A 111354-nucleotide genomic window follows, 5' to 3' on the forward strand; every position below is an offset into this window, starting at 1 on the left:
CGCCCAGATCAAGTAACACCCGGCGCGTCACAGACGCACCAGCACCACGAGAACGCCGCCCCGGCACACGCCGGAGCGGCGTTCTCGCGTTCCCGCCGCCATGCCGGGAGGCGCTGGCCGGCACCACGACGCCGCTACACTCCGCGAAGGGGTGCGATCGCGTGCTCCGGGGAAGGTGGGGACGTGTTCCAGGACACTCTCGGCGGCGGGCACATCGCCGTTCTGCTCGTGATCGTGCTGCTCGAGGTCGGCGCACTGGTGGTGCTCTGGCGTGATCGGACCCGCTCGCAACTGGCGAAGATCGTCTGGACCGTGGTCGTCATCGCGCTGCCGGTCCTCGGCGCGCTGGGCTTCCTGCTCAACTGGGCGCTCGGACGTCTCGCCGACCGGCTCAACCAGGCGCGCTGACCGGCGCGTCCTGACCCGGGCGCCCTGACCGCCGTTCAGGGACGGTAGTCGGGCCGCTGTTCGTAGAGCTTCCGCTGACCGTCCAGGTCGTGCGTGTGCGCTCCGGACATCGCGCCGATCGTCTTCGCCACCGACTCGATCGCGAAGAGCAACCCGCGAACCACGTTCCCCAGGATCCGCATGACGGTCCTCCCTCGTTCTGCGAACCGTACCCCGGCGACCGGGTCCGCGTCGAGACACGCCCGTCAGTGCTCGACGCCCCCAAGGTCCTGAGACGCCGCGGAACCCGGCGGCGTCTCAGCACAAGGGCGGCGTCTCACGAAGACGGGGGCGCCTCACGGAGACAGGGGCGTCTCACGAAGACCGGGGCGTCTCACGGACGCGCGCGCCCCCGCGCCAGCCGCTCCCGCAGCCGGGCCGCCAGCTCGCCCTCGTCAGCCGTGACGAGCCTCCCGTCCCGCACCACCACGCGCCCACCGACGACGACGTGCTTCGGCCGCCGCCCCGGCGACGCCCAGAGCAGTCCGGCGACGGGGTCCGCGACTCCGGCGTCCGCGACCCCGGACACGTCCCAGACGCAGAGGTCGCCCGCCGAGCCGGCCCCGAGGTGCCCGAGTTCCGGCCGCCCGAGCCCGATCGCTGACCCCTCGGTCGCCATGCCGAGCACCTGACGTGCCGGCAGCTGCGGTCCGACCAGCGCGGAGACCTGCATCGCGAGCCGCGCGTCGGCGAGCAGGTGTCCGGCGTCGTTGCTGCCGCCCCCGCTGGTGCCGAGCCCGACCGGTACGCCCGCGGCGGCGAGACGCGCGACGGGCGCGATCCCCCACCCCATCGGCACGTCGCAGCCCGGCGCGTGCGTCGCAGTGACCCCGGCGGCGGCGAGACGCGCGATCTCCTCGTCGGTCACGTCGCAGAGGTGCGCGACGGTCACGTCCGAGGCGAGCCAGCCCCACTCCTCGAGCAGGTCGAGCGGCCGACGCCCGTACCGCTCCAGCGCGATGGCGGTGTCCACCTGCTCGTTCGCCTGCGTCCGCCGACGGAGGCCGTGCTCCGCGGCGACCTCGCCGAGTGCCCGGAAGGTGGCCTCGCCGTCGGAGTGCACGCCGGCCGGCCCGACCGCGATCTGCAGCCGCCCGTCCGGATCGGTGCCGCCGACCGCGTCCTCGTGCAGCAGGGCCCGGACGATCGCGTCGGCCGACGCCGCCGCCTGCGACGGGTCGTCGCGCGCGCTCCCCCGGACGAAGACGAGCCGGCCGCCGAGTCCGCGCACGGCATCGACGGTCGCCGCGGCGAGCGCGACGGTCTGGTCGGTGCTCGCGTCGGTCCGCCAGTTCAGGTGGTGGTCGGCGATGGTCGTGACGCCGGACAGGAGGCCCTCCGCGGCTCCGACCGCCGCCGCCGCCCGGTACAGCTCGGGATCGTGACCCGCTGCTCGGTAGGCCTGCGCCATCGTGGGGAGCCAGTCCGCCATCGGCACCCCGCGCGTGCCGGGGAGCGTGCGGAACGCGGTCTGCAGCAGGTGGTGGTGGGCGTTGACGAGTCCGGCGGTGACGACACAGCCCGAGGCGTCGAGGGTGGACGCGACACTGCTGCCGTCGTCGACGACCACGTCGCCGTCGCTCTCGGTGCGGGGGTCGACGAGGACGCGGAGGGCACCGGTGACGGTCAGCATGGGGAGTTTGTAGCAGGGCGCTGTTTCGGGCTCGTGACGCCGGACGTTCCGGGAGGGATGCCCTGCGTTCGCGGGAAACCGGCCGGGAACACCCTCGAAACACGGGGTCCCTAGGGTCCCGGACATGACCCAGACCCTGATCCGCGGCGGGTGGGTACTGACCGCCGCCCCCGACGCCTCCACCACCCCGTCCGCGATCCGGGACGGCGCGGTGCTGCTCGACGGCGACCGGGTCGCCGCGGTCGGGTCGTTCGCCGAGCTGTCGGCAGCGAACCCGGACGCGACGGTCCGCGGTGGGGCGAACGACATCGTCACCCCGGGCTTCGTCAACACGCACGGGCACTTCAGCGAGGGCCTCATCACGGGCATCGGCTCGCAGTACACGCTGTGGGAGTGGCTGAACGCCCTGATCTCGCACGTCAACCCGGTGATGACGCGGGACAAGGCGTACGCGGGCACCATGCTGCAGGGCATCCAGATGCTCCGGACCGGGGTGACGACGGCGAACGACATGTTCTGCTCGGACCCGATCGCCGACGAGCCGGCGACGCCGGGCGTCGTCCAGGCGCTCGAGGAGCTCGGCCTGCGCGGCGTCGTGTCGTTCGGCTCCGGGGACGTCGACCGCGGGTTCGGTCCGGCGCCGATCCTGACGGAGTTCGACGCCCTGCGCGAAGCCGCCGACGCCAGCCGGTACAGCACGTTCCGGGTCGGGATGTCCTCGATCGGCCGGTACTCGGACGCCGCGTGGCAGGAGCACATCGACTACGCGGTCGACGGCGGCCACGGCATCCACGTGCACGTGCACGAGGTCCGCGAGGAGGTCACCGCCGCACGCCAGCGCACCGGCAGGACCGTGGTCGGGCACGCCGAGGCGACGGGCATGTTCCGCGTGCCGGTGATCGCCGCGCACAGCGTCTGGATGGACCGTCAGGACCGCGAGACCTACGCGGCGAACAGTGTCGGCGTCGCGCACAACCCGGTGGCGAACGGCAACCTGGCGAGCGGCATCGCGCCGGTCGCGGAGCTGCGGGCCCTCGGGATCCCGGTCGGCATCGGGGTCGACGGCCCGGCGTCGAACGACTCGCAGGACTTCCTGCAGGCGATGAAGACCGCGGCGATCCTGGCCCGCATCCGCGACCTGCAGGCGACCGCGATGAGCGCCCGGGAGGCGTTCGAGATGGGCACGATCGGCGGCGCCCGCGCACTGCGGATGGAGGCGGCGATCGGCTCGCTGGAACCCGGCAAGCGCGCCGACCTGGTCGTGTTCGACGGTGAGAGCCCGACGCTCGCGAACGTCCACGACCCGTTCCAGGCGGTCGTGTTCGTGGCCGGCAGCCGCGAGGTGAAGGACGTCTGGGTCGACGGCGACCTCAGCCTGGCCGACTTCGAGGTCACCCGCGTCGACGTCCGGGAGGCTGTGGCCCGCGCCCGTCCGCTGGCTCGCCAGCTCGTGGAGCAGGCTGGGCTCGAGCGCCTGTCGGCGCTGACCGGCGGGCCGCTCGACGACACCGAACGGCCGTAGGTCCGGGCGACGTCAGGTCAGAGCTCGAGCACCAACCTGGGGCAGCCGGCCGCCGCGCGGGAGACACAGACCATCATGGTGCGGTCGTCGGCCTGCTCGGCGGGGCTGAGCACGGTGTCCCGGTGGTCCACCGCACCCTCGAGGACGGGGGTCTCGCACGTGCCGCAGGTGCCCTCGCGGCAGGACGACAGGACGAAGGCCCCGGCGTCCTCCGCGACCTCGAGCAGTGTCCGGTCGGCGGGGACGGTGACGGTCGTCCCGGTCAGGGTGAGCTCGACCTCGAAGGACTCCCCCGGGGCGTCCACGTCGGCGGCGGGCTCGAAGCGCTCGACGCGGACGCTGCCGGGCGGCCAGTGCGCGGCGGCGGCTTCGACGGCGTCCATGAGACCCCGCGGACCGCAGCAGTAGACGACGGCGTCCCGTGGTTCGGCGAGCAGCCCGACCACGTTCAACCGGGGTGCCTGGTCGGCCGCGGCGAGGACGACCCGGTCGGGGTGTGCGACCACGAGCTCGTCGGCGAACGCCATCCGGTCGCGGGAGCGTCCTGCGTAGTGCAGCTCCCACGGCGTCCCGGCCTGCTCGGCGGCGGCGATCATCGCGCGGATCGGGGTGATCCCGATGCCGCCGGCGACGAAGACCGCGGGCCGATCGGGGTCGAAACCGAAGTGGTTGCGCGGGCCGCCGACCAGGACCTCGTCGCCGGTCCGCAGGGTGTCGTGCACGGCGACGGACCCGCCCCGACCACCGGCTTCGCGGAGGACCGCCACCCGCCAGTGCCCGTCCGGGGTGGTGGTGACGAGCGAGTACTGCCGTTCGGTGCCGGGCACGACCTCGAGGTCCACGTGGGCGCCGGGCTCCCAGTCGGGCAGGGGAACACCGTCGAGGGGGGCGAGGTCGAGCGTGACGACGTCCTCGGCCACCCGCTGTCGGTCGGCGATGCGCATCCGGTGCCGGGCCTCCGCACCGTTCGTGATGCCAGGCCCGCTCACGATGCTGCTCCGGCCCGCGGGGTCTCCTTGACGACGATCATGTGGAACGCGCTGCCGTCGGCACTGCACCAGCGGTGTCCGGTGCCACCGCGGTAGTACGCCGAGTCGCCGGGCCCGAGCCGGACGACGTCCTGGCCGCGGAGGTCGAGCAGGACGTCGCCAGCGAGCACGGTGAGGAACTCGTCCTCGCGGTGTTCGAAGTACTCCCCCGGTTCGGTGTTGTCGCCCTTCCACTCGAGCGGCTCGAAGGCGTGCGGGCCGGCGTGCACGAGCAGCCGGGCTTCGCCGCTGGAGAACGGCCCGCGGGCACCTTCGCCGGAGCGGAGCACCTCGGGGCGCCGGTCGTCGGGCTCGTCGCGGACCGGGGCCCCGGCGGCGAGGAGGGCGACCTGCGTGGTGTCGAGCGCGGCGGCGATCTTCTCGAGCGAGACCATGCTCGCCCGCGAGTGCCCGCGCTCCACCTGGCTGAGGAACGGGTGCGACAGCCCGGTCCGTTCGGCGAGCTGCACGAGCGTCAGACGCGACGAACGGCGCAGCGCCCGGATGTGCTCGCCGACGAGACGGGCCTGTTCATCGACGACCCGGTCGGCGGCGGGCAGGTCGCGCTCGGGCAGGAGTTCGGTGTGCATCGCGCTCCGATCGTGGTCCGGACGGGCCGGGCGTTCCGTGTGGTCCATCTCGTCACAGCCGGCAACCGGAGCGAAACGGGTGGGAAACACGGCCCACCTAGCATCGTGGATGTTGATGCGATCAACATTCTCACACACGATCGAGAGGGCCCCATGGACTCGTCGCTGCCCCGCCCGATCACCCTCCTGCGGTCCGCGCTCCTGGCCGACGGCCGTCTGGTAGACGTCGCGGTCACCGGCGACACCGTCACCGAGGTCGCCCCCGCCGGCACACTCCGGGCACCGTCCGCGAGCACCCTCGAGCTCGACGGCCGCCTGCTCCTCACCGCCCCGGCCGAACCGCACGCCCACCTCGACAAGGCCCTCAGCGCCGACCGGATCGACCCGCCGCTCGGCGACCTCGGTTCCGCGATCGCCGCCTGGGCCGCGTACGCCACGACGATGTCCGTCGACGAGATCGCCGACCGCGCCCGGACCGCGGCCCTCGCCCTGCTGGCCGCTGGCACCACCGCCGTCCGCACCCACGTCGACGTCCTCAGCCACGGCGGGACCGGCACCGTCGCCGAGGCCGTCCGCGGCGCCCAGGCCCTCGTGCAGGTCCGGGACGAGCTGGCCCACCTGATGGACATCGAACTCGTCGCCCTCGCCGGCCCCCTCGCTCCCGACGAGCACGTCGAGGCGGTCCTGGACCTCGGGGTGGACCTGGTCGGCGGCGCCCCGCACCTCGCCGAGGACCCCCTGGCCGACGTCGACCGGCTGCTCGCCATCGCCCGGCGCCGCGGCCTCGGGGTCGACCTGCACGCCGACGAGAGCCTGGACGGACCGGTCACCCTCGACCACTACGCCCGAGCCGTCCGGGACTGGCCGCGCGACCGTCAGTACTCCGCCGGGCACTGCGTCCGCCTCGGCACGATGGACGCCGACCGCCTGGCCCAGGTGGTGGCCGACGTCGCCGCGGCGGACCTCGGTGTCATCACCCTGCCGATCACGAACCTGTACCTGCAGGGCTGGCAGCACCCGGTGTCGACCCCGCGGGGGCTCACCGCGATCCAGGCACTCCTCGACGCCGGCGTCCGGGTGGCGGCCGGCGCCGACAACGTCCGCGACCCGTTCAACCCGGTCGGCCGGAGCGACGCCCTCGAGACCGCGTCACTGCTCGTGACCGCGGGCCACCTGACGCCGGACCAGGCGTACGCGATGGTGAGCGACACCGCCCGGAGCGTGATGGGCCTCCCGGCCGCCGGCCCCGTCGTCGGGGCGCGCGCCGACCTGCTCGCGATCGCCGCGACCAGCGTCACCGACGCCGTGGCGAACGCCCCCGCCGACCGCATCGTCCTGTTCCGCGGGCGACTCGTCGCCCGCACCGAGGTGCACCGCACCGTCGCCGCCCCGACCCGAGACGTACCGGCCCGAGACGCACCGGCCCGCCCCCGGGCCCGGGTCGCAGCGCCCGAGCCCGCAACCATCCCCGTTCCCTGACCGCGCACGACCATGCACGAGAACACGAGGTAGCCGTGACCACCACCGCACCAGCCCCCGTCACCGCGACGGACACGCTGCTCGACTTCCGGAACGTCGAGATGACGTTCCCGAACGGCACCGTCGCCCTGCAGGGCGTGGACCTGACCGTGGACCGCGGCCAGTTCGTCTCGGTCGTCGGCCCGTCCGGCTGCGGCAAGTCGACGCTGCTCCGGATCGCCTCCGGACTCGAGACCGCGTCCGACGGCACCGCCGTGGTCGCCGCCGACCGGATCGGCTACGTCTTCCAGGACGCCACGCTCCTGCCGTGGCGGAGCGTGCAGGGGAACGTCGAACTGCTCGCCGAACTCGGGCACGTGCCCAAGGCCGAACGGGCAGCGAAGGCGAAGCACGCGATCGACCTTGTCGGCCTGAACGGCTTCGAGGCGAACCTGCCGAAGCAGCTCTCCGGTGGCATGCGGATGCGCGTCTCGCTCGCCCGGTCGCTGACCCTCGACCCGGAGCTGTTCCTGTTCGACGAGCCGTTCGGCGCCCTCGACGAGATCACCCGCGAACGCCTCAACGACGAACTGCTGCGGCTGTTCGTGGAGCAGCAGTTCGCCGGCCTGTTCATCACCCACTCGGTGTCCGAGGCCGTCTACCTGTCCACCGAGGTCATCGTCATGTCGGGCCGACCGGGCAGCATCGTCGGCCGGTTCGACGTGCCCTTCCCGATGCCCCGCGACCCGGACATCCGCTTCACCCCCGAGTTCGCCGAACTGGTCGGCGAGGTCTCGCACGCACTCCGGGAAGGACACCGCTGATGGTCACGCTGCAGGAGGTCGCCGAGGCCCGCACCGCACGCACCGCCGCCCGCCGGTCCTCGACCCGCACCCGCCGCTCGGTCACCTGGTGGCAGCCCGTCGTCGTCCTCGCCGTGCTCGTCGCCGTCTGGTACGCCGCGGCCTACTACTACGACCACGTCCGGAGCCTGGCGTTCCTCGTGCCGTACCCGCACCTGGTGCTCAAGGCGATCGTCGCCCCGACCGGGATGAACGGCGCCCCCTCGACCTTCGGCCACGACCTGTGGACGGCCCTCGGACGGACCACCGTCGTGTCACTGACCGGACTGGCGTTCGCGATCGTCATCGGCGTCCTTTGGGCGATGGCGATGGCGCAGGCGAAGTGGCTCGAGCACTCGCTCTACCCCTACGCGGTGGTGCTGCAGTGCGTGCCGATCCTGGCGCTCGTGCCGCTGATCGGTGCCCTGTTCGGCTACGAGTTCACCAGCCGGGTGATCGTCACGGTGATGATCGCCCTGTTCCCGATGGTGTCGAACACGCTGTTCGGGCTGCAGTCCGCCGACCGGGCGCAGCACGAGCTCTTCCGGCTGCAGCGCTCCGGCCGCCTCGCCCGACTGGTGAAGCTGCAGGTCCCCGCGGCGCTGCCGTCGATCTTCGTCGGGCTGCGCACCTCGGCCGGCCTGTCGGTGATCGGCGCGATCGTCGGCGACCAGTTCTTCCAGCGCGGCAACCCCGGCCTCGGCGTCCTCATCCAGGTCACCGCCTCCCGGCTGATGGGGCCCGAGCTCTACGCGACCATCATCATCGCCTCGCTCTACGGCGTCGTGGTCTTCCTGGTATTCGGCCTGCTCGGTCGCCTGGCCGTCGGCCGCTGGCACGACTTCGGCTGACGCCGTCACCGCGGCCGGACGCCGACGCCCGGCCACTGCGGCCCGCACCGCGCCCCCGCTCCTCCCTTCCCACAGCACCCACCCCCAGCACCACGAGACCCGCACCACGAACGGAGCCTCCATGCGCACCACCACCCGAATCGGCGCTGTCACCGCCGCCCTCACCGTCACCGCACTCGCCCTCACCGGCTGCGCGAGCGGCTCGGCGAGCGGCAGCAGCACCACGGCCGCCAGCGCCGCCACGGCGACCGGCCCGAAGGTCGACCTGTCCGGCACCTGCCCCGCGACCGTCGTCGTCCAGACCGACTGGAACCCGGAGGGCGAGCACGGCCACCTGTACCAGATGCTCGGCCCGAACCCGACGATCGACGCCTCCGGCAAGACCGTCACCGGCGACCTGTACGCGAACGGCAAGCCGACCGGGGTGAAGCTCGAGATCCGTGCCGGCGGCCCGGCCATCGGCTACTCGAAGGTCAGCTCGCAGATGTACCAGGACAAGTCGATCACCCTCGGCTACGTCTCCACCGACGAGGCCGTGCAGTTCTCCGGCAAGCTGCCCACCACCGCGGTGTTCGCCGAGAACGACCAGTCCCCGTTCGTGATCATGTACGACCCGTCGAAGTACAAGGACGTCGACAGCATCAAGGACCTCGGCAAGCAGCTCGAGGAGAAGAAGGGCGTCGTCCGGTACTTCAACGGCGCCTCGTACATGTCGTACCTGGAGTCGGCGGGCATCCTGCCGAAGAGCATCCTCGACGGCAGCTACGACGGCACCCCGGCGAAGTTCGTCTCCGCGGGCGGCAAGGACGCGCAGCAGGGCTTCGCCACCGCCGAGCCGTACATCTACCAGAACCAGGTCGCCGCGTGGGGCAAGAAGGTCGCGTACAAGCTCGTCTCGAGCACCGGCTGGAACCCGTACCCCGAGACGATGTCGGTCCGCACCGGTGAGCTGTCGAAGCTGTCGCCGTGCCTGAAGCAGCTCGTCCCGGTGATGCAACAGGCGGACGTCGACTACCTGAAGTCCCCCGGCGCCACCAACGACCTGATCACCCAGCTCGTGCAGCAGTACAACAACGGCTGGACCTACGACTCGAAGGTCGGCGCGTTCGCCGCGAAGCAGATGAAGTCGCTCGGCATCGCGACCGACGGCGACAACGGCTACGTCGGTGACCTCGACGAGAAGCGCGTCACCGACTTCATCGAGAAGGCCACCCCGGTCTTCGCCGGCGACGGCGGGGACGTGAAGTCCGGTCTGCAGGCCTCCGACCTGTACACGAACGAGTTCCTGGACAAGAAGGTCTCGCTCGGCTTCTGAGCGCGCCGGTCGGCCCAGCCGACCACCCACCGGACGGGAGGCGCGGTGCACGACCGCTTCGCGCCTCCCGTCCGCCGTCTCCCCACCTCCCACGCAGCAGGAGCCCGCATGACCACCGTCACCCCCACCGCCGTGCCCACCACCCCGGTCCCGCCCGCCGCACTCGAGGCCCTCCGCGCCGAACTCGTCGACCTGCTCGGCGAGCGCGGGGTCAGCGCGGACCAGCGCACCCGCGAACGCGCCTCGGTCGACGAGGCCACGATGAGCCCGATCCTCAGCGAGCAGCTGCCGCTCGGACTGGCCGACCTCGTCGCCTCCCCCGCGTCCGCCGACGAGATCGCGGCGACCCTGCACGCGGCCGTCCGACACGGCGTCCCCGTCACCACCCGCGGCAAGGGCACCGGCAACTACGGTCAGGGCATCCCGCTGCACGGTGGGCTGGTCCTCGACACCTCCCGGGCCCGCGCGGTCGTCGAGGTCGGCGACGGCTGGATCACCGCCGAGTCCGGCACCTCGATGGTCGCCCTCGAGCAGGCGGCAGCGGCGGCCGGGCAGCAGCTCTGGATGTACCCGTCCACCGCGCAGTCGACGATCGGCGGGTTCCTGTCCGGCGGCTCCGGCGGCACCGGGTCGATCGCGCACGGGTCGAACTGGCAGGGCTTCGTGACCGCGCTCGACATCGCGCTGCCCGGCGAGCCCGGCCTGCACCACGTCGAGGGCGACGCCGCCCAGCCCTTCGTGCACACCTACGGCACCGCCGGCGTCATCGCCCGCGCGACCGTTCGGCTCGAACCGCTGCAGGACTGGCGAGCCGTGTACGCGTCCTTCCCGAGCTTCGAGCAGGCCCTCGCGGCCGTCCGCACCCTGCGCGGCCTGGACCCGGTGCCGCGCCTGGTCAGCGCCGACCGGGCGGAGGTCGCCGCCACCCTGCCGACCGATGCCGCCATCGTCGCGGGCCGCGCGAGCCTCCGCGGCATCATCGACGCCGTCACGCTCGACGAGGCCCGAGACCTGATCGGCCTGGCCGGCGGCACGGTCGAGGACGTCCGCGAGGGGCTGCAGCAGACCACGAAGGTGTCGATGCTGTCCTACAACCACCCGATCTGGTGGCTGAAGCGGAACACCCCCGACACCGAGTACTTCCACGTCGAGGTCGGCGGCGAGGCGCTGATCGACCGGATCGCCGAGGTCGAGGCCGTCTACCCGGGCGGGATGCTGCACATCGAGGCGGCACACGTCGGCCCGATCGGCATGCTCACCGCGCCCTACACCGGGGCGGAGGACGTCTACGCCGGCTACCCCGCGCTCCGCGACCTGGGCGTCCGGGTGCACAGCCCGCACCAGTACTACGTCGACCACGGGGTCGAGGAACTGCTCGCGCTGAAGCAGCAGACCGACCCGGACGGGCTGCTCAACCCGGGCCACGTCATCGACCCGGCGTTGGTGCAGTCCGGCGGCTCCACGGCGTCCGCGCAGCCCGCCGTCCCCGGGTTCGGCAAGTGAGCGCGGGCACGACCGGCGCGCGGACCGGCACCCGCAAGCTCGCCGAGCTCTCCGGCCCGGCCGTCGCCGCAGGGTTCACCGCCGACACGATCGTCGTCCAGCCCACCGGCGCGATCGAACACCACGGCCCACACCTGCCGCTGCTGACCGACTTCCTGCTCGCCGACCACATCGGCGGCGCCGCGGTCGAGCAGGCCGCCTCCGAGGGGCTCGACGTCTGGCAACTGCCCACCCTGGCGTTCACCAAGTCCGACGAGCACAGCTGGGCCCCCGGCACCGTGTGGCTCGACGCCGACACGATGTTCGACACCGTGGTGCAGATCGGCCGGGCCGTCGCCCTGACCGGTGCCGGCACGCTGGTGTTCGCGAACGGGCACGGCGGCAACGTGGCGCTGCTGCAGGTCGCCCTCCGCGAGATCCGGAAGCAGACCGGGCTCGGGACGTTCCTCATGCCGACCCTGGCCCGCGTGCCCGCGCCGGACGGCGAGGACGCCGACGAACGCGGCTTCGGCATCCACGGTGGCGCGGCCGAGACGTCGATGATCCTGCACCTGCGGCCGGACCTGGTCGACATGCGCCTCGCCGAGCGGTGGGTGCCGGACCACCTGGCGGACTTCGAGAAGATCGCCTTCAACGGCGGACCCGTGTCCTTCGGGTGGCTGTCCAACGACTTCGGGCCGGCCGGCGTCGTCGGGGACGCGAGTCGCGCCTCCCGCTCGTACGGGGCCGCACTGTGGGAGCACTCGCTCGCCGAGGCGGTGGCGTCCCTGCACGAGATCGCCCGGTTCGACCCCGCCGGACCGCGGTGACGGGCGCGGGGTCGGGCGGGGTGCCGGGCGCATCCGACCCGCTCGCGCTGGCCGCCTCGTGGTTGCCGGCGACCTGGTCGGGCGTCACCCCGACGATGACGCTCGCCACCATCGGCCTCGACGGTTACCCGTCGACCCGGACCGTCCTGCTGTCGGCGTTCGACGGGCAGCGGCTGCACTTCCACACCGACACCCGCAGCCGGAAGGCGGCCGAACTGGCGGCCGTGCCCCGGGCCTCCGTCACGATCCACTGGCCGGACGCGGCCCGGCAGCTGACCGTCACCGGGGACGTCGCACCGGTCACCGACCAGGAGGCGCGGATCGCCTACGACGCGCGCTCCCGGTACCTGCAGGTGCTCGCCTGGATCAACGACACCGACCTGGCGGTCGCGCCCGAGGCGGACCGGCGGGTCCGGTGGGCGGCGTTCGAGCGGGAGCACGGTGACGCTCCGTTGTCGCCGCCGCCGACCTTGGGCGGGTTCGCCCTGACGCCGCTGCGGATGCTGTTCTGGAGCGGGGCGGCGGACGGGCCGAGCAACCGGCTGGCGTACGAGCGGGACGCCGGCGTGGGCTGGCGGAGCGAGGTGTGGCCAGGCTGAACCCGGGACCGGACCGCCGTGGCCTCGGGCCGCTCGGCCTCGGGCCGCTCGGCCTCGCGCCGCTCGGCCTCGCGTGAGTGCCGCGTCAGTGACGCGTGAGCGGCGCGGGACACGATGATGTCCTCGACCGCAGGAGGAACCATGTCCAGTCTCACCACCCTCAGCCTCGGCGGCGCGCAGGGGCTCCGATGAGCGTCCTGCTCGTCGTCCAACTCGTGCTCGTGGGCCTGCTCGCCGGTGAGGAGTTCATCGTGCGATGGGGTGTCCAACCCGCGATGGCGACGCTGCCCGACGAGGTCCATCTCCGCACGCGGATCGCGTTGGTGAAGTCCCTCAAGGTGGTCGTCCCTATCCTGATGGTGCCGGCCGTCCTGGCGTCCGTCGCCGTCCTCGTGCTGAGCGGAGCCGACGACGGCCTCGGTTGGCGGATCGCCGCGATGGTGGCCCTGGTGGTGTTCGTCCTGGCGTCGTTCCTCGGCACCGTGCCGATCAACATCCGCGTGAACGACTGGGATCCGGAACACCCGCCGGCCGACTGGAAGCGCGTCGTGCTGCGGTGGGAACGCATCGACGTCCTGCGATCCACAGCTGCCGGCGTCGCGTTCGTGCTCTTCGTCGTCGCGCTCGTGCAGCTGCTGGGCTGAAGCGAAGCACGTCCGCGGTCCGGGTCGACGGCCGACCGACGTGGCCCGTCGTCGCGTGGGACATCGGGGTGGAACGACGAAAGCCCCGGAGATCATCTCCGGGGCTTCCGTCATGCTGTGCGCTCGAAGGGACTCGAACCCCCAACCTTCTGATCCGTAGTCAGAAACAACCCGCCGGATCCGAGTTGCGCTCTGCCACATCTGACTACTATCGTGTCATACGTGCTTGCAGCGGCTTGCACAAGCAGGTTCCGATGTCTACACCGCCTGGCTACACGCCGGAGACAGAGGAGGCCGCGACCTGGCAGGGTCGCGGCCTCGATGAACCCCCGTGATCTCACCACGAGAGGAACACCCCATGCACGCTACGTGCGACCACCGACGCAGAAGAACGACGCACACCGGCGTCCTGAGTGACGGCCGGTGGAGCGCCCACGACAGAAGATGAGCACGGCGCCCTGCGCCACGGGAGGTACGCGATGACCCGCACGCGGGGCAAGGGCGAGGGCGCCGTCTACCGGGTGCCGGCGGACCGCACGCTCCCCCTCGACTACTGGACCGCGAGCATCGAGCTCCCCGGGCGAGACGGCAAGCGCCGCCGCAAGGTGGTCCGGTCGAAGGACAAGGCGGTCGTGCTCAAGAAGATGCGGGCGCTCCAGAATGACCTCGAGCGGACGGGCGATCTCCCGACTGCGTCGATGACGCTCGGTGCCTGGCTGAAGCTGTGGCACGACGAGATCGCCGTGCACCGGCTCGCGCCGAAGACGGCCGCCGGCTACAAGTCCGCGATCCGACAGCACATCGTCCCGGCCATCGGAGCCGTCCGCCTCGACAAGCTCGAGCCGAAGCACGTCCGAGATCTGAACCGCGCGATCCGCGCGAAGGGACGCAGCGCCTCGACGGCCCTGCAGGCGCACCGCATCCTCGGCGTCGCTCTCCGCGACGCCGAGCGTGAGGGGCGGGTCACTCGCAACGTCACGACCCTGCTCGACGCCCCGCGCCGTGCTCACGTCTCCCTCGTCACGCTCGACGCAGCCGCCGGCATCCGGATCCTCGACCGCGCTGCGCGCGAGGACGTCCGCATGGGGTCACGGTGGGCGGCGGCGCTCCTGACTGGCGCCCGGCAGGGCGAACTCCTCGGCCTCGAGATCGACCGCGTCACCGACCGGCTCGACCTGTCCTGGCAGCTGCAGCGCCTCACCTGGTCGCACGGCTGCAACCCAGCCGACCCCGACTCCCCCCGATGCTCCCGCATCCGCGGCACCGACTGCCCGGACCGGTTCCTCCGCACCCCCGAGGACCACGAGCACCGGCACCTGACCGGCGGCCTCTGGCTGTCACGGCCGAAGTCTCGGGCCGGGTGGCGCGACATCCCCCTCGTGGAGCCACTGCGGTCCATCATCGAGCGGCGGCTCGTCGTCTCGGCGTCCGAGCCGAACCCGCACGGCCTGCTCTGGACTTCCGAGCGGAAGAAGGACCCGTACATCGACGAGCTCCGACCGCTCGACGGGTCACCGATCAACCCGGCTAAGGACAACTACGCCTGGCACGCGCTCCTGAAGAGCGTCGGCGTGCTCGACGCGCGCCTGCACGACGCCCGGCACACCACGGCGACCCTGCTCTACGAGGCGAACGTGCCCGAGCCGACCATCATGGAGATCCTCGGGCAGTCGACACTTTCGGTCACGCGCGGCTACCGCTCGCGGGGCAACCATGCGGTCCTAGGCGACGCCCTCTCGAAGGTCAGCGCCCTGCTGACGTCGGACGTTCCACCAGACGCGCCAGAGCTTGCCGCTCACGCCTAGCTCGGCGGCGATCTTCGCGGGGTCCTGAGTCCAGGCGCACACCTCGGCGGCGCGCTCGTCGTCGATGAGGTGCAGCGCCGCGTACCGGTCCGCCTGAACCTCGTGCTTCACTGCGTCGTCACGGTGGCCGAGGTCGGCGTGACCGATCTCGTGCGCGAGCGCGCACCGGTCGTGGACGGCGCGGAGCCGCGAGCGGATCACGATCAGGTTGTGGTCTGGCAGCCACATCCCGTTCGCCGTGCGGAGCGGCCGGTGGATGACCTCGATGCCGAGGTCGGCGGCGTGCTCGTACGGGTCGTACTCCCCCAACGGCCCTCCCGTGGTTCAGGGTTCCTGGGGCTCGTCCTCGGTCGACTCGGGGTCAACCTCGGTTGCGGCGGCCGCCAGGGTGCGGTCGCGTCGCCGGAGCTCCAGTTCGTCCACGCTGATGCTGCGCGGATCCTCATTCTGCGTCGCGGCCTCTGACATTCGCTCGGCATCGCGGAGGGCTTCGGCGTACATCTCGTCGGCGGGCCGGCCGATCGCCTCGGCGACGCGCTGGAACGACTTCGACGGGATGTCGACCTTCCCGTTCATGTACCGCTGGATCGTGCTCAGGCTGATCCCGGAGCGTTCCGCGATCTGCTCGCGGTTCAGCCCCTTCTTGACGTAGGCGCCGCGAAGGACGTCCGCGAGGGCAGCGTTGATGAAGTCCGAGGGCTGTGGCACGTCCCCATGGTAGCGGCCCAACTTGCCACATCTGACAAAAAAGTAGCCGAATCGGCTTGCACAAGTCAGATGTGAGGGGTAACTTCTCACATGTGACAAGAAGATTCCCCGCCGCGGACCCGGCTCAGCGCATCGCTGAGACCATCCTCACCCGTGGCACCGACACGGCCACCGTCGCCAACGCCGCCGGCCTGCCCGTCTCCACCCTCGAGGACCGCCTACTCACGGGCGACTTCACGATGGCCGAGATCGTGCAGGTCGGCGGCGTTCTGAGCATGGAGCCGTCTGACCTCTACGGAGCCACCAGATGAGCCAGACCACCGCCGACGTCCGCCCGGACGCCGCGACCCCCCAGCTCTCCGACTACGTCAAGTTCGAGAAGCTCGCCTACGCCGTCCCGACGTTCGCCACCCTCGTCGAGGTGTCCGAGGACACGGTCCGCAAGAACATCGATTCCGGACGCCTCGCCGCGAGATACCCGACGGAGGCCGGCCGCAAGCCGATCATCTTCATCGAGGACGCCGTCGACTGGCTGCGTCACCTCCCGACCGAGAAGCCGCAGGCTGCCGCATGAGCGCCGCGCTCGGTCGCCCGGCCATCCGTCGGCAGCACTCCGGCCCGTCGAGCAGCTACAAGCCGGCGGACCTGCGGGTCGACGACCCGCGCATGGTCACCGGCATCACCCCGGAGACCGCCTCGGCAGCCGTAGCCGTTGTCCGGGCTCGTGCCGGCGACGACACCAAGCAGGTGCTCGACATGCTCGGCCTGGCGGTGGCATCGTGACCGCCGCGGCCCGGAAGCTCGCGATGCTGATCCGCTCCGACGAGCTGATCTTCGACCACGACTGCCAGGTGTGGCGTGTGCACTCCACCGCCCTCGTGCACGACCAGGTGGTGCTGACGATCCGCAACGAGCTCGGCGAGCGACTCGTCCTCAAGGTCCCGCTCGACGCGACGCTCCCCGTCCCGGTCACCGGCACGACGGAAGCGCAGCGGACCCTGCTCCGCGGCCTGCCGTGGTGGGGCTTCGCAATCGCGATCGCCGTCCTGTCGTGGGTCGTCGAGGCCCCGATCAACGGCGGCCTGCTGATCCTCATCGTCATCTGCTGGATCATCGGCGCCCTCGAGATGCTGACGCCGCCGCGAGGTGTCCGATGAGCGCCGACATCCAGCAGGCCCGCGACGTGCTCAAGAAGTGGCGCGAAGGAGCGGTGGCCGGGCCGTGGTTCGCAGATCGGGAGCATCCGGAGTTCGACGGCGCGACCATCGCGAACGATGCGTTCCTCAACCCGACGAACGAAAACGAGCACGAACCCGTCCTCGACGTCAGCGGCATCAGCATCGGTGACGCCCGCCTGATCGTCGGCACCGCGGGCAACCCCGACCTCCTCGACGTCCTCGACGGGATGCTGACGACCGCATCCCTAGCGAAGACGCCCGACCAAGTATCGAGTTGGTTCCCCCGCCTCGCCGCCGCGATCATCGCCGCCGACGATCGGATGACGTCGTGAGCACCGCGACCCTGACACCCGTAGACGACCCGGAGCTGTGGCAGCCGGGCGACGTGAAGGAGATCCCGACCATCCTCGGGCTCGCCTACTCGTGCACGATCACCCGCGTCCTGCCGTCCGTCATCGAGTTCACCGGACCAACCGGGGCCGGCTGCATCACCCGTGAGCTGTACGCGGAACTGGCCGACGGCCGGAACAGCCCGTGACTGCGGACCCGGTCAGAGACCCGGCCCACGGCCCCCTCTGCGGTTGCTCCGTCTGCTGGACCCTCGACGGTCTCGACGACGACCGCGACGGGAAAGCCATTGCCCGGGCAGCCGAATGGGACACCCACACCGACGGCAGCTGACAGCCCGGCATCACCCCCTTCTCTTCTGCCCGACCTCAGGGCAGCTCATCAACCGACCCACCAGGGAGACCATCGTGACCACCACCCCGCTGCGCGTCCTCGCGCTGCACGCCGAGAACTACAAGCGCCTCACCGCGGTCGAGATCAGACCCGACGGCGACGTCGTCCTCATCGGCGGCCGGAACGCCCAGGGCAAGACGTCCGTCCTCGACGCGATCTACGCCGTGCTCAAGGGCGGCGCCGCGGCCCGCGAGACGGTGCAGCCGATCCGCGACGGGCAGGACACCGCCGTCGCACGCCTCGAGATCGGCGACGAGCACGGCAACGTCGTCTACGTCGCGACCCGCCGCTGGACGAAGGACGACGCCGGCACTCTCACCGTGGAGTCCTCCGACCACGCCCGCTTCTCCTCCCCGCAGAAGCTCATCGACGGGATGCTCGGCGCGATCACCCTCGACCCGCTCGCGTTCACCCGGATGGACGCGAAGAAGCAGCTCGGCACCCTTCTCGACGCTCTCGGCGACTCCCTCGGCTTCGACCCGGCCCAGCTCGACGCGGAGCGGAAGGGCGTCTACGAACGTCGGACCGACGTCGGCCGGGACGTGAAGCGCCTCGAGGGGCAGCTTGCCGGCTACCCCGCTCCCGACGCTTCGGTCCCGGAGACCGAGCTCTCCGCCGCGGACCTCATCGCTGAGGTCGACGACATCGCTCGCGAGACCCGAGCCATCGACCAGTCCATCGAGGCGGCCCGGCAGGCCCGTGCTGACCGGGAGCGGGCGCAGGACGCCCTCGCCGCAGCGCAGCGTGCAGCGGAGGCCGCCGCCGAGCGGGAGCGCGCCCTGATTGCGGAGGCTCGTGCGCTTCCCGCCCGCCGTGATCCGGCGCCGGTGCTTGACCGCCTCTCGCAGATCGACGAGCTGAACGCGAAGGTCCGGGCGCAGCGTGACCGTGCCGCGGTCGCCGCCGAGCTGTCCGACCGGCGGCAAGAGCAGGCGCAGCACACCCTGAGGCTCGAGGAGATTGACAAGCGGAAGGCGGACGGCATCGCCGCGGCGCAGCTCCCGGTCCCCGGCCTCGGCTTCGACTCGGACGGCGTGACCCTGAACGGCATCCCGTTCTCGCAGGCGTCCACCGCCGAGCAGATCCGAGTCTCGACCGCCCTCGCCATGGCCGACGCCCCCGAGATCCGAGTGATGCGGATCGACGGGGGCGAGTCCCTCGACTCCGAGTCGCTGGCGATCATCGAGCAGCTCGCCGCCGAGCACCGCTACCAGGTGTGGATCAGCCGGGTCGACGAGTCCCGCGCCGTCGGCTTCACGATCGAGGACGGGACGGTCGCAGCATGAGCCCCGCCGAGTTCCACCGCCGGGCCGTCGAGGACGCCCTCACCGACGCAGCCGAGCAGACCTTGGTCGACCGCAAGGCGGTCGCCCTGGCCGAGGCGCAGGTGCACGCGACAGTCCTCCTCGCCGAGGAGCAGCGCACCGCGAACCTCATCGCTCTCTTCGACGAGGAGGCACCGGAGGTGTTCCGTGAGTCCCGCTCCGACGACCCGGACGAGCGCCACCGTGCAATCGGACGGCAGAAGTCGCGCTGGCTGGCTCTCTCCGCCGAGATCGCGGAACGGCTGGACATCGCATGAGGTGGCAGGACCGCATCATCGTGGACGGCTCGGACCGCGACCTCTGGCTCGCCGGCCGTCGCCAGGTCATCGGAGCGTCGGACGCCGCGAAGCTCGCGAAGGCGTCGAGCGTCGACAAGTACCTCGCCGCGAAGCTCGCGCCGAGGACGTTCACCGGGAACGGCTACACCGAGCAAGGCCACCGCTGGGAGCCGATGATGCTCGCGTTCGCGGGCATCCCGCAGAACGTCGCTCTCATCCACTCGCCGGACCAGCCGGGGTTCGCGTGCACGCCGGACGGCCTCCGCGTCGAGCCCGACGGCCGTCTCCGGCTCGCCGAGTGCAAGGCGAAGCACGGGAAGGTCGTGACCGGCCCCTCGGTCGGCGAGTGGCGGCAGCTCGCCTGGCAGTTCGAGTGCATCCCCGAGGCCGACTTCATCGAGTTCCTCTGGGTCGAGCTGGTGCAGAACGCCCGCGGCGAGTGGGATCTCCGCGCCGAGCACCGCGGCATGCCGCACCGCCTCGTGATCCCTCGCGACCACCCGGAGATCGTCGCCGCCCGCGCGCAGATCCTCCCCATCGCCACCGACCTCCTCACGCGGCTCCGCGTCGCGCTGACCTACGAACGGAGAGCCGCATGACCGAGCTCACCACCCTCCCCGCGAACGGCGACGTCACGACGTGGACCGACGCGGAGAAGGCGATCGTCGAGGCTGCCGGCCTCGTCTTCACCCACACCTACGGCCCCCGCGAAGGCGAGCGGGAAGCCGCGCCCCGCCCCATCGTCGAGAAGTTCCTGTCCCTCTCCCGCCAGTCGGGCCTCAACCCCCTGTCGAACCAGATCTGGTGCATCGGCCGCGCCTCGAAGGGCCGCGTCGAGTGGGCCGTGCAGACCGGCATCGACGGGTTCCGGCTCGTCGCCGACAAGTCCGCGAAGTACGCCGGCCAGGATGCCGCCGAGTGGATGACTGACTCCGGCGAGTGGGTGGACGCGTTCATCCCGAAGCTGCACGGCGACCACCCGCTCGCCGCCCGCGTCCGCGTCTACCGCGACGACTGGGAGCGTCCCGCCGTCGGCGTCGCCGAGTGGGGCGCCTACGTCCAGACGACCGCCAAGGGCGACCTCACCTCCATGTGGAAGAAGCAGGGAGCCGGGCAGCTCGCGAAGTGCGCCGAGGCGCTCGCCCTCCGCAAGGCGTTCCCGATGGACCTCTCCGGCCTCTACACGGCGGACGAGATCGCAGCCGCACCGGCGCAACTCGTTGAGGTCGGTCCGCCGTCCCGGGACTGGATCGCCGAGATCACCGCTGCGGAGACGCACGACGCGATCGAGGACCTCCTCGACGCGGCGGACGATGTCGGCGAACGCACCGACGCGATCCGCACGGCGGCGCTCGCCCGCCACGGGATGCTCGGCGTCGAGCCGGAGCCGACCGTTGAGCCGGCACCGCCTGCGGCTGAGCCCGACGAGATCGTCGTCGAGCCCGAGCCTGAGCCGGAGTCGGACGAGCTCTCCGACGACGACTGGCTCGCTCGCGCCGAGGCCGACGCGCTCACCCACGGCGGCCGACCGTGAGCGCGCAGGACATCGCCCGGATGGACACCGGCGAGATCGTCGAGTACGAGCCCGTCACCCCCATCGAGCTCGAGTTCATGATCCGTGAGCTCGGCGCCCGGCTCGAGAACGCCGTCCCCGTCCTGAAGGAGCTGTGGGCGCAGCGGTACGCCGCCGAGCGTGCCCTCATCGAGGAGAAGGCGAAGGCCGTTCTCCGCTCGAGCGCGCGGACCATCACCGAGAAGCGCGCCGAGTCGGATCTCGCGACCATGACGTTCCGCCGTGACTTCGACGCCGCGAAGGAGACCCTCCACGCCGCCGAGGAACTGCAGAAGGCCCTCGCCGCGCGCTTGATGGGGCTGCTGAACATCAACAAGGTGCTCGGCCACGCCTACGGCGCGAGCCGCTGACACGAAGGAACGCACCATGCCTGAACTGCTTCCCCCGCCCCTCGAGGGCTTCACCGCGCCGACCACACCGGTGGCGGCCGGCCTCGATCTGTCCCTCACCGACACCGGCGTCGCCGTCGTGCACGACGACGGCAGCATCACCACCCGCCGAGTCCGATCTGCCGGGAAGAAGACCGACAGCCTCGCGACCAAGGCGCGACGCTTCGACGACCACGCTTCCGCGATCTGCGCGCAGGTCGCCAGGTGCACCGAGGTCGTCGTCGAGTCCCCCGCGTACGGCATGCCCCAGGGCGCCGTCGACCTCGGCGGCCTCCGCTGGCTCGTCCTCACGATGCTCGTCGACCGCGGCCACCGCGTGCACGAGATCAACCCGATGCACGTGAAGAAGTACGCCACCGGACAGACCCGGTCCGACAAGGACGTCGTCCTCGCCGCCGTCGTGAAGCGGTACCCACAGGCCGACGTGACGAACAACAACACCGCGGACGCCGTCGTGCTCGCCGCGATGCTGGCCCGTCACCTCGGCCGCCCCGTCGAGGACTCCCTGTCCGAGCTGCGCGCCGACGCCATGGCCCGAGTCGCGTGGTCGTCGTGAAGCGCCTCCGGATGCGGCCCGAGGAGGACGCCATCGTTCGGGCCCGGCACGCGGCCGGCATCCGCGACACCCACATCGCCGTAGAGCTCGGCCGATCCCAGTCGCAGGTCCACCGCGCACGCAAGCGCCTCGGCCTCACCCCGCACTTCGGCCCCGGCCGCCCACCCAGAGAGGAGTCGCGCTCGTGACTCTCACCATCACCGACCTGTTCGCAGGTGCCGGCGGCTCGTCGACCGGCGCGCTGCAGGTCCCCGGTGTCGAGGTCCGAATTGCAGCGAACCACTGGCAGCTCGTGTGCGACATCCACGCGCTGAACCACCCGACCACCGACCACGCCGTCGTTGACCTGCACCAGGAGCGCCCGTCGTTCTTCCCGAAGACAGACATCCTGTGGGCGTCGCCCGAGTGCACGAAGTGGTCGCAGGCGAACGGCGCGAAGCTGCCCGCGATCGAGGAAGGACTGTTCGAGGACCCGCTCTCCGACGACGCGAAGAACCGCAGCCGACTGCTGATGTTCGACGTGCTCCGCTTCATCGAGCACCACCGGTACCGGCTCGTGATCGTCGAGAACGTCGTCGACATCGCCACGCAGGCGAAGTACCGCACGGCGTGGGACGTCTGGCGCTCGGAGCTCCGCGCTCTCGGCTACCGGTTCCGCGTGGTCTCGCTGAACTCGATGCACGCGCAGGCGTTCGGGGCGCCGGCTCCGCAGTCGCGAGACCGGATCTACGTCGTCGCGTGGCCTGAGAGCGCTCAGGCTCCGGACCTCGACCGCATCCTCCGCCCGAAGGCGTGGTGCGATCGGTGCGACGACGTTGTCGAGTCCGTGCAGTCGTTCAAGCCGCGACGGGAGGTCGGCCGCTACCGGCAGGCGTACGTGTACTGCTGCTCCCGGTGCGGGCAGGTCGTCGAGCCAGGCTGGCTCCCGGCCGCCGCTGCGATCGACTGGTCCATCCCTGGCGAGCGCATCGGTGATCGCCTCAAGCCGAAGACGCGGGCTCGCATCGCTGCCGGCATCGCCCGGTACTGGGGGCCGCTGACGCTCGAGGCTGCCGGCAACACGTACGACGCGACGGACCCGCACCATCGGCAGCACGGACAGCTGGACGGGTACCACCGTGTGTGGCCGGTCGGGGAACCGCTGCGGGCCCTGCACACCACGAACTCGAAGGCCCTGGCTGTGCCGGTCGAGGGGCGTGACGGCCTCGACGCCTCCTCCATCAGCAAGCCGATGCGTACGCAGACGACGAGAGCCGACACTGCGCTTGCTCATCTGCCGTTCATCGCCGAGATGTACGGCACCTCGACCGCTCGACCAGTCTCCGAGCCCGCCGGCACCTTCACCGCTGGCGGCAACCACCACGGCCTCGTGCAGGCCTACTACGGCACGACGCGTGAGGCTCGACCCGACACTGATCCGCTGGGCACTCTCACCACCGTCGACCGGTTCGCGCTCATCACCAGGCACAACAACGTCCGCGGCGACCAGGGAAGCCTGACCACGCAGGCGGAGGAGTACCTGCGCACGCTCACGACTACTGCGTCCCAGTCGGTCATGCGTCGCCCGGGCGGGGTGACCGCCGCCGACCTCCGAGAGGCGGAGGCCATGGTCCCCGAAGTGCGGTTCCGGATGTTCCAGCCGCACGAGGTCGCCGCCGGCATGGCGTTCCCGTCCGACTACCTCTGGCAGCCGCCGGACCGTGCTCGGCCGGTGTCCAACCGGGACCTGGTGAAGGCCGCCGGCAACGCCGTCACACCGCCCGCCGCCCGGGACCTCATCGCCGCCGCGGCCGCGTCGCTCGGGGCCGAGTACGAAGCCGTCGCCGCATGATCGGCCCGAAGCAGGACCGCCCGACTGCTGCGGACGAGAAGCGAGCGTATGACGTCGCGTCGAAGCGGGACGACCTCCTCTGCCAGCGATGCCTCCGCTGGTGCGGCGCCCCGCAACTCGACCACCGGCAGAACCGGCAGTCGGGCAACACGGTCCCGTCGAACCTGCAGACCCTCGGCCTCAGCTGCCACCAGTGGAAAACCGAGCACCCGCGGGACGCGATCCGCGACGGCTGGGCGGTCCCCCGGTGGGGTGACCCGGCTGACTGGCCTGCCCGCCGGTGGCTGCGGCAGGAGAACGGCACCGTCCGCGCCGCGTGGATCCTCTACGACGACGTCGGCGGGTGGGACGAGATCAGTGCCAGCGAGGCACGAAGACGAATGGAAGGAGGTGACAGCTGATGCCGTGGTTCAAGGTCGACGACGGACTACCGTCCTCGCGGAAGGTGCTCGGCATCCCCCGCCGGGACCGCCTCGCAGCGATCGGCTTGTGGACTCTGGCTGGCGCGTGGAGTGCGAAGGAGCTGCAGGACGGAGCCGTCCCCAGCTACATGATCGTGGAGCTGGGCGCCACGCGACGCGTCGCCGAGGCTCTTGTGACCGTCGGCCTCTGGTCGCGCACCTCATCGGGCTACTCGTTCGTGAACTGGGATGACTTCCAACCCACGAAGGCGGACGTCCTCTCGGCGCGGGAGAAGAACGCCGAGAAGCTGCGGAAGTGGCGGCAACGTAACCGGGACCGAGACCAGGGTGAAACCAAGTTCGTAACCGAGTTACAGGACGGTTCGGATGAGGTTCGTAACGCTGCCCCCGTCCCGGCCCGTCCCGACCCGACCTCTCCTCCTATCGGAGGAGAAGACGTCGCGGATCGCGCCGACGTCGTCGAGCTCTGCGAGCTGCTCGCTGACCTCGTCGAGCAGAACGGGTCGAACCGCCCCCCGGTGACGAAGACCTGGCGCGACTCGGCACGGCTCCTGCTCGACCGCGACGGCCGAGAGCTCGAGTCCGCCAAACGCCTCGTCCGGTGGAGTCAGGCCGACGACTTCTGGCGCAGCAACGTCCTCTCGATGCCGACCTTCCGGAAGCAGTACGACCGCCTGCGCCTCGCCGCCAACCGTCAGCTCGAGGAACGCCGGCAGGCGCCGGGCCGCGGCGGCCAGCGCGACGCCGAACTCATCGGCTTCATGACCGGTGCCGACAACACCCCCACCCGACAGGAGATCACCCAGTGAACGAGCCAGAAGTCCGTCGCCTCCTCGGCTACATCTCCGCCGGCTACGACAACCGGCAGCTGTCGGCCGCGACCGCGGCGGTGTGGACCGAGGAGCTCTGCGACGTCGAGTTCGAGGTCGCGAAGCAGGCGGTCCGGAACCACTTCCGGAAGCCTGCGCCGCGGGCATACCTGTCCCTCGACGTGCTGCTCGAGCAGATCCGGGTCGACACCCGGCAGACCCCGACGGCGATCGAGGAGGACGTCCGGTCGGCGAAGGCCCGCGGGTTCATCGAGGCGTCATGGCCGGCACGGCAGGCGCTTCCCCGCCCGATCGCGGCGCGGCTCGCTGCGGCCCGGCTCGACTTCGCTCTCGCGGCGGAGGCCATCGAGGCCGGCGTGATCGAGACGCCCCGTGCGCTCGACGTCGGGACGGTGGGCCGGGAGGTGCCCGGATGAGCGACGACGCGTGGGCGAACTTCATCGCGCAGCTCGACCCGGCCGTCCTCGAGCGGGAGCGGATGGCCGTGCGCGGGGACCTCGACAGCGAGCGGCCCGGGTCCCGGCAGGACCACGAGATGCGCTTCGCCCACGACTACGTCCGCCGGGACTTCTGGGCCCGGATGCAGGGCGAGCGGGAGAGCCGGACCGCCGCGGTGCAGCGAGCAGACGCGGACCGCGCCATCAAGGCACAGCAGGACGAGGAGATCGAGGCGGCCATCCGGTCGTACTCGCAGAGACATGCGGCAGCAGCCGCAGAACGGAAGTCAGCAGCATGAGCAAGGGCACGATGACGGTCGAGGGCTTCGTGGCGAACGAGCCGAGCCTGAACCGGACGAACAGCGGCAAGTCGGTCATCTCGGTCACGGTGCCGCACCAGCGGTCGAAGCGGCAGGAAGACGGCACCTGGGAGCGCCAGGGCGAGACGACCTGGGTTGAGGCCGCGTTCTGGGAGGACCAGGCCGACCTGATCGCGCAGCAGGTGGCGAAGGGCACCGCGGTGATCCTCACCGGCGACCCCGAGGTGCAGGTCTACGCGAAGCGCGATGGGACGGCCGGCGCGAAGGTCGTGCTCCGGTTCCCGACGCTCGGGATCGTTCCCCGGGTGCAGCGACAGCAGCAGGGCAGCCAGCCGGTCCAGTACCAGCAGCCGTCCGGGCAGCAGCCGCAGCAGGGCCAATCGCAGCAGGGCGGCGCTCAGGGGCAGGACGTGTGGTCTCAGCAGGGAGGGTTCGACGATGAAACTCCGTTCTGACCCGACCCCGGTGCGCGTGCTTGAGCGCGCCCGCGACCGGTGGACCGCGGGAGCACACGGCTGCCGGATCAGCACCTACTCGAGCGGCTCGCACGGGTACGCGCAGCTCGGCTGGTACGCGGACCGGTCGAACCACATGATGCTCGCGCACCGCGCCGCGTGGGAGGCGGAGCACGGCCCGATCCCGGAGGGCATGACCGTCGATCACATGTGCAAGCAGCGCCGCTGCGTGAACGTGCTCCACCTGCGGCTCCTCACGAACCACGAGAACGCCCGGCGCAACACCGGCGGCGACATGCCCCTCGGCCGCTGCGGACATGGACACGACGACAGCGCACTCCGGCTCTACTCGCGCGGTGGTGGCCGCAAGTCGCTCGGCTGCTCCACCTGCCGAGCCGACATGCAGCGCCGCTACCGCGAGCGGAGGGCAGCCGCTTGACCCTCACCCAGGGCAACGACCTCGGCCCGCACGACTTCGGCGACCCGAAGTCCCCTACCTACGCGATCGCCGCCGAGCAGACCGCGTCCCGAGCACAGCAGCTCCGCGAGGAGCACGACCCCAGGAGCACCCCGTGACCATCACCGACCTCGACGACGGCCTGACGAGCACCCTGCTCGCCGAGAGAGCCCGCCGCCGCCTCACCGAAGCCGCCGAGCTCGTCGAGTACGTGCTCATCCACCGGCTCCCCACCCGCGCCGTCCCCGACGGGCAGCCCGGCGCCCCGCGCGGCTCGGCGACCGCGTCCGCCCCGCTGAACGTGAACGCCCTCGACGACGCCGACGAGCTCGTCACCACGCTCCTCGACAGGGCGCACCGGTGGCGGACCATGCTCGGCATCGTCGACCGGCCCCGCATCAGCGCCCTCCGCTACGCGTACCAGGTGCCGCTCGGCTTCCGACCCGAGACCACCCCTGCCGGCGCACGGAAGTCCGTGGAAGGCATCACCGGGTGGCTGCTCCTCCACCACGATGACATCGCCCGCCACCCGTCGTCCGGCGCGTACTTCGACGAGATCGCGCACCTCATCGAGCGGGTGTACTCCCGGTTCCCCCTCGAGGCCCGCCCGGACCGGCCGCACTGGAAGCGGCCCTGCGAGGTGTGCGGCGAGTTCGCCGTCACCGCGGACTGGTCGCCGGACGCGGAGATCCGCGACGTCACCGTCTGGTGCGAGTCCTGCACCACGGTCCTCGTCACCACCACGGGCGACGGCGGGGTCCGCACCCGCACCGACGCCGCCGACACCGCCGAGCAGCGGGCCGCCGGCCGGAAGCTGGCCCGCATCGTGAAGCAGATCGCCGTCGGGACCACCGTCCCGAAGGTCGACAACCCGGAGGCCGGCAACCCGCACCCCACCCGCTGCCCCGCGGTCGGCGTCGACACGACACAGCCCGACGACGGCAAGCAGGACGTCTACCAGTGCGTCCGCCGGGCAGGTCACACCGGCGGGCACCAGGTCTCCCGCCCAGCACAGCCGGCTCTCGTGTGGAGCCGTAGCCCCGAAGGAGCAACAGCATGACCGATCAGAAGCCGACCGTCTCCGAAGTGCTCACCGCACCCAGGGTCCGGTGGAAGTTCAACCGCGACACCGAGTGGCGCTACGGCCGCCCAGTCGGTTACACCGACCAGCCCGTGTTCATCATCGAGCGTGAGACGGACGGCGTGCGCGTCGGCGTGCTCGCCTCGTTCGACCCTCGTCCGACATGGGTGCCGGAACCGAGTGGCGAGGTGCCCGAGAACTGGGAGCAGATCCAGGCCCTCGCCCGTGTCCTCGCCACCGCCGGTGCACTCGGTACCGGCGTGACGGTCACCGAGTTCGCGCAGGCTGAAGCCGCCCTGAAGTACCTCGCCACGGTGCAGCCGCCGACGCGCGAGCAGGCAGCCGCCGAGGTGAAGCGGGTGACGCAGGCATGGGGCGGCCCCGCCATGGACGAGTTCAAGAACGACCCGCCGACCCGCAAGCACTACGCGATCGCCGACGCTCTGCTCGCCCTGTTCCCGCAGCCGACCCCGAGCGCCGAAGACCGGAACGCCTGGGACGCCGCCGTGCAGGCGAAGCGCGCCGAGCAACGCGCGAAGGGCTACACCGCCGAGCATGACCGTGAGCACGGCGTCGAGCACCTGCTGCTGTGGGCTCAGGACTACGCCTCGCGTGGTCGCCACCTCGACGCCGCAGCGTTGGTCGAGGCCGCGCGGGAGGTGCTGTTCTGGCAGCGAAACGCGAAGTCCGACTACGACGTGATCGACGAGCGGTACCGCCGCGTGGTCCCGCCCGCCGAGCCGGTGAGCATCGCCGACATGGCACCGGCGACGGCGGCATGTGCTGATCCGAACGTGAACCGGTGGTACTGCCAACGCGGCAGCGACGGCACATGCCCGCTCCCGAAGTGCATCGACCCGTCCACGATCCGCGACGTGACCCCGCCGCCCGCGACACCGGAGGAGGGCAGCTGATGCCGATCCTGAACTACACGACGACGGTCGAGGTCGCGAAGACCATGGGCGAGATCCAGGCGGCACTCGCACGCCGCGGGGTGAAGCGCATCTCGACCCTTTTCGACGACGACGGGGTACCCGCCGGCCTCGGCTTCACCATGCAGACCGACTACGGCGTGCAGGAGTTCCAGCTGCCCGTCCGGACCGACGGGGTACTCGCCGCGATGAAGCGCGACGCGAAGGTGCCGGCGACGAAGTGCACCCCCGAGCAGGCGGCACGCGTCGCATGGCGCATCGCGAAGGACTGGCTTGAAGCGCAGGCCGCCCTGATCGACGCCGGCCTCGCGACCCTCGACGAGGTGATGATGCCCTACATGCTCGTCGCCCCCGACCGGACGGCGTACATCGACATGCGGCATCGGTTCCTCGCGATCGAGGGTGGTGCCGATGGCGGATGACCCCCGAGACGACCTGGTCCCCCTCGCCGTCGCAGCGAGCATCATCCGCCGCGACGAGCGCACCCTCCGCCGCTGGGCCGCCGCCGGCCTCACCACCCGCGAGATCGACGGCGTCCGGTACGTCACCCTCCGAGCAGCGACCGACTGGGCCCGCACCAACGGCCGCCGCCGAGGCAGAGCGGACTTCACGTGGTAGCCCATGGGTGTGGAGCGGTGTGCGTTGGTGTTGGCTGGAGTTGAGTGGTGCGAATGTCCGCCTGATGCAGTACGCTCTGCGTAAGCCACGAATCGGCCCCGACCCCCACAGGTCGGGGCCGTTCGCGTATCCAGCGTGACGCCTGAGCAACGTCACGAGCATCCGAAGACCGGGGTTCGAATCCCCAGCCTCTCGTCGCCGGCGCGGCCGCGACGCGGGCGAAGCACAGCGGCACAGTGCAGCGGATGCTCGACACCCGAGACCAGACCGCGGACGCGCGGCCCTCTCGGGGCTCACACCACTTCCCCGGCCCGCCGACACGCACCGACACCGCACCAGCCGCCCCGGACACCCGCAGCCCTCACCCGGCCGCACTCGTGCTGCCCCGAGCAGCGACGTCCGTGAGCCGCACCGCGAACCACCGGCACGGCGCAGAGCACGGGGAACCCCTCAGCGGGGACGTCAACGCGGACGCCACTGGGCCGCGAAGGACCGCCACAATCCGGACTGACCTGTCACACCGGAGCGGCACCTGCGTCCCCGCCGTCACCCACCACCGTGGAGGTGCACGTGATGTGCGACACCACCGACTGCCCCGCGGCCCAGACCACGGACGAGTTCGGCCGGCCACCCAGCGTCGAGCACGGCGGCCTCACCCACTCCGTCCTCGGCACTACCGGCCACCACCTCCTCAACCGGCACACCCGCGGTGAACTGCCCGACCACCTGCAGACGTGGACGCCGGCCGCCCTCGACCGGGCGCACGCCGACCTCACCGCCGAGATCAACCGCACCAGCCGGTACCTCGCCGCTCTCATCGACACCCGGTACACGGTCATCACCCACGGGGTGGACGGTGTGCCAGCACGGTGAGCAGGTCTGCACCTGCCACCGCACCCGCACGAACCGGAGGGACGAGCCGTGCCCGTCTGCTCCGAGCCCGGCTGCCCGACCGTCACACCCCCACGCACGTACCGCTGCCTCGCACACCGCCGACTCCGGGAACGAGCACGCGGCACCAGGCAGGCCAGAGGGTACGACGCCACCCACGACAGGGAGCGCGCACAGTGGGCCCCCGTCGTCGCACGCGGCACAGTGAAGTGCTGGCGATGCGGGGAGCTCATCACCTCCACGGAACCCTGGGACCTCGGACACGACGACGAGGACCGCACCCAATACCGAGGACCCGAACACGCCGGCCGCTGCAACCGCGCCGCAGGGGGCCGAGCAGCACACCGCTGACTCAGCAGCCCTCACCAGTCCCCGTAGCCCCGCACACGCCCACACAGCACCCGTCACACACCCGTTCAAGGGCAGACGAGGGGCTGAAGGGTGGGGGGTGACCCCCTTTGTACCAGTACAAGCGGACCGCCGGGGATCACGACTTTCCTGTGTACGGGTTCGAGGCTTCCCTGGGGCCTTCTGGAACCCGTACATCTCGCACCACGAACACCTCGCTGTCGAGCCCCTGGCTCGGTGGCACCCCGACGCCGCGCTGCCGTGCAGATGGAGGCTCAACATGCCTGGTCCCGCTCCGAACCCTGATGCTCGGCGCCGCAACAAGCGGCAGGTCGATTTCGTCCTCCCGCGTGGTGGGCGGAAGGGTCGCGCTCCGGCGTTCCCGATCAAGGGCACGCGGGTGCCGGCGACGTGGGCGGACCTATGGAAGCTGCCTCAGGCGGCGGCGTGGGAGCAGCTGGGGATCGCTCGGACGGTCGCGCGGTACGCGATGCTGCTGCAGCAGGCTGAGAAGCCGGGCGCTGCGGCGTCGCTCCACAACGAGGTCCGGCAGCTTGAGGATCGGCTGGGTCTGTCGCCGATGGCGATGCTGCGGCTGCGGTGGGTCATCAGCGAGGACGAGGTCGCCGACCGGCGCACGACGAAGACCGCGCCGGCCGCGACGAAGCCGGGCGGCGGGTCGCGGGAGCGTCTGCGGATCGTCGGCTGATGTCGTGGCGTGGAGCCGAGTGGGAGGGCGAGTTCCCGTCCCTCGGGTACGAGATCGCGGACTGGATCGAGGAACGCTGCGTCATCCCCGACGGCGAGCACATGGGCGAGCCGTTCCAGCTGACGGACGAGCAGCTGCGGTACCTCGTGCACCACTACCGGCTGAAGCCGGACGCGAATCAGCACTCGTGGCAGACGGCGTGGCAGTACACGCGGTCGCTGCTGGTGCGGCCGCAGAAGTGGGGCAAGGCGCCGCTGACGTCCGCGATGATCTGTGCCGAGGCTGCGGCCCCGGTGGTCTTCGCCGGCTGGGACGCGAACGGTGAACCGGTTGGTCGTCCGTGGCCGACGCCGATCATCCAGGTGACGGCGTACAGCGAGGACCAGACGGACAACATCTGGAAGGTGCTGCGGCCGATGATCGACCTCGGCCCGCTCGCCGACGCGATCCCGGACACGGGTGAGACGCGGATCAACCTGCCCGGGTCCGGGTGGATCGAGCCGGTCACGTCGAAGGCGCTGTCGCGGCTCGGCGCTCGCATCACGTTCGCACCTCAGGACGAGGTCGGCACGTGGACGAGCGACAACATGCGCTACCTCGCGGACACCCAGTACCGCGGTCTCTCGGGAACGGGCGGCCGGGCGGCGCTGACGACGAACGCGTGGAACCTCGCGGACAACTCGGTCGCTCAGCAGATCGAGGAGGAGCGGGACCCCACCGATTTCGTCGACTACGTCGATGGTCGGATGGCTGGCAAGTCGTATGCGAACAAGCGGGACCGCGCGCAGATCCACCGGCACGTGTACGGCGACTCCGCGGTGAAGCTCGACCGCAGCGGCGTGTGGGTGTCCGGTTGGGTGAACCTCGACCGCATCGAGATCGACGCGGAGAAGATGCTCAAGCGCGACCCCGAGCAGGCGATGCGCTTCTACGGGAACATCAACACGATGGGCTCCGGCGCGTGGCTGCCCGACATGCACGCGTGGACGTCGAAGCTGTCGGTCCGGGACCGGCCGAAGTCCGGGCCTGTGTGCCTCGGCTTCGACGGGTCCGATTCGAACGACTGGACCGGCATCCGGCTCGAGACTCTCGACCAGCACCAGTTCACGCCTCGGTACGGCGTCGACCTCCGGCCGACGATCTGGAAGCCGAAGCTCTGGAACGGCAAGGTGCCGCGCGACGAGGTCATGACCGCGTTCGAGCAGCTGTTCCGCGACTTCGAGATCGTGCGCGCCTACCTCGACCCGCCTCTGTGGGGGTCCGAGATCGCCGCGTTGCAGGGCCGGTACAGCGACAAGGTCGTGATCGAGTGGCCGACGTACCGCCCGAAGCCGATGCACTTCGAGCTCGAGCGGTTCCACGCCGACATCATGAACGCGTCGTCCTCGTTCACGCACGACGACGACGGCGACGTGGAGACGAACATCCGCAACGCGGTGAAGCGGTCCCGTCCCGGCGAGACCTACATCCTCGGCAAGCCGGCCGACGAGCAGAAGATCGACCTCACGATGTCGTCCACGCTGGCGCACGCGGCGGTCCTCGACGCGATCGCCAGCGGGCTCGGCACGAAGCCGAAGCCCGTCGTCTCGACCACCTACTACGCATTCAACTAGGAGGCCGGCATGGACCAGCGCACCGCTCTTGACCGGCTGACGCGTGCAGCGTACGAGCTGCAGAAGCGGCGGCCGCAGGTCGAGAAGCGGGAGCGCTACGCCCGTGGCGACCAGGAGCTGCCGTTCGCGCCGGTCGGGGTGAACACGGAGTACGTCGAGCTGCAGAAGCAGTCGATCGCCGCGTTCCTCCCGCTCGCCGTCGAGGCCCCGGTGCAGCGTCTGGGTGTGGACTCGTTCCGCACCGGCCTGACGGACGCCGTCGAGGTGTCGTGGCAGACGACGCCTGTGCTGCCGGACGACGCGCTGTGGACGGGCGCCTGGCAGGCGAACAAGCTCGACAGCCGCCAGTCGATCATCTACCGGTCGATGTTCGTGCACGGCCGCGGCATCGCGTCGGTGTGGCCGAACAGGCTGAAGAAGTCCCGGCCGGTCGTCCGCCCGGAGTCGTTCGGTCGGGTGCACATCGAGATGGACCCGGACGACCCGTTCACGCCGCTGTGGGCCGCGAAGGTCTACACGGTGGAGGTGGCGCTGCCGACGTCGTTGGTGATGCCGGCAGGTGTGAGCTCGTCGACGACGAAGACCGTCGGGATCGTCTACGACGCGACGTCGATGATGCGGTTCGAGAAGCAGGGCGGCGAGGCGTTCGGCACGTGGAAGATGGTCGCCGAGTCGACGCATCCGATGCGTGCGGTCCCGTTCGCGGTCTACGACTACCGGCCGGACGCCGACGGGCAGCCGTTCTCGGCGGTCGACGGTCTGATGGCGCAGCAGGACGCGATCAACACGATCCGGTTCAACACGCTCCTCGCGATGCAGTTCGCTGCGTTCCGGCAGCGCATCATCACCGGCTTCGACCCCCGCGTGCTCGACAAGGACGGCAACGTCGTCTACAAGACGAAGGAGGACGGGACCCCGCTGCTCGACAGCAACGGCAACCCGATCCCCGTCGTCAGCTCGCCCGGCCGGGTGGGCGTCGACCGCATGCTGGTCTTCCCCGGCGGGGAGACGAAGGTCTTCGACATGGCCGAGTCGAACCTCGCGAACTACATCGCGGTGTACGACAAGTTCCTCTCCGACTTCTTCTCGGTCGCGCAGATCCCACCGCAGTACCAGCTCGGGAAGATGGCGAACCTCTCCGGCGACGCTCTCGCCGCCGCGGAGTCGACGCTCGCGTCGCTGGTGAAGGAGATGCAGCTCGCGGCTGGCGAGGGGCACGAGACCGTCGCCGAGCTCGCATGGGCCGCCATGGGGCAGCCGTCCGAGCTGCCCCCGGCGTCGGAGACGGAGTGGGGCGACCGCGAGGCCCGCTCGTTCGCGGCGATCGCGGACGCCGTCACGAAGCTCGTCAGCGTCGAGTTCCCGCACCGCGCGGCGTTCGAGATGCTGCCGGGTGCCACGAAGCAGAAGGTCGACCGGTGGATGGACGAGCGCGAGGACGAGAAGTACCAGTCCTCGGTGCTCGGTCAGGCGCTCCGGCCGTTCCAGGACGTCACCGGGTCCGCCCCGGCCGGCTCGCAGCCGGTCGCCGCGGGTGCGGTCCCGGCGGGAGAACAGGTGACCGATGGCGCTCCCTCAGGCGGCAGTTGACCACTACCAGCAGCAGCAGCGCATCGCTGCTGCTGCTGCGGCGGCGGCTGGCGAGATGTGGGCGACCGTCGGCGACGAGTTCGACATCGGGTACAGCCAGGTGGCGCAGGAGCTGTTCGCGACGACGATCGACGCGCAGCAGCGCGCTGCCACGTCCGGCGCCGCGTACGTCCCGGCCGTCCTCGACGAGCAGGGCATCGACGCGACGCAGCTCGCGGCCGTGTCCCCGGCACGGTTCCAGGGCGGCACACCGGACAGCCGGCCCCTCGAGACGCTCCTCGGCCGCGCGCCGTTCATCGCCCGCGACCAGATGCTCGCCGGCGCCGGGACGACGAAGGCCCTCGAGGAGTCCGGGAAGTGGCTGCAGCGGACCGTGCTCGACGTCGTCCGTGATGCTGACCGGCAGTCGGTGCAGGCGTCCATGGCGACGACGAAGGTCCGGACGACGTGGACACGCATGCTGAACCCGCCGTCGTGCCGGTTCTGCATCATGCTCGCCGGGAAGGTCTACCGCTGGAACCAGGGATTCCGCGCGCACCGCTCCTGCGACTGCCGGCACGTCCCCACGCAGGAAGCGATCGCCGACGACCTCACGACGGACCCGTACCGGTACTTCGAGTCGCTGAACAAGGCGCAGCAGGACAAGCTGTTCGGGAAGAACGACGCGCAGGCGATCCGTGACGGCGGCGACTTCTACCGGATCTCGAACACCCGGTTCCGTGGCCTGTCCGACGACGCTCTGAAGATGAACGGGTCCCGCCGCGGCTGGCAGTCGCGCCGGTGGGACTCCCCATCGAAGATGACCGTCGATGCTGTGTACGACGCGGCGAAGGGTGACCGGGCGCTCGCCCGGAAGCTGCTCGAGGACAACGGCTACGTCACCGGCCCGCAGGTCGGCGGCGGCAACCTGAAGGGCAACCACCCCGGCGGCCAGTTTGGCGACTTCGGTGCCGGCCAGGCGGGCCGCGGCGGCACCCGCATCGGCGCGACGCAGGCGTACCGGCAGGCGGTCCGCACCGGCGTCCGAGACCCCCTCGACCCGGCGACGCAGACCGCGGCCGAGCGACGGCTGCACACCGCCGTGATGCGCAAGGAGGCGGTCGACGCCGGCCGGAACCCGTTCGGCCGCGGCCCGCTGACGGCAGCGCAGCGGGAGGTCGTCGCGCGTGACTACGCGCGGCAGGTCGCCCGCATCGACGATGCGAGCGACCGCGGGCAGCTCAGCGAGCTCGCTCGCATCCTCGGCATCCGCCGATGACTTCCGACGCCGCCTCGGCGCCGGTCCACGATGCCGGCCCTGCCGGCGAAGGGAAGCACGATGACCACGACGAAGACCACTCCGGTGTACGGCCGGATCCCCGCACACCTCGACCCGTTCGGCCTGATCCTCGGGCAGACCGTCCCGCGGACCCCGTTCCTCCGGTTCGAGGACGAGGGCGGCAGCGGCGCGGGTGCCGGCGGGACGGGCGGCGAGGGTGGCAGCGGGTCCGGCGAGGGCGGAGCGAGCGGTGACGACAAGCCGCTCGGTGAAGCCGGGCAGCGAGCGCTCGAGCGCGAGAAGGAGCGCCGACGCGAGGCCGCCGACGCGCTGAAGCCCTTCGCCGAGCTCGGCATGAGCGCCGAGGACCTCGCGAAGCTCATCGAGCAGAACGACCCGAAGAACCCCGAGCGCATCGCGAAGCAGGCCGCCACGCAGGCCACGAGGGACGCCGAGACCCGGCTCTCCACCGTGCTGCGCACCTCGGCGATCCGCGAAGTCGCCGCGACGTCGAACTTCTCCGACCCCGCGGACGCCCTCGCGATGCTGCCCGCCGACAAGGTCGCCGCCCTCAAGGTCGACCTCGACGCCGGCACCGCCGACACCGCGGGTGTGAAGGCCCTCCTCGACGACCTCGCCAAGGCGAAGCCGTACCTCCTCAAGACCACCGACACCACCGTCGACCACCGCCTCGCGGGGATCGGCGCGAGTGGCGGTACCGGCACCGCGCCGGAGACCGCCCCCGGCACCCCGACGCTGCGCGCTGCGTACGCCGAGTCCGCCGGGCGGCGCAAGTAACCGCTTCCAGCACCTGCTGAGGAGCTCTACCCCAGAAAGGAGACAGCGCACATGGCTGTCACTCTCCCCCAGGCGGCGCTCCTCTCGCAGGACACGCTGACGCGCGGCGTCATCCAGACGTTCGTCCAGACGTCGCCGATCCTCGACCGCATCCCCTTCCTCGAGATCGAGGGCAACGCGTACCGCTACAACTCGGAGGGCACGCTGCCCGGCGTCGCGTTCCGTGGCGTCAACGAGGCGTACGTCGAGTCGACCGGCACCGTGAACCAGGCGTCCGAGGGGCTCGTCATCCTCGGTGGCGACGCGGACGTCGACACGTTCATCCAGAAGACCCGGTCGGACCTGAACGACCAGCGCGCCGTGCAGACGGCGATGAAGGTCAAGGCCGCGTCGTACAAGTACCAGGACGCGTTCTTCAACGGCGACGTCACCGTCGAGCCGAAGGGCTTCGACGGCCTGAAGAAGCGCCTCGTCGGCGGCCAGGTCATCGACGCCGCGACGAACGGCATGGACATCGTCGCGGCCGGCCACGACTTCCTGGACGCCCTGGACGCGCTCCTCGCCCTCACGGACGCGGACGTGATCTACGGCAACAAGAAGGCGATCGGCAAGGTTAACAGCGTCCTTCGCCGACTCGGCGGTGGTGACTGGATCACCGAGGCCGCGACCGGCAAGCGGGTCCCGACCTACAACGGGCTCCCGATCCTGGACCCGGGCAAGACCGCGGCCGGCGTCGACATCCTGCCGCAGACCGAGACCGTCGGCACGGCGTCCGACACCAGCTCGCTCTACGCCGTGAAGTTCGGCCAAGACGAGGGCGACGGCGGCGTGACCGGCCTCACCAACGGCGGCGTCTCCGTGCGTGACATGGGCGAGGTCGACGACAAGCCCGCGTTCCGCACCCGGATCGAGTTCTTCACCGGCCTGGCGGTCTTCGCCGGCTCCGCTGCCGCGCGGCTCCGCGGCGTCAAGTAGTCCGCCGAGCGACGAGGAGCAACCGCATGACCACGCAGAACGAACCGCTGTCGACCACCCTCGACAGCGACACCACGAAGCCGTCCGTCACCGCGCCCGGCGACGGCCCGGCGGACACGACCGACCCGACCGAGTTCGCGACGTCCGTGACGCCGCAGCCCGGCTACGAGGCGGTCGCCGCCGGCACGGTGAACGCCGTGAAGCCGGTCCCGAAGAAGGCCGCCGCGAAGTCCTCGACGAAGCCGCGCACGGAGAAGTACACCGCCGCCCGGCCCGACGGCTCCGAGGTGAAGGTCACCCGCAACATCGAGACCGGCGAGACCACGGTCGACGAGTCCTGACGATCGGAGCGCGCTCATGGCTGACACCACCGCCGAGACCCCGGCCCTGCCGGCGGACCTCGAGGACGTCCGCAACTCGTTCGAGCGCGCCCTGACCACGGACGAGGCGCGCGTGATCCCCGCGTGGCTCGGGACCGCCTGGCGGAAGCTGCAGAAGGCGGTCCCGGGCCTCGCCGGTCGGCTGGCACTCGAGGACGGCCCTGCCGCCCTCGACCTGGACGACGTGAAGGACGTCCTCGTCGCGATGGTCGAGCGGAAGCTGCGGAACCCGGACATGCTCCGGACGTTCAACGGCGACACCGCTTCGTTCACCATCGACAGCGAAGCGTCCGCCGGGAAGATCTACGTCACCGACGAGGAACGGCTCGCGCTCGGCATCCCCGACCGCGGGTCGAGCGGCATGTACTCGATCCAGCTCGAGAGGTCGTGATGGTCTCCTCGACGTACCTGGCGATCGCCCGGCGCCGCGAGGAAGCCGGCATGACCGACTCGTGCACCATCACCCGCGGGACGACGAGCGGGGACCCGGACCCTACGACCGGGACGGTGCCCGTGGCGTCGACCCCGATCTACTCCGGACCCTGCGAGTACGTCGCCGCGAACACCGAAGCCCGCACGGTCGGAACCGGCGGCCGAGACCTGGTGGAGCAAGGAGCCGTGCTCAAGCTCCCGGTCGACGCCGCCGGCTCCGCAGCCGTGCGCCCCGGCGACCACGCGGTCGTCACCCTCAGCAGCCACGACACGACGAGCGACCCTGTCCTCGTCCGTGTCGATGGCGGCCATCACCAGACAGTCGCCGTCTCTCGGCGGATCCCCGTCACGGAGGTGCTGCGTGGCTGACGACGAGTTCTTCATCGACACGCACCGCCTCGACCAGGTCGCGGTCGCTCTCGGCAACGTGCCGGGCGCGACGCTGCCGAAGGTCCGCTCCGCGGTGCAGTTCAACTCGAACCTGGTCAAGCAGGACTGGCGGAAGGCGCTGGCCGGAAACCGGTACGCCCCCCGTGTGCCCTTCTCGATCACGTACTCGACCATCGAGCTGCCCGATGCCATCACGTCGGAGATCGGCGCGGAGAAGGGCACCGGCAAGCAGGGCGGCGTCGCGCTGCTCCTCGAGTACGGCGCCCCCAGGAAGAAGCTCGCCCCGCGCGCCTACGGCATGCACGCCGTCCAGGACAACCTCGACGACCTCGAGAAGGGCATCCGGAAGGCGATCGAGGACGGCCTCGCGGCGGTGAACCTGTGACCGCCCCGCCCGACGACTACGCCGAGACGGTCGCGTTCCGAGACACCATCCGGACGATCCCGCAGCTCATCGGCCGCGTCGGCCTCGGGCAGGCCCCGGAAACACCCGACGGGAAGCCGCTCGACGCGGCAGTCCCGTACGCCGTCATCTACGGGTCCCGCACGGACGAGAGCACGGACCGGTTCGCCGCGGCCGCGTGGCGTCGTCGGCCTTCGTGGATCGTGCACGGAGTCGGTGCGACTGAGCTCGCAGCCGTCGCCGCGCTGGGGTGGATCGACGACCGGCTCCGGCCGGGCCCGTTCCGCCGCGGCATCACCATCCCGGTCCCCGGCCGGCGCACCTCCCCGGTCGCTCGCCTCGAGCGGCCCGGCAACGCCGAGGACGACGCCGCGGAGCCGTCGGTGTGGTCCGCGATCGCCGTCTACGGCTTCGAGTCCGACCCCGCCTGACAAGGAGAACACCATGCGCAAGCAGCCCATCGTCGAGCAGGTCGACGTCGTCATCGGCCCGAAGGACGACGAGCGCGTCGTCACCGTCGCGAAGGCGACCGCGGACCGCTGGCCCGACGTCTACCGGCCCGCCACGACCGCCGCCGGCAACCAGACCGCCGCTGCGAAGCGAGCGAAGGACACCCGCGGGAAGGACCCGGCCCCGATCACGGACGCTGCTGACCTCCCGACCACGGGCGACACGACCGCGGCGACCGCCGCGGCCGACACCACTGCCGGGACGTCCGGCGTGACCACGGAAGGAGTCACGTCGTGACTCGCGATCTCATCCTGCCCCCGAGTGTCGACGTCGACAGCAACTTCGCGCTGCTCGCCGCCCCGAAGTCGACCATCCTCACCTGGCCGCCGAAGTTCAGCGACGTGATCGCCGACACCACCGTCGACATCACCTACTCCCTGACCACGGACGGGTGGACGCACGGGAAGTCCCAGGACGTCACCACCGACCCTCGGTTCTCGCTCCGTGAGAACCTCGGCGGCTTCGGCCCCGTCACCCACACCCCGTCGCTGACGTACGTCTACGGCAGCGACGAGGACATCGCCGACCCGCTGCTGCAGGAGGACGAGGAGTACGTCCTCTTCGCCCGGTACGCGACGCCGTGGGAGCAGGAGTTCGCCGCCACGGACAAGTTCGACGTTTTCGGCGTCGTCGCCGGCACGAAGGTCCGCAACACCGCGGCCGGCGGGAAGTTCACGAAGACCCAGGCGCTCGCGCCGCGTCGTCGGGTGCTCGAGGACCAGGTCCTCAGCAACGCCTGACGGTGACACACGTGCGGGCGGCGGTCCTTTCCGGGAGCCGCCGCCCGCACCCCTTCTCCCTCATCCCGGATCGATCCCGGAAGGATTCACACCATGGGCAACATCGCGAAGGCCCGCCAGAGCTACAAGCCGCCGACGGGCACCGTCCGCATGGTCCTCGACGTCGAGCTCGCCAAGCAGCGCAACCTGCTCCTGAAACAGATCAGCGCCGCCAACGACCACGCCGACGAGCTCCGCCGAGAGGCCGGCGACCGACCCGTCACCCCGAAGCTGAAGAAGGCGAACGACGAGGTGCTGCGCCTCAACGAGGAGCTGCAGGCGCTCGAGGAGCGGGAGCGCGAGCACGTGCACACGTTGCACATGACGAAGCTGCCCGGCATCGAGTGGAACGACATCGCCGACAAGTTCCCGCCGCGCATCGACGTGCAGCTCGACCTCGACCTCGGCTACAACCACCACGCCGTGTCGCTCGTCGCCGCGCGGGTGAACACGGTCGACGTGAAGGCCGCCCTCGCCGAGGGTGAGCAGCGCGACGAGGAGGGGACCTACGTCGAGATCGACGGCGTCGTCCACCACGCCGAACCGCTCGACGACGACGACTGGAACTTCATCGATGAGATCGCGTCCGGCTGGGACATCGCGAACCTCGTCAACGTGCAGCTGAACCTCAACGTGCTGCAGGCGTCGAACCGTCTGGGGCGCCTGAAAAAAGGCTGACCGAGGACCCCATCCTCCGCCGGACCGTCGAGCTCTCACGAGCGATGGGCGTGTCCGTTCGGAGGCTGCAGGGGTGGGAGCCGTCCGAGCGGACCGTGTACGTGTACGGGTCCGACGGGCGGCTCTCGTCGTCTACGACGACCCTCGAGTCCGAGTTCGGCCCGACCGACGTCGAGTGGCTGACCGCGCTCCTCGACGTAGAGCGTGAGACCGGACCGCACGGCTTCCTCATCTCGGAAGCCACCGACCCGGACGCCGACCCTGACCTGCCGGGTTCGCACTACCGGTTCATGGCCGGCACGCCGCAGATGTCGCCGGAGGGCGGCGTCGTCTGGTCGCCGACCTACGACCTCGCGGAGCGCGCCATGCAGCACGCGGTGTCACGTGTCCGCGGCGAAGAACCGGACCCGCACGCCGGTCTGATGATGCCCGTCCACCGGGTGCGCGTGCAGCCGAAGAAGGACCGCGTCCGGAAGCGACGCGCTGCTCCACCGCCCCCGACCGCTTGACGCCTGCGGGCAGGAAGCAGGTGCCCCTTGGCGAACGGTAGCGATCGCAGCATCATCCTCGAGATCGGCGCCAAGATCGGCGGGTTCGTCACGGCGATGAACCAGGGGCAAGCCGCCGCGACGAACTTCACGAACCAGACCGTTCGTGGTGCTGCCGCGGCGGCCCGGGCGCTGCACAAGCAGCGGGAGGCCGCGGAGTCCCTCGCGAAGCCGCTCCTCGCCGTGGGAGCGGTCGCAGCCCTCGCGGTCGGCGGCGCGATCAAGGCGTACGCGGACTTCGACGAGAAGATGTCGTCGGTCAAGTCGCTGTCGCACGCGACCGCCGACGAGATGCGGGAGCTCAAGGAGGCTGCGCTCACCACGGGCACGGCGATCGGCTACTCCGCGACCCAGGCGGCGGAAGCCGAGATCGAGCTCGTGAAGGCCGGCACCTCAGCGGCTGACATCACCGGCGGTGCCCTGTCCGGTGCGCTGAAGCTCGCCGCGGCCGGTCAGATCGACGTCGCCGACGCGACCGAGATCGCCGCCTCGACGCTCGCCCAGTTCGGGCTCAAGGGCAAGGACGTCACGCACATCGCGGACCTCCTCTCGGCTGGTGCCGACAAGGCGCTCGGTGGTGTCTCCGAGCTCGGTGAGGGCCTGAAGTACATCGGCCCCGTCGCGGCCGCCGCGCACATCGGTCTTGAGCAGACCGTCGGCTCCCTGGCCCTGCTCGCGCAGAACGGCATCATGGGTGAGCAGGCGGGCACCAGCCTCCGCGGCATCCTCCTCTCGCTGACGGCCCCGTCGAAGGTCGCGGCGAAGGCGATGCAGCAGTACGGCATCGAGGTCTACAACGCGCAGGGCAAGTTCATCGGGTTCAACGGCGTCGCCGAGCAGCTGAACAAGAAGCTCGGCACGCGCAAGGACGCAGAGCGCGACGCGGCCCTCGGCACGATCTTCGGCAACGCGCAGATCACCGCCGCGACCGTCCTCATGAAGGGCGGGGCGAAGGAGGTCGACCGGTGGACGAAGGCCGTCAACGAGCAGGGCTTCGCCACCGAGCAGGCCGTCGGCAAGATGGACAACCTCAACGGCGACCTGACGAAGCTGAAGGCGTCGTTCCTCACCGCCGGCATCGTCACCGGTCAGGCCGCTGACGGTCCGCTCCGCACCGCGGTGCAGGTCATCACCGACCTGATCGACACCTACAACGAGGCACCCGGCGCGGTACAGGGCGTCGTCCTCGGCGTCGGCGCGCTCACCGCGGCAGTCGCGCTCAGCGGCGGCACGATGCTGATCGCCATCCCGAAGATCGTCGCGTTCAACGCGGCGATGCTCACCCTGGCGACTGCTCGGATCCCGCTCGTCTCGGGGGCTGCAGCCCTCGGCCTGCGGAGCGTCTCGGCGTTCGGGCGCGGCATGTCGGGCGCGACCGTGCACACCGCGGGGCTGTCGCGGGCATCCCGCATCGCGGTCGGCGCTTCAGCCGGCATGGGGAAGGCGCTGTCGGCGACGGCAGGGTTCCTCATGGGCCCGTGGGGCATCGCGCTCGGTGTCGGCGCCGCCGCCGTCGTTGGGCTGAACCTGGCGGCGGACTCCGGCGCTGCGTCGCAGGAGGAGCTGACCAACGCGATCAGCACCACGGCCGACGCCGCGAAGCTGCTCGAGAAGGCCGGACAGCGGTCCGATTTCTCGAAGTTCCTGGCCGGCGACACCGCGAAGAACCTGCAGGACCTCCGGACGGTCATCAAGCAGCTGAGCTCCGAGCCGGTCTCGATCTTCTCGTCGTTCACCATCAAGCAGGAGTCGAAGTCCCTGAAGGACCTCGGCTCCGCGCTCGGTGAGGTCGCGTCGGCGGACGCCCCGTCAGCAGCACGCGCGTTCAAGTCGCTGCGGGACGAGCAGAAGCTGACTCGGGACCAGACGTCGAAGCTGATCGACCTGATGCCCGGGTACAAGGCGCAGCTCGTCAACCAGGCGACGGCGCTCGGCATCTCGGCGTCGAAGTCGAATCTGCTGAAGCTGGCCACGGGCCAGTACGAGGAGGCGGCGAAGAGCGCGAAGGCGCCGACGAAGGACAACGCCGACGCGCTCCAGAAGCTCAACACGTCGGCCGAGGACGCCGCGAAGGCGGTCGAGAGCACCACGAAGGCCCTCCGTGATCTGACGTCTCCGACGTTGGATGCTCGGTCGGCTCAGCGTGACTTCGAGGCTGCTGTCGACGCGGTGACGGGCTCTCTGAAGGAGAACGGCAAGAGCCTCGACATCACGACGGACAAGGGCCGCGCGAACCAGAGCGCTCTCGACGCGATCGCGCAGTCGGCGGAGGCGTCGGCCGCCGCGATCTTCAACCAGACCACCTCGCAGGATCAGGCGACTGATGCGATGCGGCGGGGTCGGGACGAGCTGATCGCGGCGCTGGGCCAGTACGGCATCACCGGGCAGGCTGCGCAGGACTACGCGGACAAGATCATCGGTACGCCGACGGACTGGTCGACGTTGTTCACGAACAACGCGCCGGATGCCGGCGGTCCGGTGGATCAGCTGCGCGGCAAGATCAACGCGATCCCGAAGCTCGCGACGACCCTGTTCAAGGTGCAGGGCGACAGCACGGCGGTCGACCAGATCCTCGCGAAGATCCGCATGGCCCGGTCCGAGATGAAGGACCTGAACGGGAAGAGCGTCTCCGGCGGCGGCCGCATGGGGACGTTCGCGTCCGGCGGCCAGATCGTCGGGCCCGGGACAGGCACGTCCGACGACGTGCCGATCTGGGCGTCGAACCGTGAGTGGATCATCCGCGAGCGGTCGGCGTCGAAGTACGGCCCGCAGATCATGCACGCGATCAACCAGGGGACGCTGTCGAAGCAGCAGCTGATGTCGGCCATGGTCGGTGCCCCCCGGTTCGCGTCGGGCGGGCCGGTGTCTGCTCCGGTCCGGTACGCGCCGCCTGCCCAGCAGGTTGTCGTCGTGCAGTCCGGTGGCGGCGCCAGCGGCCCTTCCGTGACGCAGAACATCTACCCCCAGCCGATGCAGTCGGAACGTGAGATCGGACGCATGGCGATGGACGAGCTCAACTGGAACGGGCGGAGAGGATGACCGTGGATCTCACACCCGAGGACATCGTCCGGATCGACGGCGTCGAGTTTCACGGCGGCGAAGGGTTCGACGGGTTCTACATCTCCGCGGGCGGCCTCGTCGGCTGGGATGACACCCCGGACGTGAAGTTCACGTCGGTGGACATCGACGACGGAGACGGTGAGTACGACACCCCGGTGCACTACGGGGTGCGCGTACTCACCGTCTCCGGCTTCTGCTACGCCAAGTCGAGTGAGCAGCTCGGCGCGTACCGCAACCGGTTCGCCGGCATCGACCCGCGCACGCAGCGGGTCGAGGTCACGCTCCACGGGGCGACCACGTTCGGTCTGGGGAAGATGGCGGCCGCGTCGAAGTTCGAGGTCGACATCCCAGGCCGGCGGGCAGCGTTCCAGCTCTCCCGCCGGTTCGTCGACCCCTACCGGTACGGACGCCTGAACACGACCGGCGCCCCTGGCGGTTCCACCACCACCGTCTTCCACTACGGGAACGCCCCGGCGACGTCGCTCCTGACGATGACCGGGTCGGACGCCAACAACTACGTGATCCTCGGGCCGAACGGTCGCCGTGTCGAGGTGAACACGCCCCTGACCGCTGGCGTCCCGCACACGTTCGACACAGCGTCGGGTGTCCTCACGGTTGGTGGGGCCGTGAAGTACGGCGTCCTCGGCCAGGTGGACCTGTGGCGCACGTTCCCCGGCACGCAGACCGCGGTTGGGATGAGCAACACCGACAGCGCGAACCAGCTGACCGTCGAAACCTGGGACACCTACATCTGATCGGGGGCGCGCATGTGGACTCACTTCATCTGCGAGACCCGCACCGGTAGGCGGCTGGCCCCTGTCAAGCCGACGGGGTCGACCTTCTCCCGGAAGCTGAACGGGGTCGGGCAGGGGAGCCACGATTTCGTCACCAGCGTCCTCGGCGAGGGCGGGTCCACCAATGCGCGGAGAGCGTCACGGCTTGACCTGACGCGGACGTGGGCGCGCACTCTGGTGTCGTGCTGGAACGGTCGGCCGAAGTATGCCGGACTGATCGTCGGCAAGGACGTGGACGATGCCGCCGGCACAGTGTCGCTGAACACGTTGGAGCTGCGGGAGCTGTTCAAGTACCGGACCACGTTCGGGCAGAACGGCTACAACGGTCAGCTCGACGGGCGGTTCGTGCTGCAGAACCAGAGCCTCGCGTCCCTCGCCGGGCATCTGCTGTGGGACGTGATGCAGGGTCCGACGGGGAACTGGCAGCTCCCGCTGGTCCTGCCGCCCCGGGGGATGAACGGTCCGGAGAGTCGGACGTACCACGAGTTCAACCTGCCGATCATCGAGACGGAACTCGCCGCCGTCCAGAACACGAAGGGCGGCCCCGACCTCGACTTCGAGCCGTCGTGGACCGACGACGGTTCCCTGCAGTGGACCTCCCGTGTCGGTGACCTGTCCGGGTCGACGTTGGAGTGGAACCTCAACGCACCCCGCCCGGGGCTGACGAAGTTCCAGTTCACCGAGGACGGCAACGCGCAGGGCAGCATCTTCTACGCCATCGGCAACGGGGCCGACCTGGACCTGAAGGTCGAGACGTCCGCAACGGTGCTCGCCGCTGACGAGATCGCGCTCGAGCGAGTGGTCCGGTACACGCAGGAACGGGACCGACGCGTGCTGTCCCTGCGCGCCAGCGAAGACCTGCGCACGTACACGAAGCCGACGCGGCAGTACTCGTTCTCAATGCAGGCAGATGGCGCCCCGAACCTGGGGGACCTGAGGCTGGGGCAGACCCTCCGCACGTACACGGACGGGCACGACTGGTTGCCCGATGGGTGGCTGACGCATCGACTCGTCGGCTTCTCCGGTGACCTGACCAACACGATCAAGCTGCAGCTCCAAGCGCAGTGACCGAAGGAGGCAGCCGTGGGACGTATCGACAACCCCTTCGGGAGCGTACTGGAAGAGATTTATCGCAGGCTAGCGCAGCTCGAGTCGCGAACCACAATGTCGGACTCCGCAATTTCTGGCGGCCGGACACGGTTCGTCGGCGAGGACTCGTTCCTCATCCAAGGGAGCGGCAGCGTGACGGGCAAGCTGACGATCGACGGCCTCGAAATCGTCGACGGGGAGCTCCGCATCAGCGGCACGCTGAACGTCTCCGGCGACTCCCACCTCTCGGGCCCGACCAAGGTCACCGGGAAGATGGACATCGACGGCCCGACGACGATCACCGGCGACACCAGCGTCACGGGCGACTTCCACCTCGAGGGCACATCCACGCTGGACGGTCCGACGACGATCAGCGGCCGGCTGCGCATCACCGGGGACACGTCCCTCGAGGGCGCGTTCCACGTGACCGGCGCCACCGTCATCGACGGGAAGCTGACGATCAACGGTGACACGACCCTGTCGGGCGACCTGACGGTCGATGACAGCGGTCACATCCGGGTCGGCGACATGACGATCGGTAGGTCCGGCGGCCGCGGGAAGGTCGACTTCGGGACGGGCGAGCTCGCCTCCGACGGCACGAAGGTCGCCCTGCAGTCCGGAGCAGCCCTCGTCGGCGTCGGCGGCGGGATCGCACAGCTCACAGTCGGCGGCAACGGCTTCCGAGTCGACGGCGGCGGCATCCGCATCGGCGACCTGCCTCTGACCGACCAGCCCTCGAACCTCTACATCGACAGCAACAACAAGCTGTGGCGAACCACCGCGACCAGCGGTGGCGGCATCAGCGCCTGATCCCGGAAGGATCCTGATGCCTACCGTCACCGGCACGCTCCGCGACTTCAAGCTCGACACCCTCAACTCGCTGTCGCCGCGCATCATCTTCACCGCGTCTGAGGCAGCGGTGACGACGAACGCGATCCTCTCGACGCGTCCGATCGTCGTCATCCCGAACGCGGCCGGCGGGTTCACCGTCGAGCTACAGTCCACCGAATCGGTTCAGCCCCTCGTGTTCTACCGCATTCGCGTCGAGTGGCTTGAGTCCGATGGCGGCTACGTCGGCGTCGACTTCCTCGACTGGCCGCTGTTCGTACCGGCTGAGGGCGGTTCGATCGGTGACTTGGTGCGCACACCGGCGAATCCGGCGCAGGTGTGGGTGAGTCTCACGCCGCCACCGTCACCTGTCACGCCAGGCACGTGGTGGTTGGAGTCGAACCCCTACGACCCCGACGACCCCCGCAACACGAACTACCTCTACGAGTGGGACTGACCCGCCGCCCCGCACCTCATCCGAGCCGTCCTTCCGGGGGCGGCTCTCGTCGTTGAAGGAGGCCCCGTGGCCTGGTTCCCCATCGGACCGTCGTCGTACCCGGACCTGTTCGGGCAGATGCAGTTCGTCAACTCCGAGCGGATCGCGCAGCAGTGGCTGTCGCTGACCCGCGACTTCGCTGCCCGGTTCGGGCAGAACGGCGACCGGCTCACCCCGAATGAGGGCCGCCGCACCAAGGAACGCTGCGAGTACCTGTACGCGAAGTACCTCCGCGACGGATACCCCGTCGCCGCGGCCCTCTACCTGTCCCGGCACTACGAGGGCACGCACGGCAACGCGATCGACGCCGGCGTGACCATGGCGAACGGCCGGAACCGGGCCCTGACCGCGGAGGAGTTCGCGTGGCTGCACGAGCAGTGCGAGCTCCGCGGCTTCACCTGGACCGGTCGCAACTTCGGCGAGCCCTGGCACATCGAAGGCGCAACCCGTACCGAGCACTTTCCGCCCTACCCGGGCATCACCGTCGAGAACGCAGTTCTCAGTCCCGAGGAGGACGACATGAACAACGAGCAGGACGCACGACTCAAGCGGCTCGAGGGCACGGTCGACAGGCTTACCGACCTCGTCTCCGGCCTCCACAGCATGGTCAGCGACGACAAGCGCGGCATCAGCACCCGAGTGGCCGCAACGCTGAAGAACACCGACTACCTCGTCAAGGAGTTCACCAACCCGAAGCGCGGCGTCATCACCCGCCTGCAGGAGCTCCTGGGCCGGGTGACGACCACCGAGAAGCAGGTCGTCCCCGAGGGCAGCCGCTACGTGCAGCCGAAGGCAGGTGCCTGATGGGCGACCATGAGAAGGCCCCGAAGCTCGACGTCGAGAGCATCTGGTTCCGCGGACAGCGTGTCCTCCGGACGCTGCTGACGACGGCGCTGACCGTGCTGCCGCTGATCCCGCAGGTCGTGCAGATCGTGCAGGGGCAGTGGCCGGCGGCGACCGGCCTCACTGCCGTCGCCGTGCAGGCTCTCGCGATCAACTCGGCGCTGACCGCGATCATCGCGATCCCGACCGTGAACAAGGCGTTGACCCACATCGGCTTCGGTTCCGTCCCGCGGGCGGCGGCGAAGCGCACGGCGATCGCGAAGCAGGTGGGTGATAGCTCGCCGCCGCAGATCACCGACGGCTCCGACCAGGTGCTGCCGCGGTGACCGTACGTAGCCGCCGCCTCCGCAGCGCTGTCGGCCGAGCGTGGGGGGAGAACGTCGACTACGAGCCGCACCCGTCGCTGTACGTGACGCTGACGGTGAAGTACGCGTTCCTCGCCCTCTACGGCGTCCTGACCGCGGTGTTCGGCATCACTACCGTCGCCGTCACCCTCGGCCGGGCGTGGTCCGTTGGGATCCCGGCGATCATCATCCTCGCGTCGGTCGGTTCGATCGTCGGCGTGCAGGTGTCCCGCCGGTACCGGGAGCGGCGAGCGTCACGGCACCCGCTGCCGGAGCGGGTGCTGCTGGTCGAGATCCTGTCCGAGTACGTGCTCATCCTGAGCCTGTTCGCCTACTCGGTTTCGATCATCGTCCGCACTCACGCCGACGGGGACTGGGAACGCCTCGCGTACGCCGTCCTCCCGATGGCAGTGTCCGTCGTCCCGTTCTACCGAGCGCTGCACCTCTCGGAGCGCGAGGAGGCACCCCGGCCGGAGGAGCGCACGTGAGCGACGCCGTACTGATCGCCCTGATCACCGCTGGCGGTGGTTCCGTCGGCGCCGTCCTGCTGTTCATCCAGCGGCGGCTGCCCCCGCGTCCCGCGTCGGCACGTGACGTCGCGATCACCGAGGTGTGGACCGAGCTCCGCGCCGTCCGCGAAGACCTCGACCAGATGATCCGCGAACGCGACGCCGAGCACGTGATGGTCATGATCCTCACCGACTCGAACGACGCGCTCACCGCCGCCATCGAGCGGACGAAGCCGCCGATCGTGTTCACCGAGATCGAGCAGCAGAAGATCGAACGCGCTCGGGTCGCTCGTCAGGCCCGCGATGACAGCGCCTGGCCGACCGGCGCGCGACCGACCCCCGCATGAACACCCCGCCTCGGGCGGACTGAGCAGCCCCACCGGGGGCGGAGTGGAGCACACGCATGGTGTGGAAGAGGAAGGCCGACCTCACTGGTACGGCCGGAACCGATGGAGCGGCGGGCCCGCGTGGAGCGGAGGGTGCTCCCGGCACCGACGTCATCCTCGACCAGGGCATCTCGTTCGCTGTGCGAGACGCTGCGGGCTACGCGTCGTGGATCGCGAACGACTCGTCCGGCGGCATGCCCCCGCATTCCGCCCGCGAGGTGGCCGCGAAGGCGGGTCCGCTCATGGCGAGCGGAATTGGCTTCGCAGCCGACCCTCGGCTCGCTCAGATCGGCATCAGCGCGGGGCTCGTCGATGAGAACGGCTACGTCGCTGCCGGGGCTCAGTGGGACCTGAAGGGCGACCCGACCGCGGCGATGATCGCGCGCATCGCGACGCTCATCGGCAACCAGGCCGTCCAGGCTGCAGGCGTACCCGGGCTGTCCACGAAGGGCGACTCGATCACGCAAGGCAACCAGGACGGGAGCGGCGTCACGTGGCCGCAGATCGCGTCCGACATCCTCGGCGTCGCGCTGTGGAATCCGAGCGTTTCCGGTGAAGCGTCCGGTGACATCGCGATCCGGGCGGGCGCGCTCACCCCGCAGGTGTCCCTCCCCGGCGACGTGATCCCCGCGACGACGACCCCGGTGACCCTCACCGCCATCAACCCGGCTGACGGGTACCGAACGCTCAGCGACGGCAACGCGACGGGCCTCGGCGTGTTCCCCGGCGTCCTCTGCGGCGTCGCTGGCACGCTCGCGCACCTCACCGACGGCAGCAACTCGTGGACGTTCACCCCGAAGACGGCCCGCTCGGTGTCGACTCCCTGCCCACCCGGGTCGCGGTTCTACTCGCAGGACGGGAAGGCGCATCGCAACGACGTGTCGGTGTTCTGGCCGGGCCGCAACAACCCGAACGCATCCCAGGTGCTGCGCGACATGGCGACGATGGTCGCGTTCCAGGGTGTCTCGCCGCGGTTCCTCGTCCTCGGGGTCCTGAACAACTCAGCCGAGATCAAGGGCACCGCCGGCTACAACAACATCCTGAGCCTGAACGCGCAGATCGGGGCGACCTACCCGAGCAGCTACTTCGACATGCGGTCGTGGCTCGTGCAGAACGGCCTGAGTGCCGCCGGGCTCACGGCCACGGCGCAGGACACCGCGGACATCGCCAACGACGTCGTCCCGACCTCCCTGCGCTTCGACGCCACTCACCCGAACCGCTTCGGGTACCTCGCGATCGGCGCCAAGGTCGCCGACCTCATTAAGCAGAAAGGCTGGGCTACCCGCTGATGGTCAGTTTCGGACGAGCAATCACGGTCCCCTCGGGGGCCGACTATTCCGGTCTCGGCACGCAGCTCAAGAGCGACGAGCTCGAGACGCGCGGCAGCCTGCTGCTGGTCGAGCCCGGGCACCCCGTGTTCCCGTGGGCCGCCGGGGTGCCCGTGTCCGGCTCGGCGATGCCGAACGCCGTCGACACCTCCGCCCGGGCGATCCTCGGAAGCAGCACCGCTCCGGTCTTCACCTTCCAGGGGCTGAACGGCGTCTCCGGCAAGGTCGAGCGAACCTCGAAGGGTGCGCTGCACGGCATCGTGTCGCCGATCGCGACGACTCCCGGCAGCGCCACCATCGAGCTGCCGCCGGCGCTGATGGCGTACCTGATCGCCAACCCGACCCACAGCTACTACTACTCGCTGTGGGACCGGCAGACGCGCCTCGGCGCCGACCCGCAGCCGCAGCGTGTGATCGTCGGTCAGGCCGACAGCATCAAGCAGCACATGTCGGCGTACAAGTCCGGCATGCGGCCCAGCGCAGGCTGGGGCACCCGCATCAACGCCGCGAACGAGACCGCGAGTGCCCTCGGGACCGGCCGCCACGCGATCTCCGTGAACGGGTGGTACTCGAGCGCACCCGCCGCGAACGATCCGATCGAGGGCCGCGTGAAGTGGGGCGGCATCGGCTACTTCAACTCGGGGACGGCGGGCAGCAACTTGCCGAGCTTCGCCCTCTACCGCCTCTACATCGAGGACCTCACGGTGTCCGGGCGGACACACGCGCAGGTGTCCGCCCTCGACGACGCCATGTTCACCAACGCGTTCGCGCTCGGTGGCCGGTACGCGAACGACGTGATCGCGCCGGTACCGTCGTCGGTCTCGCCGGCGGCCGCGACGTCTGGTGCGACGATGACGATCACGGGAACGGGCTTCACCGGCGTGACCGCGGTCAACATCGGCGGTCTCCCCGCGACGAACGTCACCGTCGTCAGCGACACTCAGGTGACGTGCACGGTCCCGTCCGGCAGCGCTGGGATCGCGTCGATCGTCATGCAGGCCGGGTCGCGGTCCTCGGACTCGTTCCCGTACACCCGCGGCTGACTCAGACGGCCCAGGCGGTCTGGAACGCGGTCGAGCACTTCTCGTCGTCGCAGAGGAGGGCCTTCCGGTCAGCGATCCACTCGCCCTCGGCAGGGTCCACTTCACGGTGACACTCGAAGCAGGAGGTCGCGTCAGCGGGACGGTCGTTCCGGTGGGCGAGCCACCGTGCGAAGCGAGCGATCGGCGTCTGCATGCGCCGGACACTACGTGACGATCAGTCAGAACAACAAGACCCCCCTTCGGGTTCCTTCGGGAGCTCGGAGGGGGGTCTTTCGTCGTTCACCGGCGCGGCTTCAGCGTCCGCGGGGTCACCCGTCCTCGCTCGAGCCACACCCGGTGCGCGAACCCCATGTGGACGAACTGCACGAGCACCCGGTCATCGGTCGCCGCGTCCACGAAACCGGGGACCCGCTGCCAGCCAGTCCGGGTGAACTCGACCTCGACGTGGACGGGCGAGTGGTTGACCCACTCGGACCACTCGACACCATCGATGCCGATCGGCTGGTCCTCGGGCGGGTCCGGATGCTCGGGCGGGGACCACTGGTACTGCGGCATGCGGTGATGGTGCCGCGGGCCGCCGACATCAGCCGAGGGTGAGAGCGATACCGCTCTTGAGCTGCGCGGCGGTGTAGGTCTGCTCGCCGCGGTTCGTGTTGCCGATGTGCACGGAGTAGAACTTCATTCCGGCCGGGACGTCGGCAACGGTGAAGGGGTACTCGCAGACCGACTGGTAGAACGCGGATCCGGACGGTCCATTCTGCAGACCGCCCTCGTCGAGCTCGCCGACGGCGACGGTCTCACCGGAACCGTCCGCGACGACGACCTGCGCGCCGCCGTCGATGTCCGAGTAGCCACCCTTGGGGATGCACGGGTTGCCGATCGTCGGCTTGCCGTTCTGCAGGGGCAGGGACGCGCTGATGTCCATCGGGACGGAGATCGTGCCGGTCGCGGAGAACGGCTTCGGCGTCGGGGTCGGCTTCGCAGCTGGCGTCGCGGCGCAGGCGGTGAGCGCGAAGCCGGCGAGTGCGAGCGCGGCGGCGGCGGTGAGTGTTCGGCGGGACACCATGCGGTCATCATCCCCCCGCAGTGCGGATGGTGACCAGCCCTCATTCTGGTGTCGGTGGATGGAACGACGAACGCCCCGCGGCCGATGGCTACGGGGCGTTCCTTGATTCTGGGCTACCCCTGGGCTACACCTGGGGCTACACCTAGACGGTACTTCTGTGCGCTCGAAGGGACTCGAACCCCCAACCTTCTGATCCGTAGTCAGATGCTCTATCCATTGAGCTACGAGCGCAGTGGCCCTTGCGAGCCGTGGAAGACTCTACAACAGCTCCGGGCGCAGCGCCAATCGAGCGCCCACGCATGCCGCACCCGGCGTGTCGCCGAGCACGGCACGCGGTGCTCAGGCGACCGTCGGCTCCTGGTCGAACACCTCGGCGAGGAACACCTGCAGCGCCTGCCACGAGCGACGGTCGGCACGCTCCTGGTACTGCGCGCCGTGGTCCGGTGCGTCGGTGCCCGGGACGGCGAAGGCGTGCATGGCGTCCGCGTAGGTGACGACCTGCCAGTCGACGTGCGACACCCCACGCATCTCGTCCTGCCACGCGTGCACGGCCTCGTCCGGCACGACCGGGTCGGCGCCGCCAGTGAGGACCAGGAGCTTCGCGCGGATCTGGTCCGCGTCCGAGGGGTCGTGCGCGATGAGTCCGCCGTGGAACGAGACCGCTCCGACCAGGTCGGCACCCGTGCGGGCGAGTTCGAGCGCACCCGAGCCGCCGAAGCAGTAGCCCATCACGACGACCTTCGACGCGTCGACGTCCGGGTCAGCGAGCAGGCGGTCGAGTCCGGCGCGCAGGCGGGTGCGGAACAGGGCGTTGTCGCCGTAGAAACGACCGGCCACCTCGGCGGCGGTGTCGTCACCCGGGCGGATGCCAGCACCGTAGACGTCGGCGCCGAAGGCCACGTAGCCCAGGCGCGCGAGCATCGTCACGCGTGCCTCGACGTGCTCGTTCACCCCGTGCCAGTCGTGGATGACGAGGACGGCGGGGCGCGGACCGGCGACGGCCGTGTCCTTCGCCAGGACCCCTTCGAGGTCGGTGCCCTCGGAGTCGTAGTGGACGGTCTCGACACGGATGTCGGCACCGGCGGGTTCGGGAACGGTCTGCAGGACGTCGTCTGTCGTGGTCACGTCTCCGAACGCTACGCCTGCCCCGCTACGAGACACCGCGACGAGGCGGCGTCACGAGACACCGCGACGAGGCAGCGTCACGAGTCGACGTTGTCCCAGTCCTCCGGCCCACCCGACCCGGCCGCGTACTCGTCGAGCGGGGCCTCGCCGGAACGCCAGAGCTGCAGGAACGGCTCGACGACCTTCCACCCCTGCACGGCGCTGTCGCCACGGACGGACAGGGTCGCGTCGCCCTCGAGCACCCCGGCGAGCACCTCCCCGTAGGCACTGAGCCGGCCGGGGTTGAACGTCACCTCGAGCGCGGTGTGGTCGATCGTGTACGGGTCGCCCGGGCCGTTGACGTTGAGTTCGAGCTGCATCTCGTCCGGTGCGATCCAGATGCACAGACGGTCCGGCTTGTGCGCCCCGGTCAGGCCGTCGGGCACGTGCGGCGAGTCCTTGAACGTGATGAGGATCTCGCGGCGCTGCTTGCCGAGCGCCTTGCCGGAGCGCAGGGTGAACGGCACCCCGGCCCAGCGCCAGTTGGCGACCTCGAGCTTCAGCTGCGCCAGGGTCTCGGTGCCGAGCGACGGGTCCACCCCGTCCTCGTCGACGTACGACGGCATCGAGCGGTCCCCCACCGTGCCGGCCGTGTAGCGGGCGCGCTTGCCCGCCGTCAGCGGGTCCCCGCCCCAGGGGCGGACCGCGCGGAGGACGAGCTCCTTCTGTGTCCGCAGGTCCTCGGCGTCGATCGACGCGGGCGCCTCCATGGCGACGACCGCCATCACCTGCAGCAGGTGGCTCTGGATCATGTCGACCAGGGCGCCGGCCTTGTCGTAGTAGCGGGCACGTCCCTCCAGTCCGAGGGTCTCGTCGTAGACGATGTCGACGCGCTCGACGTGCTGGGAGGACAGCAGGGGTTCGATGATGCGGTTCGCGAAGCGCAGGCCGAGCAGGTTGAGCACCGTGGAGCGACCGAGGAAGTGGTCGACGCGGTGGATCCGCGACTCCGGCAGGAACGAGTGCAGCAGGTCGTTGAGGTGCTCGGCGCTCGCGGCGTCGGTGCCGAACGGCTTCTCGAGGGCGAGTCGCGTGTGCTCGGGGAGGTCCATCTTCGCCAGCTGCTGGCAGCTCTTCTCGGTCACCGCGGGCGGCAGGGCGAAGTAGATCGCCGGGTCGAAGTGGCAGTCGCCGAGCAGCGTCTTCAGGTCGTCCGGGGACGTGACGTCGGCCTTGCGGTACGACGATCCGTCGACCACGGCCTGGAGGCGCGGGGACAGTGCCGTCTCGCCGGTCGCGCCCTCGTCCTCCTCGTTCTTCGACGCCTGTGCGTTCTCGAACGCCTCGTGCACGAGCTGCTTCCACTCGGCGTCCGAGAGGTCCTCGACACCGGCGCCGACGAGCTGGATCTCCCAGTCCTCCTTGACGTCGAGGAGCGTCGCGAGGCCGGGCAGCAACAGCCGCTTGGACAGGTCGCCGCTGGCTCCGAGGATGAGCAGTGTGGTCTGGAGGCTCGCCATGCCCCAGACCGTACTCACCGGATCCCGAACGGGTCCGGTCCTCGGCGCTACGGTGGTGGCGGTGTCGACGCGCGGGAGCGTCGACACGGCGCGAGGGAGCACCATGACGACAGAGGGCAACGTCCACGCACCCGGTGTGGGGCAGCAGCTGGCCGGTCCACCACGGGCGACGACACCGCGGGGTGCGCGACTCCGCGTCGCCGTCGTCGGCACGGGCATGATCGCCGCCGTGCACGTCCGGGCTGCGCGTGCCGCCGGTGCCGACGTGGTGGGGGTCCTCGGCCGGAACCGGGAGCGTTCCGAGCAGGTCGCCGAGCAGCTGGGCCTCGAGCACGGGTACGCCGACCTGGACGCGGTGATCGCCGACCGCCCGGACGTCGTGCACATCTGCACGCCCAACGACCAGCACCACCCGCAGGCCCTCGCGGTGATCCGCGCCGGCATCAACGTCGTGTGCGAGAAGCCCCTCGCGGTGTCGGCTGAGCAGGCCGACGAGCTCGAACGTGCCGCCGCCGAGGCCGGGGTCGTGGCGACCGTGCCCTTCGTCTACCGGTACCACCCGATGGTCCGCGAGATCCGCTCCCGCATCGCCGACGGGCAGCTCGGTCGGGTGCTCGCCGTGCACGGCCACTACCTGCAGGACTGGATGCTCGACTCCGACGCGTCCTCGTGGCGGGTCGACTCCGGCGCGGGCGGGCAGTCGCGGGCCTTCGCGGACATCGGCTCGCACTGGTGTGACCTGGTCGAGTTCGTCACCGGTGAGCAGTTCGACTCGGTCAGCGCCGTCACCGACATCGTGTACCCGACCCGTCCGGCAGCGTCGGGCCCCTCGTTCTCCGGTACCCCCGACCCGGACCCGATCGCCGACGCCGGCGAGCGCGCCGAGGTCACCACCGAGGACACCGCGGTCGCGACCTTCCGCACCGGCAGCGGCCGGATCGGCAACGTCGTCATCTCGCAGGTCTCGGCCGGCCGGAAGAACCGCCTGTGGTTCGAGGTGGACGGCATGCTCGGCTCCGCGGCCTTCGACCAGGAGCAGCCCGAGTCCGCCTGGTTCGGCAACGAGACCGGAGCGCAGATCGTCGTCCGCGACCCGTCCCAGGGCTCCCCCGACCAGCGGCGTCTGGCGGTCGTGCCGTCCGGTCATCCGCAGGGCTACGTCGACGCGTTCGCCGCGTTCGTCGCCGACACCTACACGGCCGTCACGACCGGCAGCGCGCCGGAGGGTCTGCCGACCTTCACGGACGGCGCCCGGTCGGCACGCATCATCGACAGCGTGGTCGCCAGTGCCGGCGACCGCGCCTGGAGGGAGATCCGATGAAGCTCGGGATGTTGACGGCCTGTCTGCCGGGGTGGGACCTCGGCCGCATCGCGGACTTCGCGAGCGGTCAGGGCTACGAGCGGCTCGAGGTCGCCGTCTGGCCCGGCACCGGCGGCCGCGACTTCGAGGCGGCGCACCTGCCCGTGGCGACCCTCACCGACGAGGACGTCCAGTCCACGCGGGAGCTGCTCGACCGCACCGGGCTCGAGATCTCCGCGCTGGCGTACTACGAGAACAACCTGCACCAGGACCCGGCCCGGCGCGACGAGGTCCACACGCACCTCAAGCACGCGGTCGACGCCGCGCAGCGCCTCGGGGTCCCCTACGTCGGCACGTTCATCGGCCGCGACAACACCAAGAGCGTCCGCGAGAACATGGTCGAGGGCGACCGGGTCCTGCCCGAGCTGCTCGACTACGCCGGGGAGCGCGGGGTCCGCCTGATCATCGAGAACTGCGTCATGGAGGGCTGGCACCCGGACGGGTACCCGGGCAACATCGCGTACTCGCCGGAGCTCTGGGAGTGGGTCACCGGGCTCGGCTTCGGCCTGAACTGGGACCCGTCGCACCTGACGTGGATCGGCATCGACCCGGTCGAGACGATCCTGCCGTTCGCCGAGCACATCGTGCACGCGCAGGCGAAGGACCTCGAGCTGTTCCCGGAGCAGCGGAACCGGTACGGCTTCTTCGGCAAGGTCGACAAGGGCGACGACCCGTGGGACATGGGCTGGTGGCGGTTCCGCGTACCCGGGCGCGGGGTGGTCGACTGGCCGCACGTGGTCGACCGGCTGTACGAGGCCGGCTTCGACGGCACACTGAGCGTCGAGCACGAGGACCCGCTCTGGGGCGGGGAGGACGACAAGGTGCTGGAGGGCCTCCGCATCGCCCACCGGACGCTCCGGCCGCTCATCGCGGTCGAGTGAGTCCGGACCCCGCGGTGCTGGGAATCCTGAGGAGGCTCCGGAGCACCCTGGTCGCATGAGCCAGAACGTCAGCGAATTCGTCCTCGACCGCATCAAGGCATGGGGCGTCACGCGCGTCTACGGCTACCCGGGTGACGGCATCGGCGAGTTCGACGGCGCGCTCGGCAAGGCCGACCGTGCCGGCGAGGGCGTCGAGTACATCCGCCCGACGCACGAGGAGATCGCGGCGCTGATGGCGACCGCGCACGCGAAGTTCACCGGCGAGGTCGGCGTCTGCATCGCCACGTCGAGCCCCGGCGCCTTCCACATGCTCAACGGCCTGTACGACGCGCAGATGGACAACCAGCCGGTCGTGGCGATCGTCGGACAGCAGGGCCTGGCAGCCGTCGGGACGTTCACGCAGCAGGAGTCGAACCTGGAGCGCGTCTTCGCCGACGTCGCCTGCTACGTGCAGACCATCACGACGCCGGACGCCGCGGGGGTCGTCCTCGACACCGCGTTCCGCACCGCGATGCTCCGGAAGCAGCCGGCCGTGGTCGTGCTCCCCCACGACGTGCAGGCCATGCCCTGGTCGGAGCCCGGCGCGGAGCACTGGGTCTCGCGGTCGAGCGACGTCCCGGCCTCGACCCGGATCACGCCGCCGGCCGAGGACATCCGGAAGATGGCGGACATCATCAACGCCGGCGAGAAGGTCACCTTCCTGGTCGGCGCCGGAGCACGCGGTGCCACCGACCAGGTGCTCGCCGCGGCGGGGAAGGCCGGCGCCGGGATCATCACCGCGCTGCGCGGCAAGGACGTCGTGCCCTCCGACGTGCCCTTCCACACGCAGCAGGTCGGTCTGCTCGGGTCGCGCCCGAGCCTGACCCAGATCAAGGAGTGCGACACGATCGTGCTCCTCGGGACGAACTACCCCTACGGCGAGTACCTGCCGAAGGTCGGGCAGGCCCGCGGCATCCAGGTCGACATCAAGCCCGAGCAGCTGGGCCTGCGGTACCCGAACGAACTCAACATGTGGGGCGACGTCGGTGCGACGCTCGACGCCCTGCTGCCGCTGCTCGAGCAGAAGGACGACCTCGGCTGGCAGGAGCAGCTCGCCGAGGAGATGCGTGAGTGGGAGGCCGAGATGGGCCGCCAGGCCGAGGTCGCGTACAGCGACGGGGTCAACCCGCGTCGGGTCGTCCGCGCGGTGAACGACCGGCTGCCCGAGGGCGTCACCGTCACCTGCGACGCCGGCACCACGGCGGACTGGTACGGCCACCACATCCGGCTGCGCCGCGGCATGCACGGCGACATGTCCGGCCGGCTGGCGACGATGCTCGCGGCGATGCCGTACGCCGTCACGGCGAAGTTCGCGTTCCCGGACCGGCCGGCGGTGTGCACGATCGGCGACGGCGCCTTCCAGATGCTCGGCATGAACGAGCTCATCACCGTGAAGAAGTACATGGACCGCTGGCAGGACAAGCAGCTGGTCATCGTCGTCATGCACAACGACGACCTGGGACAGGTCTCGTGGGAGATGCGCACCGAGGACGGCAACCCGATGTGGCGCGGCTCGCAGGACGTCGAGACGATGGACTACGCCGGGTACGCCGAACTGCTCGGCTTCCAGGGCATCGCGGTGCACAGCGACGACGAGGTGGACGCCGCCGTCGAGCGTGCCTTCGCGCACCAGGGCGTCACGCTCATCGACGCCTACGTCAGCCGGAGCGTCCCGCCGCTGCCGCCGCACATCACCGCCGAGTACGCGATGAACACCGCGAAGAGCCTGCTCAAGGGCGACCCGGTGGAGTTCGACGTCGTCAAGGACTCCGCGAAGGCGATGGCCGCCGAGGTCGTCGAGCGGGCGAAGGGTGCGTTCGGCCGCGACTGACCGGGCCCGTGGGGCGGCGGTGTCACGGCCAGTTGAACATCATGTGACGCCGTCGCCCGGACTCTGGCGTGTCGCCTGTACATCCTCGTAGGTTCGGCAGGTCGCGTCCCCCGTCCGGGGGCGGAACCACCACACCAGGAGTCCTCACACCGATGAGCCCGTCCCACACCCCCGAGACCACCAGGCGGAGGCGCGGCATCGTCGCCGGCACCGCCCTCGCCACCGCCGGGGTCCTCGTCGCCCTCGGCGCCCCGACCACCGCCTTCGCCGCTGAGACGCTGGCCGCCACCACGCCGGCCGCCACCGCACCCGCAGCGGCAGCCGGTGACACGACGATCGACCTGTACGACGTCAACGACTTCCACGGTCGGATCACACGGTCCATCTCGCAGACCGCGGGGAAGCCGACCCCCCGCGACGGTGACGCCGCCGGTGCGGCCACCCTCGCCGGTGCCCTCGACCAGCTCCGCGGACCGGACGCCTCGACGTCCGCCTTCGTCAGCTCGGGTGACAACATCGGCGGGTCGACGTTCGAGTCCTTCATCCAGGAGGACCAGCCCACGATCGACGTCCTCAACCAGATGGACCTCAGCGTCAGCGCGATCGGCAACCACGAGCTCGACAAGGGCCAGGACGACCTCCGAGACCGTGTGATCGGGCCGGACGGCGCCCGCAACGCCAAGTGGGACTACATCTCGGCCAACATCCTGGACAGCGCCACCGGCGAGCCTGCCTTCGACCCGTACTCGATCCAGGAGATCAGCGGGAAGCGCGTCGGGTTCATCGGTGCCACGGTCGACCTCGTCGAGCAGGGGCTCGTCAGCCCGGACGGCATCGCCGGACTCGAGATGGGCGACATCACCACCGAGGTCAACAGCGTCGCCGACGACCTGACCGACGGTGACGACACGAACGGCGAAGCAGACGTGCTCGTGCTCCTCGTCCACGACGGAGCGGAGTCCTCGGCTGCCGCCGACCTCGACAACGGCTCCGACTTCGCCCGAGCCGTGCACGGTGTCACGCCGAAGGTCGCGGCGATCCTGTCCGCGCACACCCACCAGACCTACGTGCACTCGGTCGTCCCCGACGGCGGCACGATCCCGCGTCCGGTGATCCAGACCGGCTCCTACGGGTTCAACCTCGGACACGTGCAGCTCACGGTCGCTGCCGACGGCACGGTCACCCCGAGCGTCGCCGAGAACGTCCGCCTCGTCGACGGCACCTTCACGCCGGACGCCGGCGTCCAGCAGACCGTCGACGCAGCGGTCGCCGAAGCGGACGTGCAGGGGGCGGTCGAACTCGGCACCATCGACCGCGACATGCGGCGCGCCGTCCAGAGCGACGGCTCGGAGAACCGGGGTGGCGAGTCCACGCTCGGCAACTTCGTCGCCGAGGTCCAGCGGGAAGCGACCGATCGACAGGGTTCGCAGATCGCGTTCATGAACTCGGGCGGACTCCGCGCGGACATGGCGGCAGGCCCGGTGACCTACAAGGAAGCGGCGGCGGTCCAGTCGTTCGCGAACACCCTGGTCGTCCTCGACCTCACGGGTGACCAGATCCGCCAGGCACTCGAACAGCAGTGGCAGCCGTCGACCGCGTCCCGTCCGTTCCTCAAGCTCGGCGCCTCGGACGGCTTCGCGTACACGTACGACCCCCAGGCCGCCGCCGGCTCCCGCATCACGTCGATGACGCTGGACGGTGAGGCGGTCGGCGCGACGACCACCTACAAGGTGACCGTCAACTCCTTCCTCGCGGGTGGCGGCGACAACTTCGCGGCGTTCAAGCAGGCCGCCACGAAGCAGGACAGCGGCAAGGTCGACCTCGAGGCACAGGTCGAGTACTTCCGTGCCCACCCCGAGGTGACGGTTCCGGTCGACCAGCGGTCGATCGGTGTCCGCACGACGCCGGTCCCCGAGGGTGGCTTCCAGCCCGGTGACGAGGTGACGGTCGACCTCTCGTCACTGGTGTTCAGCAACGCCGGCGACCAGAGCGGTGACGTCTCGGTCTCCGCCGGGGACCAGGTGCTCGCCACGAGCCCGGTCGACACCACGGTCGTCGACAAGACCGACGAGCAGGGTCGCGCCTCGCTGACCTTCACGGTCCCCGAGTCGGGCGTCGCCCAGCCGGCAGCGCCGTCGACCGCATCGCGTCTGGCCGCCACGGCCGTCGGGACCTCGGACGAGCCGCTCGTCGTGGAACTGCCGAACGGGCAGCAGATCACGCTGGCGGTGACCATCCCCCTCGCGGTCGTCCCCGACCCCGGTACGGACCCCGGCAACGGTCCGGGTGACCCCACCGACGGCTCCGACCCGACGCCGACCCCCGTTCCCGGCAGTGGTGACGGCGGCTCCGGCGACCAGGGCTCCGGCGACGCCGGCCTCGGTGGCACCGGCAGCGGTGTCGTCCCGATCAGCGGTGGCGGGATCGACACCGCCGACGGCGGAGACCTCGCCTACACGGGTGCCGAGCTCGCGGCACCGGCCCTCACGGCCGGGCTGCTGCTCCTCGCCGGGCTCACTGCGCTGCTGGTGGTCCGCCGGAAGCGTGCCGCGCACGACGTGAGCGAGCGCGCGGAGGGCTGACGCGCCTCCCGGCCTCGCCGAGCCGGACGGGCCCGTCCACCGACCGGTGGGCGGGCCCGTCCGCGTGTCCGAGCGGTGACGCTCGACGCCGTCGGCCGGGAGGCCCGCCCTGCGAGATCGGGCAGCCGCTGTCGGACAGCACGGTCGGTCCGCGCATGTCATCGCGGTACGCTGCATCCGTCGCCATGCGCGATGCGTCGCGCCGGGTCGCCGGACGGTGGTTCCGCCCGATCGGACCCCGCGACGCGGGTGTCCTCCGCCTCCAGGGAAACGGCGGAGGACACCCCTCTCACACCTGTCGACCGGCCGGTGTCAGCGGAAGAGCTGCTCGCCGATGTAGGAACCCTTGCGGGGTGCCGGCGGGACCGCGAAGACCGCCGACCCGATGTGCGCGATGTACTCGTTGAGCCGGTCCGACGCGCCGAGCCTCCGCTGCAGCCGGGTGAAGTGGTCCGGGTCGTTCATGTACGCCACGAACAGCAGCCCGGCGTCGAGCTGCCCGTACTGGTTGAGACCGTCCGTGTAGTTGTAGCCGCGGCGCAGGATCTTCACGCCGCCGTTCGCCTCGTGTGCCGCGAGGGCGACGTGCGAGCGGGGGTCGATCGCGGGCTGTCCGTGGGCGGTCGCGTGGAAGTCCGGCGTCGTGTGCTCCTGGCCGCCGGAGAGCGGTGCGCCGCTGACCTTCGTCCGCCCGAACACCCGCTGCTGGTCGCTGACGACGTCGGCGTCCCAGATCTCCAGGTTCATCCGGATCTTCCGGACCACCTGGTACGTGCCGCCGGCCATCCAGTCGGCGTCGTCGTCGAGCCAGACGAAGCGGTCGTGCTCGGCGTCGGTCGTGATGTTGCGGGTGCCGTCCTTGAAACCCATCAGGTTCCGCGGGGTCGCCTGTGTCGGCCCGGCCGAGGCCCGACCGAAGCCCAGGACGGTCCACTTGACGGTCGCGCTCCCCCGGGCCATCCGGGCCAGGTCGCGGACCGCGTGGTACGCCACCTGCGGGTCGTCGGCGCAGGCCTGCAGGGACAGGTCGCCGCCGGACAGGCCGGACTCGAAGCGGTCACTCGGCAGGGACGGCAGCTCGGTCAGGTCCGCCGGACGCTTGCCGGCCAGGCCGAAGCGTTCGTCGAACACCCCGGGGCCGAGGCCGACCGTGACGGTGAGGGACGCGGGCCCGAGGTCGAGCGCCTCGCCGGTGTCCGCGCCGACGCCGTCACCGTGGGCGGGTTCGACGCTGCCGATGGTCTGGCCGGCCTGCAACTGCGCGATCGCGGCCGACCAGCGAGCGAGCAGCACCTGTAGCTCGGTCGCGGTGCCGAGCGTCAGGTCGAAGGTCATGAACACGCAGTGCCGCTGCGGGTCGGTCCGGATGCCACCCTGGGGCGCACCGGCCGTCGTCGCGTAGAACGGGTGGCTGCGCGACATGTCGACGGACTCGTCGCCGTTCGCCGCCGCGGTGAACGGGTCGACCCCACTTGCCACGGCGGACCCGGCGATGCCCGCGGCCGCACCGACTCCGGCCCCGGCGACGGCGAGACCCGCGCCGAGCAGCCCCCGGCGGGAGACCCCGCGGGTGTCGTCCTCGGCGGTGTCCCGGTCGTTGCGGCCGCTCACGCCGTGGCGACCTTCTCGGCCAGGCGGGACAGCGGGTCCTGCAGCGCCTGCACCTGCTGGGAGATCGCGTTCGCGTGCGCCGCCTTGGTGCTGGCGTCCCAGCTGTCGAAGCCGCCCAGGTCGTCGGCGTTCCGGAAGCCGTCCATGAGCGTGTTCGTGGCGTCGAACTGCTGGGCGATCTGCTTCGTCAGCGCCGGGTCGACCTTGGTCAGTCCGGGCTTGAGGTACGCGAAGGCCTGCCGGGAGCCCTCGACGTTGGCGGCGAGGTCGACGAGGTCGATGTGGCTGTAGGCCTCTTCCTCGCCGGTGATCTTGTTCGACTGGACCTCTTCGAGCAGTCCGGCGGCCCCGTTGGCCAGGTCCTCCGGCTTGTAGTCGAGCGTCGGCACGAGCTTCGCGAGCAGGTGCACGTTCGTGGCCAGGTCGTCGGCGTACCGCTTGGTGTCGGCGGTGATCGCACCGTTCGCGAACAGGTCGCGTTCGACGGCGTGGAAGCCGCTCCAGCCGACGGCCGGGTCGGCGTTCGAGGCCCGCATGTCGATGAGGTAGTCGAGGTTGCCGGCGTTGTCCGTCGCCTTGTGGCCCTTCTTCACGAAGCCGTCGACGTCGCTCTCGACGTGCTCGTAGTACGGGCGGGCGTTCGCGTAGTCGGTCTTCGCCGCTGCCAGGTCGCCGGCGTCGACGTCCTTCTTGAGCTCGTCGACCGCGGTCACCATGTCGGTGACCTGGCCGTCGACGTACTCGGCGTAGCCCTTGGTGCCGTCCTGCAGCAGGCTCGCGGCGCTGCTGTTCGCGGTCGACTTGACGGACCCGGTGACGGTCAGGCCGGTGAGCTCGTGCTCCGCACCGGGGCAGTACACCTGGTACTTCCCGCCGGTCAGCGTCGCGGTGAACGAGACGGGGTCGAGTCCCGGCGCCAGGTTCTCCTTCTCGCCGAGGATCCGCTGGTCCTGCAGCAGCTCGACCTCGGTGATGGCAGTCGACGACTCGTTCTTCACGGTGAAGGTCACGGGGCCGGCGCCGACCGTGCTGCTGCTCACGGCGCAGCGGTCGGAACCGTCGTTCGTCAGGGTGACCGTGACGCGGGCCACCTTGCCGGAGGTCTCGGTGGCGTCGCCCGAGGCGGTCCCGTTGCTCGCGCAGCCGGTGAGGGCGAGTGCCGCGACGGCGCCCAGCGCGCCGAGGGTGACGAGGCGCCCCCGCGTGGTCAGGGGTCGGACGGTGGTCGCTCTACCGAACGGCATCGGTGCTCCTTGCGGTCGCCGTGACGGGAGGGCCACGGGTGGGGGTGGTCGAGGGGACGGTCGATTCGGGCAGGCCGAGGCGACGGCGGTCCCGGAGGGCGAGCAGCACCTGTGCGGCGGCGGCGATGCCGAGCGCGAGGGGCAGCCAGCGGGTCCAGAGGGCGAGTTCCGCGGTGTGGGTCCGGTCCGCCGCCAGGGCGGCGGTCGTCCGGTCGACGGTGGCGCGCGGCACGGCCCAGACGGTGCGGTCGAGCGTGCTGGTCCGGGCGGTCGGGAGGCCCCCACCGGTCAGGGTGAGCACCGAGCGTTCCGCACGGCTCGCGTCCACCACGCCGCCGTCGACGCTCCACAGCGTCACGGTGTCGCGGGTCGCCCAGGAGGCCCGGTACGGCCCCGGCGCGCTGCTCGGCGAGATGCCGACCGGGATCCGGCCGAACAGCTGGACGAGGTCGTCGAGCGTCAGGGTGGCGGGCTGGTCGGCTGCCGCTCCGTCCGAGGTGACGCGCCACCGGTCGGTCGCGGTGCCGGCGCGGGTGACGCGGCGGTGAGCCGATGCGGGGAGGGCGATCCGGGCCTCCCGGCCGGTGCTGCCGGAGCTGCCGGTGCTGCCGGAGCCGGTGCCGGCGACGCGCAGGGTGGCGGCGGACCCGGAGACCGTCGCGCTGACGGAACGGGCGTCGCCGGTGAGGCGGGTGGTCGCGGGGACGTCGGTGTGCCCGGTCGGCACGGCGACGGCGAGCGCGAGGGCGGCGACCGCGAGGCCGGACGCGACCGCGATGCGGACGGCGGGGACGCGGACGTCGGACGGCTTCCACCGGCGGGGCCAGAGCGACAGGGCCAGGACGGGGACGACGTAGAGGACCCAGCCGAGCACCTCGATCACGCGCGGGTCCGGTGGGATGCCGAGCACGCCGGTGACGAGGGCGCCCTGCACGGACCCGTTCGGGGCGAGCCAGCTGAGGTCGACGGTGCGCTGCTGGCCGATCACGACCCAGCCGGCCTCGTGTGCGCGGCGGAGCACGGTCAGGACCAGGCCGCCGGCGACGAAGACCAGGAAGACGCCGGTGCCGGTGAAGAACTTCGCCAGGTTCAGCCGCACGCCGCCGGTGTAGATGCCGTACCCGACGACGACCGCCCCGGCGATGCCGATCACCGCGCCGAGGGCGGCGAGACCGGTGTCGCTCGACGCCTGGAACGTGGCGAGGAGGAAGACCGACGTCTCGAAGCCCTCCTTGAGGACGGCGAGGAAGGCCATGCCGGCCAGCGCCCAGGCGGTGCCGCGACCGAGGGCGGCGGACGCGCTGGCCTCGAGTTCCCGGCTGAGGTGGCGGGCGTGGGTCCGCATCCAGACGATCATCCCGGTGACGAAGACCACGGCGACGATGCCGATGAGGGCCTCCATCGCCTCCTGCTGCGCCTGCGGGAGCGCCTGCTCGACCGCCTGCAGCCCGAGCCCGACGGCGATGCTGAGGAGCACGGCGACGCCGACCCCGGTCCACATCGGGGCGAGGGGGACGCGGTTCCGTCGGAGGAACGCGGCGATGATCCCGACGATCAGGGTGGCTTCGAGGCCTTCGCGGAGACCGATGACGAGTGTGGCGAGCATGACGAAGGTGAGGCTAACCTAACCGGCGCGCGAACCGCCAGCCGGGGAGCCGTACGCTTTGATGGTCTTCATGAACCTGCTGACCGTGGACGGCCTCGCCGCTGTGACGAACGTGCTCGACCTCGCCGGGGTCTTCGCGTCCGCACTGCTCGGTGGCGCGGTCGCCCGGTCGATGGACTTCGACCTGTTCGGCTTCCTGGTGGTGGGGTTCGTCTCGGGGCTCGGCGGCGGGATGCTCCGTGACGTCCTGCTGCAGAACGGGCCGCCCGTCGCCCTCACCGACCCGCTGTACGTGCCGGTCGCGGTGGCCGGGGCGCTGGTCGCGTTCTTCGTGTCGTTCTCCGAGCGCGGGTGGGACCGGCTGTTCACGTTCCTCGACGCCGCCGTCATCGGGTTCTGGGCGGTGGTCGGGGTCCAGCGCACCTTCGACGCCGGACTGGAGTGGCCCGCCGCGATCATCATGGGCACCATCACCGCGGTCGGCGGCGGGGTCGGGCGCGACCTGCTGCTGCGACGCGTGCCGGCGGTGTTCGGCGGCAACGCCCTCTACGCCTCGGTCGCCGTCGCCGCGTCGGCCGTGATGGTCGGCGCCTCGGCCCTGGGGTCCCCGACGATCGGCATCGTCGCCGCCGTCGTGCTCTCGCTGCTGCTCCGCTGGGGCGCCGTCCGCTGGGGCTGGGGCCTGCCGAACGGCCGCAACTGGCAGCCGCAGTCCCAGCTCGCCTCGCTGCTCCGACGCGGCCGAGGGCGCGGGCGCACACCGCGGCCGGTCCGTCCGGGTGCCGCGCGGCTGCTCCGTCCGGGTGCCACCGGGCTCCTCCGCCGGCCCGGGCAGGATGCCGGCGCCGGCGGTCTGCACACCGGCAGCATCCGCCTCGACGGTCTGCACACCGGCGCACTGCACCTCGACCAGGAGGCACCGGATCGCGCGGACCACCGCGAGGACTGACCGGCGCCCTGTCCCTGGCGACCCCGGGCCCGTACACTCGAGACCGCCGGGTATCGACCCGGTTGCACTCCCCCGGACGACGGACCGACGTGACCCGAAGACGGCGGTCCAGCCGCGGGTGTGCAGGCACCATCCGTGCCGGCACGAGGGGCCACCGCTCCGCGCGTGATCAGACACGCGGTGCGGTCCCCCGGGCCTGCCGACGGGAGCACCGGTCACCACCCGACGAGCACCGCCGCAACGCCAGCTCCACCCGCACCAGCAGAGTCCCGGAACAGGATCCTCCGATGACCGACGCAAGCGACCCGGCAGACCCGGGCACACCGGAGGACCGCGCCACGCCGGTCCCCCGCACCCCACGATCCGAGGTCCGGGAGCGTCTGCTCGCCGCCGGCTCGCGGGTCTTCGCCGAACAGGGCGTGCACGAAGCCCGACTCGACGCCGTCGCCGCCGCCGCCGGCTTCAGCAAGGGCGCGGTCTACTCGAACTTCTCGTCGAAGGAGGACCTGCTCGCACAGGTCATGCAGCGCGCGACGAACCGGGTGCTGCAGTCGCTGCAGGAGCTCATCCGCATCGACATCAGTGCCGCGGACGTCGGCGACGTGGTCCGGGCAGCGTTCGGACGACACGACCAGAGCGCCGAGTTCGCCCTGCTCTCCGAACTGCGGGCGTACGCCATCCGGCACCCGGAGTTCATGCCCGAGTTCATCCGCCAGCGGCGCACCCTGCAGGACGGCGTCCGCGAACTCGTGCACACCTGGTTCGCCGCGCACCCCGAGGTCGACCCCGGCATGCCGCTCGACACCTTCGCGACGATCCTGATCGCCACGAACTCCGGGATGGTGTTCGACGCGCCCGCCCTGGACGGGATGAACCCGGGCGACGCCGTCGCGACGATGGTGGAGGCGGTGCTCCGGCCGCGCTGACCGGCCACGGCACCAGCGTGGTCGGGTCAGCCCGCCGCGGGTGCCGGTCGTCGGTCAGTCGGACGCCCGGAGGGCAGCAGGCTCGGCGGGAGCAGTCGCGACCGGAACACGCGGCCACGGGAGACGGCGGCGTCCAACGCGGTGCGGGCCTCCTGGACGGACCGGAGGAGCGCCTGCGTGTCGGACCGGCCGTCGGCGGCGAACCGCTCGTGGTCGACGGCGTCCACGACGGACCCGAGGTGCGGCAGCACCGATGCCGGCACGACCGTCCGGAGCCGACCGAGGTCGGCGCGAGCGGTCCGGGCGACCGCAGCCGCGTCCCCGGGCGGAGCCGCCCCCGGCGTGAAGCCGTGGTCGGCGAGGTCGTCGAGCAGTTCCCGCCAGGCGGTGACGGCCGGCCGGCGTCCGGCGGCGACCGCGCCCAGTCGACGGTGTCGACGTGCTGCACGGACCGAACCGGGCGCCACCAGCACCGCGAGGGCGACGAGCACGCCGACCAGCACACCCCACGGGATGCTGCCGCCGCCCGTGCTGCTGCCACCCGCCGTCGCCGAGGTCGGCGTCGGGGTGGGCGTCGGGGTGGCCGACGCCGGCGCGGTCTCGCCCGGGGCCGGCAGCGGTGTCTCGGTCGGGGCGGGAGCCGGCGTGGCGGACGCGGAGGGCTGCGGCTGCGCGGCCTGGTCGGAGTCCGGCGTCGGCTCGAACGACACCCAGCCGGCGCCCCGGATGTAGAGCTCCGGCCACGAGTGCAGCTGGCGGTTCGAGACCGTGTACTGGCCGTCCTCACGGCTCGCACCCGCGCGGTAGCCGACGGCGATGCGGGACGGGATGCCGAGCGTCCGGGCCATCACGGCCATCGCGGACGCGAAGTGCACGCAGTAGCCGGAGCGCTCCTGCAGGAACCGGGCGATCACGTCCATGCTGTCGCCGTCGTAGCCCTGCTCGACCGGAGCCGTCTCGGAGTAGGTGAACAGGCCGCTGCGGAACCACTGCTCCAGCGCCCGGGCCTGGGCGTAGTCGGTGGTCGCACCGGCGTCGACGCGGGCCGCGGTGGTGCGGATCACCGCCGGCAGGTCCTTCGGCAGCTCGGTGTCGGTGCGGAGCTGCGCCGGCGACGGCGCGACGAAGCCACGACCGTCGGCCTGGGACAACCGGCCCGAGGCGGCGATGGCGTCGAGGTAGGCGTTCGCCGAGACCGAGGCGCCGTACGCCTCGTAGGTGGCACCGCGGCGGGTCGCCGGACCGGCGGAGCGCACGGTGTTGGCGTCGCCGGACCAGCGCCACTGGGTGAGGTCGAGGTTCGTCGACTTCGACTCGACCGACATCGCCCCGGCGGGCAGCGGCAGGTAGTTGCTCGACAGCCCGGTGATCTGCACGGTGACGTCCCCGCGGTCCGCCAACCGCGGGTTCACGCCGTCGACGCGGCGGGACTGGTCCGCAGTGTCCGCGGTGGAGGCGTCGGTGACGGTCGGCACCCAGTCACCGGTGCCGAACTCGTCGAGGTCCGCGAGCTTGAGGTACTCGGGCTGCCCGTCGGAGGACCGGTAGCGGAACACCTCGAGCTCGTTCGGTCGGCGGAGGTCCTGGCCGAGTTCGAGCAGGGTGCCCGGGCGTCCCGGCCGGATCGGCGACTGGATCGCCCCGGTCACGCCGGAGAGCCAGCCGGCGTTGATCGGCACCAGGACCGGCAGGCCGATCGCCACGACGAGCCCGATCGCGCCGACCACGGCGGCAGGGAACGCCCGTTGCACCGGGCGGACCGACGTCCATAGCAGTGCGAGGAAGGCCAGCGCGGTGAACACGACCAGCCAGGCGGACGGGGCCTCGCCGGTGATGATGCCCGGCACCAGGAGGATCACGAGCGCGGGTGCGGCGGCGAGCGCGGCGGTCGGGGCCACGGCGGCCAGGAACAGCGAGGCGCCGGCGACCCAGGCGATCGCGACGGTCACGATCAGCCGGATCGAGTCCGTCTGCGGCAGCGGCGCCGGGTTGAGGCGGATCGCCGCGAGCGTCTGCCCGAGGGCTCCGTTCCGGTCGAGCCACCCGAGCGGTGCGGTGTCGTTGAGGAGCGCGGCGGCGCAGGAGCCGAGCACGAGCGTCGCGACGAGCGCCACGAACCGGACACCCCGCGGGCGGGTCCGGACGGCCAGCAGGACCGCGACGAGCACGGCGGTGAAGACCGCGCCGGACAGCCACCACGAGATGCCCTGGACGAGTGGACGCATCGCGAGCGCGGCGACGAGGACGGGGAGCGGGGCGAGGGCGACGACCCAGGCACCGGGGGTGTCCGGGCTGCGGTCGTCGCGGTCGAGCACCTGCCGGACGTCGACGTGCTCGCGCTGCCGAGCCGGGCTGGTGGCGGTCATCGGGTGTGTCCGCTCGGGCTGGTGGCCGTCATCGGGTGTGTCCGCTCATGGTCGTGCCGGGCACCGGGACCACGAGCACGCGCCACCCGGCACGGCCCATGATCCCGCGCACGACGGGGTCCGGGGCGACGACGGTGACGAGCACGCCGCGGCTCGACCCGTTCGTCGTCGAGACGAGTTCGGCGGCCTCCTCCGGGCTGCAGTGCCCGGTCACGACGGCGGTCATGCCGTGCACGTCCCGGCCGCGGACACCGTGCAGGACGTCGGTCAGTTCCCGGGCGTCGGACCGTGCCTGGACGTCGGCGAGGCCCACGAGCACCTCGGACAGCCCGCCGGCGTCCCCGCTGTGCCGGACGTCGCCGCCGGGTCCGTCGCTGACGAGCGCGACCCGGGAGGTCCGTGCCGACAGCGCCCGGGCGACGCTCGCCGCCACCACGACCGCGTGCTCGAAGGCCTGGTCGCCGCCGAGGTCGGACAGTTCGGACAGGTCGTCGCGGCCGAGCTGCTGGTAGGACGAGCGGCGGACGTCCAGGGCGACCACGGCCTCCGGCGGCTGCGCCTGCGTGGTCTGGCGGACGTGCAGGACGCCGCGTTTCGCGCTCTGCCCCCAGTGCACGCGCCGGATGGGGTCGCCCGGCCGGTAGGGGCGGAGCTCGCTGTCGTCGGCGGATCCGCCCTGACCGACCCGGCCCTCGTCGGCGGAGACCGCGCCGGCGAGCGCCCCGGTGTCGAGTGCGGAGAGCGGGGTCGTGCCGGGGACCACGACGACCTCCTCGGCCGGCACGACCGGTCTGTCGATGCGGAGCAGCCCGAACGGGTCCTCGACGCGGACGGTGACCGGGCCGACGAACGCCCGCCCACGCTGGATCGCGAGTGCCTCGACGTCGAGCACCGCCGGCGGGGTGCCGGGTCCGATGGTGACGAGCGACGCGGCCTCGTTGGTGCTCACGAAGAGGTCGTCGAGCTGCTCGCGGACGAGCAGCGTCGAGCGCGGTGCGAACCGCACCTCCGACCCGCGGATCGTGACCCGTTCCCGGTAGACCTCGCCCACCTGCACCATCGCGCGCGGTGCCGACCGGGAGGCGCGGAGCGGCGCCGCCACGGCCAGTGCGGTGACGACGCCGGAGACGACGAGCACCAGGAGCAGCAGCCCCGCGGAGACGGCGACGCTCATCGAGGCGACCAGGCCGCCGCCGACGAGGCCGAGGCCGACCGCCAGGACGGTCCAGCCGCGGAGCGTCGGGCGGGGGAACGGGGTCCGGCGCAGCATGCCGAGCCCGCGACGTCCGACCCGGGACAGCACCGAGCCGGCCGCGCCCGCGCGCAGCGCGAACGGACGGGCGGCGGGGCGCTGGTCGACCATCAGGAGCGGACGGGGGTCGCGGTGAACGGCACCGCGGTGTCGGAGACGATCCGGACGACGATCTCGCGGGCGGTGTCCTCCGCCGAACCGCCGAGGCCCCGGGCCACCGGGACGAGTCGGTGGGCCAACACGACCGGGGACAGGACCGCGACGTCGTCCGGCGTGACGAACGGCCGGCCGAGCAGCGCCGCGTGCGCCCGGGCAGCCTGCGCCAGGTGCAGGGTCGCGCGCGGGCTGGCGCCGAGGAGCAGGTCGGGGTGCATCCGTGTCGCACGGACGATCTCGACGATGTACGCCTCGACGTCCGGGGCGATGTGCACCGTGCGGACGGACGCGATCATCGCGCGGAGCGTGTCGACGTCGACGACCGGACGCAGGTCGGCGAGCGGGTCGTGGCCGCCGCGGGCCGCGAGCATCCGGCGCTCGGCACCGGGGCTCGGGTAGCCCATCGTGATGCGCGCCATGAACCGGTCGCGCTGCGCCTCCGGCAGGGGGTAGGTGCCCTCCATGTCGACGGGGTTCTGCGTCGCGACGATCATGAACGGGGACTCGAGGGGCCGGGTGACACCGTCGACGGTGACCTGCGACTCCGCCATCGCCTCGAGCAACGCCGACTGGGTCTTCGGACTGGTGCGGTTGATCTCGTCGCCGATCACGACGTTCGCGAACACCGGCCCGGGTGAGAACCGGAAGGTGCCGGACGACTGGTCGTAGATGTTCACGCCGGTGACGTCCGAGGGCAGCATGTCCGAGGTGAACTGGATGCGGCTCACGGACCCGCCGACGGAGGCGCCGAGGGCCTTCGCGAGCACCGTCTTGCCGACGCCGGGGACGTCCTCGACGAGCAGGTGTCCCTCCGCCAGCATCACGGTGAGGGCCGTGCGGATGGCGTCGGACTTGCCGTCCACCACGGTCGCGACCGACGCCATGACGGCCGCCCCCGCGTCCTGGATCCGGTCGATCGGGACGGTGTGGTGGGTCAGCTCCGGCACGCAGTTCTCCTCGTCGCTGGGTCGATGTCCGGCGATGCTACAACGGCCGAGTGAGCACAACCGGAGGATGCGTCACCGAACGCGTCGTCCGGACGGGAGGCCCGGTGCCGCCTCCCGCTCAGCGATCGGGCAGTGCCGACAGGTTGAGGGACCACATCGCGACGCCGTGCACGCCGAGGTCGCGAGCCAGGTCGCGTCGGGCGGCGTACGAGCGGTCGTCCGACCAGTGCAGCTGCCGCCCGTCCGCGAGCGTCGCCGACCACTCCCCCGTCCGGTCCGACCACTGCGCCCGGCCGCCCGCCAGGTGCGCGGCCCGGGCCGCCGGGATCGGTGCGGTATCCGCGCCGGGGCCCCAGGCGTAGCCGTAGCCGGCGACGCCGACGTCGATCCGGTCCGCCGGCAGTCCCCCGTCTATCGCGGTCCGGATCGCCTTCCGTGCCCACGGAAGCGACCCGATCGTCCCGGCGTCGCTCCACGGCCCGTGTTGGTCGTAGGTCATCAGCACGGTCCGGTCCAGGTGCGGGGCGAGCCCGGCCAGGTCGTAGCCCCGCTCGCGGTACTCGGCCGGGTCGGTGGACGACATCATCGCGATGGAGACCTCGGCATAGTTCCCGAGCCGCTCGCGGACCGCCGTGCGGAGCGCCCGGGTGAAGGTGACAAGGTCGGCCTGGTCCTGGGAGCGCATCGACTCGAGGTCGATCTGCACGCCGTCGGTCCCCAGTCGTGCCGCCAGGTCGACGAGCTGCCCGACGACCCGGGCACGGTTGGTCGACGACGACAACAGGGCCGTCGCACCCTCGGGCGAGAAGTCCCCGATGGTCGAGGAGTAGTTGCTGAAGAGCACCTCGGTCCGGGCTCCAGCCTTCGCGGCCACGCCGACCAGCTCCCCGACGTCACCGGAGGTCGGCAGCAGGTGCGTGCCGTCGTCGGAGAGTGCAGCGCCGTCGACGCCGATGACGTCCGCCCCGCGGTCGACCGCCGTCCGGACGCGATCGGCAGCGCCAGCACCGGGTTCGACGTAGCCCTCGATGCCGCTACCGTCGGCGCGCGTGCTGCCCGCGCTGCAGCCGGCGAGCAGCAGGGCGGCGACCGCCACGGTCGCCGCGGCTGTCGTCATCCGTCGCATCACCCGATGACCGTAGCCGGTGCGCCGACTCAGGGCCTGGCTCCACCGCCTCGGAGCACCGCACTATGGAACGACGAAACCCCGGCTCGCATGGCGCGAGACCGGGGTTTCGTGGAGTGCGGAGACGGAGGGATTTGAACCCTCGGTCCCCTAGAGGGGACTCCACCTTAGCAGGGTGGTGCACTCGGCCTGACTATGCGACGTCTCCAGGTGTTCGACCAAGAGCATACAGGAGGTCGGGCGGACTCTCGACCCGACTGGAGCACCGGGATCGGAGCCGCCGGTCCGCCCGGTCGAGGGGCGGCACCGACGGAGATCGGCCGGTCCCCCGAAGTGGGGACGATGGGGGGTTGCCGTTGTGTACCCCGATGCATAGTCTCATCGTGACGTGGCATCACATTCCGAGGCGTCACACCCTCGTCGCCGCGACACAGCAGCAGCACCCAGCAAGGACAGCACCCAGACGTCGCTCCCCGTGGCCTGGGCCTGACGCCCCCGATCGTCAGTGCCCGCCCGGGGAGCGACTTCGTTCCGCGCCCCGCGCGAGACCGGACCCGGGTCAGGCCGTCTCGACGCTCCGCAGTCGTTCGGAGCTCCGGAACCGCTCCGGCAGCGCGATGAGGAGCTCCGACAGCTCGGTCAGCCGTACGGCGCACAGGTCGACGTCGTCGGCGAGCGCTGCCGTCCGCGCGGCCTTGAGCACCTGCATCCGCTTGGTCCAGTCGGCGGCGATGTCGATGCCGTTCGCACGGGCGATGTCGTCCGTGTGGAACACGTCGAGCACCGGCTGCTGCGACCGCAACCAGTCCGCACTGACGGGAGCCCCGGAGCGTCGGAGCACCCAGACCGCGAGCTCCACGAACGCGCCGGCTTCGGACAGGCAGTCGCGCAGGACGGCGGGGTCGAAGGGCTCGTCCGATCGCGCGCAGCTGGTCGGCGGGTCGACGAGCATCGACTGCGCGATCCGGGTGCGCTCGACCATCTGGCCGACCGTCCACGGGGCGATCACGACCCCGACGTAGCGCTGGACGATGACCAGGCGCAGGGCCTCGAGCGGGACGAGGGCTTCGCGCACCGGCGTCCGCGACACCCGCATGTCGTCGGCCAGGGCGTCGAGTCGCAGACGCTGTCCGCGCCGGTACTCACCGCAGAGGATGCTGCGCAGCATCCGCTCGAAGACCGCGTCACGCAGCAGGTTCCGCGGCACCCCGAGCGGGTCGCTGGCGCTGGTCGTGTCGCTGTCGGCACGCAGGAGTCCGGTCATCAGGTCACCGTCGTGCACGGCGGCTCCGATGACGGGATCCGTCGGCGGCTCGGTGGACAACCGTGTCGGCCTGTCGTCTGTGCAGGACAGCCTGCTGTCCTGTCGGGCGGGATGCCGCCGGTGGGGTGGTGTCGTGCATCGGATCCTCCGTGACCACGGCCCCGGGCGGGGCCGTGGTCACGAGGGTCACAGGACGCGACAGCCGCCGCTAAACATGTTGCATCAGGAGTTTCGCCCAGCGTCCGGTGCGCGTCCGGCGGTGGACGGGCCTCCCGTTCCGGAGCCCGGTCCGGTGTCCACGCTGTCCTTGCCGGTCAGCACCGACAGGGGCTGCGTGATGTCCTCGAGCCCCTTCCGGGCGGCATCGACCCCGAAGACCAACGCGACCACCCCGCCGATGATCATCACCGCCGACCCCAGCAGGTACCCCCAGAAGAGCGGTTCACGGTCCGAGCCGTCGCCGATGAAGGCGCCGTAGATGAGCGGGGCGATGGCACCGAAGACCTGGGCCAGCGCGAAGAAGTACGAGATCGCCTGCGACCGCAGCTCGAGCGGGAAGATCTCGCTGACGGTCAGGTAGGCACTCGAGGCTCCGGCCGAGGCGAAGAAGAACGAGATGCACCAGAACACGACCTGGACGCCGGCGCTGATCGCGTCCGCCCGGAACAGGAACGCCGACGTCGCCAGCACGAGTCCGGACACCAGGTACGTCAGGAAGATCATCTGCCGCCGACCCCAGGTGTCGAAGAAACGACCGAGGATGATCGGGCCGAGCAGGTTCCCGATCGCGAACGGGAAGAAGTAGACCGACGTCTCGGCGGTCTTCAGCCCGAAGAAGTTCGTCAGGACCAGCGCGTAGGTGAAGAAGATCGCGTTGTAGAGGAAGGCCTGCGTGATCATCATCGTCGCGCCGACCAGGGTGCGGGTCGGGTACTGCTTGAGCAGCACGCGGGCGATGGTCAGGAACCCGACGTTGTCCATCGGGGTGACCGTCAGCGCCTTCGACTGCGGCACGGTCTCGAGCTTCCTGCCGGACTCCCTCTCGACCTCCGCCTCGATCCGGGCGACGGTGTCCTCGGCGTCCTGCTCCTTGCCGTGCGTCATCAGCCACCGCGGACTCTCCGGGATGTGCCGCCGCAGGAAGATGATCGCGATGCCGAGCACCGGGCCGAGGAAGAACCCGATGCGCCAGCCGATGCTCTCGGAGAAGTTCGCCGTGTCGAGCAGGTAGATGTTCGCCGCGGCACCGAGGGCCGCACCGCCCCAGTAGGTGCCGTTGATCGCGATGTCGACGTGCCCGCGGTACTTCGCCGGGATGAGTTCGTCGATCGCGGAGTTGATCGCGGCGTACTCACCGCCGATGCCGAGACCGGCGACGAAACGGAACACCGCCAGGAACCAGAAGTCCTGCGCGAGGCCGGCGACACCCGAGCCGATCAGGTAGATCGCGAGCGTCAGGATGAACAGCTTGCGACGACCGAGCTTGTCGGACAGCCGCCCGAAGACCAGGGCGCCGACGACCTGACCGACCAGGTAGATGCTGCCGAGGGACGCAACGTCCTGGTTGCTCAGGCCCAGGTCCGCCTTGAACCCGGCGTTGGACACGATCTGGATCTCGAGGCCGTCGAGGATCCAGGACACCCCCAGGCCGACCACGACACTCCAGTGGAACCGGGTCCACGGCAGTCGGTCCATCCTCGCCGGGACCAGGCTCGTCACCGATCCGTCTCTCGTTCCGCTGGCGCTCGTCATGCGCATGCTCCTCCCGCGGCCAGCCCCTTCGGCTGCCGCAGAATCGGAACGTACGCCTCAGCCGCCGCTCAGGTTCACGGTCCGCGAGAACCCGCCCCGGAACCGGGGTGTGACGGACTGGAGGCACGGGACCGGCCCGACACGGGCCTCCAGTCAGTAGCGTGGTCGCGTGCCGCTGCAGAACTCGACCGACCGCATCCTCACGACCCACACGGGGTCCCTCCCCCGGACGCCGGAGCTGAGCGCGCTCCTGGTCGCCCGTGACCAGGGCAAGCCCTTCGACGAGCAGGCGCTCCGCGAAGAGACCGCCGCGGTCCTCGCGCGCACCGTCGACGCGCAGCTCGACGCCGGCATCGACGTCGTCAACGACGGCGAGGTCCCCCGCGTCGGCTTCTCGACGTACATCCGCGAGCGTCTGTCCGGGTTCGGCGGGACGGGGCACCGCAAGCCGACACTCGACTCGGTGAAGTTCCCCGAGTACGCCGCCTTCCAGGCGCGTCAGATCGACGAGGGTGCCGAGTTCGCCCGCGTCTGGGACACCCCGGTCGCCCAGGGGCTGCTGCAGTACGACGAGGAGCGCGCCGGCATCCGCGAGGACCTCGACGGCTTCGCCCGCGAACTCGACCGGAACGCCGCTGCCGGACGCACCCCGGCCGGCACGTTCCTCTCGGCGGCGACGCCCGGGATCGTCGCGACCACGCTGCTGCTCGACGACGCGAACCCGCACTACGCCGACCACCGCGAGTACGTCTTCGCGCTCGCCGAGCAGCTCCGCGTCGAGTACGAGGAGATCGTCGCCCGTGGGCACGTCCTGCAGCTCGACGCCCCGGACCTGGCGATGGAACGGGTGATCCACTTCGGCGACGCCTCGCTCGACGAGTTCCTGGCGGCCGTCGACCTGCACGTCGACGCGCTCAACCACGCGCTGCGGAACATCCCGAAGGAGCAGACCCGGCTGCACGTCTGCTACGGCAACTGGCAGGGCCCGCACCAGGACGACGTGCCCGTCGACGTGCTGCTCCCGCACCTGTACCGGGCCGAGGTCGGGTCCTTCAGCATCCCGTTCGGCAACCCGCGGCACGCGCACGAGTTCCCAGCGTTCCGCGACCTGCCGCTGCCCGACGGTGCGGTCCTGGTGCCCGGGGTCATCGACGTGACGACGAACTACCTGGAGCACCCGCAGCTCGTCGCGAACCGCATCGTCGAGGCGGCGGAGGCCGTGGGCGACCCGACGCGCATCGTCGCCGGGACCGACTGTGGACTCGCCACGTTCGCCAGCTACGAGTTCGTCGCGTCCGACGTCGCGTGGGCGAAGCTCGGCGCGCTCGTCGAGGGCGCCGAGATCGCGTCCCGCCGCTTGTTCGGCTGACCCGGGTGCCGAGACGGAGGCGTCTGTTCGCGGCGCCTCCGACCCGCCGAGACGCCGCCACATCCGGGGGCGTCTCGGCGCTGACGCGGCGTCTACCGGAGACGGGGGCGTCTCGGCGCGGGCGTGCCGGACGGGAGGCGCGTGGCGGCGCCGCCACGCGCCTCCCGTCCCGTTGCCGCCGTCGGTGGCCGGGCGTACCGTGGCGCCCGTGAACCGACCTGCAACCTCCACGGTCGGCGAGCTCCGCGCTGCTGGGCACGTCCAGAAGTCGGTCCGCGCCGAGATCCGCGACAACCTGCTCACCGCCCTCCGTGAGGGCCGCGACCCCTGGCCCGGCCTGCACGGCTTCCAGACCACCGTCATCCCGCAGCTCGAACGCGCCCTGATCGCCGGGCACGACGTCGTCCTGCTCGGTGAGCGCGGCCAGGGCAAGACCCGACTGCTCCGCACCCTGAACGGACTGATGGACGAGTGGACGCCGGTCATCACCGGCTCCGAACTCGGCGAGCACCCCTACGAACCGATCACGACGGCGAGCATCCGCCGGGCCCAGGAGCTCGGCGACGCCCTGCCGATCTCGTGGGTGCACCGCGACGACCGCTACGTCGAGAAGCTCGCGACGCCGGACACCTCCGTCGCGGACCTGATCGGCGACGTCGACCCGATGAAGGTCGCCGAGGGCCGCAGCCTGGGTGACCCGGAGACCATCCACTTCGGCCTGATCCCCCGCGGCCACCGGGGCATCGTCGCGATCAACGAGCTGCCCGACCTGGCCGAACGCATCCAGGTCGCGATGCTCAACGTGATGGAGGAGCGCGACGTCCAGATCCGCGGGTACGTCCTGCGTCTACCGCTCGACGTGCTCGTCGTCGCGAGTGCGAACCCGGAGGACTACACGAACCGCGGGCGGATCATCACGCCGCTGAAGGACCGCTTCGGCGCCGAGATCCGCACCCACTACCCGATCGAGCTCGCGGACGAGATCGCCGTCATCCGGCAAGAGGCCCAGCTGACGGCCGAGGTCCCCGACGCCCTCATCGAGATCCTCGCCCGGTTCACCCGGGCCCTCCGCGAGTCGAGCGCCGTCGACCAGCGCAGTGGCGTCAGCGCCCGCTTCTCGATCGCCGGCGCCGAGACGGTGTCCGCCGCTGCCGTCCACCGTGCAGCACGTCAGGGTGAGTCCGACGCGGTCGCTCGTCCGATCGACCTCGAGACCGCCGTCGACGTCCTGGGCGGCAAGATCGAGTTCGAGTCCGGTGAAGAGGACCGTGCCGACGAGGTGCTCGAGCACCTGCTCCGCACCGCGACGGCCGAGACCGTCCGCTCGCGCTTCCGCGGACTGGACTTCGGGGTGCTCGTCGACGCGCTCGAGGGCGGCACCATGGTCACCACGGGCGAACAGGTCAGCGCGCGGGACTTCCTCGCCGGACTGCCCTCCCTGGGCGAGTCCGACCTGTACGACCAGGTGTGCGAGCGCCTCGACTCGACGTCTGACGGCGAGCGTGCGGGCGCGATCGAGCTCGCACTCGAGGGCCTGTTCCTCGCCCGCCGCATCAGCAAGGAGTCCGGCGGGGGCGAAGCAGCGTATGGGATGTGACCCGGTGCACAGCGACACAGACACCAACACCGACACCGGCACCGGCACCGACGGGGTGACCCGTGGTTAGCCGCCCGAACCGTCGGCTGAGCCGCGACAGCCGGTACGGCAAGTACGACGGCGGCCCGGACCCCCTGGCGCCGCCCGCCGACCTGTCCGAGGCGCTCGACGCCATCGGCCAGGACGTGATGGCCGGCACCTCGCCCGAACGCGCGATGCGGGAGTTCCTCCGTCGCGGGGGACGGTCGCAGCGCGGGCTCGACGACCTCGCCCGACTCGTCGCCGAGAAGCGTCGCGAGCTCACCAGCAAGAACAACCTCGACGGCACCCTGCAGGAGATCAAGCAGCTCCTCGACCAGGCCGTCCTGGCCGAACGCGGACAGCTCGCCCGCGACACGGCGATGGACGACGGCGACCGGGCACTGGCCGAACTGCAGCTCGACAGCCTGCCCGCCTCGCCCGCCGCCGCGGTCAGCGAGCTGAACAGCTACGACTGGAAGAGCCCGACGGCCCGACAGAAGTACGAGCAGATCAAGGACCTGCTCGGCCGCGAGATGCTCGACCAACGGTTCGCGGGCATGAAGCAGGCGCTCGAGAACGCCACCGACGACGACCGGGCCGCGGTCGCGCAGATGATGCAGGACCTCAACGAGCTGCTCGACGCCCACCGTCGGGGCGAGGACAGCCAGGAGCAGTTCGACGAGTTCATGGCGAAGCACGGCGACCAGTTCCCGTCGAACCCGCAGAACGTCGACGAACTGCTCGACGACCTGGCGTCCCGCGCCGCCGCCGCCCAGCGGATGCGGAACTCGATGACGCAGGAGCAACGGGACGAACTCGATGCGCTGGCCGAGCAGGCGTTCGGCTCCCCCGCACTGATGGGGGCGCTGTCCCAGCTGGATGAGAACCTCCGTGCCCTCCGCCCCGGCGAGGACTGGGGCGGCTCCGAGGGCATGGACGGCGAGCAGGGACTCGGCCTCGGCGACGGCACCGGGGTGTTCCAGGACATCGCGGACCTCGACGCGCTGGCCGACCAGCTCGCCCAGGTCGGCCCCGGGTCCGAGCTCGACGACCTGGACCTCGACGCCCTCGCCCAGCAGCTCGGCGACCAGGCGGCCGTCGACGCCCGGACCCTGCAACAGCTCGAGAAGGCGCTGCGGAACTCGGGCGCGATGCAGCGCGGCAGCGACGGGCAGCTCCGGCTGACCCCGAAGGCGATGCGGCAGCTCGGCAAGAGCCTGCTCAAGGACGTCGCCGAGCGGATGTCGGGTCGGCAGGGTGCGCGGGACCTCCGCCGTGCCGGTGCTGCCGGCGACCGCTCCGGGTCGACCCGTCCGTGGGAGTTCGGCGACACCGAGCCCTGGGACGTCACCCGCTCGATCACGAACGCGCTCACCCGGACCGCCGGGGACGGACCCCGGACCGGCGCCGGTGTGCGGCTGCAGATCGAGGACGTCGAGGTGCAGGAGACCGAGGCCCGCACCCAGGCCGCCGTCGCCCTGCTCGTCGACACGTCGTTCTCGATGGCGATGGAGGACCGCTGGGTCCCGATGAAGCGCACCGCCCTCGCGCTGCACACGCTCATCTCGACCCGGTTCCGTGGCGACGACCTGCAGCTCATCGCGTTCGGTCGCGAGGCCGAGGTCATGGACGTCGAACAGCTCGTCGGCCTGGACGCGATGTGGGACAAGGGCACGAACCTGCACCACGCCCTGCTGCTGGCGAACCGGCACTTCCGGAAGCACCCGAACGCCCAGCCGGTGCTGCTCATCGTCACCGACGGCGAGCCGACGTCGCACCTCGAGCCGAACGGGCAGGTGTACTTCAGCTACCCGCCGGACCCGGTGACGATCGCGCTGAGCGTCCGCGAGCTCGAGAACGCCCACCGTCTGGGCGCGAAGACGACGTTCTTCCGGCTCGGCGACGACCCGGGGCTCGCCCGCTTCGTGGACGGCATGGCCCGCCGCGTCGAGGGCACAGTGACGGCGCCGGAGAACGACGACCTCGGCGTCGCCGTGGTCGGCTCCTACCTCGGTGCCCGGCGGGGTTCCGGGTCCGCCTTCGGCGGGTTCGGCGGCGGCCCCGGCGACGACGGCCTGTGGGGCAGCCCGTTCACCCGCTTCGGCTGACCGGTCACCGGACGGGCTGACCGGTCACCTGACGGACGGGAGGCGCGTACCGGGCGCGGTACGCGCCTCCCGTCCGTCGGGCAGACTCGACCGAGAGCCGCCGCCGTCCGGCCGGCTCACTGCGAGAGGAACCGCGTCGTGCGCACCATCAGTCTCCGCGTCCGGGAGTCCTTCTGGTTCCTGCCGGCCGTCCTCGGCATCGCCGCGATCGTGCTCGCCCAGGTCCTGGTGACCATCGACCGCACCCTCGTCGACCGTGGCACACCGCTGGTGGTCCTCGACGCCCTGAGTGCCAGCGGCGGCCGTTCGATCCTGACCACGATCGGCACCTCGATGCTGACGGTCGCAGGGACGTCGTTCTCGATCACGATCTCCGTGCTCGCGACGACGTCGTCGACGTACGGGCCGCGGCTGGTCCGGAACTTCATGGCGGACCGGTCGAACCAGTTCGTCCTCGCGGCGTTCACGGCGACGTTCCTCTACTCCATCGTGGTCCTGCGCTCGGTGCACACCGACGTCGACGACGGCTCGGCGTTCGTCCCCGTCATCGCCATCCACGCGGCGGTGCTCCTCGGGGTCCTGGACGTCGCCGTCCTCGTGTTCTTCATCCACCACATCGCTTCGAGCGTGCAGATCACCTCGTTGCAGCAACAGGTGCAGGACGACCTCGACGCCGCGGTCGGCCTGGCCTTCCGCATGAGCGACGACGAATCGGTCAGTGTCGCTCCGGGACCGGTCAGCACACCAGGGCACGTCTCCGAGGCGGAGGGGGCGGTGCGCGCCGAGGACCACGGACACGTGCAGTCCGTCGACTGGCCACGGCTCGTCCGCTGGGCCTCGGAACAGGACCGTGTCGTCGTGATGACGGTGATGCCCGGCGACTACGTCATCCAGGGCGATCCCGTGCTGCGCATCACGGACCGCTCCGGCGGCGAGGTCACCGTCGACGATGCCGATCGGACGCGACTGCGGGCGATGGTGCTGCTCGGAGTCGCACGCACCCCGTACCAGGACGTGGACTTCGCGTTGCAGCAGCTCGTCGAGATCGCCGTCCGCGGCCTCGCGAGTGGGACGAACGACCCGTACACGGCGGCCACCGCGCTCGACATGTCAGCGCGTACCCTCGTCCCGCTGTGGCGGGACCGCGCCCCGATCACGGCCTACCTGCAGGACGGCAGCACCCGCGTCGTCCCGCGCTGGCCGTCGGCGGAGTCCCTCGTCGACAGCGTCTTCGCCGGTGTCCGGACGTACGGCATGGACCACCCGATCGTGACCGCGGCGGCCCTCCGGCTCGCTCACCGGCTCGAGGAGGTCGCCCGACCCGATCGGCGCGGGCACCTCGGCCCGGTCATCGACGAGTTGCGCGCGGCGGCGCACTGACGGGGCGCGGTCCCGAGCAGGACCGGTGTAGCGGACGGGAGGCGCGCCTCCCGTCCGTCACGCAGGGTGGGTCAGCAGGCGGGCGGGGTCAGAAGACCGGCCACGGGACGGCCGGACCGTAGCCGTCCGGCGGCGGGAACGTCGCGACCGCGGCCAGCGCGGCGCAACGGCCGCGGAGGGCCGACAGCTCGTCGTCGGTGAGGTGTTCGCGCAGGGTCTCGCCGAGGGGCCCGCGCAGCGCCTCGGACAGACGCTGGAGTCCGGCGACCTCGTCCTCGCTGAGCGGTTCGCCGATCCAACCCCAGAGCACGGTCCGGAGCTTGTGCTCGACGTGGAAGGTCAGGCCGTGGTCGACGCCGTACCGGTGCCCGTCGGCCATCGCCAGGACGTGGCCGCCCTTGCGGTCGGCGTTGTTCGTGACGACGTCGAAGACCGCCATCCGCCGGAGGGCGACCGAGTCCTCGTGCACCAGGGTCACGGCCTGGTCGTTCTCGTCCACGGCGTCGAGCACCTCGCGCACGGTGCCCTCGGCGACCGCGACGGCGGCGTCCTCGGCGGGGACCAGGTCGACGGCGTCCTGCTCGGGGTCGATTTCCTGCCACCGCTGCACCATGCCGGGGCCGAACGGACCGTCGCCGATCCAGGTCTCGGGCACGACGTTCCACCCGAGCGCCTCGGACACCAGGTAGGCGGAGACTTCACGTCCGGCCAGCGTGCCGTCCGGGAAGTCCCACAGCGGCTTCTCGCCCTCGATCGGCTTGTAGACGACGTTCTCGCCGTCGAGCCGTGCGAGGAAGGTGGCGTTCGAAGCCTCGCGGATGCGTCCGGAGATTCGGAGCTCACCCGGCGCGCTGGGGACCGCGGCGCCGGCGGCGTCAGGACCGAGCGTCATCCGAGCTCGGGGAAGTCGGGCGGGCTCGGTCGTCCGGCGGCGATGACCTCGCGGGTGCGCTCGACGAAGGCGCGGGCGCTGCCGACCGGGATCTTCACCTGCAGCAGTTCGCTCGGCTCGGACAGCTCGACGACCGCCTCGACCTCGTCGCCGTCGCCGGTCGGCTCGGTGAAGACCTCGACGTCGTCCTCGATCGGGTACGCCTCGATCACCACCTGCGCGGTGGCAGGGTCGAAGCCCAGGCTCAGGGCACCGGCACGGAACTCGGGCTCGACGGGCTGGTCGAGCGGTTCGCCGTCGCGGAGTTCGGTGGGCGCGGAGTCCGGGACGCTGAAGCGGTTGTCCTCGACCGTGGCGACCTCGTCGAGGAGTTCATCGATCTTGTCGGCCAGCACGGCCGACTGTTCCTTCTCGATGGCGACGCTGACGACACGGCGGCCGTCACGGGCCTGGATGTAGAACGATCGCTCGCCCGGGCGTCCGATCGTGCCGACGACGAGTCTGTCCGGCCAGTCGAAGCCGTGGACGATGGGGGGCATACCCGCATTGTAGGAGCGTGCGGCTCCGACCGTTCAGGGAGTGGTCGGGTCCGGACGCTCGGTGGACGACGGCGACGGCTCCTCGTGCCCGGCCCCGCCGCCGACGACCGCGTCCGCGCTCGGAGCCGCGGCCCGGGCGAGCCACGACAGGTCCCCCGACTCGGTGTTCGTGGCGACGACGTCCGGCCGGGCCTCGCCGTAGCGGACGATCGACACCGACGCCGGTCCGACCGAGATCCGCTGGAACAGGTCCAGGTGCATGCCGAGGGCGTCGGCCAGGACGGACTTGATGATGTCGCCGTGGCTCACCGCGACCCACACCGCGGCGGCGCCATGCTCAGCCTCGATCTGCGCGTCCATCCGGCGGATCGCGGCGACCGCGCGGGACTGCATGGTCTGCATGGACTCGCCGCCGGGGAACACGACCGCGCTCGGGTTCGACTGCACCACCCGCCACAGGGGTTCGGTGGCGAGTTCGCTGATCTTGCGGTTCTGCCAGTCGCCGTAGTCCGCCTCGATGATGCCGCGCTCGACGAACTGCTGCGGGTCGCCCGGCTGGAACGCCGTGATCGCCCGTGCGGTCTGTCGGCAGCGCTCGAGCGGGCTCGACACGACGGCAGCGAGGGGCACGGCGGCGATGCGCTCCGCGGTGGCGGCGGCCTGCCGCTTGCCGACGGAGTCGAGCGCGATCCCGGCGGTCCGGCCAGCGAGGAGTCCGGTCGCGTTCGCGGTGGTGCGTCCGTGCCGGACGAGGAGGACGGTCGCCATGAGGACGATCCTAGGCGTGCCTCCGGGTGCAGATTCCGGACACGATTGTGCCGACCCGGACGCGCGAGCGAAGATGCCCTGGTGCTGGTCTCCATCGTCTACATGAGCGTCGCGACGCACGAGTTCGGCGAGGACGAGCTCATGGAGATGCTCGCGGGTGCACGGCTGCGGAACGAGGCGCTCGGCGTCTCCGGCCTGCTCGTCGTCAAGGGCGGCCGGTTCATGCAGTTGCTCGAGGGTCCGGCGTGGAGCGTCGACGACCGGTTCGCCGCGATCGAGCGGGACCCCCGCCACCACACCGTCAAGTCGTTGATCCGCGAGGACATCGACCGCCGCCGGTTCGACGGCTGGTCGATGGCGTACCGGGGCCTCGACGACTCCGACATCGCGTCCGTCGAGGGCTTCAGCCCGTTCCTGTCCGGCACCCTCGACTTCCCGCGGTCGTTCGACCGGACGAGCGCCGCCTGGCTGCTCAAGTGGTTCCGGGACCGCGACCTCGTCGAGGACTGAGAGGACTGGGCGCAACGAGACCCGGCGCACCCACCTGTGCGTCTGTACCGTCGGCGTCATGCCGTTCTTCCGCTCCTCCGCCGCTGCCCCACCGACGACGCCACCGACCGAGCCGGTGACCGGTGTGCGCGCTGCCTGGTCGGACTCGTTCGGCCGCCTGGCGACCCGCTGCCTGCAGCTGATCATCCTGATCGTCATCGCCGCGGGCATCGTCTACGCCAGTCAGGTGCTCGGCGTCGTGACGATCCCGGTGCTCCTGGCGCTCATCATCGCCTCGGCCATGCACCCGGTCGTCTCGTGGCTGCGCCGGCACGGGTTCCCGTCGGTGTTCGCGACCCTGACGGTCCTGCTCGGTGTCCTGGTCGTCCTCGGCCTGCTCGGCTACCTCATCGTCGTCGCGGTCGAGAACCAGTGGTCGAGCCTGCAGAAGTCCGCCGTCGAGGGCTTCCAGCAGCTGCAGGACTTCAGCAAGACCCTGCCGTTCGCCATCTCAGACTCGCAGGTCGACGACGCGGTGAAGACCGCCACCGACTTCGTCACGAGCGCCAAGTTCGGCTCCGGTGCCCTCGCCGGCGCATCCGCCACGGCGAACTTCCTCACCGGCCTGGTGCTGATGATCGTCGTGCTGTTCTTCTTCCTCAAGGACGGGCCCCGCATCTGGGAGTTCCTGCTCCGCCCCTTCACCGGCGCCTCGTACGACCGCGCCCGTCGTGTCGGTGACCGCGTCGTCTCCACCCTCGGCGGCTACGTCCGCGGCACCGCGACCGTCGCCGCGGTCGACGCGATCGGCATCGGCGTCGGCATCGCGATCGTCGGCGTCCCGCTCGCCCTGCCGCTGGCGGTCATCGTCTTCATCACGGCGTTCATCCCGATCGTCGGCGCCACCGCGGCCGGCATCCTCGCCGCGCTCGTGGCCCTCGTCGCCCTCGGTCCGGTGCCGGCGCTGATCGTCGTCGGCATCGTCGTGGTCGTCAACCAGCTCGAGGGCAACCTCCTGCAGCCCGTGCTGATGGGCAAGACCCTGCGCCTGCACGGCCTGGTGATCCTGGTCGGCCTGACCGCGGGCACCGTCCTCGCCGGCATCACCGGCGCGATCATCTCGGTGCCGCTGCTCGCCGCCGCCTGGGGTGCCATCAAGGTCTGGGACGGCCCCGACCTGGCCGCCGAACCGTGGCGGCAGAAGCGTTCCGAGGACGTCGAGCACCACGAGCGCGAGAACAAGCGGGCGAAGCGTCGCGAGAAGGCGCAGAAGGCCCGCGACAAGCGTCGCGAGGAACAGGTCAAGGAGCGCGCCAAGCGGGTCGCGAAGACCGACTGACGTCGACGAGACGACCGGACTGGAGGCCCGGACCAGCCCACCGGGGCAGGTCCGGGCCTCCCGTCATGCGTTCCGCACCACGCTGGCGCGAGAGGTCCGTCCGATGACGGGAGGTCCGTCCTGCGGAGACCGGTCAGGCGAAGGCGCGGTCGACGACCGCCAGCAACCGGTCGCGGTGCGCCGGGACCACGCAGGCGTGGGCGAGGACACGCCACATCGTCGCGACGGACGGCAGCAGGTCGACCCGCGCGGCACGGACGTCGGACACCAGCTGCACACCGGTGAACCACGGGACGACGGTGGCGCCGAGTGCTTCCGGGGTCACCGTGGGGCCGACCTCGCCGGCGGCGACCGCCAGGCGGAAGACGTCGACCACGCTGGCGATCCACTGGTCGTAGAAGGACGACGTCGCACCGGAGAAGACCCGGTTCTCGAGCGACAGGCGGATGCCGGCGCGGACCACCGGGTCGTCGAGCAGCAGGCCCGCGATCGTGCGCGACGCCTCGACCAGCCCGCCCAGCGGCGACGGCCCGTCGTAGGTGACCGCCTCGAACGTGCGGGCGTTCTGCTCGTCGATCACCGCGAGGGCGATGGCCTGCTTGGTGCGGAAGTGGAAGTGGATGGCGCCCTGACTGACCTCGGCGGCCTTGGCGATGCCGGAGATGCTCGCGGCGCCGAAGCCCTGGCGGTCGAACTCGACGGCGGCGGCCTCGAGGATCGCGGTGCGGCGGTCCGGTCCGCGGCCGGGGACCGACGTCGGCGTGGTCATGGTCGTGCTTCCCCCGTGGTCCGTCGTGCAGGCCGTGCACAGAACGACCCGTACACTCCGCCGACAACCGTACCGCGGTCGGCGAGCCGCCTCATGCCCCCGATCTGGTGGCGTGGGTGAGGGACGCGAGCATGCCCAGCCGCTCGGCGCTCGCACTGCCCGGGTCGGCGTAGTAGAGCACGAGGAGCAGCCCGTCGACCGGCAGCTTGTCCCGGTGCAGGTGCAGCTCCCCCACGACCGGGTGGTCGACCGTCATGGATCCGCCTTCGAGCAGCCGGACGTCCTGTCGTGCCCACAGCTGCCGGAAGCGCCCGCTGGCCAGCGACAACTCCCCCACGAGTTCGACGACCCGCTGGTCGTGGACCTCGTCGGCCACCGAGTGCCGGAAGGCTCCGACGAAGCTCGCGACGGCGCCTTCCCAGTCGCGGTGGAACACCTGTTCCTCCGGGTCGAGCAGCAGGGAACGGAGCCGGTTCTCGCCGACGCGGAGCCGGGGCGAGAACGCGGCCGCCAGGTCGTTCGTGGCGAGGACGTCGAACGCCCGGCCCTCGATGAACGCCGGGACCTCGAGCGCGGCCAGCAGGGCGTGCAGCCGAGCCGGGACCCGCTCCGCCGTGCGCCGGGGACGTGCACGTCGGACGGGTTCGGCGAGGTGCGAGAGGTGCGCGCGTTCGACCTCGTCCAGCTGGAGCACCCGGGCGAGCGCGTCGAGGACCTGCGGCGAAGGGTGGGTGTCCCGCCCTCGCTCCAGACGGAGGTAGTAGTCGGTGCTGACACCGGCGAGCATCGCGACCTCTTCACGGCGGAGGCCCGGCACGCGTCGCACCCCACCGGCGGGGAGCCCGACCTGCTCCGGTGTGACGAGTCCACGCCGTGCCTGGAGGTACGCGCCGAGCGGGTTCGTCGGCGTCGCGGTCGGGTCCCCGTCGCGTGTCACGCCGCTGAGCCCGACCGTCCGGGCAGCGTCGCCAGAGCCCGGGAGCGCTGAGTGACCAGGTCGTCGTACGTGCCGTCACGTTCTGCCCACCGGTGCATGAGGACACCCTGCACCAAGAGCTCGTGCGGGGTGGGGTCCTGTGCCAGGAGCGCCATCACCTCGGCACCGAAGTCGCCGAGGTCCAGCGCGTTCGGGTTGGTGGCGCCCATCGTGGTGTTCACCGCCGGGGGCACGAGTTCGGCGACGTCGATCCCCGTCCCCGCCAGCTGTGCGCGGAGCGCCTCGGTGTAGGCGTGCACCGCCGCCTTGGTGGCGGCGTACGTCGCCATCAACGGGAACGGCAGGAAGCCGATGCCCGAGCTGACGGTGACGATCGTGCCGCTGCCCTGTCGGAGCAGGTGCGGCGTGAAGGCGTCGACCACCCGGATCGTACCGAGCAGGTTGACGTCGACCATCCGGGCGGCGTCGGCGAAGTGCGCCGGGTCGCGGAGGTCCTCGGCGACGCCGATGCCCGACATCGTGATGACCGTGTCCAGGTCGGGCAGCAGGTCGAGCAGGGTGTCGCGGGCGGTGGTGACGGAGTCGTCGTCGGTGACGTCGATCGAGACGGTGCCGAAGCCCTCGGCGGCGAGCTGGTCGAGCACGTCGGTTCGACGGCCGCCGATGACGACCCGGCTGCCGGCGTCACGGAAACGCCGTGCGAGTTCGAGGCCGATGCCGGAGGTGCCGCCGATGACGGCGACGGAGCGTGTGGTGATGTCCATGCCCTCGACGCTAGGTCGGCGCAGTGCCCTCACCCGGGGCCCTGCGAGGACCCCTCATCGGTCACGACCGAGACGCTGGAGCGGAGGGTGTGGGATTCGAACCCACGAGACATCTCTGCCCACCTGTTTTCAAGACAGGCTCCATCGGCCGCTCGGACAACCCTCCGTGACCCGACCACGTGGCGAGACGTGACCGGGTCCCGAGCAGTCTACCGAGCCTCCCGGCCCGCGCGCAGCCAGCGCCCGTCAGCCGGGACAGCAGCCAGCCGTCAGCGCGGCAACGTGTCCAGTGCCGCCGCCAGCCCGTCGTCCGTGACGCCGCCCGTCAGCTCGTTGCCCGCGTCCACGACGTCGTCGGGCGCCTGCCCCATGACGACCCCGCGGCCCGAGGTGGAGGCCCACCGCAGCATGTCGATGTCGTTGCGTCCGTCACCGGCCGCGAAGACGCGGGAGCGCGGGATGTCGAGCCACTCTCGGACGCGCTCCATGGCGGTCGCCTTGGTGACCCCTTCGGGCGCGATGTCGAGCCACGCGGTCCAGCCGACCGTGTACGAGACTTTGTGCAGCCCCATCTTGTCGACGATGTCCAGGAACTCCTCGAGGCCGTGCTCCGGGGAGATCACGACGACACGGGTGGCCCGGACGCCGAGCAGGCGCTCGAACTCGACGTGGTCGCCGGCCGCGGTCATGGTGTCGTCGGGGAAGTCGCCGGAGAGCAGGTAGTGCCCGGTCTCGTCCTCGACTCCGTAGGCCCCGTTCTCGAGGGCACCGCGGATCGTCTGCAGGACCTCGGTCGGGTCGAAGGTCTCGACGTGCACGCGCTCGTACGCGCCGGACTCGGTGCGCTTCAGGGTGAGCGCCCCGTTGGCGCAGACCAGGTACTTCGGCTGGATGCCGAGCCGTTCGAGCAGCGGGACGGTCATGCCCTCGCTGCGACCGGTGGAGAGCATGACCTCGTGCCCGGCGGCTTCGGCGCTGAGGACCGCCTGGACGACGGTGTCGGTGACGACGCCGTCCTCGCGCATCGTGGTGCCGTCGATGTCGAGGGCGACGAGCCAGCGCTTGACCCGCGCGGAGTCCGTGGCACGGGCCGAGCCCGAAGCCGCAGCGGGGCCCGAGCCCGACGCCTCGGAACCGTCGACGAATCCGCGTGAGGAGCTCATCGGGGCTCGATCACCTCGACGCCGCCGAGGTACGGACGGAGGACCTCGGGGATGACGACCGAGCCGTCCTCCTGCTGGTGTGTCTCGAGGATCGCGACGAGCCAGCGGGTGGTGGCGAGGGTGCCGTTGAGCGTGGCGACCGGGGCGGTCTTGCCGCTCTCGGTGCGGTACCGGATGTCGAGGCGACGGGCCTGGAACGTGGTGCAGTTCGACGTCGAGGTGAGCTCGCGGTAGGTGCCCTGCGTCGGGACCCATGCTTCGAGGTCGTACTTGCGCGCGGCGCTGGTGCCGAGGTCGCCGGCCGCGGTCTCGATGACGCGGTAGTGCAGCCCGAGGTCCTGCAGCATCGACTCCTGGTAGGACATCAGCCGCTGGTGCTCGGCGTCGGCCTGGTCCGGGTGGACGTAGGCGAACATCTCGAGCTTGTTGAACTGGTGCACGCGGAGGATGCCGCGGTTGTCACGCCCCGCTGATCCGGCTTCGCGGCGATAGCAGGTGGACCAGCCGGCGTAGCGGAGGGCCTGGTCGTCGCCGGCCGGGAACTGCAGGATCTCGTCGGCGTGGTACCCGGCGAGGGCGACCTCGCTGGTGCCGGTCAGGTACAGGTCGTCGGCTTCGAGGCGGTAGACCTCGGCCGCGTGCTCGCCGAGGAAGCCGGTGCCGGCCATCGTCTCGGGGCGTACGAGCGTCGGCGTGATGAGCGGCTCGAACCCGTGCGCGACGGCACGGTCGAGGCCGAGCGACATCAGCGCGATCTCGAGTCGGGCGCCCATGCCGCGCAGGAAGTAGAAGCGCGAGCCGGACACCTTGACGCCGCGGGCGATGTCGATGATGCCCAGGGACTCACCGAGGTCGGCGTGGTCCTTCGGCTCGAACGAGAACTCCGGCTTGGTGCCGACGGTGCGGAGGGTGACGAAGTCGTCCTCGCCCCCGGCCGGCACGTCGGGCATGACGACGTTCGGGATCGAGCGGACGACGGTGTTGAAGGTGTCCTCGGCCGCGGTGACGGTGGCCTGCGCCTCCTTCACCTTCGCGGAGAGCGCCTGGGCCTGCTGCACGAGTGCGGCCTTCTCGTCCTTCGGCGCCTTGGCGACGGTCTTGCCGAACGCGTTCTGCTCGGCGCGGAGCGCCTCGAACGCGGTGATGGCCGCCCGTCGGGCGGAGTCGGCTGCGACGGCCTGGTCGACGACGTCGACGGAGGCGCCGCGCGCCGCCTGCGAGGCCTTGATGAGGTCCGGTTCGTCGCGCAACAGCTGGGGGTCGATCACCGGCCCAGCTTACCCAGCCACGGATGACCAGCCGGTGAACCACCGGACGGGAGGCCCGTGGCACGGCCGATCCGCGCCTACCGTCCGTCCCGTGGCCGCGTTCCGGACCGCGCAGCACCTGTTCGGTAGCGTTGATCGCATGTCGACGCCCTCGGATGCCACCGCTGTGCCGGAGGACGCCCCCGCAACGGAGCAGCGCACCGCCGCAGTCATCTACAACCCCGTCAAGGTCCACCTGCCGACGCTGAAGCGCACCGTGAACCGGTACCAGCGCGAAGCCGGCTGGGCCGAGACCAAGTGGTACGCCACGAGCGAGGAGGACCCGGGCGGCGGCATGGCCCGCGAGGCCCTCGACGCCGGCGTCGACGTGATCGCCGCTGCGGGCGGCGACGGCACGGTCCGTGCGGTCGCCGAGGTCGTGCACGGCTCCGACGCGGCCCTCGCGCTGCTGCCGAGCGGCACCGGCAACCTGCTCGCCCGCAACATCCCGGCGCCGATCGACGACCTGGGTGCGAGCGCGCACACGATCTTCCACGGCGAGGACCGACCGATCGACTTCGGCACCGTCGGGGTCGAGCGGGAGGACGGTTCGCGGGAGCAGTTCGGCTTCCTCGTGATGGCCGGCCTGGGCCTCGACGCCCGGATGCTCGCGAACACGAACGACGACCTGAAGAAGAAGGTCGGCTGGCTCGCCTACGTCGACTCGCTGATCCGCTCGCTGCGGGACGCCAGCGCGTTCGAGTTCCGGTACCGCCTGGACGGTGAGTCCAACCGGTCGGTCCGCGCGCACTCCCTGATCGTCGGCAACTGCGGCATGCTGCAGGCCGGCGCGACGCTGCTGCCCGACGCCGAGATCGACGACGGCGTGTTCGACATCGTCGTGATGCGTCCCCGGGGCTTCTTCGGCTGGGTCCGGATCGCCGCCCGGATGCTGTGGGAGAACGCGATCCTCCGCTCCGTCCGTCGCTCGGCGCTCGGCAACACCGAGATCGGCAAGCGCATCGTCACGAAGGCGCGTGAGGAGCGTCCGTTGCGCTACCTGCGCGGCGAGGAGTTCACGGCCCGCCTGGAGCGTCCGGACGAGTTCGAGATCGACGGCGACCCCGTGGGCGAGGTCGTGGCGTTCCGTGCGCGCATTGCCCCGGGCGGGTTGACCGTCCGTGTCGCGGGCCCGGAAGACCAGACGCGGGCGACCCGCCGCCGCTGACGACGTGCGTGACGGCGCGTCGTTCCGTTGCGGCAGAACGGGCCGGGAGGCTCAGCTCGCGTCCGGCTCGCCGCTCACGATCGCGCGCAGCCAGTCGCGCGCCTCGACGAACGCCTGGTCGGAGTAACGCGGCGACACCTCGGAGCGGACACCGTCCGCCCGGGGGTACGACCCGAGGAACGTCACACGCGGGCTGAAGCGCCGCAGTCCGAGCAGCGCGTCGGCGACCCGTTCATCCCGCACGTGGCCGTCGAGGTCGATGACGAACCGGTACCGACCGAGTTCGTCACCGATCGGCCGCGACGACAGCAGGCCCATGTTGATGCCGCGGGTGGCGAACTGCTCGAGCATGTCGACCAGGGCGCCGGGGTGTTCGTTCGGCAGTTCGACGACGACGCTGGTCTTGTCCGCACCCGTGCGCTCCGGCAGCGCGAGCGTCTTCGAGACGAGCACGAACCGGGTCACGGCGCTGGCGTTCTCGCCGATGGAGTCCGCGAGCACCGCCAGGTCGTAGTGGTCGGTGATGCCGGGCGGGGCGACGGCTGCGTCCGCGACCGAGTGCTCCGCGAGCAGTTCCGCGGCCGCGGCGACGTTCGACGAGGCCGGGATGTGCCCGTGCCCGGGGACGTTCGCCTCGAGCCACCGGTGCGTCTGCGCGTAGGCGACGGGGTGGGCGTTGACGGTGCGGACGTCGGCGAGCGCGGTGCCGGGTCGGGCGACGAGGACGAAGTCGACGGGGACCAGGTACTCCCCCATGATCCGCACGCCGGGGATCCGGGCCAGGGCGTCCTGCGTGGCGCTGACCCCGCCGTCGACGCTGTTCTCGATCGCGATCACCGCGCCGACCGAGCGTCCGGTGACGACGTCGTCGAGTGCTTCGCCGACGTTGTTGACGCTCCGCCAGGGCTTGCCGACGGCGGCCTCGACGAGCTTGAGGGCCGCCTCGGTGAAGGTGCCGGCCGGTCCGAGGTAGCTGTAGGTCTCGGCGGGCTGGTCGGCGGCATGGCTCATACCGGGGAGCCTAGCGGCGGTCAGTACAGCAGCTGCAGGGTGTCGGAGTCGCCGTTGCGTCCGACCGTGCGGAAGCCGACGCGTTCGTAGAGGATCCGGGCACCGGTGTTGCCGTCCTCGACGCTCAGGCTGATCCCCGGCCAGCCCGCGCTCCGGCCGGCGGCGACGAGCCGGGCGAGCAGGGCCGAGCCGACACCACGGCCGCGCGCTCGGGCATCGACGGCGAGCGTGAGTTCGGGGACGTCCTCGGCGACGAAGCCGTAGCCCGGGTCGCTGGCGGGCAGGTGCACGGCCCAGGCGACGCCCAGCGGCCCGTCGGTGTCGGAGGCCACGACGCCCAGGTCGGCGGGGCGACCGTCGGTCGGGTCGTCCGCCGCCCGGTCCGGGTCGAAGGCCACGAAGTAGTGCGCGAACTCGGGCCGGTCGAGGTCGGCGTCGGTGAACCGCTCGGCCGACCAGTTCATCGCGTCGAGGCTCGCACGGCGCAGCAGGGGCAGGTCCTCCCGGGTGGCCGGCCGGTAGGTCACGTCGTCGACCACGTCCGGGAAGGCGTCGTCGGCGGTGCCGGTCAGCCGGGCCTCGCACACCGTCGGCTCGTCGTCGGGGATGTTCGCCACCGCGGCGAAGCGGCCCTCGGGGTCGACGCGGCTGAGGAGCACGCGGGAGATCCCGTCGAGTTCCGTGACCTGCTTCTCCGACAGCGCGTCGATGACCAGGCGCCGGGCGGTCCGGACGTGGCCGGGCGCCGCGGCGACGATGTGGTCGAAGCCGGCGTCGGTGAGCCGGACGTCAGTGGCACGGCGGTCCTCGGTCGAGGGGCACCGGGCGACGAGCCCGCGCTTCTCGAGCCGGGACACGACGTGGGACAGCCGCGGCAACGAGGCGTTCGTCGCCGAGGCCAGGACCGACATCCGGAGCGTGTGGAGCTCGGTCTCGGACAGCATCGCGATGACCATGTAGTCGAACATCGTCAGGTCGGCGTCGCGCTGCAACTGGTGGTCGAGCGCTGCCGGCAGGAGTTCCATGACGGCGACGAACCCCATCCACGCCCGGAGCTGCTCGCGGGAGAGCCAGGGGGTGTCGTCGGTCATGCCCTCATCCTAGGGAGAGGTTGTCCCTGCAACCACAGGTTGGTCCGGCCGACGCCGAGCCGTGACCGCGCCCACCACCAGGGCGATCACCACGACGGCGACCAGGACCCCCTCGACCACGAGCAACCGCGTCGTGTAGTCGAACGGCAACACGGTGTCGTTCTTCGTGCCGTGTGCCTTCGCCGCGATCTCCGGCAGCACCACCAGGGCCAGGACGCTGCCGAGGACGACGGCCGCCTGCACCACGACGAGCACCCACGTGCGGAGGGAGCGACCGGCCCGACGGAGACCCATGCCGACGGCCAGGACGAACGGGGACAGGATCGCGTCGTGCAGCACGACGGCGCCGAGGAGCCAGGTCGCCAGCCCACCGATCCGGTTCGGCCGGACGGTGGTCACGAGGACCCAGGCGCCGAACGCCAGGACCAGCACGCCCAGGACGACCAGCACGATGCGGGCCGTGCGGACCCGGTTGTCGACGACGACGGCGCTCATGCGATGACCTCGATCCGTTCGATCCACTTCGTCTGCAGCACACCCGGACGGCCGGGCGCGATGATCCGGGCTGGGAACCCGTGTTCCAGGTCGAGCTTCTCGCCGTTGAGCTCGAGGGCGATCAGGGTCGTCGGGTCGGCGGTGTACTCCGGCCCCATCTCCATGATCCGGTAGCCGCCGTGCCGCTCCAGGCTCGTCACCCGGACGTGCACGTCCGGGTCGACCTGCACCGCGGCGAGGAGGTCGCGCATCCGGACCCCCTTCCACGTCGCCATCTGGCTCCAGCCCTCGACGCACGCGATCGGCAGGCGCGCCTCGGTCTGGCCGAGGGCGATCAGCTCGGCACGGGAGAACGTCCGGCTGACCGAGGGGCCGGCGACCGTGAGTGCCCAGTCGGCGGCGGTCGCGGTGGCGAGGACGCCAGCGGCGCGGGCGGTGCGGTTCACCGGCAGTCCGTTCTGGCCGAGGTGCCGCTTGCGGGGACCGAAGACGTTGAACGGTTCACCGACGGCCGAGGACTGTCCGACCGTCAGGGCGACGACGCCCGCGGTGGCCGCGGTGACGCCGGCGATGAACCCGCGGCGGGCGACGCGCTGACGGCGGCCGTCGGCGGACGCTGCAGTCCGTGTCACCGGGACGGTGTCGGTCGCCGGTGCGACCGGACCGGGGGCGGGAGTGCCGTCGATCCAGCGGTGGAGGCGTCCGACGAACCCGCCGGAGGGTGAGGCGGAGCCGGGACGGGCCTCCTGTCCGGCCGGGTCGTTCGGATCGTGCTGGTTCGGATCCGGCAACTCGCTGCCCACCGTCGGGTCGGCGACGAAGCGGCCCTGCGCGTCGAAGGAGTCCCGCTTCCGCCAGTACCGCGCGATGATCTGCAGCTTCGTGCCGATGTGGATGAGCAGCGACCCGATCAGCACGTACGCCAGCGCGTTGTGCACCTGCTTGAACGGGAACGGCCACGGGTACCACTGGTAGGTGTTGAGCAGACCGGTGACGACCTGCACGAGTGCCGACGCCACGAAGACCGCGATCGACGCACGCTCGAGCAGGTGCAGGACGCTCCGGACCGGCGGGGTCTGCACCAGCGCTGGCATCACGACGTTGAGCTTCGCGAGCAGCAGCGGGATGATCGCGATGCCCGCCGTGATGTGCAGGCCCTGCGTGAACTGGTAGAGCTGCACGGGCCGGGTCGGGAAGCGCATCCAGCCGAGGGGCTCCTGCAGCAGGTGGCTGTAGACGCCGGTCAGGAAGCAGACCAGGAACGCGATGCCGAGCAGGCGGCCGGTGACCACGGCGCTGCGGGCGGTGCGGTTCGGCGAGGCCAGGGCGTCGCGGGTGTGGCGCATCAGGCGCTGCACCCCCGCTACTGTCGTCGGACCATGAGCGAACGACTGCGTCCGACCCGTCTCGACCGACGAGCGCTCGCCTCGAGCGTGCTCGTCCCGACCGCGCTCGCCGTCGTGGGCGTGCTGGTGCTCGGCATCGTCATCGCGGTGGGTGTCACGCATCTGGGGTTCCTCCGGGAGGGTCATCGCTCTCCATTCGTTGCGTGGACCCTCATCGCTTGGACGGTCTTCGCAGGCGCCGTGCTGGCGCTCAGGTTCGTGCCCCCGCACCTGGTGACGCGGATCGTCCTCGGTGGTGCCGTCGTCGTCGGGATCGCGGCCCTGATCGGACCACCGAACACGAGCACCGACTCAGCACGCTACGCCTGGGACGGCATCGTGCAGCACGCGGGCATCTCGCCGTACCTGCACACCCCGCAGTCGGACGTGCTGCAGCACCTCCGCCCGGACTGGTTGTTCCCCGACAAGGTCAACGGCACGTGTGACGACATCAAGCCCCGGTTCCGCGGTCTGGGCGACGGCCGGCTCGGTCACTGCACGGCGATCAACCGTCCCGATGTCCCGACGATCTACCCGCCGATGGCCGAGCTGTGGTTCGCGCTGGTGCGGGCGTTCGTCCCCGCCACCGCGCAGTACCTGCCGTTCCAGTTCGCCGGGCTCGTCGTCTCGCTGGGCGTCACCGTCGGGCTGCTCGTCGTCCTCCGCCGCCTCGGCCGCCCGACCTGGTGGGCCGCACTCTGGGCCTGGTCGCCGCTCGTCGCCGCCGAGGCCGTCACGAACTCGCACGTCGACGTGGTCGGCGCGGCCCTGGCCACCGCGGGCGCCGTGCTCGTCGCGTTCGGTCGGCCGATCTGGGGCGGCATCGCGCTCGGCGCCGCGACCGCGACGAAGCTCATCCCGGCGATCGTGTACCCGGCGCTGCTCGGGCGGTGGCGCAGCTGGTGGGCGATCCCGGTCGGCATCGCCACGTTCGGGCTGCTCTACGTGCCCTACGTGCTGACGACCGGCCCGAAGGTCCTCGGCTACCTGCCCGGCTACCTGTCGGAAGAGGGGTACGAGGACGGCTCGCGGTTCGCCCTGGTCGCGAAGGTCGTGCCCGGGGACGCCGCGACGATCGTGGTGGGGCTCGTCGTGCTCGTCGCCGCGGTGCTGGCCTGGCGGCTGTCCGACCCCGCGAACCCCTGGTCCGGCCAGGTGTTCATGATCGGCGTGACCTTCCTCGCCGTGACCCCGCGCTACCCCTGGTACGCACTGCTGCTCATCCCGTTCGTGGTGCTCTCCGGGCGGTGGGAGTGGCTGTCCCTGACGCTGGCGATCGCGCTGCGCGGGGTGTGGCCCTCGGTGGTCGCCTACCGGTGGTGGCTGCTCGCGGCGATCGCCGTCGTGCTCGTCGTCACCCTCGTCCGCACCCGCCGCGAGGACTGGCTGCGCTGGCGGGACCGGCTGCTCGGCCGAGACGCGGTGCGCCACGACACGGTCCACCCGGATCGCAGCGACGGCACCGTATCCTGAGGCGATGCCGGCCCAGATGCTGCCCTCGACGGGTCAGCTCCTCCCCTCGTCGGACCTGATGCGTCGGGTCCACCCCGAGGCGCCGGTGCCCGGACCCCTGGACCGCACCGACCTGCCGCCGCGTCCCGCCGGTGACCCCGGCCTGGTGGACCGCTTCGGCCGGTACGCGGTGGACCTGAGGGTGTCACTGACGGAGCGCTGCAACCTCCGCTGCACGTACTGCATGCCGGCCGAGGGGCTGCCCTTCGCGCCCGACGCCGCGCTGATGTCGGCGGACGAGATCGCCCGGCTGGTGGGCCTCGGCGCGGAGCAGCTCGGCATCCGCAAGGTCCGCTTCACCGGCGGCGAACCGCTGCTCCGCAAGGACCTGGTCGACGTGATCGCCCGGAGCGCAGCCGCCCACCCGGACCTCGAACTCTCGCTCACCACGAACGCCATCGGACTCGCCGGCCGCGCCGCCGCCCTCCGTGCCGCCGGACTGCACCGGCTCAACGTCTCGCTCGACACCGTCGACCCGGACGTCTTCGCCGAGGTCACCCGTCGTCCGTTCCTCGACCGGGTCCTCGAGGGCATCGCGGCCGCCGCAGACGCCGGCCTCGGCGTGAAGGTCAACGCGGTCCTGATGCGCGGCGTCAACGACCACCTGGCCGCCGAGCTGCTCACCTGGTGCCTCGAGCGTGGCCACGAACTGCGCTTCATCGAGCAGATGCCGCTGGACCCGGGCCACGCCTGGGACGCGTCGACGATGATCACCGCCTTGCAGATCCGCGAGATCCTCAGCGTCGACTACGAACTCACTCCCGACGAGGCCCCGCGGAACGGTGCCCCGGCCGAGCGCTACCGCGTGCGGTCCCGGGCGACCGGACAGGACCTCGGCACGGTCGGCATCATCGCGAGCATCACCGAGTCGTTCTGCGCCGACTGCACCCGCACCCGCCTGACCGCCGACGGCCACGTCCGCAGCTGCCTGTTCTCGGATGACGAGGTCGACCTGCTCGGACCGCTGCGCGCCGGTGCCGCCGACGACGTGGTCCTCGACCGCTGGCGTCGGGCGATGTGGGCGAAGCCGCGCGACCACGGCGACGACAGCGACGGCTTCGTGCACCCCACCCGGGGCATGAGCGCGATCGGAGGATGACGGACATGACCACGCTGCGCTTCTTCGCCGCCGCCCGTGCCGCGGTCGGGCTCGACGAGACGACCGTCACGGCGGACTCCCTCGACGACGCCCTCCGGCGGGTCGAGGCCACCGACGTCGACCGCTGGACCGCACTGCAGGAGCGCTGCTCCTACCTGGTCGACGGCGTGACCACCCGCGACCGCTCGACGTCCCTCACCGGGGTCGGCGTCGTGGACGTCATGCCGCCCTTCGCCGGCGGCTGAGACGGCCGGTCCCGGCGGCTGAGACGCCCGGTCCCGGCCGCTGAGACGGCCGGTCCCGGCGGCTGAGACGGCCGGTTCCGGCGGCTGAGACGGCCGGTTCCGGCGGCTGAGACGGCCGCCTCCAGCGGCTGGGACGGCCGGTCCCGGCGGCTCGGACCGGGCCGCGGCCAGCACCACGACGGCAGGCTCCTCAGCGCTCCCACACCGTGAGCTCGGCGGGCGGGACCCGCACCCGCACGGGCGTCCCCGGGGTCAGTCCGAGCGCCGCGACCGCGGCGAGCGTCAGGTCAGCAGTGAGCTCCCCGGCCCGCACGCGGACCAGTCCGTCGCGGGGCTCCAGCTCGGTGACGGTCCGGAGCAGCCCGCCCCGGTCGTCCCGGTCCACGCGGGTGACGACGGCCGCGGTCGGGTGGTGCGCGGCCGAGACGGCACGGCCGGGAGGCACACCGTGCGTCCTCGACACCAGCCTGCCCCCGCCGTCGGGCTGGCTCCCGCCGTCGGGCGGGTCGGCGGCACCGGGAGCGGCGCGGTCCAGCACGAGACCGTCCGCCGTCGCCGTGCCGTGCAGGACCACGAGGCCCGAGAACGTCGCCGCGAAGGCACTCCGGGGTCGGGCGAGGACCTCGGCGGGACGCCCTTCTTCCACCACGCGGCCGTCCTCGAGCACGACGACACGATCCGCGAGGGCCATCACCTCGACCGGGTCGTGCGTCACGAGCAGGCTCGGGCGGCCGGCGGCGGCGGTGCGCAGGGCTGCGCGGACCTCCTGCCGTGCGCCGACGTCGAGCGCCGAGGTCGGTTCGTCGAGCAGGACCACCGACGGGTCCGCCGCCAGGGCCCGGGCGATCGCGACGCGCTGAGCCTGACCACCCGAGAGGGTCCCGGGGGCGCGGTCTGCCAGGTCGGCCACCCCGACGGCGGCCAGGGCCTGGCGGGCGGTGTGGCGGGCCTCCCGGCCGGAGCGTCCGGCAGCCCGCGGACCGAAGGCGACGTTCGCCAGGACGCTCCGGTGCGGGAACAGGTCGGGGCGCTGGGCGACCAGGCCGACCCGGCGGCGGTGTGCCGGGACGCTGCGACCCGGGCCGGCGAGCAGCCGACCGGCGGAGCGGACCTCGCCGTCGTCGAGGGCGAGGAGGCCCGCGACGGCGTCGACGACGGTGGACTTGCCGGCACCGTTCGGGCCGATCAGGGCGACGCACTCGGCCGGTCCGACGGTCAGGGCGACGTCGACGCCGCGGTCGCGACGGACGACGTGGGCGACCAGGCCGGCCGGGTCGGCGAGGCCGGTCGGGTCGACCAGGCCGTCCGGGTCGGCGGTCACAGCGCGGCTCCGCGGGTCCGGACCGAGGCCAGCCCGATCACCAGGAGCGCGACGACGACGAGCACCAGCGCGAGTGCGACCGCGGTGTCCGGGTCGATCTCGCGCTGCAGGTACACCTCGAGCGGGAGGGTCCGGGTGACGCCCTGCAGGCTGCCCGCGAAGGTGAGGGTCGCACCGAACTCGCCGAGTGCCCGGGCGAAGCAGAGGACCAGGCCGGCCGTGATGCCGGGCAGCACCCGGGGTGTGGTGACCGTCAGGAACGTGCGGGTCGGGCCGGCGCCGAGCGTGGCTGCGACCCGCTCGTACCGGTCGCCCTCGACGCGGAGCGCCCCCTCGATCGAGGACACCAGGAACGGCATCGCCACGAACGTCTGCGCGATCACGACCGCCGCCGTGGTGAACGCGATCCGCAGCCCGTGCTCGTCGAGGAACGCCCCGACGACCCCGAGCCGACCGAACGCGGCGAGCAGGGCCAACCCGCCGACCACGGGTGGCAGGACCAGCGGCAGCAGCACCACGGCCCGCGCCACCCCGGTCCACCGTGAGCGCGACCGGGCGAACAGGACCGCCAGCGGGTAGCCGAGGACGAACGCGATGCCGGTCGCCGCGGTCGCGGTGCCGAGGCTCAGCCCGAGTGCGGTCAGCGACGCGGGCGAGGTCACCAGCGCGACGAAGGACCCCCACTGGACCCGACCGACCATCGCGAGCACGGGGACGACGACGAACAGGCCGCCGAGCACCGCGGGGACCGGCAGCCACCACGGGACCGGGCCGCGGACCGCCGGGCGGCTGCGGCGGTCGTCCCGGTGGCCGATGGGCTGTGCGTCCGGCACGGGGCTCAGGGCGCCCCGAAGCCGGCGTCGCCCAGGGTCCGCTGTCCGGCGGACGACAGGACGTACGACGTGAAGGCCCGGGCGAGCGCGGGGTTCGCCGCGTCGCGCAGGACGCTGATCGGATAGGTGTTCACCGCGTCGGCCGCGGCCGCGAACGGCACCCCGTCGACGTCGCCGCCGGCGCCCTGCACGTCGGTGCGGTAGACGATGCCGGCATCGGCCTGGCCGGAGCGCACCTTGCCGAGGACGTCGGTGACGGACTGCTCCTCGCTGACCGCGTGCAGGTCAACGCCGCTCGAGCGTTCCACCGTGGCCGTCGCAGCGCCGCACGGCACCGGGGCGGCACAGGTCACGAGCTGCACGCCCGAGTCGTCCAGGTCCGCTAGGTCCCGGATGTGGTGCGGGTTGCCCGGGGCCACGGCGATCTCGAGCGTGTTCGTCGCGAAGTCCCGTGGCGAGCCGCTGGCCAGGCTCTGCTTGCCGAGCTTCGCCGTCGTGGCCTGGTCCGCCGAGGCGATGACGTCGGCGGGGGCGCCGTTCTGGATCTGGGAGACCAGGTCGCTCGATCCGGCGAACGAGAACGTGACGGTGGTGCCCGGGTGCGCCTGCTCGAAGTCGTGTCCGAGCGCGGTGAAGGTCTTCTGGAGTGACGCCGCGGCGAAGACCGTGATCGAGCCCGTGGGGACGGCGTTCGACGATGGGCCCGGCGTCGTGCTGGCACCCCCTGCTGCTGTCGTGCTCGCGCAACCACCGAGCGTCATGGCCAGCAGCACGCCGGTCGTCAGAACGGTCGTCAATTGCGTGCGCTGTCGCATCGGGGGGGCCTTCCCACTGACCTATCCAATCCGCAGGTGCGGACCGGTCCGGCGATCCTACCCGCAGGAGCGGATCAGTTCAGTGCGAGCGGTAGCCCCTCGCGTCGCCAGGCGTCGACACCGCCGTCGAGGACGGTGACGGGCCTGCCGGCGGACCGAGCCCAGGCGTCGGCCCGCGGCCCGCGCGCGCAGGTGACGACGACGTCCCCGTCCGGCAGGACGGTGTCCCCGTGGACCGACTCGGCGATGACGCCGGTGGCCCACTCCTCGGCGGTGCGGACGTCGACGAGGGTCAGGGTGTCGGCCGGATCGGCCAGGCGGGCGGCGAGCGCCGCGGGCGAGATGCGTGGGGCGGCCGAGGCCGCTCCGGCAGCTCCGGCAACTCCGGCCGCTCCGGCCGGGAGGCCCGTGGGACGTCGCGACGCCGGCCCACGTCGGATCGGGCTCTCGGTCCATCGCCAGCGCCGGGCGTCGACCGTCAGGAGTCGGCCGAGCAACGGTTCGCCGAGGCCGGCGACGAGGGCCGTCACCTGCGCGGCCATCACCGACCCGACCGCCCCGCAGAGCGCCGGCAGGACACCGTCGATCGCGCAGGAGCCCTCGTCGGGCAGGACCTCGGGGTGCAGGTCGTGGAAGTCGACGCCGTCGTCCCCGGCGTCACGGAAGACCGAGACCTGGCCGTCGTAGGACAGCACGGTGCCCCAGACGAACGGGATCCCGAGCGGTGCACACGCGTCCGAGATCGCCCGCGTGACGTCCACCGCGTCGGCGGCGTCGACCACGACGTCGTGCCCGGCGACGTGCTCGGGCCGGAAGCGACCGACGACCGCGACGACGTCGAGCTCGGGGTCGACTGCGCGGGCCCGGGCTGCCGCGACCTCGGCCTTCGCGGCGCCGACGTCCGCGGTGGTGAAGAGCGTCTGTCGGGACAGGTTCGAGCCGTCCACGACGTCGTCGTCCACGATGGTCAGGCGTCCGAGCCCACTGCCCGCCAGGTAGGAGACCACCGGCGCACCGAGCCCACCGGCACCGACGACCAGGACCCGCGACCGACCGAGTCGTTCCAGGACGTCCGGGCCGGAGTCGGCGAGCGCCGCCGTCCGCGAGCCGAGTCGGCGGCGTGCGGTGCTGACGGTCATGCGTCCTCCTCCGGACCCGGTGACTCGACCGTGACCATCGTGGCCTTGACCGAGGCGACGGCGACCGAGCCGATCTCGAGTCCGAGGTCGCGGACGGCCTCGGAGCTCATCAGTGAGACCACCCGGTGCGGGCCGCACTGCACCTCGACCTGGGCCATCACGGTGTCGACGACGAGCCCGGTGACGATGCCGACGAAGCGGTTCCGTGCCGAGCTCCGGACGCCCGACGGGTCGGCGAGCTGGTCGCCCCGCGACCGGGCGTACTCCGCGAGCTCCCGACCGTCGACGACCGCCCGTCCGACGGCGTCCGTCGCGCGGCTGAAGGTGCCGCCCTCGACCAGGCGGCGCACGGTGTCGTCGCTGACCCCGAGGTACGTCGCGGCGTCACGGATCCGGAGCTGCGTCATGACGACGACCCTAACTGTGGAACGCCGACCATCGGCTTGTGGACACTCACCGGCTCGGGGGGCAGTATGTGGGGTTCCCGTCCAGCGGCGCTCGGTACCGTCTCCGGCGTGAGTTCTCCCCGTACCGGCAGCATCGGCGTCCCGCACGCGGTCCGCCACGTGCCGGTCCGTGCCGGTCTCCGCGGCGCCGTCTCGGCCGCCGCCACCACCGCTGTCCGCACCCCGGAGCTCACCATCGGTGCACTCGGCGTCGTGATCGCGGCGGCCTTCTCGTGGGTCCCGTCACTCTGGTACGACGAGGCCGCGACCGTCACCAGCGCGCAGCGTTCCTGGCCCCAGCTGTGGGCCGAGCTGCACACCGTCGACGCGGTGCACGGTCTCTACTACGCACTCATCCACGTCTGGTTCTGGCTGGTCGGCTACACGCCGTTCACGCTGCGACTGCCGAGCGCACTGGCCGTCGGCGTCGCCGCCGCACTCGTGGTCGCCCTCGGTCGTCGGATCGGCGGCAAGCGCCTCGGGATCACCGCGGGCATCGTGTTCCTGCTCCTGCCCCGGGTGCAGTGGGCCGGCACCGAGGGCCGCCCCTACGCCACCATCACGACCCTCTCCGTCTGCCTGACGCTCGTCGGACTGACCGCCCTCCGTCGCAGCCGACGGGGCCGGGCGACCGGCTGGTGGGTGGCGTACGGCGTGCTCGCCGTCGTCGCGGTCGCTTTCAACGTGTACCTCTCGCTCGCGGTCGTCGCACACGCCGTTGCCCTCGCCTGGACGCTGCTCGCCGAGCGGCACGACCTCCGCCTGGCCACCTTCTCGCGCACCGGCCGGATGCCCGGCGCCCCGCTCGTCACCCGTCGCTTCCTGGTCCGGTGGGTCGCCGCCGCAGCCACCGCCGCGGTGGTCGTCACGCCGTTCGTCCTCGTGGTGTCGTCCCAGGCGAAGCAGATCGGCTGGATCAAGGGCATCGGCACCGGCACGTTCCGTCAGGTCTTCTCGACGGCGTGGTTCGGCGCCTCCGGCCCGTACGCCGCGATGGCGTGGACGCTCATGGCGATCGGCGTCGCCACCGCCCTGGTGCACGCGCGTCGTCAGGCACCGTCGGCCCGCGCCCTCGTCCGGGCGCAGGCCGTCCGTGTGGCGCTCCCGCTCGTCGTCGTCCCGACCACGGTCCTCCTGCTCGCGACCGCGCTGGGCGAGCGTCTCTACTCACCGAAGTACGCGTCGCTGAGCCTGCCGTTCGTCGCGGTCCTCATCGCCCTGGCCCTGACGCTGATCCGGCCGAAGGCGCTGCTCGCGGTCGCCGTCGCCGCGCTCGTCGTCCTGTCGGTCCCCACTGCCGTCGTCGTGAAGGGGCCGGAGGCCAAGTCCGACTCGACCTGGGCCCAGGCCGCGTCGATCATCAGCACCGAGCGCGCCGCCCGCCCGAGCGCGAACGAGGGCGTCGTGTTCGGCAGCGTCTACCGCCACCCGACCACGACGGCGGAGATCATCAAGGTCTCCTACCCGGAGGCGTTCGCCGGACTCACCGACCTGGCCGTCGGCGCGAACGGTGCCGACCAGGGCGTGCTGTGGAACCGGAACGCGGACCTCGCCTCGACGGTCCCCGCCCGTCTCGGCGACATCGACACCGTCTGGTACGTCGGCGGTACCTCGCGCACGATCCGGCCCGAACTGAAGGCCGTGCTCGCGGAACGCGGGTTCCGTCCGGTGCACAACTGGCAGACCGGCAAGGTCATCATGACGGAGTTCGTCCGCTCCTGACGGTCACCCCGACCGAACGACGTCCGGTCGGGTCGACGACCGGTCCGGTCGCCGTCCGCCGTCAGTGCAGGACGCGGGCCCCGTGCACCGGGCCGTTCGCCCGCAGCGCCACGAAGCCGGACGCACTGAGCGCGACCTGCACCTCGAGCGCGGCGTCGCGGTCCGGCACGAGGAACGCCACCGTCGGCCCGCTGCCGGACACCAGTCCGGCGAGGGCACCGGAGCGCTCCCCCAGCTCCAGCGTCTCCGCCAGGGCCGGCTGCAGCCGCATGGCGGGGGCCTGCAGGTCGTTGTGCAGGTTCTCGGCCAGGAGCTCGGCGTCACCGGCTCGGAGGGCCTGCAGCACCTGCGCCTCGACGACGGGGGTGCGCGGCGCGGGCGAGATATCGGCCCGGTAGCGCTCCCGGTGCTCGTCGAGCGCGCGGTACACCGCCGGGGTCGAGAGACCGGTCTCGCTGAGCGCGAGGACCCAGTGGAACTCGCCCTTCGCCAGCGCCGGGCTGAGTTCGTCACCACGACCGGTGCCGACGGCGGTGCCCCCGGCGAAGGCGAACGGCACGTCGGCGCCGAGTTCGGCCGCCAGGCGCAGCAGTTCGTCCCGCCCGAGGCCGGTGCCCCACAGGGTGTCGACGGCCAGGAGGGTCGCGGCGGCGTCCGCCGAGCCTCCGCCCATGCCACCGGCGACCGGCACCTGCTTGTCGATCGTCAGGTGCACGCCGCCGCGGTGGCCCGCGGTCCGGGCGACCAGACGGGCGGCGCGGATCGCCAGGTTCGTGTCGTCCGTCGGCACGGACGAGGTGTCGATCGGACCGGTGAACCGTACCGAGAAGTCGTCGGCGCGCTCGGCGGTGACGTCCTCGTACAGGGACACGGCCTGGTAGGCGGTGGCGATGTCGTGGTAGCCGTCGTCCTGCAGCGCCCCGACGGACAGGTGGACGTTGATCTTGCCCGGTGCGCGCGTCCGCACCCGATCCGGAGCGGGCGTCGACGTCATGCGACCAACCTATCCCCGTCCGGGTCGGGCTCCGGTCGCGTCGGCCGCTGCGGCGAACCCGCGCCGCAGGTCCGCGATGACGTCGTCGACGTGTTCCAGGCCGATCGACAGCCGGATCAGCCCCTCGCCGACACCGGCGGCCGCGCGCTCGGACGGGGTCATCTGCACGTGGGTGGTCGACGCCGGGTGCACGACCAGGGACCGGACGTCCCCGATGTTCGAGACGTGGTCGAAGAGCTCCAGCGCGGCGACGAACCGGCGCCCGGCCGCGACCCCGCCGGCCAGGTCGAACGCCAGGACGCTCGACGGCCCCTTCGGCACGTAGCGCTGCTGCAGGTGGTGCCACGGCGAGCTCGGCAGACCGGCGTAGTGCACGTGTTCGACCTGCTCGTGCGCATCCAGCCAGGACGCCACCGTCGCCGCGTTCGAGACGTGCCGGTCCATCCGGAGCGACAGGGTCTGGATGCCCTGCAGCACCAGGAACGCGTTGAACGGGGCGATCGCCGGACCGAGGTCCGCCGACAGCTTCGACCGGGTGCGCTGGATGAACGCGCGGCGCCCGAACTTCTCGGCGAAGTTCGTGCCCGCGAACCCCGAGTGCTCCGTCGTCGTCAGCTGCGGGTACTTCTCCGGGTACGCGGCCCAGTCGAACGAGCCGGCGTCGACGATGAGCCCGGCGATCGCACTGCCGTGTCCGGCGAGGTACTTCGTCGCCGAGTGCACGACGATGTCCGCGCCGTGCTCGATCGGACGGACCAGGTACGGCGTCGCGATGGTGTTGTCGACGATCAGCGGGACCCCGGCGTCGTGGGCGACCCCGGCCACCCCGGCGAAGTCCAGGACGTCGCCGCGCGGGTTCGGGATCGACTCCCCGAAGAACGCCCGGGTCTCGGGGCGCACGGCGGCGGCCCACTCGTCCAGGTCGGTCGGGTCCTGCACGAAGGTGAACGCGATCCCCAGGTCCTTCAGGGTCGACGCGAAGAGCGTGTAGGTCGCGCCGTACAGCGACGCGCTCGAGACGACGTGGTCCCCGGCGCGGGCGAGGCCCAGCACCGCCAACGACGTCGCCGCCTGCCCGGACGCCAGCGCCAGGGCGGCGACCCCGCCCTCGAGGTCGGCGATCCGACGCTCCAGCGCCGCCGCCGACGGGTTGTTCACGCGGGAGTACGTGTGCCCCGGCGCGTTGAGCAGGAACCGGTCGGCCGCGTCCTCGCCGGACGGGTACACGAACGCGGCGGTCTGCGCGATCGGCGGCACGTTCCCGCCGAAGCCCGGGTCGGCCTTGAAGCCGGCCCGGATCTGCCGGGTCTCGAAGGCCCAGTCGTCCTCGGCGGCCATCAGGACACCGCCTCGGCTTCGGCCTCGGCCTCGGCGTCGGCCGGCACCGACGCGCGGACGAGCGGGATGACCTGTTCGCCGAAGCGCTCCATCTCCTCGAGCTGCGGTGAGAACTGCAGCAGCAGCGTGTCGACCCCGGCGTCCTCGTACTCGCGGATCCGCGCCGCGACCTGCTCCGGCGTGCCGACGAACTGCGGACGGAGGCCCCGGTTCGACACCGAGTAGTCCTCGAGCGAGGGGACGTGCTCGAGCTGCGACTTCGAGATGAAGTCCTGGTACGACTCGTACGCCTTGCCGTGCTGCACGTCCGTGATGCGGGCCAGCTCGGCCTGCGCTTCCTCCTCGGTCTCGCGGACGATCGCGTAGGCCGCCATCCCGAACGCCTCGAACGGCGGCAGCCCGGCGTCCTCGCGACGCTGACGCATCTCGGCGATCTTCGTCCGGAGTTCCTCGACGGTGCCACCGTGGGTCAGGTAGGCGTCGGCGTAGTGCGTGATGCTCGCCTTGCCGGCTTCGCTCTCCCCGCCGGCGTAGATACGCGGGGTGACGCGCGGCTTCGGCTCGAGGTGGGCGTTCTCGACGTCGTAGTACTCGCCGTGGAAGCTGTACGGGGTCTCCCGCCACAGGCCCTTCAGGATCTCGACGAACTCGGCGGTGCGCTTGTAGCGGTCGTCGTGCTCGGAGAAGATGCCGCCGTACTGCCGTGCTTCTTCCGCCCACCAGGCGCTCACCACGTTGAAGGTGAACCGGCCGCCGGAGATGTCGTCGATCGTCGCCGCCTGCTTCGCGGTCACGGCCGGCAGGTGGTACCCGGGACGCATCGCCGCCATGATCTCGAGGCGCTCGGTGGTCGCCGCGATCGCCGCCGCCAGGGCCCACGCCTCGAGACTCGGCGCCGCGACGCCCTTGATGTCGTTGAGGTTCAGCTCCGGCACGAGCGTCAGGTCGAACCCGATCCGCTCGGCGCGCTGCGCCAGGAGCTTCACGTAGTCGAACGTGACCGGCATCTGCTCGTCGTCGACGTTGCGCAGCCAGCCGCCGAAGAGCGGGGTCCAGTATCCGAATCGCACGGGGAGGTTCCTTGGGTGGTGAGGAGGGACGGACGGGAGGCTCGTCCCAGGTGGTGGGGCGGGCCTCCCGTCCGGTGGATGGTCAGGACGGGGCGGCGGGCGCCGCGTGGGCTGCTGGCCGCGTCAGGTCAGGCGTGCGCTGCGGCGGCCGCGTACTCCGCGTCGAGCAGGCCGCCGAGGAAGCGGGCGATCGAGCGCGGCCCGGAGGCGGGCGCGACCGCCTCGACGGCGGGGTTGTAGTTCGTGTTCGTGTTGATGTCGTACACGACGGTGCGGCCGTCGGTGGTCTCCATGAACTCGACGCCGGCGATCTGGATGCGCTGGTCGGCGAGGAAGCCGCGCAGCTGCTGGACCAGCGGGTGGTCCGCGGTGACCTCGGTGCGGACCGAGAACGTCTCGGTGGCACCGCCGTCGGTACCCGGGACGTCGCACACCGCACCCGCGATG

At 71.3% G+C, this 111354-nt stretch carries 121 protein-coding genes and 3 tRNA genes (1 of these 124 only partly in view); 80 read left to right on the forward strand and 44 right to left on the reverse strand.

Features of this window, described 5'->3' with window-relative positions; all coding sequences use genetic code 11:
• Nucleotides 1-183: 183 nt before the first annotated feature.
• Nucleotides 184-408, forward strand: coding sequence for a PLDc N-terminal domain-containing protein (locus SOM35_RS12825; RefSeq protein WP_320515685.1), 225 nt, complete (start codon nucleotides 184-186; stop codon nucleotides 406-408).
• Nucleotides 409-443: 35 nt separating this feature from the next.
• Here SOM35_RS12825 and SOM35_RS12830 read toward each other — a convergent pair whose 3' ends face one another.
• Together SOM35_RS12830 and SOM35_RS12835 are read right to left on the reverse strand one after the other, a co-directional pair.
• A complete protein-coding gene (locus SOM35_RS12830; RefSeq protein WP_181439215.1) occupies nucleotides 444-590 on the reverse strand; it encodes a hypothetical protein in 147 nt (48 codons plus the stop codon).
• 191 nt (nucleotides 591-781) lie between these two features.
• Complete coding sequence (locus SOM35_RS12835; protein ID WP_320515686.1) at nucleotides 782-2080, reverse strand: amidohydrolase family protein; 1299 nt, start codon at nucleotides 2078-2080, stop codon at nucleotides 782-784.
• Nucleotides 2081-2204: 124 nt separating this feature from the next.
• Between SOM35_RS12835 and SOM35_RS12840 the strand changes: the two genes are divergently transcribed.
• Nucleotides 2205-3602: an amidohydrolase family protein gene (locus SOM35_RS12840; protein WP_320515687.1), complete on the forward strand. Its 1398-nt coding sequence runs from the start codon at nucleotides 2205-2207 to the stop codon at nucleotides 3600-3602.
• Nucleotides 3603-3619: 17 nt separating this feature from the next.
• On the opposite strand, the gene SOM35_RS12845 is transcribed toward SOM35_RS12840, so the two are convergent.
• The gene (locus SOM35_RS12845) at nucleotides 3620-4591 is read right to left on the reverse strand and encodes a PDR/VanB family oxidoreductase (protein WP_320515688.1); all 972 of its coding nucleotides are present in this window, start codon (nucleotides 4589-4591) and stop codon (nucleotides 3620-3622) included.
• A complete protein-coding gene (locus SOM35_RS12850) occupies nucleotides 4588-5220 on the reverse strand; it encodes a helix-turn-helix domain-containing protein (protein ID WP_301223685.1) in 633 nt (210 codons plus the stop codon). Before SOM35_RS12850 ends, SOM35_RS12845 begins: the two co-directional genes overlap by 4 nt.
• A 153-nt stretch (nucleotides 5221-5373) precedes the next feature.
• On the opposite strand from SOM35_RS12850, the gene SOM35_RS12855 reads away from it, so the two are divergent.
• The 9 genes from SOM35_RS12855 to SOM35_RS12895 all read left to right on the forward strand — a co-directional run bounded on the left by SOM35_RS12855 (nucleotide 5374) and on the right by SOM35_RS12895 (nucleotide 15046).
• Nucleotides 5374-6699 carry an amidohydrolase family protein gene (locus SOM35_RS12855; protein WP_320515689.1) on the forward strand — a complete coding sequence of 442 codons (1326 nt, stop codon included), beginning with the start codon at nucleotides 5374-5376 and terminating at the stop codon, nucleotides 6697-6699.
• 35 nt (nucleotides 6700-6734) lie between these two features.
• Nucleotides 6735-7502 carry an ABC transporter ATP-binding protein gene (locus SOM35_RS12860; RefSeq protein ID WP_320515690.1) on the forward strand — a complete coding sequence of 256 codons (768 nt, stop codon included), beginning with the start codon at nucleotides 6735-6737 and terminating at the stop codon, nucleotides 7500-7502.
• Complete coding sequence (locus tag SOM35_RS12865) at nucleotides 7502-8371, forward strand: ABC transporter permease (RefSeq protein WP_320515691.1); 870 nt, start codon at nucleotides 7502-7504, stop codon at nucleotides 8369-8371. The genes SOM35_RS12860 and SOM35_RS12865 overlap by 1 nt, the downstream gene beginning before the upstream one ends.
• Before the next feature lie 121 nt (nucleotides 8372-8492).
• Nucleotides 8493-9686 (forward strand): substrate-binding domain-containing protein, encoded by a 1194-nt coding sequence (locus SOM35_RS12870; protein ID WP_320515692.1) that lies wholly within the window; start codon nucleotides 8493-8495, stop codon nucleotides 9684-9686.
• Between the two features lie 108 nt (nucleotides 9687-9794).
• Complete coding sequence (locus tag SOM35_RS12875; RefSeq protein WP_320515693.1) at nucleotides 9795-11189, forward strand: FAD-binding oxidoreductase; 1395 nt, start codon at nucleotides 9795-9797, stop codon at nucleotides 11187-11189.
• A complete protein-coding gene (locus SOM35_RS12880) occupies nucleotides 11186-11998 on the forward strand; it encodes a creatininase family protein (RefSeq protein WP_320515694.1) in 813 nt (270 codons plus the stop codon). Before SOM35_RS12875 ends, SOM35_RS12880 begins: the two co-directional genes overlap by 4 nt.
• A gap of 20 nt (nucleotides 11999-12018) precedes the next feature.
• Nucleotides 12019-12597 (forward strand): pyridoxine/pyridoxamine 5'-phosphate oxidase, encoded by a 579-nt coding sequence (locus SOM35_RS12885; protein ID WP_320515695.1) that lies wholly within the window; start codon nucleotides 12019-12021, stop codon nucleotides 12595-12597.
• A gap of 188 nt (nucleotides 12598-12785) precedes the next feature.
• Complete coding sequence (locus tag SOM35_RS12890) at nucleotides 12786-13241, forward strand: DUF1772 domain-containing protein (protein WP_320515696.1); 456 nt, start codon at nucleotides 12786-12788, stop codon at nucleotides 13239-13241.
• A gap of 479 nt (nucleotides 13242-13720) precedes the next feature.
• A complete protein-coding gene (locus SOM35_RS12895) occupies nucleotides 13721-15046 on the forward strand; it encodes a tyrosine-type recombinase/integrase (RefSeq protein ID WP_320515697.1) in 1326 nt (441 codons plus the stop codon).
• Here SOM35_RS12895 and SOM35_RS12900 read toward each other — a convergent pair.
• Together SOM35_RS12900 and SOM35_RS12905 are read right to left on the reverse strand one after the other, a co-directional pair.
• On the reverse strand, nucleotides 14963-15355 hold the full coding sequence (locus SOM35_RS12900; protein WP_320515698.1) for an ImmA/IrrE family metallo-endopeptidase: 393 nt from the start codon (nucleotides 15353-15355) through the stop codon (nucleotides 14963-14965). The two genes, SOM35_RS12895 and SOM35_RS12900, sit on opposite strands and share 84 nt — an antisense overlap.
• A 15-nt stretch (nucleotides 15356-15370) precedes the next feature.
• A complete protein-coding gene (locus tag SOM35_RS12905) occupies nucleotides 15371-15754 on the reverse strand; it encodes a helix-turn-helix domain-containing protein (protein ID WP_320515699.1) in 384 nt (127 codons plus the stop codon).
• 92 nt (nucleotides 15755-15846) lie between these two features.
• Between SOM35_RS12905 and SOM35_RS12910 the strand changes: the two genes are divergently transcribed.
• From SOM35_RS12910 to SOM35_RS13165, 52 genes are all read left to right on the forward strand, one after another.
• A complete protein-coding gene (locus SOM35_RS12910) occupies nucleotides 15847-16065 on the forward strand; it encodes a hypothetical protein (protein WP_320515700.1) in 219 nt (72 codons plus the stop codon).
• A complete protein-coding gene (locus SOM35_RS12915; protein ID WP_320515701.1) occupies nucleotides 16062-16328 on the forward strand; it encodes a hypothetical protein in 267 nt (88 codons plus the stop codon). The genes SOM35_RS12910 and SOM35_RS12915 overlap by 4 nt, the downstream gene beginning before the upstream one ends.
• A complete protein-coding gene (locus tag SOM35_RS12920; protein ID WP_320515702.1) occupies nucleotides 16325-16537 on the forward strand; it encodes a hypothetical protein in 213 nt (70 codons plus the stop codon). Before SOM35_RS12915 ends, SOM35_RS12920 begins: the two co-directional genes overlap by 4 nt.
• A complete protein-coding gene (locus SOM35_RS12925; protein WP_320515703.1) occupies nucleotides 16534-16911 on the forward strand; it encodes a hypothetical protein in 378 nt (125 codons plus the stop codon). Before SOM35_RS12920 ends, SOM35_RS12925 begins: the two co-directional genes overlap by 4 nt.
• Nucleotides 16908-17264 carry a hypothetical protein gene (locus tag SOM35_RS12930; RefSeq protein WP_320515704.1) on the forward strand — a complete coding sequence of 119 codons (357 nt, stop codon included), beginning with the start codon at nucleotides 16908-16910 and terminating at the stop codon, nucleotides 17262-17264. Before SOM35_RS12925 ends, SOM35_RS12930 begins: the two co-directional genes overlap by 4 nt.
• Nucleotides 17261-17470, forward strand: a complete 210-nt coding sequence (locus tag SOM35_RS12935) for a hypothetical protein (protein ID WP_320515705.1) — start codon at nucleotides 17261-17263, stop codon at nucleotides 17468-17470. Before SOM35_RS12930 ends, SOM35_RS12935 begins: the two co-directional genes overlap by 4 nt.
• 217 nt (nucleotides 17471-17687) lie before the next feature.
• The gene (locus tag SOM35_RS12940; protein ID WP_320515706.1) at nucleotides 17688-18959 is read left to right on the forward strand and encodes an AAA family ATPase; all 1272 of its coding nucleotides are present in this window, start codon (nucleotides 17688-17690) and stop codon (nucleotides 18957-18959) included.
• Nucleotides 18956-19255, forward strand: a complete 300-nt coding sequence (locus tag SOM35_RS12945; protein ID WP_320515707.1) for a hypothetical protein — start codon at nucleotides 18956-18958, stop codon at nucleotides 19253-19255. Before SOM35_RS12940 ends, SOM35_RS12945 begins: the two co-directional genes overlap by 4 nt.
• On the forward strand, nucleotides 19252-19875 hold the full coding sequence (locus SOM35_RS12950; RefSeq protein ID WP_320515708.1) for a hypothetical protein: 624 nt from the start codon (nucleotides 19252-19254) through the stop codon (nucleotides 19873-19875). Before SOM35_RS12945 ends, SOM35_RS12950 begins: the two co-directional genes overlap by 4 nt.
• Nucleotides 19872-20810: a recombinase RecT gene (locus tag SOM35_RS12955; protein ID WP_320515709.1), complete on the forward strand. Its 939-nt coding sequence runs from the start codon at nucleotides 19872-19874 to the stop codon at nucleotides 20808-20810. Before SOM35_RS12950 ends, SOM35_RS12955 begins: the two co-directional genes overlap by 4 nt.
• Complete coding sequence (locus tag SOM35_RS12960) at nucleotides 20807-21199, forward strand: hypothetical protein (protein ID WP_320515710.1); 393 nt, start codon at nucleotides 20807-20809, stop codon at nucleotides 21197-21199. The genes SOM35_RS12955 and SOM35_RS12960 overlap by 4 nt, the downstream gene beginning before the upstream one ends.
• A 16-nt stretch (nucleotides 21200-21215) precedes the next feature.
• Entirely contained in the window at nucleotides 21216-21794 is a 579-nt protein-coding gene (locus tag SOM35_RS12965) for a hypothetical protein (protein WP_320515711.1), read from the forward strand.
• Entirely contained in the window at nucleotides 21791-21982 is a 192-nt protein-coding gene (locus SOM35_RS12970) for a hypothetical protein (RefSeq protein ID WP_320515712.1), read from the forward strand. Before SOM35_RS12965 ends, SOM35_RS12970 begins: the two co-directional genes overlap by 4 nt.
• Nucleotides 21979-23625: a DNA cytosine methyltransferase gene (locus SOM35_RS12975; RefSeq protein ID WP_320515713.1), complete on the forward strand. Its 1647-nt coding sequence runs from the start codon at nucleotides 21979-21981 to the stop codon at nucleotides 23623-23625. The genes SOM35_RS12970 and SOM35_RS12975 overlap by 4 nt, the downstream gene beginning before the upstream one ends.
• Nucleotides 23622-24026: an HNH endonuclease gene (locus SOM35_RS12980; protein WP_320515714.1), complete on the forward strand. Its 405-nt coding sequence runs from the start codon at nucleotides 23622-23624 to the stop codon at nucleotides 24024-24026. Before SOM35_RS12975 ends, SOM35_RS12980 begins: the two co-directional genes overlap by 4 nt.
• Nucleotides 24026-24856, forward strand: coding sequence for a hypothetical protein (locus SOM35_RS12985; protein ID WP_320515715.1), 831 nt, complete (start codon nucleotides 24026-24028; stop codon nucleotides 24854-24856). Before SOM35_RS12980 ends, SOM35_RS12985 begins: the two co-directional genes overlap by 1 nt.
• On the forward strand, nucleotides 24853-25293 hold the full coding sequence (locus SOM35_RS12990) for a hypothetical protein (RefSeq protein WP_320515716.1): 441 nt from the start codon (nucleotides 24853-24855) through the stop codon (nucleotides 25291-25293). The genes SOM35_RS12985 and SOM35_RS12990 overlap by 4 nt, the downstream gene beginning before the upstream one ends.
• Nucleotides 25290-25613, forward strand: coding sequence for a hypothetical protein (locus SOM35_RS12995; RefSeq protein WP_320515717.1), 324 nt, complete (start codon nucleotides 25290-25292; stop codon nucleotides 25611-25613). Before SOM35_RS12990 ends, SOM35_RS12995 begins: the two co-directional genes overlap by 4 nt.
• Complete coding sequence (locus SOM35_RS13000) at nucleotides 25610-26089, forward strand: single-stranded DNA-binding protein (RefSeq protein ID WP_320515718.1); 480 nt, start codon at nucleotides 25610-25612, stop codon at nucleotides 26087-26089. Before SOM35_RS12995 ends, SOM35_RS13000 begins: the two co-directional genes overlap by 4 nt.
• A complete protein-coding gene (locus tag SOM35_RS13005; RefSeq protein WP_320515719.1) occupies nucleotides 26073-26528 on the forward strand; it encodes an HNH endonuclease signature motif containing protein in 456 nt (151 codons plus the stop codon). Before SOM35_RS13000 ends, SOM35_RS13005 begins: the two co-directional genes overlap by 17 nt.
• Entirely contained in the window at nucleotides 26525-26665 is a 141-nt protein-coding gene (locus SOM35_RS13010; protein ID WP_320515720.1) for a hypothetical protein, read from the forward strand. Before SOM35_RS13005 ends, SOM35_RS13010 begins: the two co-directional genes overlap by 4 nt.
• A complete protein-coding gene (locus tag SOM35_RS13015; RefSeq protein ID WP_320515721.1) occupies nucleotides 26662-27606 on the forward strand; it encodes a hypothetical protein in 945 nt (314 codons plus the stop codon). Before SOM35_RS13010 ends, SOM35_RS13015 begins: the two co-directional genes overlap by 4 nt.
• The gene (locus SOM35_RS13020) at nucleotides 27603-28541 is read left to right on the forward strand and encodes a hypothetical protein (RefSeq protein ID WP_320515722.1); all 939 of its coding nucleotides are present in this window, start codon (nucleotides 27603-27605) and stop codon (nucleotides 28539-28541) included. Before SOM35_RS13015 ends, SOM35_RS13020 begins: the two co-directional genes overlap by 4 nt.
• Nucleotides 28541-28981 (forward strand): hypothetical protein, encoded by a 441-nt coding sequence (locus SOM35_RS13025; RefSeq protein ID WP_320515723.1) that lies wholly within the window; start codon nucleotides 28541-28543, stop codon nucleotides 28979-28981. Before SOM35_RS13020 ends, SOM35_RS13025 begins: the two co-directional genes overlap by 1 nt.
• Complete coding sequence (locus tag SOM35_RS13030; protein ID WP_320515724.1) at nucleotides 28971-29177, forward strand: hypothetical protein; 207 nt, start codon at nucleotides 28971-28973, stop codon at nucleotides 29175-29177. Before SOM35_RS13025 ends, SOM35_RS13030 begins: the two co-directional genes overlap by 11 nt.
• Before the next feature lie 573 nt (nucleotides 29178-29750).
• Nucleotides 29751-30050, forward strand: coding sequence for a hypothetical protein (locus SOM35_RS13035; protein WP_320515725.1), 300 nt, complete (start codon nucleotides 29751-29753; stop codon nucleotides 30048-30050).
• Between the two features lie 646 nt (nucleotides 30051-30696).
• Entirely contained in the window at nucleotides 30697-31125 is a 429-nt protein-coding gene (locus SOM35_RS13040; protein WP_320515726.1) for a phage terminase small subunit, read from the forward strand.
• Nucleotides 31125-32738: a hypothetical protein gene (locus SOM35_RS13045; RefSeq protein ID WP_320515727.1), complete on the forward strand. Its 1614-nt coding sequence runs from the start codon at nucleotides 31125-31127 to the stop codon at nucleotides 32736-32738. Before SOM35_RS13040 ends, SOM35_RS13045 begins: the two co-directional genes overlap by 1 nt.
• A gap of 9 nt (nucleotides 32739-32747) precedes the next feature.
• Complete coding sequence (locus tag SOM35_RS13050; RefSeq protein ID WP_320515728.1) at nucleotides 32748-34328, forward strand: phage portal protein; 1581 nt, start codon at nucleotides 32748-32750, stop codon at nucleotides 34326-34328.
• Nucleotides 34303-35586, forward strand: a complete 1284-nt coding sequence (locus SOM35_RS13055) for a VG15 protein (protein ID WP_320515729.1) — start codon at nucleotides 34303-34305, stop codon at nucleotides 35584-35586. The genes SOM35_RS13050 and SOM35_RS13055 overlap by 26 nt, the downstream gene beginning before the upstream one ends.
• A 60-nt stretch (nucleotides 35587-35646) precedes the next feature.
• The gene (locus tag SOM35_RS13060; protein WP_320515730.1) at nucleotides 35647-36384 is read left to right on the forward strand and encodes a hypothetical protein; all 738 of its coding nucleotides are present in this window, start codon (nucleotides 35647-35649) and stop codon (nucleotides 36382-36384) included.
• Between the two features lie 51 nt (nucleotides 36385-36435).
• Entirely contained in the window at nucleotides 36436-37359 is a 924-nt protein-coding gene (locus tag SOM35_RS13065; RefSeq protein ID WP_320515731.1) for a major capsid protein, read from the forward strand.
• A gap of 26 nt (nucleotides 37360-37385) precedes the next feature.
• Complete coding sequence (locus SOM35_RS13070; RefSeq protein WP_320515732.1) at nucleotides 37386-37700, forward strand: hypothetical protein; 315 nt, start codon at nucleotides 37386-37388, stop codon at nucleotides 37698-37700.
• Between the two features lie 16 nt (nucleotides 37701-37716).
• On the forward strand, nucleotides 37717-38130 hold the full coding sequence (locus SOM35_RS13075) for a hypothetical protein (protein ID WP_320515733.1): 414 nt from the start codon (nucleotides 37717-37719) through the stop codon (nucleotides 38128-38130).
• Nucleotides 38130-38540 (forward strand): DUF6093 family protein, encoded by a 411-nt coding sequence (locus SOM35_RS13080; RefSeq protein WP_320515734.1) that lies wholly within the window; start codon nucleotides 38130-38132, stop codon nucleotides 38538-38540. The genes SOM35_RS13075 and SOM35_RS13080 overlap by 1 nt, the downstream gene beginning before the upstream one ends.
• A complete protein-coding gene (locus SOM35_RS13085; RefSeq protein WP_320515735.1) occupies nucleotides 38533-38946 on the forward strand; it encodes a hypothetical protein in 414 nt (137 codons plus the stop codon). Before SOM35_RS13080 ends, SOM35_RS13085 begins: the two co-directional genes overlap by 8 nt.
• Nucleotides 38943-39395 carry a hypothetical protein gene (locus SOM35_RS13090; RefSeq protein ID WP_320515736.1) on the forward strand — a complete coding sequence of 151 codons (453 nt, stop codon included), beginning with the start codon at nucleotides 38943-38945 and terminating at the stop codon, nucleotides 39393-39395. Before SOM35_RS13085 ends, SOM35_RS13090 begins: the two co-directional genes overlap by 4 nt.
• Before the next feature lie 13 nt (nucleotides 39396-39408).
• A complete protein-coding gene (locus SOM35_RS13095) occupies nucleotides 39409-39711 on the forward strand; it encodes a hypothetical protein (protein WP_320515737.1) in 303 nt (100 codons plus the stop codon).
• Complete coding sequence (locus tag SOM35_RS13100) at nucleotides 39708-40214, forward strand: phage tail tube protein (RefSeq protein WP_320515738.1); 507 nt, start codon at nucleotides 39708-39710, stop codon at nucleotides 40212-40214. The genes SOM35_RS13095 and SOM35_RS13100 overlap by 4 nt, the downstream gene beginning before the upstream one ends.
• A gap of 93 nt (nucleotides 40215-40307) precedes the next feature.
• Nucleotides 40308-40931, forward strand: a complete 624-nt coding sequence (locus SOM35_RS13105) for a hypothetical protein (RefSeq protein WP_320515739.1) — start codon at nucleotides 40308-40310, stop codon at nucleotides 40929-40931.
• Between the two features lie 50 nt (nucleotides 40932-40981).
• The gene (locus SOM35_RS13110; RefSeq protein ID WP_320515740.1) at nucleotides 40982-41440 is read left to right on the forward strand and encodes a hypothetical protein; all 459 of its coding nucleotides are present in this window, start codon (nucleotides 40982-40984) and stop codon (nucleotides 41438-41440) included.
• Nucleotides 41441-41467: 27 nt separating this feature from the next.
• A complete protein-coding gene (locus SOM35_RS13115) occupies nucleotides 41468-44518 on the forward strand; it encodes a phage tail tape measure protein (protein ID WP_320515741.1) in 3051 nt (1016 codons plus the stop codon).
• A gap of 2 nt (nucleotides 44519-44520) precedes the next feature.
• On the forward strand, nucleotides 44521-45294 hold the full coding sequence (locus SOM35_RS13120) for a hypothetical protein (RefSeq protein WP_320515742.1): 774 nt from the start codon (nucleotides 44521-44523) through the stop codon (nucleotides 45292-45294).
• A gap of 270 nt (nucleotides 45295-45564) precedes the next feature.
• Nucleotides 45565-46401, forward strand: a complete 837-nt coding sequence (locus SOM35_RS13125) for a hypothetical protein (protein WP_320515743.1) — start codon at nucleotides 45565-45567, stop codon at nucleotides 46399-46401.
• 96 nt (nucleotides 46402-46497) lie between these two features.
• Nucleotides 46498-47232, forward strand: a complete 735-nt coding sequence (locus tag SOM35_RS13130; RefSeq protein WP_320515744.1) for a hypothetical protein — start codon at nucleotides 46498-46500, stop codon at nucleotides 47230-47232.
• 16 nt (nucleotides 47233-47248) lie between these two features.
• Nucleotides 47249-47707 carry a hypothetical protein gene (locus SOM35_RS13135; RefSeq protein WP_320515745.1) on the forward strand — a complete coding sequence of 153 codons (459 nt, stop codon included), beginning with the start codon at nucleotides 47249-47251 and terminating at the stop codon, nucleotides 47705-47707.
• A 66-nt stretch (nucleotides 47708-47773) separates the two neighbouring features.
• On the forward strand, nucleotides 47774-48550 hold the full coding sequence (locus SOM35_RS13140) for a M15 family metallopeptidase domain-containing protein (RefSeq protein ID WP_320515746.1): 777 nt from the start codon (nucleotides 47774-47776) through the stop codon (nucleotides 48548-48550).
• Nucleotides 48550-48915: a hypothetical protein gene (locus SOM35_RS13145; protein WP_320515747.1), complete on the forward strand. Its 366-nt coding sequence runs from the start codon at nucleotides 48550-48552 to the stop codon at nucleotides 48913-48915. Before SOM35_RS13140 ends, SOM35_RS13145 begins: the two co-directional genes overlap by 1 nt.
• Nucleotides 48912-49421 carry a hypothetical protein gene (locus SOM35_RS13150; protein WP_320515748.1) on the forward strand — a complete coding sequence of 170 codons (510 nt, stop codon included), beginning with the start codon at nucleotides 48912-48914 and terminating at the stop codon, nucleotides 49419-49421. The genes SOM35_RS13145 and SOM35_RS13150 overlap by 4 nt, the downstream gene beginning before the upstream one ends.
• Nucleotides 49418-49789, forward strand: coding sequence for a hypothetical protein (locus SOM35_RS13155; RefSeq protein WP_320515749.1), 372 nt, complete (start codon nucleotides 49418-49420; stop codon nucleotides 49787-49789). The genes SOM35_RS13150 and SOM35_RS13155 overlap by 4 nt, the downstream gene beginning before the upstream one ends.
• 56 nt (nucleotides 49790-49845) lie before the next feature.
• Nucleotides 49846-51117 carry a hypothetical protein gene (locus tag SOM35_RS13160; protein ID WP_320515750.1) on the forward strand — a complete coding sequence of 424 codons (1272 nt, stop codon included), beginning with the start codon at nucleotides 49846-49848 and terminating at the stop codon, nucleotides 51115-51117.
• On the forward strand, nucleotides 51117-52199 hold the full coding sequence (locus SOM35_RS13165) for an IPT/TIG domain-containing protein (RefSeq protein WP_320515751.1): 1083 nt from the start codon (nucleotides 51117-51119) through the stop codon (nucleotides 52197-52199). Before SOM35_RS13160 ends, SOM35_RS13165 begins: the two co-directional genes overlap by 1 nt.
• Before the next feature lies 1 nt (nucleotide 52200).
• On the opposite strand, the gene SOM35_RS13170 is transcribed toward SOM35_RS13165, so the two are convergent.
• From SOM35_RS13170 to SOM35_RS13195, 6 genes are all read right to left on the reverse strand, one after another.
• Nucleotides 52201-52392, reverse strand: coding sequence for a hypothetical protein (locus tag SOM35_RS13170; protein WP_320515752.1), 192 nt, complete (start codon nucleotides 52390-52392; stop codon nucleotides 52201-52203).
• An 86-nt stretch (nucleotides 52393-52478) separates the two neighbouring features.
• Complete coding sequence (locus SOM35_RS13175; protein WP_320515753.1) at nucleotides 52479-52754, reverse strand: hypothetical protein; 276 nt, start codon at nucleotides 52752-52754, stop codon at nucleotides 52479-52481.
• Nucleotides 52755-52782: 28 nt separating this feature from the next.
• Nucleotides 52783-53265 carry a hypothetical protein gene (locus SOM35_RS13180; protein WP_320515754.1) on the reverse strand — a complete coding sequence of 161 codons (483 nt, stop codon included), beginning with the start codon at nucleotides 53263-53265 and terminating at the stop codon, nucleotides 52783-52785.
• A gap of 158 nt (nucleotides 53266-53423) precedes the next feature.
• Nucleotides 53424-53496 (reverse strand) — tRNA-Arg (locus SOM35_RS13185).
• Nucleotides 53497-53604: 108 nt separating this feature from the next.
• A complete protein-coding gene (locus tag SOM35_RS13190; protein ID WP_320515755.1) occupies nucleotides 53605-54390 on the reverse strand; it encodes a dienelactone hydrolase family protein in 786 nt (261 codons plus the stop codon).
• A 77-nt stretch (nucleotides 54391-54467) separates the two neighbouring features.
• Nucleotides 54468-55889: a glucose-6-phosphate dehydrogenase gene (locus tag SOM35_RS13195; RefSeq protein WP_320515756.1), complete on the reverse strand. Its 1422-nt coding sequence runs from the start codon at nucleotides 55887-55889 to the stop codon at nucleotides 54468-54470.
• Nucleotides 55890-55992: 103 nt separating this feature from the next.
• Here SOM35_RS13195 and SOM35_RS13200 point away from each other — a divergent pair, with 103 nt between their 5' ends.
• From SOM35_RS13200 to SOM35_RS13215, 4 genes are all read left to right on the forward strand, one after another.
• Complete coding sequence (locus SOM35_RS13200) at nucleotides 55993-57210, forward strand: Gfo/Idh/MocA family protein (RefSeq protein WP_320515757.1); 1218 nt, start codon at nucleotides 55993-55995, stop codon at nucleotides 57208-57210.
• Nucleotides 57207-58130 (forward strand): sugar phosphate isomerase/epimerase family protein, encoded by a 924-nt coding sequence (locus SOM35_RS13205; protein WP_290158409.1) that lies wholly within the window; start codon nucleotides 57207-57209, stop codon nucleotides 58128-58130. The genes SOM35_RS13200 and SOM35_RS13205 overlap by 4 nt, the downstream gene beginning before the upstream one ends.
• Nucleotides 58131-58185: 55 nt before the next feature.
• Nucleotides 58186-60000 carry a thiamine pyrophosphate-requiring protein gene (locus tag SOM35_RS13210; protein ID WP_320515758.1) on the forward strand — a complete coding sequence of 605 codons (1815 nt, stop codon included), beginning with the start codon at nucleotides 58186-58188 and terminating at the stop codon, nucleotides 59998-60000.
• Nucleotides 60001-60152: 152 nt separating this feature from the next.
• Nucleotides 60153-62582 (forward strand): bifunctional metallophosphatase/5'-nucleotidase, encoded by a 2430-nt coding sequence (locus tag SOM35_RS13215; protein WP_320515759.1) that lies wholly within the window; start codon nucleotides 60153-60155, stop codon nucleotides 62580-62582.
• 312 nt (nucleotides 62583-62894) lie between these two features.
• Here the strand turns inward: SOM35_RS13215 and SOM35_RS13220 are convergent, their stop codons facing one another.
• From SOM35_RS13220 to efeU, 3 genes are read right to left on the reverse strand one after another with little or no spacing between them, the layout of a single operon-like run.
• Nucleotides 62895-64193: a Dyp-type peroxidase gene (locus tag SOM35_RS13220; RefSeq protein WP_320515760.1), complete on the reverse strand. Its 1299-nt coding sequence runs from the start codon at nucleotides 64191-64193 to the stop codon at nucleotides 62895-62897.
• Complete coding sequence (gene efeO, locus SOM35_RS13225; protein WP_320515761.1) at nucleotides 64190-65437, reverse strand: iron uptake system protein EfeO; 1248 nt, start codon at nucleotides 65435-65437, stop codon at nucleotides 64190-64192. The genes SOM35_RS13220 and efeO overlap by 4 nt, the downstream gene beginning before the upstream one ends.
• A complete protein-coding gene (gene efeU / locus SOM35_RS13230) occupies nucleotides 65424-67043 on the reverse strand; it encodes an iron uptake transporter permease EfeU (RefSeq protein WP_320515762.1) in 1620 nt (539 codons plus the stop codon). Before efeU ends, efeO begins: the two co-directional genes overlap by 14 nt.
• 70 nt (nucleotides 67044-67113) lie before the next feature.
• On the opposite strand from efeU, the gene SOM35_RS13235 reads away from it, so the two are divergent.
• Nucleotides 67114-67992, forward strand: coding sequence for a trimeric intracellular cation channel family protein (locus SOM35_RS13235; RefSeq protein WP_320515763.1), 879 nt, complete (start codon nucleotides 67114-67116; stop codon nucleotides 67990-67992).
• Between the two features lie 287 nt (nucleotides 67993-68279).
• On the forward strand, nucleotides 68280-68918 hold the full coding sequence (locus tag SOM35_RS13240) for a TetR/AcrR family transcriptional regulator (protein ID WP_320515764.1): 639 nt from the start codon (nucleotides 68280-68282) through the stop codon (nucleotides 68916-68918).
• A gap of 26 nt (nucleotides 68919-68944) precedes the next feature.
• On the opposite strand, the gene SOM35_RS13245 is transcribed toward SOM35_RS13240, so the two are convergent.
• The 7 genes from SOM35_RS13245 to SOM35_RS13275 form a co-directional block, all read right to left on the reverse strand.
• On the reverse strand, nucleotides 68945-71284 hold the full coding sequence (locus SOM35_RS13245) for a transglutaminase TgpA family protein (protein ID WP_320515765.1): 2340 nt from the start codon (nucleotides 71282-71284) through the stop codon (nucleotides 68945-68947).
• 28 nt (nucleotides 71285-71312) lie between these two features.
• On the reverse strand, nucleotides 71313-72647 hold the full coding sequence (locus tag SOM35_RS13250; RefSeq protein ID WP_320515766.1) for a DUF58 domain-containing protein: 1335 nt from the start codon (nucleotides 72645-72647) through the stop codon (nucleotides 71313-71315).
• Entirely contained in the window at nucleotides 72647-73576 is a 930-nt protein-coding gene (locus SOM35_RS13255) for an AAA family ATPase (protein WP_111074644.1), read from the reverse strand. Before SOM35_RS13255 ends, SOM35_RS13250 begins: the two co-directional genes overlap by 1 nt.
• A gap of 181 nt (nucleotides 73577-73757) precedes the next feature.
• A complete protein-coding gene (locus SOM35_RS13260; protein WP_320515767.1) occupies nucleotides 73758-74756 on the reverse strand; it encodes a glycosyl hydrolase family 18 protein in 999 nt (332 codons plus the stop codon).
• Between the two features lie 128 nt (nucleotides 74757-74884).
• Nucleotides 74885-74973: transfer RNA gene (locus SOM35_RS13265), tRNA-Ser, on the reverse strand.
• 351 nt (nucleotides 74974-75324) lie between these two features.
• Entirely contained in the window at nucleotides 75325-76029 is a 705-nt protein-coding gene (locus tag SOM35_RS13270; RefSeq protein WP_320515768.1) for a GntR family transcriptional regulator, read from the reverse strand.
• 222 nt (nucleotides 76030-76251) lie between these two features.
• The gene (locus SOM35_RS13275; RefSeq protein WP_320515769.1) at nucleotides 76252-77781 is read right to left on the reverse strand and encodes an MFS transporter; all 1530 of its coding nucleotides are present in this window, start codon (nucleotides 77779-77781) and stop codon (nucleotides 76252-76254) included.
• A gap of 169 nt (nucleotides 77782-77950) precedes the next feature.
• Between SOM35_RS13275 and SOM35_RS13280 the strand changes: the two genes are divergently transcribed.
• The 4 genes from SOM35_RS13280 (at nucleotide 77951) to SOM35_RS13295 (ending at nucleotide 84256) form a co-directional block, all read left to right on the forward strand.
• Nucleotides 77951-79150: a cobalamin-independent methionine synthase II family protein gene (locus tag SOM35_RS13280; protein WP_258376679.1), complete on the forward strand. Its 1200-nt coding sequence runs from the start codon at nucleotides 77951-77953 to the stop codon at nucleotides 79148-79150.
• A 208-nt stretch (nucleotides 79151-79358) separates the two neighbouring features.
• Entirely contained in the window at nucleotides 79359-80747 is a 1389-nt protein-coding gene (locus SOM35_RS13285; protein WP_320515770.1) for a MoxR family ATPase, read from the forward strand.
• A 62-nt stretch (nucleotides 80748-80809) separates the two neighbouring features.
• Nucleotides 80810-82876 (forward strand): VWA domain-containing protein, encoded by a 2067-nt coding sequence (locus SOM35_RS13290; RefSeq protein ID WP_320515771.1) that lies wholly within the window; start codon nucleotides 80810-80812, stop codon nucleotides 82874-82876.
• A 138-nt stretch (nucleotides 82877-83014) separates the two neighbouring features.
• Entirely contained in the window at nucleotides 83015-84256 is a 1242-nt protein-coding gene (locus SOM35_RS13295) for a DUF2254 domain-containing protein (protein WP_320515772.1), read from the forward strand.
• 88 nt (nucleotides 84257-84344) lie between these two features.
• Here the strand turns inward: SOM35_RS13295 and SOM35_RS13300 are convergent, their stop codons facing one another.
• The 3 genes from SOM35_RS13300 to SOM35_RS13310 are packed head-to-tail and all read right to left on the reverse strand — an operon-like array spanning nucleotide 84345 to nucleotide 86455.
• Entirely contained in the window at nucleotides 84345-85148 is an 804-nt protein-coding gene (locus tag SOM35_RS13300) for an SCO1664 family protein (RefSeq protein WP_320515773.1), read from the reverse strand.
• Nucleotides 85145-85687, reverse strand: a complete 543-nt coding sequence (locus SOM35_RS13305; protein ID WP_221849213.1) for a DUF3090 domain-containing protein — start codon at nucleotides 85685-85687, stop codon at nucleotides 85145-85147. The genes SOM35_RS13300 and SOM35_RS13305 overlap by 4 nt, the downstream gene beginning before the upstream one ends.
• Nucleotides 85688-85720: 33 nt before the next feature.
• The gene (locus SOM35_RS13310; protein WP_221849212.1) at nucleotides 85721-86455 is read right to left on the reverse strand and encodes an MSMEG_4193 family putative phosphomutase; all 735 of its coding nucleotides are present in this window, start codon (nucleotides 86453-86455) and stop codon (nucleotides 85721-85723) included.
• A gap of 81 nt (nucleotides 86456-86536) precedes the next feature.
• On the opposite strand from SOM35_RS13310, the gene SOM35_RS13315 reads away from it, so the two are divergent.
• Complete coding sequence (locus SOM35_RS13315) at nucleotides 86537-86965, forward strand: BLUF domain-containing protein (RefSeq protein WP_111074590.1); 429 nt, start codon at nucleotides 86537-86539, stop codon at nucleotides 86963-86965.
• Between the two features lie 58 nt (nucleotides 86966-87023).
• The gene (locus SOM35_RS13320; protein WP_111074589.1) at nucleotides 87024-88283 is read left to right on the forward strand and encodes an AI-2E family transporter; all 1260 of its coding nucleotides are present in this window, start codon (nucleotides 87024-87026) and stop codon (nucleotides 88281-88283) included.
• Nucleotides 88284-88416: 133 nt separating this feature from the next.
• On the opposite strand, the gene SOM35_RS13325 is transcribed toward SOM35_RS13320, so the two are convergent.
• From SOM35_RS13325 to serS, 6 genes are all read right to left on the reverse strand, one after another.
• Complete coding sequence (locus SOM35_RS13325) at nucleotides 88417-89052, reverse strand: ScbR family autoregulator-binding transcription factor (RefSeq protein WP_320515774.1); 636 nt, start codon at nucleotides 89050-89052, stop codon at nucleotides 88417-88419.
• 91 nt (nucleotides 89053-89143) lie between these two features.
• Nucleotides 89144-89989, reverse strand: coding sequence for a helix-turn-helix transcriptional regulator (locus tag SOM35_RS13330; protein WP_320515775.1), 846 nt, complete (start codon nucleotides 89987-89989; stop codon nucleotides 89144-89146).
• Nucleotides 89986-90753 (reverse strand): SDR family oxidoreductase, encoded by a 768-nt coding sequence (locus SOM35_RS13335; protein WP_320515776.1) that lies wholly within the window; start codon nucleotides 90751-90753, stop codon nucleotides 89986-89988. Before SOM35_RS13335 ends, SOM35_RS13330 begins: the two co-directional genes overlap by 4 nt.
• Before the next feature lie 81 nt (nucleotides 90754-90834).
• Nucleotides 90835-90919 (reverse strand) — tRNA-Ser (locus tag SOM35_RS13340).
• Between the two features lie 103 nt (nucleotides 90920-91022).
• Entirely contained in the window at nucleotides 91023-91916 is an 894-nt protein-coding gene (locus SOM35_RS13345) for an HAD family hydrolase (protein ID WP_320515777.1), read from the reverse strand.
• Nucleotides 91913-93184: a serine--tRNA ligase gene (gene serS / locus SOM35_RS13350; RefSeq protein WP_320515778.1), complete on the reverse strand. Its 1272-nt coding sequence runs from the start codon at nucleotides 93182-93184 to the stop codon at nucleotides 91913-91915. Before serS ends, SOM35_RS13345 begins: the two co-directional genes overlap by 4 nt.
• A gap of 139 nt (nucleotides 93185-93323) precedes the next feature.
• Here serS and SOM35_RS13355 point away from each other — a divergent pair, with 139 nt between their 5' ends.
• Complete coding sequence (locus tag SOM35_RS13355; RefSeq protein WP_320515779.1) at nucleotides 93324-94391, forward strand: diacylglycerol/lipid kinase family protein; 1068 nt, start codon at nucleotides 93324-93326, stop codon at nucleotides 94389-94391.
• A gap of 51 nt (nucleotides 94392-94442) precedes the next feature.
• Here the strand turns inward: SOM35_RS13355 and pheA are convergent, their stop codons facing one another.
• The 4 genes from pheA to SOM35_RS13375 are packed head-to-tail and all read right to left on the reverse strand — an operon-like array spanning nucleotide 94443 to nucleotide 98346.
• Nucleotides 94443-95402, reverse strand: coding sequence for a prephenate dehydratase (pheA, locus tag SOM35_RS13360; RefSeq protein ID WP_320515780.1), 960 nt, complete (start codon nucleotides 95400-95402; stop codon nucleotides 94443-94445).
• A 20-nt stretch (nucleotides 95403-95422) separates the two neighbouring features.
• Nucleotides 95423-96493, reverse strand: coding sequence for a GNAT family N-acetyltransferase (locus SOM35_RS13365; RefSeq protein WP_320515781.1), 1071 nt, complete (start codon nucleotides 96491-96493; stop codon nucleotides 95423-95425).
• A 9-nt stretch (nucleotides 96494-96502) separates the two neighbouring features.
• Nucleotides 96503-96988, reverse strand: coding sequence for a hypothetical protein (locus SOM35_RS13370; protein WP_320515782.1), 486 nt, complete (start codon nucleotides 96986-96988; stop codon nucleotides 96503-96505).
• Nucleotides 96985-98346 (reverse strand): molybdopterin-dependent oxidoreductase, encoded by a 1362-nt coding sequence (locus SOM35_RS13375; RefSeq protein ID WP_320515783.1) that lies wholly within the window; start codon nucleotides 98344-98346, stop codon nucleotides 96985-96987. Before SOM35_RS13375 ends, SOM35_RS13370 begins: the two co-directional genes overlap by 4 nt.
• A 21-nt stretch (nucleotides 98347-98367) precedes the next feature.
• Here SOM35_RS13375 and SOM35_RS13380 point away from each other — a divergent pair, with 21 nt between their 5' ends.
• From SOM35_RS13380 to SOM35_RS13390, 3 genes are read left to right on the forward strand one after another with little or no spacing between them, the layout of a single operon-like run.
• Nucleotides 98368-99846, forward strand: coding sequence for a glycosyltransferase family 87 protein (locus SOM35_RS13380; protein ID WP_320515784.1), 1479 nt, complete (start codon nucleotides 98368-98370; stop codon nucleotides 99844-99846).
• Nucleotides 99847-99904: 58 nt separating this feature from the next.
• Nucleotides 99905-100984, forward strand: coding sequence for a GTP 3',8-cyclase MoaA (gene moaA / locus SOM35_RS13385; protein ID WP_414648574.1), 1080 nt, complete (start codon nucleotides 99905-99907; stop codon nucleotides 100982-100984).
• 5 nt (nucleotides 100985-100989) lie between these two features.
• Complete coding sequence (locus SOM35_RS13390) at nucleotides 100990-101229, forward strand: MoaD/ThiS family protein (protein WP_320515786.1); 240 nt, start codon at nucleotides 100990-100992, stop codon at nucleotides 101227-101229.
• A gap of 190 nt (nucleotides 101230-101419) precedes the next feature.
• Here the strand turns inward: SOM35_RS13390 and SOM35_RS13395 are convergent, their stop codons facing one another.
• The 5 genes from SOM35_RS13395 to SOM35_RS13415 all read right to left on the reverse strand — a co-directional run bounded on the left by SOM35_RS13395 (nucleotide 101420) and on the right by SOM35_RS13415 (nucleotide 105744).
• Nucleotides 101420-102550 carry an ABC transporter ATP-binding protein gene (locus SOM35_RS13395; RefSeq protein WP_320515787.1) on the reverse strand — a complete coding sequence of 377 codons (1131 nt, stop codon included), beginning with the start codon at nucleotides 102548-102550 and terminating at the stop codon, nucleotides 101420-101422.
• A complete protein-coding gene (locus SOM35_RS13400; protein WP_414648575.1) occupies nucleotides 102547-103365 on the reverse strand; it encodes an ABC transporter permease in 819 nt (272 codons plus the stop codon). Before SOM35_RS13400 ends, SOM35_RS13395 begins: the two co-directional genes overlap by 4 nt.
• Before the next feature lie 23 nt (nucleotides 103366-103388).
• Entirely contained in the window at nucleotides 103389-104198 is an 810-nt protein-coding gene (gene modA / locus SOM35_RS13405; RefSeq protein WP_320515788.1) for a molybdate ABC transporter substrate-binding protein, read from the reverse strand.
• Between the two features lie 74 nt (nucleotides 104199-104272).
• Nucleotides 104273-105337 carry a ThiF family adenylyltransferase gene (locus SOM35_RS13410; RefSeq protein WP_320515789.1) on the reverse strand — a complete coding sequence of 355 codons (1065 nt, stop codon included), beginning with the start codon at nucleotides 105335-105337 and terminating at the stop codon, nucleotides 104273-104275.
• Nucleotides 105334-105744 carry a TOBE domain-containing protein gene (locus SOM35_RS13415; RefSeq protein ID WP_320515790.1) on the reverse strand — a complete coding sequence of 137 codons (411 nt, stop codon included), beginning with the start codon at nucleotides 105742-105744 and terminating at the stop codon, nucleotides 105334-105336. Before SOM35_RS13415 ends, SOM35_RS13410 begins: the two co-directional genes overlap by 4 nt.
• 108 nt (nucleotides 105745-105852) lie before the next feature.
• Here SOM35_RS13415 and SOM35_RS13420 point away from each other — a divergent pair, with 108 nt between their 5' ends.
• Entirely contained in the window at nucleotides 105853-107505 is a 1653-nt protein-coding gene (locus SOM35_RS13420; protein WP_320515791.1) for a glycosyltransferase family 39 protein, read from the forward strand.
• 61 nt (nucleotides 107506-107566) lie between these two features.
• Here the strand turns inward: SOM35_RS13420 and SOM35_RS13425 are convergent, their stop codons facing one another.
• The 4 genes from SOM35_RS13425 to SOM35_RS13440 all read right to left on the reverse strand — a co-directional run.
• Nucleotides 107567-108499 carry a 4-(cytidine 5'-diphospho)-2-C-methyl-D-erythritol kinase gene (locus SOM35_RS13425; RefSeq protein WP_111074535.1) on the reverse strand — a complete coding sequence of 311 codons (933 nt, stop codon included), beginning with the start codon at nucleotides 108497-108499 and terminating at the stop codon, nucleotides 107567-107569.
• A 9-nt stretch (nucleotides 108500-108508) separates the two neighbouring features.
• On the reverse strand, nucleotides 108509-109837 hold the full coding sequence (locus tag SOM35_RS13430; protein ID WP_320515792.1) for an O-acetylhomoserine aminocarboxypropyltransferase/cysteine synthase family protein: 1329 nt from the start codon (nucleotides 109835-109837) through the stop codon (nucleotides 108509-108511).
• Entirely contained in the window at nucleotides 109837-110907 is a 1071-nt protein-coding gene (locus tag SOM35_RS13435) for an LLM class flavin-dependent oxidoreductase (RefSeq protein ID WP_320515793.1), read from the reverse strand. The genes SOM35_RS13430 and SOM35_RS13435 overlap by 1 nt, the downstream gene beginning before the upstream one ends.
• Before the next feature lie 128 nt (nucleotides 110908-111035).
• Nucleotides 111036-111354: the end of an ATP-grasp domain-containing protein gene (locus SOM35_RS13440; RefSeq protein ID WP_320515794.1), read on the reverse strand. It continues 680 nt past the right edge of the window; 319 of the gene's 999 nt are visible here — the last part of the coding sequence; its start codon lies off the right edge, out of view; it ends in the stop codon at nucleotides 111036-111038.

The organism is Curtobacterium sp. CFBP9011 (genome assembly GCF_034045095.1).
In the GTDB taxonomy this organism is placed as follows: Bacteria; Actinomycetota; Actinomycetes; order Actinomycetales; family Microbacteriaceae; genus Curtobacterium.

Excerpts from the sequence above, each read along its gene's own strand:
- SOM35_RS12835 (WP_320515686.1), bottom strand. The coding sequence starts at position 2,080 with ATGCTGACCGTCACCGGTGCCCTCCGCGTCCTCGTCGACCCCCGCACC.
- SOM35_RS13075 (WP_320515733.1), top strand. The coding sequence starts at position 37,717 with ATGGCTGACACCACCGCCGAGACCCCGGCCCTGCCGGCGGACCTCGAG.
- SOM35_RS13355 (WP_320515779.1), top strand. The coding sequence starts at position 93,324 with ATGTCGACGCCCTCGGATGCCACCGCTGTGCCGGAGGACGCCCCCGCA.
- SOM35_RS13130 (WP_320515744.1), top strand. The coding sequence starts at position 46,498 with ATGTCGGACTCCGCAATTTCTGGCGGCCGGACACGGTTCGTCGGCGAG.
- SOM35_RS12980 (WP_320515714.1), top strand. The coding sequence starts at position 23,622 with ATGATCGGCCCGAAGCAGGACCGCCCGACTGCTGCGGACGAGAAGCGA.
- SOM35_RS12895 (WP_320515697.1), top strand. The coding sequence starts at position 13,721 with ATGACCCGCACGCGGGGCAAGGGCGAGGGCGCCGTCTACCGGGTGCCG.
- SOM35_RS13170 (WP_320515752.1), bottom strand. The coding sequence starts at position 52,392 with ATGCAGACGCCGATCGCTCGCTTCGCACGGTGGCTCGCCCACCGGAAC.
- SOM35_RS13045 (WP_320515727.1), top strand. The coding sequence starts at position 31,125 with ATGTCGTGGCGTGGAGCCGAGTGGGAGGGCGAGTTCCCGTCCCTCGGG.
- SOM35_RS13065 (WP_320515731.1), top strand. The coding sequence starts at position 36,436 with ATGGCTGTCACTCTCCCCCAGGCGGCGCTCCTCTCGCAGGACACGCTG.
- SOM35_RS13325 (WP_320515774.1), bottom strand. The coding sequence starts at position 89,052 with ATGACCACGCCGACGTCGGTCCCCGGCCGCGGACCGGACCGCCGCACC.
- SOM35_RS13055 (WP_320515729.1), top strand. The coding sequence starts at position 34,303 with ATGGCGCTCCCTCAGGCGGCAGTTGACCACTACCAGCAGCAGCAGCGC.
- SOM35_RS12945 (WP_320515707.1), top strand. The coding sequence starts at position 18,956 with ATGAGCCCCGCCGAGTTCCACCGCCGGGCCGTCGAGGACGCCCTCACC.
- SOM35_RS13245 (WP_320515765.1), bottom strand. The coding sequence starts at position 71,284 with ATGACCGCCACCAGCCCGGCTCGGCAGCGCGAGCACGTCGACGTCCGG.
- SOM35_RS12840 (WP_320515687.1), top strand. The coding sequence starts at position 2,205 with ATGACCCAGACCCTGATCCGCGGCGGGTGGGTACTGACCGCCGCCCCC.
- SOM35_RS13425 (WP_111074535.1), bottom strand. The coding sequence starts at position 108,499 with ATGACGTCGACGCCCGCTCCGGATCGGGTGCGGACGCGCGCACCGGGC.
- SOM35_RS12870 (WP_320515692.1), top strand. The coding sequence starts at position 8,493 with ATGCGCACCACCACCCGAATCGGCGCTGTCACCGCCGCCCTCACCGTC.
- SOM35_RS12865 (WP_320515691.1), top strand. The coding sequence starts at position 7,502 with ATGGTCACGCTGCAGGAGGTCGCCGAGGCCCGCACCGCACGCACCGCC.
- SOM35_RS13165 (WP_320515751.1), top strand. The coding sequence starts at position 51,117 with ATGGTCAGTTTCGGACGAGCAATCACGGTCCCCTCGGGGGCCGACTAT.
- SOM35_RS13135 (WP_320515745.1), top strand. The coding sequence starts at position 47,249 with ATGCCTACCGTCACCGGCACGCTCCGCGACTTCAAGCTCGACACCCTC.
- SOM35_RS12850 (WP_301223685.1), bottom strand. The coding sequence starts at position 5,220 with ATGCACACCGAACTCCTGCCCGAGCGCGACCTGCCCGCCGCCGACCGG.
- SOM35_RS13180 (WP_320515754.1), bottom strand. The coding sequence starts at position 53,265 with ATGGTGTCCCGCCGAACACTCACCGCCGCCGCCGCGCTCGCACTCGCC.
- SOM35_RS13415 (WP_320515790.1), bottom strand. The coding sequence starts at position 105,744 with ATGACGCAGCTCCGGATCCGTGACGCCGCGACGTACCTCGGGGTCAGC.
- SOM35_RS12915 (WP_320515701.1), top strand. The coding sequence starts at position 16,062 with ATGAGCCAGACCACCGCCGACGTCCGCCCGGACGCCGCGACCCCCCAG.
- SOM35_RS12930 (WP_320515704.1), top strand. The coding sequence starts at position 16,908 with ATGAGCGCCGACATCCAGCAGGCCCGCGACGTGCTCAAGAAGTGGCGC.
- SOM35_RS13095 (WP_320515737.1), top strand. The coding sequence starts at position 39,409 with ATGCGCAAGCAGCCCATCGTCGAGCAGGTCGACGTCGTCATCGGCCCG.
- SOM35_RS13215 (WP_320515759.1), top strand. The coding sequence starts at position 60,153 with ATGAGCCCGTCCCACACCCCCGAGACCACCAGGCGGAGGCGCGGCATC.
- efeO (WP_320515761.1), bottom strand. The coding sequence starts at position 65,437 with ATGCCGTTCGGTAGAGCGACCACCGTCCGACCCCTGACCACGCGGGGG.
- SOM35_RS13430 (WP_320515792.1), bottom strand. The coding sequence starts at position 109,837 with ATGGCCGCCGAGGACGACTGGGCCTTCGAGACCCGGCAGATCCGGGCC.
- pheA (WP_320515780.1), bottom strand. The coding sequence starts at position 95,402 with ATGAGCCATGCCGCCGACCAGCCCGCCGAGACCTACAGCTACCTCGGA.
- modA (WP_320515788.1), bottom strand. The coding sequence starts at position 104,198 with ATGCGACAGCGCACGCAATTGACGACCGTTCTGACGACCGGCGTGCTG.
- SOM35_RS13205 (WP_290158409.1), top strand. The coding sequence starts at position 57,207 with ATGAAGCTCGGGATGTTGACGGCCTGTCTGCCGGGGTGGGACCTCGGC.
- SOM35_RS13175 (WP_320515753.1), bottom strand. The coding sequence starts at position 52,754 with ATGCCGCAGTACCAGTGGTCCCCGCCCGAGCATCCGGACCCGCCCGAG.
- efeU (WP_320515762.1), bottom strand. The coding sequence starts at position 67,043 with ATGCTCGCCACACTCGTCATCGGTCTCCGCGAAGGCCTCGAAGCCACC.
- SOM35_RS13345 (WP_320515777.1), bottom strand. The coding sequence starts at position 91,916 with ATGAGCTCCTCACGCGGATTCGTCGACGGTTCCGAGGCGTCGGGCTCG.
- SOM35_RS13060 (WP_320515730.1), top strand. The coding sequence starts at position 35,647 with ATGACCACGACGAAGACCACTCCGGTGTACGGCCGGATCCCCGCACAC.
- SOM35_RS13030 (WP_320515724.1), top strand. The coding sequence starts at position 28,971 with ATGGCGGATGACCCCCGAGACGACCTGGTCCCCCTCGCCGTCGCAGCG.
- SOM35_RS13260 (WP_320515767.1), bottom strand. The coding sequence starts at position 74,756 with ATGACGACAGCCGCGGCGACCGTGGCGGTCGCCGCCCTGCTGCTCGCC.
- SOM35_RS12995 (WP_320515717.1), top strand. The coding sequence starts at position 25,290 with ATGAGCGACGACGCGTGGGCGAACTTCATCGCGCAGCTCGACCCGGCC.
- SOM35_RS12955 (WP_320515709.1), top strand. The coding sequence starts at position 19,872 with ATGACCGAGCTCACCACCCTCCCCGCGAACGGCGACGTCACGACGTGG.
- SOM35_RS13020 (WP_320515722.1), top strand. The coding sequence starts at position 27,603 with ATGACCGATCAGAAGCCGACCGTCTCCGAAGTGCTCACCGCACCCAGG.
- SOM35_RS13000 (WP_320515718.1), top strand. The coding sequence starts at position 25,610 with ATGAGCAAGGGCACGATGACGGTCGAGGGCTTCGTGGCGAACGAGCCG.
- SOM35_RS12855 (WP_320515689.1), top strand. The coding sequence starts at position 5,374 with ATGGACTCGTCGCTGCCCCGCCCGATCACCCTCCTGCGGTCCGCGCTC.
- SOM35_RS12965 (WP_320515711.1), top strand. The coding sequence starts at position 21,216 with ATGCCTGAACTGCTTCCCCCGCCCCTCGAGGGCTTCACCGCGCCGACC.
- SOM35_RS13320 (WP_111074589.1), top strand. The coding sequence starts at position 87,024 with ATGCCGTTCTTCCGCTCCTCCGCCGCTGCCCCACCGACGACGCCACCG.
- SOM35_RS12950 (WP_320515708.1), top strand. The coding sequence starts at position 19,252 with ATGAGGTGGCAGGACCGCATCATCGTGGACGGCTCGGACCGCGACCTC.
- SOM35_RS13300 (WP_320515773.1), bottom strand. The coding sequence starts at position 85,148 with ATGACGCTCGGTCCTGACGCCGCCGGCGCCGCGGTCCCCAGCGCGCCG.
- SOM35_RS13040 (WP_320515726.1), top strand. The coding sequence starts at position 30,697 with ATGCCTGGTCCCGCTCCGAACCCTGATGCTCGGCGCCGCAACAAGCGG.
- SOM35_RS13305 (WP_221849213.1), bottom strand. The coding sequence starts at position 85,687 with ATGCCCCCCATCGTCCACGGCTTCGACTGGCCGGACAGACTCGTCGTC.
- SOM35_RS13335 (WP_320515776.1), bottom strand. The coding sequence starts at position 90,753 with ATGGACATCACCACACGCTCCGTCGCCGTCATCGGCGGCACCTCCGGC.
- SOM35_RS13025 (WP_320515723.1), top strand. The coding sequence starts at position 28,541 with ATGCCGATCCTGAACTACACGACGACGGTCGAGGTCGCGAAGACCATG.
- SOM35_RS13240 (WP_320515764.1), top strand. The coding sequence starts at position 68,280 with ATGACCGACGCAAGCGACCCGGCAGACCCGGGCACACCGGAGGACCGC.
- SOM35_RS13080 (WP_320515734.1), top strand. The coding sequence starts at position 38,130 with ATGGTCTCCTCGACGTACCTGGCGATCGCCCGGCGCCGCGAGGAAGCC.
- SOM35_RS13310 (WP_221849212.1), bottom strand. The coding sequence starts at position 86,455 with ATGGCGACCGTCCTCCTCGTCCGGCACGGACGCACCACCGCGAACGCG.
- SOM35_RS13410 (WP_320515789.1), bottom strand. The coding sequence starts at position 105,337 with ATGACCGTCAGCACCGCACGCCGCCGACTCGGCTCGCGGACGGCGGCG.
- SOM35_RS12830 (WP_181439215.1), bottom strand. The coding sequence starts at position 590 with ATGCGGATCCTGGGGAACGTGGTTCGCGGGTTGCTCTTCGCGATCGAG.
- SOM35_RS12875 (WP_320515693.1), top strand. The coding sequence starts at position 9,795 with ATGACCACCGTCACCCCCACCGCCGTGCCCACCACCCCGGTCCCGCCC.
- SOM35_RS13200 (WP_320515757.1), top strand. The coding sequence starts at position 55,993 with ATGACGACAGAGGGCAACGTCCACGCACCCGGTGTGGGGCAGCAGCTG.
- SOM35_RS13365 (WP_320515781.1), bottom strand. The coding sequence starts at position 96,493 with ATGACCGACGACACCCCCTGGCTCTCCCGCGAGCAGCTCCGGGCGTGG.
- SOM35_RS13035 (WP_320515725.1), top strand. The coding sequence starts at position 29,751 with ATGTGCGACACCACCGACTGCCCCGCGGCCCAGACCACGGACGAGTTC.
- SOM35_RS13195 (WP_320515756.1), bottom strand. The coding sequence starts at position 55,889 with ATGGCGAGCCTCCAGACCACACTGCTCATCCTCGGAGCCAGCGGCGAC.
- SOM35_RS13070 (WP_320515732.1), top strand. The coding sequence starts at position 37,386 with ATGACCACGCAGAACGAACCGCTGTCGACCACCCTCGACAGCGACACC.
- SOM35_RS13250 (WP_320515766.1), bottom strand. The coding sequence starts at position 72,647 with ATGGTCGACCAGCGCCCCGCCGCCCGTCCGTTCGCGCTGCGCGCGGGC.
- SOM35_RS13210 (WP_320515758.1), top strand. The coding sequence starts at position 58,186 with ATGAGCCAGAACGTCAGCGAATTCGTCCTCGACCGCATCAAGGCATGG.
- moaA (WP_414648574.1), top strand. The coding sequence starts at position 99,905 with ATGCGTCGGGTCCACCCCGAGGCGCCGGTGCCCGGACCCCTGGACCGC.
- SOM35_RS13370 (WP_320515782.1), bottom strand. The coding sequence starts at position 96,988 with ATGAGCGCCGTCGTCGTCGACAACCGGGTCCGCACGGCCCGCATCGTG.
- SOM35_RS13390 (WP_320515786.1), top strand. The coding sequence starts at position 100,990 with ATGACCACGCTGCGCTTCTTCGCCGCCGCCCGTGCCGCGGTCGGGCTC.
- SOM35_RS13005 (WP_320515719.1), top strand. The coding sequence starts at position 26,073 with ATGAAACTCCGTTCTGACCCGACCCCGGTGCGCGTGCTTGAGCGCGCC.
- SOM35_RS13050 (WP_320515728.1), top strand. The coding sequence starts at position 32,748 with ATGGACCAGCGCACCGCTCTTGACCGGCTGACGCGTGCAGCGTACGAG.
- SOM35_RS12920 (WP_320515702.1), top strand. The coding sequence starts at position 16,325 with ATGAGCGCCGCGCTCGGTCGCCCGGCCATCCGTCGGCAGCACTCCGGC.
- SOM35_RS13160 (WP_320515750.1), top strand. The coding sequence starts at position 49,846 with ATGGTGTGGAAGAGGAAGGCCGACCTCACTGGTACGGCCGGAACCGAT.
- SOM35_RS13235 (WP_320515763.1), top strand. The coding sequence starts at position 67,114 with ATGAACCTGCTGACCGTGGACGGCCTCGCCGCTGTGACGAACGTGCTC.
- SOM35_RS13270 (WP_320515768.1), bottom strand. The coding sequence starts at position 76,029 with ATGACCGGACTCCTGCGTGCCGACAGCGACACGACCAGCGCCAGCGAC.
- SOM35_RS13255 (WP_111074644.1), bottom strand. The coding sequence starts at position 73,576 with ATGGCGTCGGTCGCGACCGTGGTGGACGGCAAGTCCGACGCCATCCGC.
- SOM35_RS12985 (WP_320515715.1), top strand. The coding sequence starts at position 24,026 with ATGCCGTGGTTCAAGGTCGACGACGGACTACCGTCCTCGCGGAAGGTG.
- SOM35_RS13380 (WP_320515784.1), top strand. The coding sequence starts at position 98,368 with ATGAGCGAACGACTGCGTCCGACCCGTCTCGACCGACGAGCGCTCGCC.
- SOM35_RS13105 (WP_320515739.1), top strand. The coding sequence starts at position 40,308 with ATGGGCAACATCGCGAAGGCCCGCCAGAGCTACAAGCCGCCGACGGGC.
- SOM35_RS13275 (WP_320515769.1), bottom strand. The coding sequence starts at position 77,781 with ATGACGAGCGCCAGCGGAACGAGAGACGGATCGGTGACGAGCCTGGTC.
- SOM35_RS12890 (WP_320515696.1), top strand. The coding sequence starts at position 12,786 with ATGAGCGTCCTGCTCGTCGTCCAACTCGTGCTCGTGGGCCTGCTCGCC.
- SOM35_RS13145 (WP_320515747.1), top strand. The coding sequence starts at position 48,550 with ATGGGCGACCATGAGAAGGCCCCGAAGCTCGACGTCGAGAGCATCTGG.